Source organism: Microbacterium sp. HA-8, assembly GCF_046111165.1.
Lineage (GTDB): Bacteria > Actinomycetota > Actinomycetes > Actinomycetales > Microbacteriaceae > Microbacterium.
Window position 1 is genome coordinate 3417215 of record NZ_CP162025.1, and the last position, 111037, is coordinate 3528251.

At 71.1% G+C, this 111037-nt stretch carries 110 protein-coding genes (2 of these 110 cut by a window edge); 47 read left to right on the plus strand and 63 right to left on the minus strand.

Features of this window, described 5'->3' with window-relative positions; translation table 11 throughout:
* Both AB2L57_RS16305 and AB2L57_RS16310 read right to left on the minus strand, forming a co-directional pair.
* Window positions 1-366, minus strand: the start of a protein-coding gene (locus AB2L57_RS16305) for an LssY C-terminal domain-containing protein (protein ID WP_409047581.1). 501 nt of this gene lie to the left of the window's left edge; 366 of the gene's 867 nt are visible here — the first part of the coding sequence; its start codon is at window positions 364-366; its stop codon lies off the left edge, out of view.
* Window positions 367-376: 10 nt separating this feature from the next.
* Complete coding sequence (locus AB2L57_RS16310; protein WP_409047582.1) at window positions 377-1456, minus strand: enoyl-CoA hydratase/isomerase family protein; 1080 nt, start codon at window positions 1454-1456, stop codon at window positions 377-379.
* Window positions 1457-1586: 130 nt separating this feature from the next.
* On the opposite strand from AB2L57_RS16310, the gene AB2L57_RS16315 reads away from it, so the two are divergent.
* Window positions 1587-2876, plus strand: coding sequence for an ABC transporter ATP-binding protein (locus tag AB2L57_RS16315; RefSeq protein ID WP_292812371.1), 1290 nt, complete (start codon window positions 1587-1589; stop codon window positions 2874-2876).
* Window positions 2873-3694, plus strand: coding sequence for an ABC transporter permease (locus AB2L57_RS16320; protein ID WP_292812373.1), 822 nt, complete (start codon window positions 2873-2875; stop codon window positions 3692-3694). The genes AB2L57_RS16315 and AB2L57_RS16320 overlap by 4 nt, the downstream gene beginning before the upstream one ends.
* Window positions 3695-3782: 88 nt before the next feature.
* On the opposite strand, the gene AB2L57_RS16325 is transcribed toward AB2L57_RS16320, so the two are convergent.
* Complete coding sequence (locus AB2L57_RS16325; RefSeq protein WP_409047583.1) at window positions 3783-4235, minus strand: hypothetical protein; 453 nt, start codon at window positions 4233-4235, stop codon at window positions 3783-3785.
* An 89-nt stretch (window positions 4236-4324) separates the two neighbouring features.
* Between AB2L57_RS16325 and AB2L57_RS16330 the strand changes: the two genes are divergently transcribed.
* The 5 genes from AB2L57_RS16330 to cofC are packed head-to-tail and all read left to right on the plus strand — an operon-like array spanning window position 4325 to window position 10638.
* A complete protein-coding gene (locus AB2L57_RS16330) occupies window positions 4325-5143 on the plus strand; it encodes a coenzyme F420-0:L-glutamate ligase (RefSeq protein WP_292810187.1) in 819 nt (272 codons plus the stop codon).
* Between the two features lie 50 nt (window positions 5144-5193).
* Window positions 5194-7491 carry a 7,8-didemethyl-8-hydroxy-5-deazariboflavin synthase CofG gene (gene cofG, locus AB2L57_RS16335; protein WP_409047584.1) on the plus strand — a complete coding sequence of 766 codons (2298 nt, stop codon included), beginning with the start codon at window positions 5194-5196 and terminating at the stop codon, window positions 7489-7491.
* The gene (locus AB2L57_RS16340; RefSeq protein ID WP_409047585.1) at window positions 7488-8978 is read left to right on the plus strand and encodes a flavin-containing monooxygenase; all 1491 of its coding nucleotides are present in this window, start codon (window positions 7488-7490) and stop codon (window positions 8976-8978) included. The genes cofG and AB2L57_RS16340 overlap by 4 nt, the downstream gene beginning before the upstream one ends.
* A complete protein-coding gene (fgd, locus tag AB2L57_RS16345; RefSeq protein ID WP_292810179.1) occupies window positions 8975-9988 on the plus strand; it encodes a glucose-6-phosphate dehydrogenase (coenzyme-F420) in 1014 nt (337 codons plus the stop codon). Before AB2L57_RS16340 ends, fgd begins: the two co-directional genes overlap by 4 nt.
* Window positions 9985-10638 carry a 2-phospho-L-lactate guanylyltransferase gene (gene cofC, locus AB2L57_RS16350; protein WP_292810177.1) on the plus strand — a complete coding sequence of 218 codons (654 nt, stop codon included), beginning with the start codon at window positions 9985-9987 and terminating at the stop codon, window positions 10636-10638. The genes fgd and cofC overlap by 4 nt, the downstream gene beginning before the upstream one ends.
* Window positions 10639-10836: 198 nt before the next feature.
* On the opposite strand, the gene cofD is transcribed toward cofC, so the two are convergent.
* From cofD to hemE, 11 genes are all read right to left on the minus strand, one after another.
* Window positions 10837-11823: a 2-phospho-L-lactate transferase gene (gene cofD, locus AB2L57_RS16355; RefSeq protein ID WP_292810175.1), complete on the minus strand. Its 987-nt coding sequence runs from the start codon at window positions 11821-11823 to the stop codon at window positions 10837-10839.
* Window positions 11820-13151 carry a glutamate-1-semialdehyde 2,1-aminomutase gene (gene hemL, locus AB2L57_RS16360; protein ID WP_292810173.1) on the minus strand — a complete coding sequence of 444 codons (1332 nt, stop codon included), beginning with the start codon at window positions 13149-13151 and terminating at the stop codon, window positions 11820-11822. Before hemL ends, cofD begins: the two co-directional genes overlap by 4 nt.
* Before the next feature lie 183 nt (window positions 13152-13334).
* Window positions 13335-14318, minus strand: coding sequence for a porphobilinogen synthase (hemB, locus tag AB2L57_RS16365; RefSeq protein ID WP_409047586.1), 984 nt, complete (start codon window positions 14316-14318; stop codon window positions 13335-13337).
* On the minus strand, window positions 14315-15115 hold the full coding sequence (locus AB2L57_RS16370; protein WP_409047587.1) for a uroporphyrinogen-III synthase: 801 nt from the start codon (window positions 15113-15115) through the stop codon (window positions 14315-14317). Before AB2L57_RS16370 ends, hemB begins: the two co-directional genes overlap by 4 nt.
* A complete protein-coding gene (hemC, locus tag AB2L57_RS16375; RefSeq protein WP_409047588.1) occupies window positions 15112-16143 on the minus strand; it encodes a hydroxymethylbilane synthase in 1032 nt (343 codons plus the stop codon). Before hemC ends, AB2L57_RS16370 begins: the two co-directional genes overlap by 4 nt.
* 19 nt (window positions 16144-16162) lie before the next feature.
* Entirely contained in the window at window positions 16163-16882 is a 720-nt protein-coding gene (gene hemQ / locus AB2L57_RS16380) for a hydrogen peroxide-dependent heme synthase (protein ID WP_292810164.1), read from the minus strand.
* 62 nt (window positions 16883-16944) lie between these two features.
* A complete protein-coding gene (locus AB2L57_RS16385; protein WP_409047589.1) occupies window positions 16945-17247 on the minus strand; it encodes a hypothetical protein in 303 nt (100 codons plus the stop codon).
* Window positions 17237-17656: a phage holin family protein gene (locus AB2L57_RS16390; protein ID WP_363331326.1), complete on the minus strand. Its 420-nt coding sequence runs from the start codon at window positions 17654-17656 to the stop codon at window positions 17237-17239. The genes AB2L57_RS16385 and AB2L57_RS16390 overlap by 11 nt, the downstream gene beginning before the upstream one ends.
* Window positions 17649-18038 carry a hypothetical protein gene (locus AB2L57_RS16395; RefSeq protein ID WP_409047590.1) on the minus strand — a complete coding sequence of 130 codons (390 nt, stop codon included), beginning with the start codon at window positions 18036-18038 and terminating at the stop codon, window positions 17649-17651. The genes AB2L57_RS16390 and AB2L57_RS16395 overlap by 8 nt, the downstream gene beginning before the upstream one ends.
* Window positions 18039-18152: 114 nt before the next feature.
* Window positions 18153-19667, minus strand: coding sequence for a protoporphyrinogen oxidase (gene hemG / locus AB2L57_RS16400; RefSeq protein ID WP_409047591.1), 1515 nt, complete (start codon window positions 19665-19667; stop codon window positions 18153-18155).
* Complete coding sequence (gene hemE, locus AB2L57_RS16405; protein WP_409047592.1) at window positions 19664-20704, minus strand: uroporphyrinogen decarboxylase; 1041 nt, start codon at window positions 20702-20704, stop codon at window positions 19664-19666. Before hemE ends, hemG begins: the two co-directional genes overlap by 4 nt.
* A 159-nt stretch (window positions 20705-20863) precedes the next feature.
* On the opposite strand from hemE, the gene AB2L57_RS16410 reads away from it, so the two are divergent.
* From AB2L57_RS16410 to AB2L57_RS16420, 3 genes are all read left to right on the plus strand, one after another.
* The gene (locus AB2L57_RS16410; protein WP_409047593.1) at window positions 20864-22153 is read left to right on the plus strand and encodes a glutamyl-tRNA reductase; all 1290 of its coding nucleotides are present in this window, start codon (window positions 20864-20866) and stop codon (window positions 22151-22153) included.
* Window positions 22154-22428: 275 nt separating this feature from the next.
* Window positions 22429-23001 (plus strand): HhH-GPD-type base excision DNA repair protein, encoded by a 573-nt coding sequence (locus AB2L57_RS16415; RefSeq protein ID WP_409047594.1) that lies wholly within the window; start codon window positions 22429-22431, stop codon window positions 22999-23001.
* A gap of 4 nt (window positions 23002-23005) precedes the next feature.
* Complete coding sequence (locus tag AB2L57_RS16420; RefSeq protein WP_409047595.1) at window positions 23006-23428, plus strand: DUF1801 domain-containing protein; 423 nt, start codon at window positions 23006-23008, stop codon at window positions 23426-23428.
* Window positions 23429-23732: 304 nt separating this feature from the next.
* On the opposite strand, the gene AB2L57_RS16425 is transcribed toward AB2L57_RS16420, so the two are convergent.
* Window positions 23733-25118 carry a glycine--tRNA ligase gene (locus AB2L57_RS16425; protein WP_409047596.1) on the minus strand — a complete coding sequence of 462 codons (1386 nt, stop codon included), beginning with the start codon at window positions 25116-25118 and terminating at the stop codon, window positions 23733-23735.
* A gap of 122 nt (window positions 25119-25240) precedes the next feature.
* Between AB2L57_RS16425 and AB2L57_RS16430 the strand changes: the two genes are divergently transcribed.
* A complete protein-coding gene (locus AB2L57_RS16430) occupies window positions 25241-26692 on the plus strand; it encodes an NAD(P)/FAD-dependent oxidoreductase (protein WP_292810147.1) in 1452 nt (483 codons plus the stop codon).
* Window positions 26693-26716: 24 nt separating this feature from the next.
* On the opposite strand, the gene menC is transcribed toward AB2L57_RS16430, so the two are convergent.
* Together menC and AB2L57_RS16440 are read right to left on the minus strand one after the other, a co-directional pair.
* Complete coding sequence (menC, locus tag AB2L57_RS16435; RefSeq protein ID WP_292810145.1) at window positions 26717-27853, minus strand: o-succinylbenzoate synthase; 1137 nt, start codon at window positions 27851-27853, stop codon at window positions 26717-26719.
* 4 nt (window positions 27854-27857) lie between these two features.
* Window positions 27858-28553, minus strand: coding sequence for a GNAT family N-acetyltransferase (locus tag AB2L57_RS16440; RefSeq protein WP_292810143.1), 696 nt, complete (start codon window positions 28551-28553; stop codon window positions 27858-27860).
* Between the two features lie 117 nt (window positions 28554-28670).
* Between AB2L57_RS16440 and AB2L57_RS16445 the strand changes: the two genes are divergently transcribed.
* Window positions 28671-29882: an integrase gene (locus tag AB2L57_RS16445; RefSeq protein ID WP_409046856.1), complete on the plus strand. Its 1212-nt coding sequence runs from the start codon at window positions 28671-28673 to the stop codon at window positions 29880-29882.
* Window positions 29883-29971: 89 nt separating this feature from the next.
* Here the strand turns inward: AB2L57_RS16445 and AB2L57_RS16450 are convergent, their stop codons facing one another.
* Window positions 29972-30751: an alpha/beta fold hydrolase gene (locus tag AB2L57_RS16450; protein ID WP_292810141.1), complete on the minus strand. Its 780-nt coding sequence runs from the start codon at window positions 30749-30751 to the stop codon at window positions 29972-29974.
* Window positions 30752-30806: 55 nt separating this feature from the next.
* Between AB2L57_RS16450 and AB2L57_RS16455 the strand changes: the two genes are divergently transcribed.
* Window positions 30807-32132 (plus strand): peptide synthetase, encoded by a 1326-nt coding sequence (locus AB2L57_RS16455; protein WP_292810139.1) that lies wholly within the window; start codon window positions 30807-30809, stop codon window positions 32130-32132.
* Between the two features lie 98 nt (window positions 32133-32230).
* Window positions 32231-33670 carry an MFS transporter gene (locus tag AB2L57_RS16460; protein WP_292810137.1) on the plus strand — a complete coding sequence of 480 codons (1440 nt, stop codon included), beginning with the start codon at window positions 32231-32233 and terminating at the stop codon, window positions 33668-33670.
* Window positions 33671-33685: 15 nt separating this feature from the next.
* On the opposite strand, the gene AB2L57_RS16465 is transcribed toward AB2L57_RS16460, so the two are convergent.
* The 14 genes from AB2L57_RS16465 to AB2L57_RS16530 form a co-directional block, all read right to left on the minus strand.
* On the minus strand, window positions 33686-34693 hold the full coding sequence (locus tag AB2L57_RS16465; RefSeq protein ID WP_292810135.1) for a sugar phosphate isomerase/epimerase: 1008 nt from the start codon (window positions 34691-34693) through the stop codon (window positions 33686-33688).
* Window positions 34694-34885: 192 nt separating this feature from the next.
* Window positions 34886-35677 carry an IclR family transcriptional regulator C-terminal domain-containing protein gene (locus AB2L57_RS16470; protein WP_292810133.1) on the minus strand — a complete coding sequence of 264 codons (792 nt, stop codon included), beginning with the start codon at window positions 35675-35677 and terminating at the stop codon, window positions 34886-34888.
* Window positions 35678-35789: 112 nt separating this feature from the next.
* The gene (locus AB2L57_RS16475; RefSeq protein ID WP_409047597.1) at window positions 35790-36959 is read right to left on the minus strand and encodes a thiolase family protein; all 1170 of its coding nucleotides are present in this window, start codon (window positions 36957-36959) and stop codon (window positions 35790-35792) included.
* A gap of 19 nt (window positions 36960-36978) precedes the next feature.
* Complete coding sequence (locus AB2L57_RS16480) at window positions 36979-37626, minus strand: 3-oxoacid CoA-transferase subunit B (protein WP_292810129.1); 648 nt, start codon at window positions 37624-37626, stop codon at window positions 36979-36981.
* On the minus strand, window positions 37623-38384 hold the full coding sequence (locus tag AB2L57_RS16485; protein WP_292810127.1) for a 3-oxoacid CoA-transferase subunit A: 762 nt from the start codon (window positions 38382-38384) through the stop codon (window positions 37623-37625). Before AB2L57_RS16485 ends, AB2L57_RS16480 begins: the two co-directional genes overlap by 4 nt.
* A 126-nt stretch (window positions 38385-38510) precedes the next feature.
* On the minus strand, window positions 38511-39554 hold the full coding sequence (locus AB2L57_RS16490; protein ID WP_292810125.1) for an acyl-CoA thioesterase: 1044 nt from the start codon (window positions 39552-39554) through the stop codon (window positions 38511-38513).
* 47 nt (window positions 39555-39601) lie between these two features.
* Complete coding sequence (locus tag AB2L57_RS16495) at window positions 39602-39991, minus strand: type II toxin-antitoxin system VapC family toxin (RefSeq protein ID WP_409047598.1); 390 nt, start codon at window positions 39989-39991, stop codon at window positions 39602-39604.
* Window positions 39988-40224, minus strand: a complete 237-nt coding sequence (locus AB2L57_RS16500) for a type II toxin-antitoxin system Phd/YefM family antitoxin (RefSeq protein ID WP_292810121.1) — start codon at window positions 40222-40224, stop codon at window positions 39988-39990. The genes AB2L57_RS16495 and AB2L57_RS16500 overlap by 4 nt, the downstream gene beginning before the upstream one ends.
* A gap of 14 nt (window positions 40225-40238) precedes the next feature.
* Complete coding sequence (gene pcaC, locus AB2L57_RS16505; RefSeq protein ID WP_292810119.1) at window positions 40239-40637, minus strand: 4-carboxymuconolactone decarboxylase; 399 nt, start codon at window positions 40635-40637, stop codon at window positions 40239-40241.
* On the minus strand, window positions 40634-41422 hold the full coding sequence (locus tag AB2L57_RS16510) for an alpha/beta fold hydrolase (RefSeq protein ID WP_292810117.1): 789 nt from the start codon (window positions 41420-41422) through the stop codon (window positions 40634-40636). Before AB2L57_RS16510 ends, pcaC begins: the two co-directional genes overlap by 4 nt.
* Entirely contained in the window at window positions 41419-42756 is a 1338-nt protein-coding gene (locus AB2L57_RS16515) for a lyase family protein (protein WP_292810115.1), read from the minus strand. Before AB2L57_RS16515 ends, AB2L57_RS16510 begins: the two co-directional genes overlap by 4 nt.
* Window positions 42746-43318, minus strand: a complete 573-nt coding sequence (gene pcaG / locus AB2L57_RS16520) for a protocatechuate 3,4-dioxygenase subunit alpha (protein WP_409047599.1) — start codon at window positions 43316-43318, stop codon at window positions 42746-42748. Before pcaG ends, AB2L57_RS16515 begins: the two co-directional genes overlap by 11 nt.
* Window positions 43318-44181 (minus strand): protocatechuate 3,4-dioxygenase subunit beta, encoded by an 864-nt coding sequence (pcaH, locus tag AB2L57_RS16525; protein ID WP_292810111.1) that lies wholly within the window; start codon window positions 44179-44181, stop codon window positions 43318-43320. Before pcaH ends, pcaG begins: the two co-directional genes overlap by 1 nt.
* An 81-nt stretch (window positions 44182-44262) precedes the next feature.
* Window positions 44263-45030: an IclR family transcriptional regulator gene (locus AB2L57_RS16530; RefSeq protein WP_409047600.1), complete on the minus strand. Its 768-nt coding sequence runs from the start codon at window positions 45028-45030 to the stop codon at window positions 44263-44265.
* A 58-nt stretch (window positions 45031-45088) separates the two neighbouring features.
* On the opposite strand from AB2L57_RS16530, the gene AB2L57_RS16535 reads away from it, so the two are divergent.
* From AB2L57_RS16535 to AB2L57_RS16545, 3 genes are all read left to right on the plus strand, one after another.
* Window positions 45089-45847: an IclR family transcriptional regulator gene (locus tag AB2L57_RS16535; RefSeq protein WP_409047601.1), complete on the plus strand. Its 759-nt coding sequence runs from the start codon at window positions 45089-45091 to the stop codon at window positions 45845-45847.
* A 93-nt stretch (window positions 45848-45940) separates the two neighbouring features.
* On the plus strand, window positions 45941-47122 hold the full coding sequence (locus tag AB2L57_RS16540) for a 4-hydroxybenzoate 3-monooxygenase (RefSeq protein WP_409047602.1): 1182 nt from the start codon (window positions 45941-45943) through the stop codon (window positions 47120-47122).
* A gap of 30 nt (window positions 47123-47152) precedes the next feature.
* Entirely contained in the window at window positions 47153-48355 is a 1203-nt protein-coding gene (locus AB2L57_RS16545) for an MFS transporter (RefSeq protein WP_409047603.1), read from the plus strand.
* A gap of 27 nt (window positions 48356-48382) precedes the next feature.
* Here the strand turns inward: AB2L57_RS16545 and AB2L57_RS16550 are convergent, their stop codons facing one another.
* Window positions 48383-48841, minus strand: coding sequence for a MarR family winged helix-turn-helix transcriptional regulator (locus tag AB2L57_RS16550; protein WP_409047604.1), 459 nt, complete (start codon window positions 48839-48841; stop codon window positions 48383-48385).
* A gap of 91 nt (window positions 48842-48932) precedes the next feature.
* On the opposite strand from AB2L57_RS16550, the gene AB2L57_RS16555 reads away from it, so the two are divergent.
* The 4 genes from AB2L57_RS16555 (at window position 48933) to menE (ending at window position 52839) form a co-directional block, all read left to right on the plus strand.
* Entirely contained in the window at window positions 48933-49865 is a 933-nt protein-coding gene (locus tag AB2L57_RS16555) for an SDR family NAD(P)-dependent oxidoreductase (protein ID WP_409047605.1), read from the plus strand.
* Between the two features lie 20 nt (window positions 49866-49885).
* Window positions 49886-50803, plus strand: a complete 918-nt coding sequence (locus AB2L57_RS16560; protein WP_409047606.1) for an amidohydrolase family protein — start codon at window positions 49886-49888, stop codon at window positions 50801-50803.
* Complete coding sequence (locus tag AB2L57_RS16565; protein WP_409047607.1) at window positions 50800-51252, plus strand: MaoC family dehydratase; 453 nt, start codon at window positions 50800-50802, stop codon at window positions 51250-51252. Before AB2L57_RS16560 ends, AB2L57_RS16565 begins: the two co-directional genes overlap by 4 nt.
* A 66-nt stretch (window positions 51253-51318) precedes the next feature.
* On the plus strand, window positions 51319-52839 hold the full coding sequence (gene menE, locus AB2L57_RS16570; protein WP_409047608.1) for an o-succinylbenzoate--CoA ligase: 1521 nt from the start codon (window positions 51319-51321) through the stop codon (window positions 52837-52839).
* 33 nt (window positions 52840-52872) lie between these two features.
* Here the strand turns inward: menE and AB2L57_RS16575 are convergent, their stop codons facing one another.
* The 9 genes from AB2L57_RS16575 to AB2L57_RS16615 all read right to left on the minus strand — a co-directional run bounded on the left by AB2L57_RS16575 (window position 52873) and on the right by AB2L57_RS16615 (window position 61708).
* A complete protein-coding gene (locus tag AB2L57_RS16575; protein ID WP_409047609.1) occupies window positions 52873-53274 on the minus strand; it encodes a glucose-6-phosphate dehydrogenase in 402 nt (133 codons plus the stop codon).
* Between the two features lie 60 nt (window positions 53275-53334).
* Entirely contained in the window at window positions 53335-54258 is a 924-nt protein-coding gene (locus tag AB2L57_RS16580; RefSeq protein ID WP_409047610.1) for a sugar phosphate isomerase/epimerase family protein, read from the minus strand.
* 9 nt (window positions 54259-54267) lie between these two features.
* On the minus strand, window positions 54268-55047 hold the full coding sequence (locus AB2L57_RS16585) for an SDR family NAD(P)-dependent oxidoreductase (RefSeq protein ID WP_292810101.1): 780 nt from the start codon (window positions 55045-55047) through the stop codon (window positions 54268-54270).
* Between the two features lie 81 nt (window positions 55048-55128).
* Window positions 55129-56115 carry a sugar ABC transporter substrate-binding protein gene (locus tag AB2L57_RS16590; RefSeq protein ID WP_292810099.1) on the minus strand — a complete coding sequence of 329 codons (987 nt, stop codon included), beginning with the start codon at window positions 56113-56115 and terminating at the stop codon, window positions 55129-55131.
* Between the two features lie 84 nt (window positions 56116-56199).
* Window positions 56200-57195 (minus strand): ABC transporter permease, encoded by a 996-nt coding sequence (locus tag AB2L57_RS16595; protein ID WP_409047611.1) that lies wholly within the window; start codon window positions 57193-57195, stop codon window positions 56200-56202.
* Entirely contained in the window at window positions 57192-58724 is a 1533-nt protein-coding gene (locus AB2L57_RS16600; protein ID WP_292810095.1) for a sugar ABC transporter ATP-binding protein, read from the minus strand. Before AB2L57_RS16600 ends, AB2L57_RS16595 begins: the two co-directional genes overlap by 4 nt.
* Complete coding sequence (locus tag AB2L57_RS16605) at window positions 58721-59842, minus strand: zinc-binding dehydrogenase (RefSeq protein ID WP_409047612.1); 1122 nt, start codon at window positions 59840-59842, stop codon at window positions 58721-58723. Before AB2L57_RS16605 ends, AB2L57_RS16600 begins: the two co-directional genes overlap by 4 nt.
* 31 nt (window positions 59843-59873) lie before the next feature.
* Window positions 59874-60833 carry a transketolase family protein gene (locus AB2L57_RS16610; protein WP_292810089.1) on the minus strand — a complete coding sequence of 320 codons (960 nt, stop codon included), beginning with the start codon at window positions 60831-60833 and terminating at the stop codon, window positions 59874-59876.
* Entirely contained in the window at window positions 60833-61708 is an 876-nt protein-coding gene (locus AB2L57_RS16615) for a transketolase (RefSeq protein WP_409047613.1), read from the minus strand. The genes AB2L57_RS16610 and AB2L57_RS16615 overlap by 1 nt, the downstream gene beginning before the upstream one ends.
* Window positions 61709-62026: 318 nt before the next feature.
* Here AB2L57_RS16615 and AB2L57_RS16620 point away from each other — a divergent pair, with 318 nt between their 5' ends.
* From AB2L57_RS16620 to AB2L57_RS16645, 6 genes are all read left to right on the plus strand, one after another.
* Window positions 62027-63523: an aldehyde dehydrogenase family protein gene (locus AB2L57_RS16620; protein ID WP_292810086.1), complete on the plus strand. Its 1497-nt coding sequence runs from the start codon at window positions 62027-62029 to the stop codon at window positions 63521-63523.
* A gap of 97 nt (window positions 63524-63620) precedes the next feature.
* A complete protein-coding gene (locus AB2L57_RS16625) occupies window positions 63621-64172 on the plus strand; it encodes a MarR family winged helix-turn-helix transcriptional regulator (RefSeq protein ID WP_292810084.1) in 552 nt (183 codons plus the stop codon).
* Between the two features lie 245 nt (window positions 64173-64417).
* The gene (locus AB2L57_RS16630) at window positions 64418-65224 is read left to right on the plus strand and encodes a methylenetetrahydrofolate reductase (RefSeq protein ID WP_292810191.1); all 807 of its coding nucleotides are present in this window, start codon (window positions 64418-64420) and stop codon (window positions 65222-65224) included.
* A gap of 10 nt (window positions 65225-65234) precedes the next feature.
* Complete coding sequence (gene purU / locus AB2L57_RS16635; protein WP_409047614.1) at window positions 65235-66107, plus strand: formyltetrahydrofolate deformylase; 873 nt, start codon at window positions 65235-65237, stop codon at window positions 66105-66107.
* Between the two features lie 24 nt (window positions 66108-66131).
* A complete protein-coding gene (locus AB2L57_RS16640) occupies window positions 66132-67541 on the plus strand; it encodes an aminomethyl transferase family protein (protein WP_409047615.1) in 1410 nt (469 codons plus the stop codon).
* Between the two features lie 89 nt (window positions 67542-67630).
* Entirely contained in the window at window positions 67631-68215 is a 585-nt protein-coding gene (locus tag AB2L57_RS16645) for a PadR family transcriptional regulator (RefSeq protein WP_292811465.1), read from the plus strand.
* Here AB2L57_RS16645 and AB2L57_RS16650 read toward each other — a convergent pair.
* The 3 genes from AB2L57_RS16650 to AB2L57_RS16660 all read right to left on the minus strand — a co-directional run bounded on the left by AB2L57_RS16650 (window position 68209) and on the right by AB2L57_RS16660 (window position 71751).
* The gene (locus AB2L57_RS16650; RefSeq protein WP_292811467.1) at window positions 68209-69129 is read right to left on the minus strand and encodes a serine hydrolase; all 921 of its coding nucleotides are present in this window, start codon (window positions 69127-69129) and stop codon (window positions 68209-68211) included. The two genes, AB2L57_RS16645 and AB2L57_RS16650, sit on opposite strands and share 7 nt — an antisense overlap.
* A 115-nt stretch (window positions 69130-69244) precedes the next feature.
* Window positions 69245-71206, minus strand: a complete 1962-nt coding sequence (locus AB2L57_RS16655; RefSeq protein WP_292811470.1) for a M13 family metallopeptidase — start codon at window positions 71204-71206, stop codon at window positions 69245-69247.
* Between the two features lie 83 nt (window positions 71207-71289).
* Window positions 71290-71751 (minus strand): hypothetical protein, encoded by a 462-nt coding sequence (locus AB2L57_RS16660; protein ID WP_292811472.1) that lies wholly within the window; start codon window positions 71749-71751, stop codon window positions 71290-71292.
* 283 nt (window positions 71752-72034) lie between these two features.
* Here AB2L57_RS16660 and AB2L57_RS16665 point away from each other — a divergent pair, with 283 nt between their 5' ends.
* Window positions 72035-73369, plus strand: a complete 1335-nt coding sequence (locus tag AB2L57_RS16665; RefSeq protein WP_409047616.1) for an MATE family efflux transporter — start codon at window positions 72035-72037, stop codon at window positions 73367-73369.
* Window positions 73370-73510: 141 nt separating this feature from the next.
* On the opposite strand, the gene AB2L57_RS16670 is transcribed toward AB2L57_RS16665, so the two are convergent.
* Complete coding sequence (locus AB2L57_RS16670; protein WP_292811518.1) at window positions 73511-74140, minus strand: TrmH family RNA methyltransferase; 630 nt, start codon at window positions 74138-74140, stop codon at window positions 73511-73513.
* Between the two features lie 221 nt (window positions 74141-74361).
* On the opposite strand from AB2L57_RS16670, the gene AB2L57_RS16675 reads away from it, so the two are divergent.
* A complete protein-coding gene (locus AB2L57_RS16675) occupies window positions 74362-75702 on the plus strand; it encodes an Nramp family divalent metal transporter (RefSeq protein ID WP_292811476.1) in 1341 nt (446 codons plus the stop codon).
* 22 nt (window positions 75703-75724) lie between these two features.
* The gene (locus tag AB2L57_RS16680) at window positions 75725-76366 is read left to right on the plus strand and encodes a metal-dependent transcriptional regulator (protein WP_292811478.1); all 642 of its coding nucleotides are present in this window, start codon (window positions 75725-75727) and stop codon (window positions 76364-76366) included.
* A 120-nt stretch (window positions 76367-76486) separates the two neighbouring features.
* On the opposite strand, the gene AB2L57_RS16685 is transcribed toward AB2L57_RS16680, so the two are convergent.
* On the minus strand, window positions 76487-77419 hold the full coding sequence (locus tag AB2L57_RS16685; RefSeq protein ID WP_292811480.1) for an SDR family NAD(P)-dependent oxidoreductase: 933 nt from the start codon (window positions 77417-77419) through the stop codon (window positions 76487-76489).
* A 42-nt stretch (window positions 77420-77461) separates the two neighbouring features.
* On the opposite strand from AB2L57_RS16685, the gene AB2L57_RS16690 reads away from it, so the two are divergent.
* A complete protein-coding gene (locus tag AB2L57_RS16690; protein WP_292811483.1) occupies window positions 77462-78301 on the plus strand; it encodes an HAD-IIA family hydrolase in 840 nt (279 codons plus the stop codon).
* A gap of 335 nt (window positions 78302-78636) precedes the next feature.
* Here AB2L57_RS16690 and pyrE read toward each other — a convergent pair whose 3' ends face one another.
* Window positions 78637-79215 carry an orotate phosphoribosyltransferase gene (gene pyrE, locus AB2L57_RS16695; protein WP_409047617.1) on the minus strand — a complete coding sequence of 193 codons (579 nt, stop codon included), beginning with the start codon at window positions 79213-79215 and terminating at the stop codon, window positions 78637-78639.
* 78 nt (window positions 79216-79293) lie between these two features.
* On the opposite strand from pyrE, the gene AB2L57_RS16700 reads away from it, so the two are divergent.
* Window positions 79294-80133 (plus strand): exodeoxyribonuclease III, encoded by an 840-nt coding sequence (locus tag AB2L57_RS16700; protein ID WP_409047618.1) that lies wholly within the window; start codon window positions 79294-79296, stop codon window positions 80131-80133.
* A 111-nt stretch (window positions 80134-80244) separates the two neighbouring features.
* Here the strand turns inward: AB2L57_RS16700 and AB2L57_RS16705 are convergent, their stop codons facing one another.
* The gene (locus tag AB2L57_RS16705; RefSeq protein ID WP_292811489.1) at window positions 80245-80838 is read right to left on the minus strand and encodes a hypothetical protein; all 594 of its coding nucleotides are present in this window, start codon (window positions 80836-80838) and stop codon (window positions 80245-80247) included.
* 41 nt (window positions 80839-80879) lie between these two features.
* The gene (locus AB2L57_RS16710) at window positions 80880-81320 is read right to left on the minus strand and encodes a VOC family protein (protein ID WP_292811492.1); all 441 of its coding nucleotides are present in this window, start codon (window positions 81318-81320) and stop codon (window positions 80880-80882) included.
* Between the two features lie 147 nt (window positions 81321-81467).
* Here AB2L57_RS16710 and AB2L57_RS16715 point away from each other — a divergent pair, with 147 nt between their 5' ends.
* The gene (locus tag AB2L57_RS16715; RefSeq protein WP_409047619.1) at window positions 81468-82772 is read left to right on the plus strand and encodes a sensor histidine kinase; all 1305 of its coding nucleotides are present in this window, start codon (window positions 81468-81470) and stop codon (window positions 82770-82772) included.
* Between the two features lie 38 nt (window positions 82773-82810).
* Window positions 82811-83479: a response regulator gene (locus AB2L57_RS16720; protein ID WP_409048641.1), complete on the plus strand. Its 669-nt coding sequence runs from the start codon at window positions 82811-82813 to the stop codon at window positions 83477-83479.
* Between the two features lie 424 nt (window positions 83480-83903).
* On the opposite strand, the gene AB2L57_RS16725 is transcribed toward AB2L57_RS16720, so the two are convergent.
* Window positions 83904-84485, minus strand: coding sequence for an NADPH-dependent FMN reductase (locus AB2L57_RS16725; protein ID WP_292811498.1), 582 nt, complete (start codon window positions 84483-84485; stop codon window positions 83904-83906).
* A 220-nt stretch (window positions 84486-84705) separates the two neighbouring features.
* Between AB2L57_RS16725 and AB2L57_RS16730 the strand changes: the two genes are divergently transcribed.
* Both AB2L57_RS16730 and AB2L57_RS16735 read left to right on the plus strand, forming a co-directional pair.
* On the plus strand, window positions 84706-85590 hold the full coding sequence (locus AB2L57_RS16730) for an ABC transporter ATP-binding protein (protein WP_292811520.1): 885 nt from the start codon (window positions 84706-84708) through the stop codon (window positions 85588-85590).
* Window positions 85587-86702 (plus strand): ABC transporter permease, encoded by a 1116-nt coding sequence (locus AB2L57_RS16735; RefSeq protein ID WP_409047620.1) that lies wholly within the window; start codon window positions 85587-85589, stop codon window positions 86700-86702. The genes AB2L57_RS16730 and AB2L57_RS16735 overlap by 4 nt, the downstream gene beginning before the upstream one ends.
* Before the next feature lie 55 nt (window positions 86703-86757).
* Here AB2L57_RS16735 and AB2L57_RS16740 read toward each other — a convergent pair whose 3' ends face one another.
* Both AB2L57_RS16740 and rraA read right to left on the minus strand, forming a co-directional pair.
* Complete coding sequence (locus tag AB2L57_RS16740; protein ID WP_292811503.1) at window positions 86758-87138, minus strand: VOC family protein; 381 nt, start codon at window positions 87136-87138, stop codon at window positions 86758-86760.
* A gap of 65 nt (window positions 87139-87203) precedes the next feature.
* Window positions 87204-87671: a ribonuclease E activity regulator RraA gene (gene rraA, locus AB2L57_RS16745; protein ID WP_292811505.1), complete on the minus strand. Its 468-nt coding sequence runs from the start codon at window positions 87669-87671 to the stop codon at window positions 87204-87206.
* A 118-nt stretch (window positions 87672-87789) separates the two neighbouring features.
* Here rraA and AB2L57_RS16750 point away from each other — a divergent pair, with 118 nt between their 5' ends.
* Genes AB2L57_RS16750 through AB2L57_RS16760 form a run of 3 tightly spaced genes read left to right on the plus strand, consistent with a single transcriptional unit; the run spans window position 87790 to window position 90784 of the window.
* A complete protein-coding gene (locus tag AB2L57_RS16750; RefSeq protein ID WP_409047621.1) occupies window positions 87790-88932 on the plus strand; it encodes a type III polyketide synthase in 1143 nt (380 codons plus the stop codon).
* Window positions 88929-89636, plus strand: coding sequence for a methyltransferase domain-containing protein (locus AB2L57_RS16755; protein ID WP_409047622.1), 708 nt, complete (start codon window positions 88929-88931; stop codon window positions 89634-89636). Before AB2L57_RS16750 ends, AB2L57_RS16755 begins: the two co-directional genes overlap by 4 nt.
* A gap of 2 nt (window positions 89637-89638) precedes the next feature.
* Window positions 89639-90784 (plus strand): FAD-dependent oxidoreductase, encoded by a 1146-nt coding sequence (locus AB2L57_RS16760; protein WP_409047623.1) that lies wholly within the window; start codon window positions 89639-89641, stop codon window positions 90782-90784.
* A gap of 14 nt (window positions 90785-90798) precedes the next feature.
* On the opposite strand, the gene AB2L57_RS16765 is transcribed toward AB2L57_RS16760, so the two are convergent.
* From AB2L57_RS16765 to AB2L57_RS16775, 3 genes are all read right to left on the minus strand, one after another.
* On the minus strand, window positions 90799-91635 hold the full coding sequence (locus AB2L57_RS16765) for a UbiA family prenyltransferase (RefSeq protein WP_292811514.1): 837 nt from the start codon (window positions 91633-91635) through the stop codon (window positions 90799-90801).
* A gap of 327 nt (window positions 91636-91962) precedes the next feature.
* Window positions 91963-94176 carry an ATP-dependent Clp protease ATP-binding subunit gene (locus tag AB2L57_RS16770; protein WP_409047624.1) on the minus strand — a complete coding sequence of 738 codons (2214 nt, stop codon included), beginning with the start codon at window positions 94174-94176 and terminating at the stop codon, window positions 91963-91965.
* Window positions 94177-94441: 265 nt separating this feature from the next.
* Window positions 94442-95401 carry a GlxA family transcriptional regulator gene (locus AB2L57_RS16775; RefSeq protein WP_409047625.1) on the minus strand — a complete coding sequence of 320 codons (960 nt, stop codon included), beginning with the start codon at window positions 95399-95401 and terminating at the stop codon, window positions 94442-94444.
* 90 nt (window positions 95402-95491) lie between these two features.
* On the opposite strand from AB2L57_RS16775, the gene AB2L57_RS16780 reads away from it, so the two are divergent.
* A complete protein-coding gene (locus AB2L57_RS16780) occupies window positions 95492-95728 on the plus strand; it encodes a hypothetical protein (RefSeq protein WP_409047626.1) in 237 nt (78 codons plus the stop codon).
* Here the strand turns inward: AB2L57_RS16780 and AB2L57_RS16785 are convergent.
* Both AB2L57_RS16785 and AB2L57_RS16790 read right to left on the minus strand, forming a co-directional pair.
* Window positions 95636-96943 carry a glycosyltransferase family 4 protein gene (locus AB2L57_RS16785; protein ID WP_409047627.1) on the minus strand — a complete coding sequence of 436 codons (1308 nt, stop codon included), beginning with the start codon at window positions 96941-96943 and terminating at the stop codon, window positions 95636-95638. The two genes, AB2L57_RS16780 and AB2L57_RS16785, sit on opposite strands and share 93 nt — an antisense overlap.
* Before the next feature lie 4 nt (window positions 96944-96947).
* A complete protein-coding gene (locus tag AB2L57_RS16790) occupies window positions 96948-98096 on the minus strand; it encodes a glycosyltransferase (protein ID WP_292812966.1) in 1149 nt (382 codons plus the stop codon).
* 250 nt (window positions 98097-98346) lie between these two features.
* Here AB2L57_RS16790 and AB2L57_RS16795 point away from each other — a divergent pair, with 250 nt between their 5' ends.
* From AB2L57_RS16795 to AB2L57_RS16805, 3 genes are read left to right on the plus strand one after another with little or no spacing between them, the layout of a single operon-like run.
* Window positions 98347-98940 (plus strand): hypothetical protein, encoded by a 594-nt coding sequence (locus tag AB2L57_RS16795; RefSeq protein ID WP_409047628.1) that lies wholly within the window; start codon window positions 98347-98349, stop codon window positions 98938-98940.
* A 49-nt stretch (window positions 98941-98989) separates the two neighbouring features.
* The gene (locus AB2L57_RS16800; RefSeq protein ID WP_409047629.1) at window positions 98990-99619 is read left to right on the plus strand and encodes an LON peptidase substrate-binding domain-containing protein; all 630 of its coding nucleotides are present in this window, start codon (window positions 98990-98992) and stop codon (window positions 99617-99619) included.
* Between the two features lie 37 nt (window positions 99620-99656).
* Complete coding sequence (locus AB2L57_RS16805; RefSeq protein ID WP_409047630.1) at window positions 99657-101036, plus strand: DUF2252 domain-containing protein; 1380 nt, start codon at window positions 99657-99659, stop codon at window positions 101034-101036.
* Between the two features lie 43 nt (window positions 101037-101079).
* Here AB2L57_RS16805 and AB2L57_RS16810 read toward each other — a convergent pair whose 3' ends face one another.
* From AB2L57_RS16810 to dnaK, 4 genes are all read right to left on the minus strand, one after another.
* Window positions 101080-101517 (minus strand): heat shock protein transcriptional repressor HspR, encoded by a 438-nt coding sequence (locus AB2L57_RS16810; RefSeq protein ID WP_409047631.1) that lies wholly within the window; start codon window positions 101515-101517, stop codon window positions 101080-101082.
* A 102-nt stretch (window positions 101518-101619) separates the two neighbouring features.
* Window positions 101620-102624 carry a DnaJ C-terminal domain-containing protein gene (locus AB2L57_RS16815; protein WP_292812949.1) on the minus strand — a complete coding sequence of 335 codons (1005 nt, stop codon included), beginning with the start codon at window positions 102622-102624 and terminating at the stop codon, window positions 101620-101622.
* Window positions 102625-102639: 15 nt separating this feature from the next.
* The gene (locus AB2L57_RS16820) at window positions 102640-103251 is read right to left on the minus strand and encodes a nucleotide exchange factor GrpE (RefSeq protein WP_409047632.1); all 612 of its coding nucleotides are present in this window, start codon (window positions 103249-103251) and stop codon (window positions 102640-102642) included.
* A gap of 2 nt (window positions 103252-103253) precedes the next feature.
* Window positions 103254-105122: a molecular chaperone DnaK gene (dnaK, locus tag AB2L57_RS16825; protein ID WP_409047633.1), complete on the minus strand. Its 1869-nt coding sequence runs from the start codon at window positions 105120-105122 to the stop codon at window positions 103254-103256.
* A gap of 250 nt (window positions 105123-105372) precedes the next feature.
* Between dnaK and AB2L57_RS16830 the strand changes: the two genes are divergently transcribed.
* On the plus strand, window positions 105373-106662 hold the full coding sequence (locus AB2L57_RS16830) for an MFS transporter (RefSeq protein ID WP_409047634.1): 1290 nt from the start codon (window positions 105373-105375) through the stop codon (window positions 106660-106662).
* A 128-nt stretch (window positions 106663-106790) separates the two neighbouring features.
* On the opposite strand, the gene AB2L57_RS16835 is transcribed toward AB2L57_RS16830, so the two are convergent.
* Window positions 106791-107411 carry a MarR family winged helix-turn-helix transcriptional regulator gene (locus AB2L57_RS16835; protein ID WP_409047635.1) on the minus strand — a complete coding sequence of 207 codons (621 nt, stop codon included), beginning with the start codon at window positions 107409-107411 and terminating at the stop codon, window positions 106791-106793.
* 217 nt (window positions 107412-107628) lie between these two features.
* Between AB2L57_RS16835 and AB2L57_RS16840 the strand changes: the two genes are divergently transcribed.
* The 3 genes in view from AB2L57_RS16840 to cysD are tightly spaced (each overlapping or abutting the next) and all read left to right on the plus strand, a layout consistent with a single transcriptional unit that may run on beyond the window.
* A complete protein-coding gene (locus tag AB2L57_RS16840; protein ID WP_409047636.1) occupies window positions 107629-109392 on the plus strand; it encodes a nitrite/sulfite reductase in 1764 nt (587 codons plus the stop codon).
* Window positions 109389-110132: a phosphoadenylyl-sulfate reductase gene (locus AB2L57_RS16845; protein WP_292812961.1), complete on the plus strand. Its 744-nt coding sequence runs from the start codon at window positions 109389-109391 to the stop codon at window positions 110130-110132. Before AB2L57_RS16840 ends, AB2L57_RS16845 begins: the two co-directional genes overlap by 4 nt.
* Window positions 110129-111037: the 5' portion of a sulfate adenylyltransferase subunit CysD gene (gene cysD, locus AB2L57_RS16850; protein ID WP_409047637.1), read on the plus strand. 36 nt of this gene lie beyond the right edge of the window; only the first 909 of its 945 coding nucleotides appear in the window; it begins with the start codon at window positions 110129-110131; its stop codon lies off the right edge, out of view. The genes AB2L57_RS16845 and cysD overlap by 4 nt, the downstream gene beginning before the upstream one ends.

The window sequence follows — 111037 nt, forward strand, 5'->3', positions numbered from 1 at the left end:
GGTGACGGGGTCGGCGCGCGTCCAGCCGGCGCGGCGGAGCGCCGCCTCGATCTGATCGCCCGTACCCCGGAACGCGAGATTGACCGGGTCGCCGAGCAGCCCGTCGCTCGTGCGCGTGCGGCCGATGAAGTAGTCGGGCACGTAGATCGTGGTGAGGATGCGGTGCAGGCGCGGCAGCACGAGGTAGGCGATGACGACCCAGAACAGCACGGCGACGGGAATGCCCCACCAGCCGACCTGGAACGACTCGGTGACGCCCAGGTAGGCCAGCCACAGTGCGGCGAGGCCCGCGAAGACGAAGAAGAACCAGTCGAGCACGGCGCCGATGGAGTAGCGCCGCCGCCTCCCCGACTCCGAGCCCGTCATGGCGCTCACTCTAGGACCAGAGCGGCGCCTCGGGCCGGTAGTTCAGCGCCGCCCACGCCGCACCCGGGGTGACCGCGGCGAGTGTCGCCGGGCGCCAGCGCGGGGCGCGGTCCTTGTCGACGAGCTGCGCGCGGATGCCCTCGACGAGGTCGGGCTGCGTCATCGCGAACCACATCACGAGGCCGTACTCCTGGGCGAGCACCGCGCGCAGGTGCGGCAGCTCGCGGGCGCGCCGGATCGCCGCGAGCGTCACGGTGAGCGCGGTGGGCGCCAGCTCCTCGAGGGTGTCGGCGGTGCGGGATGCCGCTGCCTCGGGCCGCGCGCGCAGACGCTCGATGATCTGCGGCACGGTGTCGGCCGAGAACGCATCGTCGATCCATGCGCGATCGGCCGCGAGGCGAGAGGGCTCCGGCGTCTCATCGAAGAGCAGCACGATCTCCGTCGCCCCGGCGGGGTCGGCGCGGGACTCGAAGGCCTCGATCACGGCCGGGAGGTGGGCGGAGGGCACCAGATGATCGGCGAATCCGGCGTAGATCGCATCGGCGGCATCCATCGTCGCTCCCGTGAGCCCCAGGTACTCGCCGAGGCGGCCCGGAGCACGCGACAGCAGCAGCGAACCGCCGACGTCGGGGGTGAAGCCGATGCGCGTCTCGGGCATCGCGAGCACCGAGCGTTCGGTGACCACGCGGATCGCCGCGTGCCCGGCGAGCCCGATGCCGCCGCCCATCGTGATGCCGTCGGCGAGTACGATGACGGGCTTGGGGTACTCGGCGATGAGGGTGTCGAGCGCGTACTCGGCGCGGAAGAACGTCGCGACATCCGCCGGCCGGCCCGCCGTGATCTGGTCGTACAGGCCCCGCACGTCGCCGCCCGCGCACAGCCCGCGGTCGCCGGCGCCGTCGATGATCACGCGCTGCACGTCGCTGTCGTGCAGCCACGCCTCGAGCGCCGTCGTCAGATCATGGATCATGCCGAGATCCAGCGCGTTCAGGGCACGGGGACGGTCGAGGGTGAGCCGACCGATCCCGTGCGCCGACCGCACGCGCACGTGGGTGGGGCGCGGGGTGTCGGGCGGCGCGGGGGTGGTCACGGGGGAACGATACCGGCCGGCGGGGCACGGACGGCGCCGCGCCATCCCCGCGCGCGGGGCGCGCAATCCGCACGCGAGCGGGGATTTCCGGCAGGATGAGGGGACAACGCCCGCAGACGAGAGGTTCGGCATGCCCGACGGCGACCTGCTGGAATTCACCGGCATCACCAAGAGCTTCGGTGCTGTCACGGCGGTCCAGGACTTCACTGCGCGGGTCGAACCCGGGGTCGTCACGGGCTTCCTCGGCCCCAACGGAGCCGGAAAGACGACGACCCTGCGCATGCTCCTCGGCCTCGTGCGTCCCACGAGCGGGCGCGCAACCATCGGCGGCAAGGCCTATGCCGAGCTGCCGACTCCGCTGCGCACCGTCGGCGCCGCCCTCGAGGCCGCGAGCTTCCACCCCGGCCGCACGGCCGCGGGCCACCTCCGGGTCTACGCCCAGGCCGCGGGGCTCCCCCGCGCCCGCGTCGACGAGGCCCTCGGCGCCGTGGGACTGGGCGATGTCGCCGGGCGCAAGGTCGGCGGATACTCGCTCGGCATGCGCCAGCGCCTCGGCCTCGCATTCGCGCTGCTCGGCGACCCCGGCGTGCTCGTGCTCGACGAGCCCTCCAACGGCCTCGACCCGGAGGGCATCATCTGGATGCGCGGCCTGCTGCGCGCGCTCGCCCGGCAGGGGCGCACGGTGCTCATCTCGTCGCATCTGCTCGCCGAGGTGCAGCAGACCGCCGACCGGCTGCTGATCATCTCGCAGGGGCGCCTGGTCTTCCAGGGCGCGCTCGACGAGCTCGCCGATCCCGCCGAGCAGGCCGCCGTCGTCGACTCCCCCGACCGCGCGGCGCTCTCGCGCGCACTCACCGACGCCGGTCTCGTCGTCGAGGTGCTCCGCTCGGGACTCACGGTGCGCGGCGGCGACCCCGTCGAAATCGGCCGGATCGCGCTCGACGCAGGCGTCGCTCTGTCGGCCCTGCAGAGGCGAGGCCCCGGGCTCGAACAGGTCTTCCTCGAACTCGTCAGCGGCGAGCGCGTGCATCCGAGCGCTGGAGGGCCGCCGATCTTCTCCGCTCCCCTTCAGCTCGAGGGCGGGACCGCGGATGCCACACCCCCCGGGGACGGCGACGCCGCTCCGGTGGAAGATGCAGGACCGGTGGATGCTGCCGATCCGGCCGCCGCCGACATCCCCGCGTCCGCGCTCGCCGAGGGCACCGACCCCGCGCACGACGCCGAGGTCGAAGAGGCCCTCGCGGCCGAAGCCGACCCACCCCTGGTCGCGGAGGACCCCGACATCGAGGTCCCCAGCGAGGAGGCACCCGGCGAGGGGGACCCGGGTGGCGACGCCGACGAACCCTCCGCGCCCGGCTTCACGGTCGCCTCGACGGGCGTGATCGAAGTCGCCATCGACGAGGAAGGGGACCGCCGATGAGCCTCATGGCCGCGACACGATCCGAGTCCGTCAAGGTGTTCTCGACGGCCACCTGGTGGATCCTCGCCCTCGTTCTCGTCGTCTATGTCGGAAGCACCGCCGCAGGCATGGGCTTCATCCTCGCCGCCTCGGCCACCGGGGGCCTTCCTGGCGGCGACACCGCGCCCCAGGTTCCGCCCGAGGGACTGCCCACCCTCCTCTACAGCCTCGGCGCGTCGTTCGGGTACGTCTTCCCGCTGCTGGTGGGCACGCTCATGATCACCGGAGAGTTCCGTCACCAGACCCTGACGCCCACCTTCCTCGCCGTCCCCCGTCGCGGGCTCGTCCTCTGGGCGAAGCTGGCGGTCGGCGGGCTGATCGGGCTGATGTTCGGGGCGCTTGCGGTCGTGTCCACCGTCGGCCCCGCCGCGGCCTTCCTCGCCGGGTTCGGTCTCGACACCGGCCTCGACTCCCCCGACACCTGGGCGCTGATCGGCCGCACCCTGATCGCCTTCGCGCTGTGGGCGATGGTCGGCATCGGGGTCGGCACGCTCGTGCGCAACCAGGTCGTCGCGATCGTCATCGTGCTGGCGTTCACGCAGTTCGTCGAACCGCTGCTGCGCCTCGCGGCGGGGTTCGTCGACGGCCTCGAGGCAGCCGGCCAGTATCTGCCCGGCGCCGCGAGCGATGCGCTCGTGGGCGCGAGCATCTACTCCGTCATGGGCGGCGCCGGGGGCGCTCAGCTCGAGTGGTGGGGCGGCGGTCTCGTGCTGCTGGGCTACGCCCTCGTGCTGCTGCTGATCGGCCACATCGTGAGCTGGTCGCGCGACGTCACCTAAGCGCTCGCGCCGCTGTTCAGCACGTCGCAGCCGTTCAGCACGTCGGCGCTGTTCAGCACGTCGGCTCCGCTCCGGACTTCGGCGCCGTTCAGCCCGCCTGCGCCGCGGGTCGCGACGTGGGTCGGGTCTTGGCCTTGGCCGGCTTCGGCTTCGGCTTCGCGATGTCGGCGACGTCCTCGGCCACCTCGGCGCCGTCCAGCCGCAGCGCCTGGATCAGCTGCATTCCGTGTCGCGTCGTGAGCACGATGCGCTCGAAGCTCTCGTGACCCTCGAGGTCGATCACGACGCTCGGCCGCCGACCGCGGATGACGGCAAAATCCTGACCCGTGCCGGAGGTCCAGGTGCCCATCGCCAGCACGCTCGGTACGGCGGTTCCGGGGCTCGGCACCCCCCGCAGCCAGATCCACGCGTCGTCGGTCAGCATGACCTTCGCGATGTGGGCGCGGTCGACGTAGACGTTGCCGCGATGCCTCGAAAGCGCCCGCTCGGCCGGTGAGAGGGCGACCTCGAGCCGTTCCGAATCGAGCAGCAGGGTCACCATGACTCCAGTCTGCCAGCGCCCGCCCTGGCGCACTGTTCGATTTCCTCACAGTGCGGCAACGATCCCCCACCGCCCCGTAGAGTCGACACGTGCTGCAGGTCTGGGCCCTCGAGGGCATCCCCGAGATCGCGGCGGGTGCCGATCTCGTCGCCCTCATCGCGGACGCCGCCGGGCCCGATCTGCGCGATGGCGACATCCTCGTGGTCACGTCCAAGATCGTGTCGAAGGCGGAGGGACGCTTCGTCGAGGCGACCGACCGCGAGCACGCGATCACCGCCGAGACGGTGCGCCTTGTCGCCGCACGCACGCACGGCGAGCACACCACCCGCATCGTCGAGAATCACCTGGGGATCGTGTCCGCCGCGGCGGGCGTCGATGCCAGCAACACACCCGAGGGCACCGTCCTCCTGCTTCCCGAAGACCCGGATGCGTCCGCCCGCCGCCTGGCGGAGGGGCTGCGCTCCGCTCGCGGCGTCACCGTGGGCGTGCTGATCTCGGACACCCTCGGCCGCGCGTGGCGCGAGGGGCAGACCGACAGCGCGATCGGGGCGGCGGGGGTGCACGTGTTCGAAGACCTGCGCGGCGGCGTCGACGCACAGGGGCGGGCCCTCGTGGTCACCCAGCCGTGCGTCGCCGACGAACTCGCCGCCGCGACCGATCTGGTCAAGGGCAAGACCTCGGGGCGGCCCGTCGCGGTGGTGCGGGGACGCGCGGACCTTGTGGGCGATCTGGATCTGCCGGGCGCGCGCTCGATCGTCCGCCCTCCGGAGAAGGACATGTTCCGCCAGGGCGCCGCCGAGGCGTATGCCGAGGGCTACGCCGCGGCGATGCGCTCGATGCCGACGGAGCGAGCGGACGAGGTGTCGGGGGCGTTTCCCCGCCATGACATTTCTGTGACGCATATCTGACGGTCGTCACATACGCGTCAGACATGACCGTGCGGTGAGAGGATGGAGCGATGGAATCCCTCGCAACGCGCCGCCTCGACGCGGCCGACGCGGAGGCACTGCTGACCGCCGCGGGCGACGAGTTCGATGCACTGCTCGACGCGGCGGCAGCCGTCCGCGACGAGGGACTGCGCCGGGCCGGGCGCCCCGGGGTGCTGACCTATTCGCGGAAGGTGTTCCTCCCGGTCACGACGCTCTGCCGGGACCGCTGCCACTACTGCGTCTTCGTCGACACCCCCGGGCAGCTGCTGCGGGCCCACAAGCCGCTCTACATGAGCGCGGAGCAGGTGCTGACCGTGGCGCGGCGGGGCGCCGCCCTCGGCTGCAAGGAGGCGCTGTTCACGCTCGGCGACCGCCCCGAGCAGCGGTGGCCCGAGGCCCGCACCTGGCTCGATGCCCACGGCTACGCCTCGACGCTGGACTACGTCGCCGCGATGGCCCGGCTCGTGCGTCGCGAGACCGGCCTGCTCCCGCACCTCAATCCCGGGGTGATGACCCTCGACGAGCTGCGCGCTCTGCGCCCCACGGCACCCTCGATGGGCATGATGCTCGAGACGACCTCGCGCCGCCTCTTCGAGGAGCCGGGGCAGGTGCACTTCGGCTCCCCAGACAAGGATCCCGACGTGAGACTGCGGGTGATCGACGACGCCGGCACCGCCCGCGTGCCCTTCACCACCGGCATCCTCGTCGGCATCGGCGAGACCCTGCGGGATCGTGCCGAGTCGCTCATCGCCATCCGCGACGCACACGAGCGGCACGGGCACGTGCAAGAGGTCATCGTGCAGAACTTCCGCGCCAAGCCCCGCACCGCCATGCAGGGCGCACCCGACGCCGATCTGCGCGAATACGCCGCGGCGATCGCCGTCGCACGACTGGTGCTCGGGCCCGACATGCGCATCCAGGTGCCGCCCAATCTCTCCGACCCGGCGGAGTTCGAGCTCCTCGTCCGCGCGGGAGCCGACGACTGGGGTGGCGTCTCCCCCCTCACCGCCGACCACGTCAATCCCGAGCGCCCCTGGCCGCACCTCGACGACCTCACCGCACGCACGGCCGACCTGGGGTTCGTCCTGCGCGAACGCCTGACCGCCCACCCCGAGTACATCCGGGATGCCGCCCTCTGGCTCGATCCCGAGATCATCCCCGCGACCCTCGCTCTCGCCGATCCCGATTCGGGGCTCGCGGCCGAGGACGCGCCCGCCTCGACAGCCACACGCCGCGCCCCTCGCGCGGGCCGCGGTGACCCCGCGAGCCGAACGGCCGACCTGGTCTCGCGCGCCGCCGACGATCCCGCGGCCCTCGACGACGCCGAATGGGTGGCGCTGCTCGAGGCGACGGGCACGGCGCTCGACGCGCTGGCCGAGACGGCCGACCAACTCCGGCGGTTCACGGCGGGAGAGGCGGTGAGCATCGTCGACAACCGCAACGTGTCCTCGAGCGCCTATCGCGCGAGGCCCGCCGGCGAGCCCGACACCTTCGACCTGCGCGATCTCACCGGGATCGTCCGCGACGCACGCGACCTCGGCGTGAGCGAGCTCTGCGTGCAGGGCCTGGTCGACCCGCGCGAGGCCCCGGATGCCGCGCTCGAGATCGCCCGGACGATCCGCGACGCCGGGCCCGGCATCCATCTGCACGCGTTCCGCCCCGCCGACATCGACGATCTCGCCCGGCGCACCGGGATGGGTCTCGACGACGCCCTGGCGGCGATGCGGGAGGCGGGAGTGCACACCGTGCCGGGCACGGGCGTGAAGATCCTCAGCGAGCGGGTGCGCCCCCTGGTCGCGCCCGACGACCTGGCCACCCCGCGCTGGGTCGAGGTGATCACGGCCGCGCACCGCGCGGGGTTCCGCTCGACATCCGTGCTGTTCTACGGCCACGTCGAGACGGCTGCCGAACGAGTCGCGCACCTGCGTCGGCTGATGGCGATCCAGACCGAGACCGGCGGTTTCACCGAGATCGTGCCGATCCCCCTGCCGGGGCACGGTGTCGCCCTCGTTCCCGGACGCCCGGCGATCGACGAGCATCGCGCGATGTTCGCGGTCGCGCGGCTGATGCTGTCGGGGACGATCCCGCACGTGCAGGTGCCGTGGCCGCGCCTCGATGACAACACCGTGCAGACTCTGCTGCGCTCGGGCGCAGACGATCTCGGCGGCACGCTGCGCGATGGCCGAGTGCTGCCGCGGGTCGGTGTCGAGTACGGGCGCGAGATGACCCTGGAGCGGGCGGCGCGGATCAGCGGCGGTCTCTTCCGTCCGCTGCGGGTGCGGACGACCGACTACCGCGAGCCCGTGCGGGCGGGCGGGTCGTCATGACCGACGTCGACGTCGCGATCGTCGGGGCGGGCTTCGCCGGCCTCGGTATGGCCCTCGCCCTGCAGCGGGCGGGCCACGGATCCTACACCGTGCTCGAGCGCGCCGAGGAGGTCGGCGGCACGTGGCGCGACAACACCTACCCCGGCATCGCGTGCGACGTGCCCGCGCATCTCTATCGCTTCGCCGAGCATCCGCGCGCGCACTGGTCGCACACTTTCGCCCCGGGCGGCGAGATCCAGGAGTACCTGCGCGCGGTCGCGCAGGCGACCGGGCTGCACGAGCGCATCGAGTTCCGCTCCCCGCTGCGCTGCGCCCGCTGGACCGGCGACGCCTGGCGCATCGAGATCGGCGGCGACGGAACGCGCGCGCGCCGACCCCGCACGCTCGAGGCGCAATCGCTCGTGCTCGCCTGCGGTCGCCTCACCCAGCCGCGCCTGCCCGATCTGCCGGGCCTCGCCTCGTTCCCCGGCCCCGTCGTGCACACGGCACGCTGGGATCACGACATGCCGCTGGCCGGGCGGCGCATCGCCGTCGTCGGCACCGGCGCCAGCGCCGTGCAGCTCGTGCCCGAACTCGTGCGCCGGGGCGCGCGCGTGACACTGTTCCAGCGCACGCCGGCCTGGATCCTCCCCCGCGGCGGAGCCGCCTACGGCCCCGCAGAGCACGGGTCGCTCGCCGGCGATCCCGACGCCCTCGCTCGGCTCCGCGAAGACCTGCTGATCGAGGGAGAGGCCCGCTTCGCCTCTCGTTCGGGCGATGCCGAGGCCGCCTCCCGCGCCCGCGCCGCGGCCCTCGCACACCTGGCCGCGCAGGTTCCCGACCGCGCGCTGCGCGATGCGCTCACCCCGCGCTACCCGTTCGGCTGCAAGCGCGTGCTGCTCTCCGACGACTTCTACCCCGCGCTCACGTCGGGCGCGGTCACGCTCGAGGCCTCGGCCCTCGTCAGCGTCGAGGGGCGCACGCTCGTCGCCGCCCGCGGTGCGGCCTACGAGGCCGACGCGCTCGTGCTCGCGACGGGATTCGAGACCACCCGGCAGCCCTACGCCGACCTCGTCGAGGGCGAGCGCGGCCTGACCCTCGCCGAGCACTGGTCGGGCGGGATGACATCTCTCGGCTCGACGCTTGTCACCGGCTTTCCCGATCTCTACGTGCTGAACGGCCCCAACGCCTCGCTCGGACACAACTCCGCAGTCCTGATGGCCGAGGAGCAGGCGGGATTCGTCGTGCGCCGCCTCGCGGCCCGCGGCGACGCCCCCGTGCGGGTGCGCCCCGAGGCAGAGCGCGCCTACACGCGCGAGATCGAGAGCCGCAGCGCCGGCACCCCCTGGGTCGCCGACGGCTGCAGCAACTGGTACGTCGACGAACGCAGCGGCCGGCTCACACTGCTGTGGCCCGGCACCGTGCAGGCGTTCCGCGACCGTCTGGCGCGCATCGGCGCCGACGACTTCGAACCCGCCCCGTCGGGGCTTCTGGAAGGAGCATCATGAGCGTGCCCATCCGCTTCGGATACAAGGCCTCGGCCGAGCAGTTCACCCCGCGGGACCTGCTCGAGTTCTCGGTGCTCGCCGAGGAGATGGGCTTCGACTCCGTCTTCGTCTCCGACCACATGCAGCCGTGGATGCACGACGGCGGCCATGCCCCGGCGGCGATCCCGTGGCTCGGCGCCCTCGGCTCGCGCACCTCGCGCATCCTGATGGGCACGTCGGTGCTCACTCCGACCTTCCGCTATCACCCGGGAGTGGTCGCGCAGGCGTTCGCGACCCTCGGCTCGCTCTACCCCGACCGCGTCATCCTGGGCGTCGGCACCGGCGAGGCCCTCAACGAGGTGACGCTCGGGCTCGACTGGCCCGACCCGCCGGAGCGGTTCCAGCGCATGAAGGAGGCGATCACCCTCATGCAGAAGCTGTGGACGGAGGATCGCGTGACGTTCGACGGCACCTACTACTCCACCGCGAACGCGACGATCTACGACCGGCCCCAGAACCCCGTGCCGATCTACATCGGCGCCTCCGGGCCCGCCGCCACGCGCCTCGCCGGCCGCATCGCGGACGGCTACATCACGACCAGCGGCAAGAAGCCCGAGCTGTACACCGAGACCCTGCTGCCCGCGCTCGATGAGGGTCTGGGCAAAGCCGGACGCACGCGCGACGACATCGACACGCTCATCGAGGTCAAGGTCTCGTTGCACCCCGATCGCGCGCAGGCCCTCGAGAACACCCGCTTCTGGGCCCCGCTCGCGCTGTCGCCGGAGGAGAAGATGGGGGTCGATGATCCGATCGAGATGCAGCGGCTCGCGGGCGAGCTGCCGATCGAGCGAGCAGCATCCCGCTTCATCGTCTCGGACGACGTCGAGGAGCACGTCGCCGCGATCGAGCGCTACCTCGACCTGGGCTTCCGGCACTTGGTGTTCCACGACCCCGGCCACGACCAGGAGGGCTTCCTGCGCCGCTACGGCGCGGAGGTGCTGCCCCGGCTGCGGGCCCGGATCGGCGCATGACGACCGCGCGCCGCGCGGCCTGGTCGATCGTCGTTCCGGTCAAGCCCGCGCTGCTGGGCAAATCGCGGCTCGATGTGTCGCTGCTGGGTGCCGGCTCGATCGACCGCGTCGAGCTGGTGCGCGCGATCGCGATCGACACGGTGCGCGCGGCGGCTGCAGCGACGCGGGTCGCCGACGTCGTCGTCGTGACCGACGACGCGCCGCTCACCCGCGGTGTCGAGGCGCTGCCGCGAGTGCGGGTCGTCGCCGAAGAAGGTGCGCGGGGCCTTGCCGGCGCGATCGAACGCGGTGCGGCATCCATCGATCCGGCGCGGCCGCGTGCCGTGCTGCTGGGCGATCTCCCGGCGCTGCGACCCTCCGATCTCGACGAGGCGCTGACCCTCGCCGCCGCGCGCTCGCGGGGTGTGGTGGCGGATGCCGAGGGCACAGGATCGACCCTCGTCACCGCATCGGTCGGCGTCGATCTGGCGACGGCATTCGGTGCGGACTCGTACGCCCGGCACCTCGCGCTCGGATGCGCCGCGCTGCCGATCGATCATCAGTCGACGCTGCGCCGCGACGTGGACACCGCCGCACACCTCGCCCGAGCGGCGGAGTTCGGGCTGGGCGAGCACACCGCGGGGCTGCTCGCCCGGGCTGCCGCGGCCTGACGGCCGCCCGCGGCCCGCGCCAGCGGTCCGCATGCGAACCCACATTTTTGCAGCGAGCCACCATTCGTCCCGTGGTGGCTCGCTGCAAAAATGTGGGTTCGGCCCCGCAGCGGCCGCGACAGACCCGGGACGTGTGCCGCGGGGGATGGGCGGGCAGCGCGGCGCGGCGTCAGCGAGTGCAGCGCGGCGCGGCGGGCGTCAGCGCGCGAGATCCGCGGCGAGCGCGAGGGCGTCGGCCGCGAGCCGCGCGGAGGTGTCGGCATCCGACATCCACAGCGGCACGACACGCGAACGGATGCCGAGGGCCTCGACCGCGGGTGCGAGCTCCGCGTCCTCCTCGGCGATGAGCCACCCATCCAGCACCCCGCCGACCGAGCGGGCCCCGTGCATGCCGGCGACGCCCGACGCCGAACACTCCACGCCGACCGCCCGCAGGCAGACCTCGGCCATACCGCGCACAGCCGAGCCCCCGATGATCGGCGACACCCCGACGACCGCGGCCGAGGTGGCGCGCAGGGCCTCGTGGATGCCGGGCACGGCCAGGATCGGACCGATCGAGACCACGGGGTTCGAGGGGGCGACGAGCACGACATCGGCCTGCGCGATCGCCTCGGCGACACCCGGTGCGGGCGGCGCGGCCGCGATCCCGGGGTTGTCGAAGCGGACGGGCTCGAGCGCCGCGCGATGGCGCGTCCACCACTCCTGGAAGTGCATCTCGCGCACCTGTGCACCCTCGCGCACCGTGACGATCGTGTCGACCTCCGCCTCGGTCATCGGCAGGATCTCCGCGCCGAGCGGCCAGCGCGCGCTCAGCCTGCGGGCGACCTCGGCGGCGCCGATGCCCTCGCGCAGCCAGCCGGTGCGCGCGAGATGGGTTCCCAGGTCGAGGTCGCCGAGCGTGAACCACGGCCACCCGGCCCCCCACGCGTGCAGTTCCTCGGCGACCCGCTCGCTCTCGCCCGCCCGACCCCACCCGCGCTGGGCGTCGTTGACACCGGCGAGGGCGTAGAGCAGCGAGTCGATGTCGGGCTGCAGCCGCACCCCGGTCATCCAGATGTCATCGCCCGTGTTGGCGATGATCGTGATGCGCGCATCGGGTTCGGCGGCGCGCAGCAGGCCCCGCAGCCCGACAGAGAACTTCGCCCCACCGACGCCGCCGGCGAGCACCACGATCCGACGGCTCATGCTGCGGGCGGGGTTGCGGCGGCGGACGCGTGCGCGGCGGCGGGCAGGGCGCCGAGCACGCGCTCCAGGGCCTCGTCATCGTGCGCCGCGGTGAGGAACCACGCCTCGAAGACGCTCGGCGGCAGCGAGACGCCGGCATCGAGCATCGCGTGGAAGAACGCCGGATAGCGCCATGCCTGCTGCGCCTGCACGCCGTCGTTGTCGAGCGGCGCGACCGCGGCGAAGGCGACACCGAAGAGGCTGCCGGCCCGCGGCACGACGTGCTCGACGCCGGCGGCCGAGAGGGCCTCGCCGAGAGCAGTGGCCACGGTGGATGCTGCCGCGTCGACCCGCGCGTACACCCCGGTGTCGGCGTGACGAAGTGTCGCAAGACCCGCCGCGACGGAGAGTGGATTGCCCGAGAGGGTGCCCGCCTGGTAGACGGGTCCGAGCGGGGCGAGGCGGTCCATCACATCGGCCCGCCCACCGAGCGCCGCGAGCGGCATGCCCCCTCCGACGACCTTGCCGAAGGTGAACAGATCGGGGGTGTACCGCTCACCGGCTTCGGCCTGGAGGCCCCAGTAGCCGGCGGGGTGCACCCGGAAGCCGGTCAGCACCTCATCGATGATGAGCAGGGCCCCGTGCTCGTGGGCGATGTCGGCGAGGGCGGCGTTGTAGCCCGGCAACGGGGCGACGACGCCCATATTGGCGGCGGCGGCCTCGACGATGATCGCGGCGATCCGGTCGCCGTGCACCGCGAACACCTCGCGCACGGCGCCGAGGTCGTTGTAGGGCACCACGAGGGTCTGCGCCGCGACCGGGGCGGGCACTCCCGCGGAGCCGGGAAGGCCGAGGGTGGCAAGGCCCGATCCCGCGGCGGCGAGCAGCCCGTCCGAGTGGCCGTGATAGTGGCCGGAGAACTTGATGAGGAGGTCGCGGCCCGTGTAGCCGCGGGCCAGGCGAATGGCCGTCATCGTGGCCTCCGTGCCTGTGGAGACCAGGCGCACCTTCTCGACGGGGCGATCCTCGCCCACCGAGACGCGGTGGGCGATCAGGTCGGCCAGTTCCACCTCTCCCTCGGTCGGGGCGCCGAACGACAGCCCACGGGTCGCGGCCTCACGAACCGCCTCGACGACGGCGGGATGCGCGTGACCGAGCAGCGCCGGGCCCCACGATGCGACGAGATCGACGAACTCGCGGCCCCCGGCATCCGTCACATACGCACCGCGCGCCGACGCGAGGAACCGCGGCGCCCCACCCACCGATCCGTACGCCCGGACGGGGGAGTTGACCCCGCCGGGGATCACGGTGCGGGCGCGCGCGAACAACTCGTCATTGCGATCGGTCATGGGTTCCATTCTCCCCCGCCGCACGCGCTCGAATGCCCGTCGGGGCGACGTTGGGGCGTCGGGGCGACGTTGGGGCGCGGAGCAGCACGCCCCAACGCAGTTCTGACGCCCCAACGACACGAGCGCAGACAATCGGACGGGGCCCGGACGGCCGGCGGCCGGCGGCGCCGGTGAACACACCCGCTAGAGCGACTCGCGCAGCCAGCCCGCGGCCTCGACGGCGGCGTAAGTGAGGATGGCGTCGGCACCCGCGCGCCGGATCGCCAGCAGCGACTCGAGCATCACACCGCGCCCGTCGATCCACCCGTTGGCGGCCGCGGCGGCGATCATCGCGTACTCGCCCGACACCTGGTACGCCCACACCGGCACGTCGACGGCGGCGCGCACGTCGGCGAGCACATCGAGGTAGGGCAGGGCGGGTTTGACCATCACGATGTCGGCGCCCTGCTCGACGTCGTCGAGCGCCTCGCGCACACCCTCGCGCCCGTTGGCGGGGTCGAGCTGGTAGGTGTGCCGGTCACCGGTGAGCTGGGAGTCGACCGCTTCACGGAAGGGCCCGTAGATGGCCCCCGAGTACTTGGCCGAGTACGCCAGGATCATCGTGTCGGTGAAGCCCGCCTCATCGAGCGCACCACGCACGGCGGCCGTCTGACCGTCCATCATGCCCGACAGGCCGAGCATGGCCGAGCCGGCGCGGGCCTGCGACAGCGCCATCGACGCGTAGCGCTCGAGGGTCGCGTCGTTGTCGACACGGCCTGCCGCATCCAGCACCCCGCAGTGCCCGTGATCGGTGAACTCGTCGAGGCAGAGATCGGTCTGCACGACCAGGGCGTCGCCGACCTCCGCGACGACGGCACGGGTGGCGACGTTCAGGATGCCGCGCTCGTCGTCCGCGCAGGAGCCCACGGCGTCGCGCTCGGCCGGCACCCCGAACAGCATGACTCCACCGATGCCGGCGGCTGCGGCATCCGCGACCGCCCCGCGCAGGGAGTCGAGGGTGTGCTGCACGACTCCGGGCATGGACGAGACGGGCTGCGGCTCGTCGATGCCCTCGCGCACGAACATCGGCAGGATCAGCTGGGAGGGCAGCACGTGCGTCTCGCGCACGAGCCGACGCACCGCGGGCGACTGGCGCAGACGCCGAGGACGATGCGTCGGGAACGTCACAGCTGCACCTCGTCGGCGGCGTGGGGCAGGGCGAGGCGGGACACGGCCTCGATCAGCGCGCCGACCGTCTGCCTCTCGGCGATCACGTCGACGTCGAGCCCGGCCCGTCGGGCGTCCTTTGCGGTGCGGGGACCGATCGCGGCGATCACCGTCTGCGCGGGGATGTCGGGAAACTGCAGGTGCACCTGTTCGGCGACCGACCCGCTCGTGACCAGGATCGCGTTGATGCGACCGCTCGCGACGTCCCTCGCGATGCGATCGGTGACCGGGACCCCGACCGTGCGGTAGGCGACGACCGACCGCACATCGTGCCCGGCCTCGACGAGCATGCGGGTGAGCACGGGCTTGGCGATCTCGCTGCGCAGCGTGAGGATGCGGCGGGGCTCCGGCTCGAGCCCGATCATCTGTTCGGCCATGCCGGCCGCCGAGTTGTCGCGCTCGGGCACGAGGTCGACGCGATAGCCGACCGCCTGCAGGGCTGCGGCGGTGGTCTCGCCGACCGCCGCGATGCGCGTCTCGACCGGGATCTGCACCCGGTGGGCGTAGAGGACGTCGACGGTCGTCGCGCTCGTCACGGTGAGCCAGTCGAAGTATCCGGCCTGCAGGTCTTCGAAGGCCGTGTCGAGGGTCGCCTGGTCGCTCGTGGGCGCGAAGTTGATCAGGGGCGCCACCACAGGGGTCGCCCCCTGCGTGCGCAGCGATGCGGCGACGCCATCACCCCACGGACCGCCACGGGGAACGAGCACCCGCCAGCCGCTGAGGGGCTTTCCCGCCTTGTGGTCGACCTGTGCGTTCATAGCGATGACTCTCGTGACACGAAGTCGCCGGCCCCGCGTTCGAGGAGTCGGCGTGCGATCGCCGACCCGATCAGCGCAGCATGCGCGGTCGGGTCCGCGCTGTCGGCGACGTTCGCGCCGTTGCCGTCGCCCGATTCTCGAATATACCCCTTCGTCAGGGACTCCGTTCGGTCGAGGCCGATGCGTGCGGTTCCCCCCGGGGCGTAGACGACGGCGCGCACCCGCACCTCGTCGCCGTCGACGGCGGCGTGGATGCCGACGGGGGCGTGACACCCCGCCTCGATGCCCGCGAGGGCGGCGCGCTCGATCGTGACGGCGGTGCGGGTGTCGGCGTGTTCGAGAGCAGCGACCGCATCGCGGACGACGGCGGGTGCGTCGTCGCGGATCTCCACGGCCAACGCGCCCTGTCCCGCGGCCGTCGGCCACTCCGCCAGTCCCAGAGGCTCGAAGTGCAGATCGGCGGCGGATCCGGCGCCCGGCACCGGCCCGTCCGCCGCCGCGTCGACGAAGAGCCCGAGCCGCGCGAGTCCGGCCGCGGCGAGCACGACGGCGTCGAGGTCACCGTCGCGCACCCGACCGAGCCGCGAATCGACGTTTCCGCGCAGATCGCGGATGTCGACCCGCGGGGCGCGACGATGCAGCTGCGCGACCCGTCGCGGCGATCCCGTGCCCACCGTCCCGCCGACGGGCAGCTCCCCGAGCGAAGGCCCGCGGGTGACGACCACATCGCGCGGATCTTCGCGCACCGGGGTCGCGCCGATGCGCAGGCCGGGGGCGGATGCTGTCGGCAGATCCTTGAGCGAATGCACGAGCAGATCGCACTCCCCCGCGCTCAGCGCCTCGCGCAGGCGGGTCGCGAAGACCCCGGTGCCGCCCAGCTGCGCGAGGGAGGCGCGGTTGATGTCACCCTCGGACACGATGGGCACGAGCTCGACCGCGATGCCGGTGGCCGCGGTGATCGCCTGGGCGACATGCCCGGATTGGGCGAGCGCGAGCGCGCTGCGCCGAGTACCGAGCCGCAGGGTCACCGGCTCGACCGTCCGCGGATCACTGGAGCACCTCGGGCACCTCGTCGAGGCGAAGCCGGCGTCCGGTGAAGAACGGCACCTCCTCGCGAACATGGCGGCGTGCCTCGGTGGCCCGCAGGTCGCGCATGAGATCGACCAGCTCGATCGGATCGTCGGCCTCGAGCGGCAGCATCCACTCGTAGTCGCCGAGCGCGAAGGACGCGACGGTGTTGGCGAGGACCCCGCGGAAGGCGGCGCCCTTGCGCCCGTGCTCGGCGAGCATGCGACGCCGCTCCTCTTCGGGAAGCAGGTACCACTCGTAGCTGCGCACGAACGGGTAGAGGCAGAGCCACCCCTTGGGGTCGATTCCGCGCAGGAACCCGGGAACGTGCTGGCGGTTGAACTCCGCGTCGCGGTGCACGCCCATCGCGTTCCACGTGGGCAGCAGGTTCTTCAGCAGCTCGGTGCGACGGAGGCGGCGCAGATCTCGCTGCAGCGCCTCTGCGGTGTCGCCGTGCAGCCACACCAGCAGGTCGGCGTCGGCGCGCAGGCCGCTGACGTCGTAGAACCCTCGGACCGTGACACCGCCCTCTTCGATGAGACGGACGATGTCTTCGAGCTCGGTGGCGTCGACCTCGGCGACCGGTCGGTCGGGGTTGCGTCGCCAGACCGCCCACAGGGCGTAACCCGACGGTCCTTCGACGGGATCATCGGCGGGAGTCGGGAGGGAGGTCGGTTCGGGCGCAGAGCTCTCCGTCATCAGCCCAGTCTCACGCACACGACCGTCTGCGCCAAACGGCTGCGCCGCGCGGCGCACAGGATTCAGTGCCGCGGCGCGGTGTAGGCGCGCACGGCGCCCCAGACGGCGACACCCACAACGACGGCGACACCCACGACGACGACGGTCGCCGCCGACGGGTTGCGCTGAGTGAACGCTCGCGCCTTGGTCACTGCGCGGTCCGAGGCCCGCTGCAGCCGACGGGGGACGTTCGCCTTCTCCTCGATCGCCGCGAGCGCGGCCTTCAGCTCGGCGCGCGCCTGCTCGACCGGGTCGTCGAACTGCGGCACGAGCGTGCGCGGCAGCGACACCAGCAGTGAGTCGGGTCGGGGCTTGTCAGAACTCATCGCGAACCTCCCGGACGATGCTCACGTCTTCTTTGGCCGCGTGCAGCGGACTCTCGCGGCGCGAGGCCTTGCGGAAGCGCGCGAGGCCGAGCAGCACGAGAACGGCGATGATCAGCAGCATCCCTGCGCCGATGACCAGTGCCGACAGCCAGACCGGCCACACCGTGGCAAGACCCGCGATGGCCGCCGTGCCGAAGACGGGGACCGACCAGAACAGCACGAACAGGGCTCCGACGAACCAGCCGGATCCGATGCCGTAGTCCTTCGCCGTCTTCGCGACCCAGGACTTCGCCTGGTCGACCTCGGCGACGACCAGATTGCGCACCAGCTCGGGCACGTCGCCGAGCAGGGTGAACAGACTGTCGTCCGCGCGATCGCGCAGGCCGCCGCGGCCCGCCACCTCAGGCACCGCCGCGGGCGACGCCCTCGGCCTCGTCGAGCGCCTCGGCGGCCTTGTCGGCCAGGTCGTCGGCCGTCTTCTGCGCGGCCTTCTTCACATCGGCGGCGCTCTTCTTGCCGGCCTGTTTCGCCGCGTCGACGCGCTCGGACGGGGAACCCTTCTGCGCCGCGGCCTTGGTCACCTTGACGGCGCCGTCCCAGACGGCCACCGGAACGGCGGCGACGGCGGACTTCGCGAAGTCCTTCGCGCGGTCGACCTGATTCTGCACCGGCGTGAGGTTCCACACCTTCTGGGCCTGGCCCTTGATCTGCTCGTACCGCTCGCGGCCCGCACGGGCCCCCAGCACGTAGCCCGCAGCCAGGCCGATCACGAGTCCTGCTTTGCCCTTCATCGAGGGCCTCCTCACGCTCTTCTTCGCCGGAAATGTCGTTCGGTCGCTCCAGCGTAGCCCCGTATGCCGATTTCGGCATCCACCCTTGACAGCGGGCGCTTCGTGGGGGCGGGTTCAGCCCCAGAGCAGCTGTGCGCGCGTGCGTTCGGCCTCGTCGCGGGCGTCGGGGACGACCTGGGCGAGGCCCGTGCCCGCGATCCAGGCGCCCACGACCGCGAGCCCCGGCACGGCGTGCACCTGCGTGCGCACCGCGGCCACGCGGGCGGCGCGACCGATGACCGATGCCGGCTGGCTCTGGGCATACCGCTCGATGTGGCCTGCGACGACGTCGCGCGCGGAGAGATCGACGCCGAGCAGCTGCGCGGCCTGCTCGCGGGCCAGGTCGATCGCTGCGGCCTCGTCGAGGTCCTCCGTCGCCGGAGGTTCACCCTGGCTGCCGAACGAGACGCGCACGACGTGCCGATGTGCACTCGCCGCGCGCGCGGCCTCGCCGACCCAGGCCCACTTGGCGCTCGCGTGCGTCAATGCCTTGGCGCGGTGCGAACCCGGGACGGTGAGCACCCCGGATCCGCGCGGCGCGGCGTCGAGGGCGGGGGTGTCGAGCACGAGGGTGACGACATCGACGACGGGCGGCTCATGGTCGGGTTGCGGGGCAAGACTCGGCACCGCGGGTGCGAGGAGGGCTCGCGCGACGGTCTCCTCGGTCGCGACGATGACGGCGTCGGCGGCGATCGCCGGGGCAGCGGCGTCGCGGTTCTCCGGCGCATCCTCGAGCACGGTCACGCTCCACCCGGGACGGTCATTTGCGCCGTATGCTGCGCTCAGGCCGTCGACGCGCGCGCCGGTGCGGATGTCGACACCGAGTCCGACGAGTCGCGCGTGCAGCGCGTCGACGAGCGACCGCATCCCGCCGACGAGACCCTCGACGGCCGACCCGGGCGCGAGGGCCGGATCGCGCTCGCCCCGGAGCACGGCGACCGCGCCGCTCAACGAGCCCACCCGGGTCAGCGCGGCGTTCAGTCCCGGGGCGGCCGCGTCGACGTCGATCGTGTCGGGCTCGGCGGAGTACACGCCCTGAACGACCGGGGCGACGAGTCGCTCGAGCACCGCCCGCCCCATCCGCGAGCGCACGAGCGCACCCAGGCTGTGCTCGTGTCCGATGGTGAGCACCGGACGCAGCCGATCGAGATACGCGCGCCAGCTGCCCGACCAGCCGATGACGCGACGGACCTCGGGCGCGAAGGGGTTCTCCGGGATGCCGAGCACGCCGCCCGCGGGCATCGGAGCCGCCCCCACCCCGGGGATTCCGGCCAACCACGCCCGCCCGCCCGCGGGCACGACGACCCGGTCGGCGAGCCCGAGCTCGGCGATGAGGGCGCGCACGGAGCCGCCGCGGGTCGCGTAGCTCTCGGCGCCGACGTCCAGGGTCAGACCCCCGACATCCGCAGTCCGGATCGCGCCGCCCAGCCGCTCAGCGGCCTCGAGCAGCGTGACCCGCATGCCGACCTTCGCGCACTCGAGGGCGGCGACCATGCCCGAGACGCCCCCGCCGACGACGACGACGTGGGTCTCGGCGGCACGGGCGCGCAGCGCCGCGGCGTCGGGGACGGAGTCTTGCGCTTCGGTCACGACGCCTCGGCGTGCACGAGCTCGACGATGCGCGTCAGCACGTCCGGGTCGGTATCGGGGGGCACGCCGTGGCCGAGGTTCACGATGTGCGCGCGCGCCGCGCGTCCGCGGTGCAGCACATCCCGCACGTGCGCCTCGAGGACCGGCCACGGGGCCTGCAGCAGGGCCGGGTCGATGTTGCCCTGCACCGTCGTGTCGGGTCCCAGCATCCCGGCCGCCTGATCCAGCGGCACCCGCCAGTCGGCGCCGACGGCGTCGGCGAGCCCGTGCAGGCGCATGTCGGGCAGGATCGGTCCCGTGCCGACGCCGAAGTGGATCAGCGGCACCCGACCGTGCACTCCGCCCAGGGCCGTGCGCGAGTGCGGCGCCGCGAACGCGCGGTAGTCCTCGGGGGAGAGCGAACCCGCCCAGGAGTCGAACAACTGCGCCGCACGGGCGCCCGCGCGCACCTGCACATCGAGGAAGGCCGCCGCGACACGGGCCAGCCAGTCGGCCAGCCGATGCCAGCTGACGGGGTCGGCGTGCATCATCGCGCGGGCCCGTAGGTGCTCCTTCGAGGGCCCACCCTCCACGAGGTAGGCCGCGAGCGTGAACGGCGCGCCCGCGAAGCCGATGAGGGGAGTGTCGCCGAGTTCGGCGGTGATGCGCGCGATCGCCTCGGCGACGGGCGACGCCGCAGCCGACACTTCGGCGGGGTCTCTCGCCGTGAGCGCATCCACGTCGGCGGCACTGCGGACCGGCTCATCGAACACGGGGCCGCGGCCGGGCACGATCTCGACCTGCACCCCTGCGAGGCGCAGCGGGACGACGATGTCGCTGAAGAAGATCGCCGCGTCGACGCCGTGCCGGCGCACCGGCTGGAGCGTGATCTCGGATGCGAGGTCGGGATCGAGACAGGCATCCAGCATCCGCGTGCCGACGCGCAGGTCGCGGTACTCGGGCAGCGAACGTCCGGCCTGACGCATGAACCAGACGGGGGTGCGCTCGGGTCGTTCGCCGCGCAGGGCGCGCAACAGGGGCGCATCGGTGTGGGGCATGCCCTCCATCCTCCCATCCGCACCGGCGCGCGCACCCGTCGCGGTAGCTCGATCACGAACGATCCCCGGCGGACATTCGGGACCAGGGGGTAAACTGGGGGTGTGTTGCTGTGCGTCACGGCGAGTCACAAGACCGCCGGCTTCGATCTCCTCGAACGGTTGAGCGTACACACGACCGACATCGCTCCCCTGATCGCGGAGCATGACTCGTGCGTACGCGGTGCCGTCGTGCTCGCGACCTGCAACCGCTTCGAGGCCTACATCGACATGGACGAGCCGGTCACGGCGGCAGGCGCCGTCGGCGTCGAAGCCGCACTGACCGCCGTCGAAGCCGCGACCGGAGTGGCGGCCGATGAGTTCGACGGCTCCTATCGCGTGGTCGTCGGCGAGAGTGTCGCCGAGCATCTGTTCGCGGTCGCGTCCGGCCTGGAGTCCGTCGTCGTCGGCGAGGGCGAGATCGCCGGGCAGGTGCGGCGCGCCCTCGGCGAGGCACGCAAGCACGGTACGTCCTCGGGCGAGCTCGAGCGCCTCTTCCAGCGCGCGAGCGAGGCCCAGCGCGGAGTCAAGAACGCCACCGCCCTCGGTCGCGCCGGCCGCTCGCTCGTGCGGCTCGCGCTCGACCTCGCAGACAGCCGCGTCACCGACTGGGCCGCCCTCGACGTGCTGCTGGTCGGCACCGGCGCCTACGCGGCCGCGACCCTCGCCGCGCTGCGCGACCGCGGCGCCGAGCGCATCACCGTCTTCTCCCCCTCGGGTCGGGGCCACAAGTTCGCGACCAAGCACGGTCTCGCCTGGGTCGACGGCGACGCCTATCCGCGCGCCGCGGCGGACGCCGACCTCATCATCACGTGCACCACGGCCGAGCACCACGTGCTCGATGCGGGCGTGCTGCGCCGGGGTCGCGCCGACTCCGCCGCCGAGGCCCCGATCTCCCTCGCCGCCGCCGGAGGCTGCCCGATCGCGCGTCAGGGGCCTCGCCGCCTCGTCGTCGACCTCGGGCTGCCCCGCAACGTCGACCCCGATGTGGCCACGGTGTCGGGCATCGACCTGCTCGATCTCGAGACCATCCGTCTGCACGCGCCCCTCGAAGAGCTGCAGGCGACCGATGCCGCCCGCGAGATCGTGCGCGACGCGGCCCGGCGCTTCGTGGCGCACGGAGAGCGCCAGAGCCTCGCGCCCGCGGTCGTCGCCCTGCGCGAGCACGTCTTCGGCGTACTCGAGGACGAGATCTCGCGCGTGCGGGCCCGTGGTGATGACGGCCGCACCGAGCAGGCAATGCGTCACCTCGTCGGCCGTCTGCTGCACACCCCCACCTCGCGTGCGCACGATCTCGCGGCGCAGGGCCGCGCCGCCGACTACGTCGCGGCGCTCGGCACGCTCTTCGGCATCGACGTCGCGCCGGCTGCGCCCGCAGAGCCCGCCGTGGCCGTGGACGCCGCAACGGCCTGAGCCGGCAGGGCGGGTGCTGATCCCGGTCGGTGCCTGATCCGGTCGGCGGCTGCTCCGGTCGGCGGCTGCTCCGGTCGGCGGCTGCTCCGGTCGATGCCTGATCCGGTCGGCGCCTGCCCCGCTCGGCGGCCCGGCACCGATCGGCTCCCACCGGCCGATTCTGCACAACACTCCGGAAGGTCGGGCGGTTCGACGCCGTTCCCGCAGCCACAGCGCGCGGATCATCGCGATCCTCCGGAGTTCTGTGCCGCCGCGGGCGATGCCAGACTTGACCCATGCCGCTGCACATCACCGGAGACCCGGCAGCCGACGAGCTGCTGAGCACCGACCCCCTCGCCCTGATCATCGGGATGCTGCTCGATCAGCAGATCACGATGGAGGCGGCGTTCGCCGGACCCGCCAAGATCCGCGACAGGGTCGGCGCCCTCGAGGCACCCGCTATCGCGTCCTACGACCCGGAGGCGTTCGTCGAGGTCTTCCGCCAGACGCCGTCGGTGCATCGTTTTCCGGGTTCGATGGCGGCGCGCGTGCAGTCGCTGTGCACGGCGATCACCGATGAGTGGGACGGCGACGCCGCCGCGATCTGGACCCGCGGCGAACCCGACGGCCCCGAGGTGCTGCGCCGCCTCAAGGCCCTGCCGGGCTTCGGCGACCAGAAGGCCAAGATCTTTCTGGCGCTGCTCGGCAAGCAGTACGGGTATGCGGGCGGAGGCTGGCGCGCAGCATCCGCCCCCTACGGCGACGAGGACTCGCATCGCAGCGTCGCGGACATCACGAGCGCCGAATCGCTGGCCAAGGTGCGCGAATTCAAGAAGGCGATGAAAGCCGCCGCGAAGCAGAAGGACTGACCGCATGAAGATCACCGGAGGCGACGTCGACGCGTTCGTCGCAAAGGTCACCCCCGCGGCGCGCCGCCGCGACGCCGAGGCGCTGCTCGCCCTGATGCGCGAGGTCAGCGGGCGTGAGCCCGAGCTGTGGGGCACGATCATCGGCTTCGGCAGCTGTCACTACCGCTACCCGACAGGCACCGAAGGGGACTCGCCCATCATCGCGTTCGCCCCGCGCAAGCAGGCCTCGACGCTGTACCTGCTCGACGGCATCCAGGCGCACGGCGAGCGGCTGGCCGAGCTGGGTCCGCACTCGACCGGGGTCGGATGCCTGTACCTGTCCGACGTCGCCGCCGTCGACCCGACGGTGCTGCGCGAGATCGTCGCGGCGTCGCACGCCTTCGTCACCGGCGGCGGGGACTACGCGCAGCTCACCGTCACAGCCTGACGGGCCGGCGCGCCCCGACGTGCCCACCCACTTTTGGGACGTCGGCGCGCGCGACGTGCCCGCCGTGGGGCGTCAGCGCAACCGTGGGGCGCGCAGCAGCACGCCCCAACGTGATTTCAACGCCCCAACCCGCGAAGACCGGGGCGGCGAGGGACGTCAGCACGCGCCCAACCCCGCGGTGGGGCGTCAGCGCAACCGCGGGGCGCGCAGCAGCACGCCCCACGGTGATTTCAACGCCCCAACGCAAGAGACAGGGGCGGCCGACGCACCGCGAGCCCGGCGAGCGGGCGATGGATGCTGCAGCTCAGGCGCCGCGCAGGCGCTCGGCGAGATAGCCGTGCAGTGCCTCGAGGGGCACGCGCTCCTGGTTCATCGTGTCGCGATCACGCACGGTGACCGCGCGGTCCTCGAGAGAGTCGAAGTCGATCGTGACGCAGAACGGCGTGCCGATCTCGTCCTGCCGACGGTAGCGGCGGCCGATCGCTCCGGCGTCGTCGAAGTCGATGTTCCAGTCGCCCCTCAGGTCGTCGGCGACCTCGCGCGCGAGGGGCGAGAGCCGCTCGTTGCGCGAGAGCGGAAGCACCGCGACCTTGACGGGCGCGAGGCGCGGGTCAAGGCCCAGCACCGTGCGCGTGTCGGTGCCGCCCTTTGCGTTGGGCACCTCCTCCTCACGGTACGAATCGACGAGGAACGCCATCATGGCGCGGGTGAGGCCGAACGAGGGCTCGATGACGTACGGGACGTATCTCTCGCCGGTCGTCTGGTCGAAGTACGACAGGTTCTGTCCGGACGCCTCGGCGTGGCTCGAGAGGTCGTAGTCGGTGCGGTTGGCGATGCCCATCAGCTCGCCCCACTGCTTGCCGGGGAACCCGAAGGCGTACTCGACGTCGATCGTGCCCGCGGAGTAGTGGGCGCGGTCCCCCTCCGGCACGTCGTACCGGCGCATGTGGGCCGGGTCGACACCGAGGTCGATGAACCAGTTCCAGCAGGCCTCGACCCAGTGCTCGAACCACTCCTGCGCCTCGGCCGGGGGCACGAAGTACTCGATCTCCATCTGCTCGAACTCGCGGGTGCGGAAGATGAAGTTTCCGGGAGTGATCTCGTTACGGAAGGCCTTGCCGACCTGGCCGACGCCGAAGGGCGGCTTCTTGCGCGACGCGGTGACGACATTGCCGAAGTTGACGAAGATGCCCTGCGCGGTCTCGGGGCGCAGGTAGTTCAGTCCGGACTCGTCGTCGACGACGCCCAGGTAGGTCTTCATGAGGCCTGAGAACGCCTTGGGCTCGGTGTACTGCCCCTTCGTGCCGCAGTTCGGGCAGGGCACCCCGGCGAGTCCCCCCTCGGGCGCGCGACCCTTGCGCGCCTCGAAGTCCTCGACGAGGTTGTCGGCGCGGAACCGCTTGTGGCACTGCAGGCACTCCACGAGCGGGTCGGTGAACGTCGCGACGTGACCCGACGCCTCCCACACGCGCTTGGGCAGGATGATCGAGGAATCCAGCCCCACCATGTCCCCACGGCCGCGCACGAACGTCTGCCACCACTGGCGGCGGATGTTCTCCTTGAGCTCGGTGCCCAAAGGCCCGTAGTCCCACGCCGACCGCGATCCGCCGTAGATCTCGCCCGCCTGGAAGACGAACCCGCGGTGGCGGGCGAGGGCGATCACTTTGTCGAGGCGGGACTGCTCGGCCACGGTGGCTCCAATGGTCGGGATGCTGGGGTTCGCGGATTCGCGGGCGCGGCGAGCGCCGCGACATACCGTTCGATCCTACCCGTCGGCCCCTCAGCGCCCGCGTCGCCCCTAGCATCGAGAGCATGACGGAGCGCGAGTTCGATCTGATCGTCGTCGGTGCCGGAGCGGTGGGGGAGAATCTCGCCGATCGGGCCGTGCAGGGGGGCCTGTCGGTCGCCATCGTGGAAGCCGAGCTGGTCGGCGGCGAGTGCTCGTACTGGGCGTGCATGCCGACGAAGGCGCTGCTGCGCCCGGGCTCGGCCCTGCGTGCGGCGCGGCGTGTGCCCGGGGCGCGCGAGGCTTTCGACGGTCTGCCGGATGCGACGCAGGCGCTGCGCTTCCGCGACGGTGCGACGTCCTCGTGGAGCGACGCCGGACAGGTGTCGTGGCTCGAGGGTGCGGGCATCGAGCTCGTCCGCGGGCACGCGACGCTCGACGGCGAGCGCCGGGTTCAGGTCACGACCGCGGCGGGCGAGACCTCGACCCTCGTCGCCCGCTCGGCCGTCGCCCTGTGCACCGGCAGCGCGGCGATGATCCCCGGCATCCCGGGCCTGTCGGAGGCGGCACCGTGGACGAACCGCGAGGCCGCTGCCGCGCAGCGGGTGCCGAATCGCCTGGTCGTGATCGGGGCGGGGGTCGTGGCCACCGAGTTCGCGACGGCGTTCTCCTCCCTGGGCTCCGCCGTGACGATGCTCGTGCGCGGTGGGACGCTCCTGACCGGCAACGAGCCCTTCGCCGGCGAGCTGGTCGCCCAGGCCCTGCGCGAGGCCGGCGTGGGCATCCGCACCCACACCGAGGCGACGTCCGTCCGCCGCGCGGACGACGGCGTGCACCTCACCCTGACCGACGGCGAGGAGATCGTCGCCGACGAGGTGCTCGTCGCCACGGGGCGCCGCCCGCGCACCGAGTCGCTGGGGCTCGAGACGATCGGGCTGGAGCCCGGCGCCGCGCTCTCCACCGACGACACCCTGCGCGTGCTCGGCCCCGACGGTGAGCCCATCGACTGGCTCTATGCGGCGGGCGATGCCGCCGGGCGGGCGCTGCTGACCCACCAGGGCAAGTACCAGGCGCGGGCGGCGGGTGACGTCATCGCCGCGCGGGCCACGGGAGGCGACGTCGACGACGCCCCCTGGGGCCGCCACGTCGCGACGGCCGATCACGCGGCCGTCCCCCAGGTCGTGTTCACCGATCCCGAGGTGGCCGCAGTCGGCCTGACCGAGCAGCAGGCACGGGATGCCGGCATCCCGACGCGTGCCGTCGAGTACGACATGTCGTGGCTCGCAGGCGCGACGGTGCACGCCGAGGGCTACGTCGGGTGCGCGAAGCTCGTGATCGACACCGAGCGCGGGGTCGTGGTCGGTGCGACCTTCGCCGGGGCGGATGTCGCCGAGCTGCTGTCGTCGGCGACGATCGCCGTGGTCGGCGAAGTGCCGATCCATCGGCTCTGGCACGCCGTGCCCGCGTACCCCACCCTCAGCGAGGTCTGGCTGCGCCTGCTCGAGGAGCTCGGACGAGAGACGGCGCTCTCGTCCTGACCGACCCCGTGCCGGCGGGCCCGCTCAGCCGCGGCGCACGATCTCGCGCGCGACCGTGACCTCGTCGAGGGCGACAGCGTCGATCTCGACGCCGATCCCCGGCCCGGACGGCACCCGCACGTGGCCGTCTTCCAGCACCGCGGGCTCGGTGACGATGTCGCGCAGGTAGAAGCGCGACGAGGCCGACACATCGCCCGGCAGGGTGAAGCCGGGCAGGGCCGCCAGCGCCGCGTTGGCCGCCCGTCCGATACCCGTCTCGAGCATGCCGCCGCACCACACCGGCACCCCTGCGGCCTGGCACAGGTCGTGGATGCGCACCGCCTCCAGATATCCCCCCACCCGCCCCGCCTTGATGTTGACGATGGATGCCGCGCCCAACGCGAGCGCGTCCACGGCGGCCTTGCGCGAGGTGATCGATTCGTCGAGGCACACGGGGGTGCGCAGCGTCCGGGAGAGCGTGGCGTGGTCGACGAGGTCGTCCTCCTGCAGCGGCTGCTCGATGAGAAGCAGCCCGAACGCGTCGAGCTCGGCCAGCGTGGCGGTGTCGCCGAGCGTATAGGCCGAGTTGGCATCCACCTGCAGAGGGATGTCGCCGAAGGCCGCCCGGACGGCGGCCGTGTCGCCGATGTCGCGACCGGGCTTGATCTTGATCTTGATGCGCCGGTAGCCCTCGTCGAGGTAGCCCGCAACGGCGTCGACGAGGGCGGCGGGATCGCGCTGCAGCCCCACCGAGACCCCGGAGGGCACCCGATCGACGACGGCACCGAGATACGCGCCGAGCGCTGCGCCCTCGGCGTGCAGCGACGCGTCGAGCACGGCGAGCTCGAGACCCGCCTTGGCCATGCGGTGTCCCACGAAGGGCTCGAGCACGCGGCCGACATCGTGTGGCGGGACCGCGGTCTCGCTCAACAGTGCCGGGATGAGGTGACGTATGCAGACATCCCATGCCCCTTGCGTGTACTCGCTCGAGTACAGCGGAGCGGCCTGCGTGACGATCTCGCCCCAGCCCTCGCCGTCGGGGCTCACAGCGCGCACGACGATGACCTCGCGCACGGCCTCGGTGCCGAACGACGTCGTGAACGGCGAGACCAGGGGCAGGTGCAGCACCCGCAACTCGATCGCATCGAGGGCGACGGGTGGCAGGGCCGCGGGATCGGTCATGGCGTCAGCGCGCGGGGCGGGTGAAGAGGTAACCTCGGGCGCTGTCGAACCCGCCGATGACGAGCCCGTCGCCGAGATGTCCGAGGATGGCCTCGCGCACCCGGACCCGCCAATCGGCGGCCGCCGCCTCGCTGCCGCGCCGCACCGCCTCGATGTCGGGCGGGATCGGCACGGTCGCCACGATCTCATCGTCCGCGGGAGTCGGTGCGGGGGGCGCCGCGAGCGCCCAGGTGACCATCAGCCGATCAGTCTCGTCGCCGCGGTTGAGGCCGTCGTCCATCGCGCCGTAGTGGTTGACCAGGTACTCCACCGCGCGGGTTCCGAGCACACGCAGATTGAAGTGGGCGTTGCGGGCCACGAGCGGGTCGAAGGTCCACGTGATGTGGCCGACATCGCGTGCGAACGCCCATTCGCGCTGATGACCCTTGAGCAGACGCCCCCAGCCCTGACCCTGATGGTCGGGTACGACGCCGGTGATGTGGGAGTGCATCGCGCGCAGCGCCGGAGCACCGAAGAAGCCGACCGAGGCGCCCACCATGTCGTCGTCGTCGAAGACGCCCACGACGTAGTTGCCGGAGTGCTGCAGGGCGCGCAGCACCGATGCCGGCATCACATCGCGGCCTCCGCCCCACACCCGCTCGAGCATGATCGAGGCCTCGATCATCTCGTCCATCGTCGTCAGTTCCCGGACCGATCGCATGATGCCAGTCTGTCGCGCCGCGCCCGCGGGCGCACCTCCGCGACGAGACTCAGCTAAAAGGTCCGGGAAGGGCTGCGCGTGCCTCACGTAGGAATGTCCGCGTAGTTCCCTGGGGTGATGAGCAGGGAGTTGTCGATGGCGGCGCGCCGTGAGATCACGAAGAAGTTCGCCCGCGAGTATGCGAAAGCAGGCAAGGAAGAGAAGGGCCGGCTGCTGGACGAGCTTGTGCACGCGACAGGCTGGACGCGTGATCACGCGCGCCGCGCGATCCGTGCCGCGAACGCACGCAAAGGTGCCGCGCGCGATCAGCAGCGTAAGCCGCGTGAGCGGAAGTACTCCTACGATGCGCTCGTGGTGCTGCAAGAAGTCTGGCGGCTGTCCGGGCAGCCGTCGGGAAAGTACTTCGCGGCGATCATGGACGACACCCTCGAACGCCTCGTCCGCTTCCGTGAGCTCGGCAAGGTCGAGCAGCGGGTCACACCGGAGGTGCTGGACGAGTTGCGATCGATGAGCGCCGCGACGATCGACCGGTACCTGAAACCGCACAAGGACGCCGCCTACCCGGTCGCGGTCTCGGGCACGAAGCCGTCCCACATCCTGCGCTCTTCGATCCCGACGCGCACCAGCATGGACGCCCCGCTGACCGTCCCGGGGTTCCTGGAGCTGGACACCGTCGCGCACTGCGGCCACTCCCTCAAAGGCGAGTTCCTGCGCACCCTGACCGGCACCGACCCGGTCGCGGGGTGGACGATGCTGCGCACGATCCGCAACAACGCCTACGTGCACGTGCACGGCGCCCTGGAATGGATGGTGAAGAACGCGCCCGTCCCGGTCGCCGGGCTCGACTTCGACAACGGATCCGAGTTCATGAACTGGGGCGTGATCGCCTGGGCGGACAAGAAGGAGATCCCCGTCACCCGGGGGCGTCCCTACAAGCACAACGACAACGCGCACGTCGAGCAACGCAACGGCGACTGGGTCCGCAAACACGCGTTCCGCTACCGCTACGAGACCGAGGCGGAGATGACCCTGCTCAACGAGCTCTGGGATTTCGTGATGGCCCGCAAGAACCATCTGCTGCCCTGCGTGAAAGCGATCGACTGGACCCACACCGCAGCCGGCCGGAAGAAGCGCGTCTACGACAAGCCACGTACCCCCTACCAGCGGTTGCTCGACGCCGGTGTGCTCGACGAGAAGACCCGCGCCCGACTGGAGCGCGAGCATGCGAAGCTGAACCCGGCACGGATCACCCGACGGATCAACCAGATCCAGCAACAACTCATCGAACTCGCCGCCGCCCGCACCCAGGGCACCCGCCCCGCCGCCTGAGCTACGCGGACATTTCACGTGAGGCAAGCATCACTCACTCCCGGACATCTTGACGTGAGGCAAGACGCTCCGACCCGAGCGGGATGTGCTCAGCCGGCCGTCGCGACGTGTTCGGCGAAAAGCCCCGGCCAGGCCATCACGCCGTAGGGCGTGCGGGCGATCGCGATGCGGCTGCGCGGGATGAGCTCGTGCAGCTTGTTGGCCGTCTTCACCGGGTGGGTGCGATCGCCGATCCACGCGAGGATGAGCGTCGGCACGACGATGCCCGCCACGGCGGCCTTCGTCGGGAAGTCGGTCGCGGCGGCGCCGCGCAGCACCGTCGGCAGCAGGTGCTCGGGCACGGCCGGGCGCGTGAGCGGCGCATCGGCAAGAGCCGGCGGCACGGGGGCGGTGCTGCCCTGCTCGACGAACGCGCCGAGCCCCTCCTGCTCGACCAGCCGGGCGTTCTCGAGGTAGGTCGCCGCCTGTGCGCGACGCGAGGCCCAGGCGGTGGGGGGCACGACGAGGGTGAGGCTCGCGAAGCGCTCGGGATCGCGCAGCGCCGCGTGCAGCAGCGTGCCGGTGCCCATCGACGGACCGACGCCGTGCACGCGCTCGCCCGGTGCGACATGGTCGACGAGGGCGAGCAGATCGTCGGCGAGACGATGCCAGCGGTAGTCGTCGGCCTCGCCGCTGCCGGTCGATCCGCCGTGACCCCGCGCGTCGTAGCGCAGCACACGATGCCCGCGCAGCGCGCGACCGAGATCGAGGCCGAGCTGCGCGTCACGGGCGCGCGAGGAGGTGAGTCCGTGCAGCTGCACCACAAGGGGGCCGGAATCGCCCGTCACATCGAAATCGAGCATGGCATCCCCGACGGCGAGCTGGGGCACGGGACCTCCGTTTGCGTCATGAGCGCGAGATGTAAGACCCCTAGACTACGGCGCCATGCGCCTGACGAATGTCGCCCAGATGGCCCTGCCGCAGGGCACGCTGCACAGCTACGCCGTGCGCACGTCCGGTGTGCGCGGCCGCGCCCTGCCGCTCTCGTTCGATCAGCGCCGACACGTGGGCGAGGGTGATCGGCCCGGATCGTGGATGGCGATCGCGTTCCGGGCGCCGATCGGAACCGATCCCGACGCCCTCGCGGTCGCGTGGCACGCGGTGATCTCACGGCACGGCACGCTCGGCACCGTCTTCGCACGCGACGACGCGGGGGGCCTGACCCTGCACGAGACCGAGATCGTCGGCGGGGAGTGGCGGCAGCATCCCGTGCCGTCGGGAGCGTCGACGAGAGATGCGCTGCGCGCGGTGCTGGATGGCGCGTGCGCGCCGTTCGCGGAGCCCTCGCATCGGCTGTGCGTCGTGCTGCCCGAGCCGGGTCACCGACCGGGGGACGAGGACGGGGACATCGACGCGGCGGACGAGCGCCCGGTCGTCGTGCTGGGCGCTGACCACGCGCACGTGGACATGTGGTCGCTGCTCGTGCTCGCCCGCGACGTCGTCGCGATGCTCGAGGACGACGGCGGCGCCGCCGAGCGGGCCGCGTCGTTCGCCGAGCACTCGCAGCTGCTCGAGGCGATGCCCGCCGCGCCGGAGGACGTGCGCTCGCGCTGGGCCGAGATCCTGCAGGCGGGTGACGGGCTGATGCCCCGCTTCCCCCTGCCCCTCGGCGACCTCTCGGTGCCGCGGCGCGAGATCGTCGAGGTGCGCGACGTGCTCGACGCCGACGAGACGGCGCTGTTGGAGGAGCACGCCAGGGCGCACGGGGTGCGCATGACGGCGTGCGCCCTGGCGGTGATCGCGGATGTCACCCGGCGTCTGGCCGATGCCCCGCTGCGCGCGGTTTTTCCGGTGCACAGCCGGCACGAGCCGCGCTGGCACGACTCGGTCGGCTGGTTCATCACCAACTCCGTCATCGAGATCGAAGACCCCACCCCGCACGCCGGGGCCGCAGCCGTGAAAGAGGCGCTCGCCCTCGGCTCGCACCCCCTGGCACCCCTGCTCGCCCCCTACGGCGGCATGCCGCAGGCGCCGGGCATGTTCGCCATCTCGTGGCTCGACACGCGGCGACTCCCCGCCGTTCGCCCCGGGATGTCGATCCAGTACGTCTCGGCGGTGATCGACACCGACGGCGTGATGATCTGGTTCATCGTCAACGACGAGGGGCTGCACCTGCGCTGCCGCTACCCCGACACCCCCGAGGCGCGCGCGAGCGTCGGGACGTGGCTGGACGGGGTCGAGCACGGGCTGCGCGGCCTGCTGTCGAGCTGAGGTGCCGGGCGCCGGCATCCCGGAGCGCCGCGGGCGTCTCGTCCCGGCCTCCGGCAGACGCGGCCCGCGTACCCGACGGCCCCCGATAGCCTGAGCGGATGGGTTCGGATGAGGATGACAGACGTCGCCTCACCCGCCGGACCCCGCAGTGGGCGATCGTCGCGGTGCTCGCCCTCGGCGGACTCTGCGCATCGTTCATGTACACGCTCGTCGTGCCCATCCAGGCGAAGCTGCCCGAACTGCTCGACGCGCCCCGCGAAGACACCGCCTGGGTCGTCACCGTCACCCTGCTGACCGCGGCGGTCGCGACACCGATCTCCGGGCGCCTCGGCGACATGTACGGCAAGCGGCGCATCGTGCTCGTGCTGCTGGCGCTGCTCGTGCTCGGATCGCTGATCGCGGCACTGTCGACCTCCATCGGCGGCGTCATCGTGGGCCGGGCGCTGCAGGGGGCGGTGACGGGTGTCGTGCCCCTCGGCATCTCGATCCTGCGCGACGTGCTGCACCACGACCACCTCGGCACCGCCGTGGCGCTCATCAGCGCGACCATGGGCGTGGGTGGCGCGATCGGCCTGCCCGTGAGCGCGATCGTGACCGAGCGCGCCGACTGGCACGTGCTGTTCTGGCTCGCCGCAGGCCTCGGCGTGGTCGTCTTCGTGCTCGTGCTGTGGATCGTCCCGGTCAGCGTGCTGCGGGTCGCCGGGCGCTTCGACCACCTCGGCGCGGCGGGCCTCGCGGCGGGCCTGATCGGGGTGCTCCTGGCCATCTCCCGCGGCAATGAGTGGGGCTGGGCCTCGCCCGCCACGCTCGCCAGCGGCCTCGGCGGGGTCGTCGTGCTGCTCGTGTGGGGTCGCTACCAGCTGCGCACGGCCGAACCCCTCCTCGATCTGCGGGTCGCCGGACGTCGCCCCGTCCTGCTGACCAATCTCGCCTCGATCGGCATGGGATTCGCCCTCTTCGGCTCGAACATCGTGTTCCCGCAGATGCTCGAGCTGCCGGTCGAGTCGGGCTCCGGCTTCGGGCTCTCCCTCATCGCGGCCGCGTTCGTCGTGATGCCGGCGGGCCTGATCATGATGCTGCTCTCCCCCGCCGCCGGATGGCTCTCCCGCGTCTTCGGCCCGCGGCTGCTGTTCACCCTCGGAACCGTCGCGGTCGTGTGCGCCTATGCCTTCGTGCTCCTGCTCTCGAGCGAGGTCTGGCACATCGTCGTCTCCAACGCGCTCGTCGGCGTCGGGATCGGTCTCAGCTTCGCGGCCATGCCGATGCTCATCATGCGCGCCGTCCCCGCCGAGGAGACCGGCGCCTCCAACGGCCTCAACGCGCTCTTCCGCTCCGTCGGAACGAGCAGCGCCGCGGCCGTGCTCGGCGCGGTCCTGGCCTCGATGTCCGCTCCCTTCGAGGGCGTGCCCGTGCCCACCCCGCAGGCGTTCCAGCTCAGCTTCTGGCTGGCCGGGGGCGCCGCGGTGGTCGCGCTCGTGCTCACGCTGTTCATCCCCAAGCACGCGTCGCCGATGCGGCATCCCTCGATCCCGGAGTAGGCCCGGGCCGCCGGGCTACTGCGTGCTGAAGGCGGCGTCGAAGGATGCTGCGGGTGGGTCCCAGAGCAGGGTGCGCACGTACTGCAGGGCCTGGGCTGCGCCGTGCAGGCGGTCCATGCCCGCGTCTTCCCATTCGATGGAGATGGGGCCGGTGTAGCCGATCGCGTCGAGGGCGCGGAAGGAGTCCTCCCACGGCACGTCGCCGTGTCCGGTGGAGACGAAGTCCCATCCGCGGCGCGGGTCGCCCCAGGGCAGGTGGGAGCCCAGGACGCCGGCGCGGCCGTTGTGCGGGCGCAGGCGGGTGTCCTTGCAGTCGACGTGGTAGATGCGGTCCTTGAAGTCCCAGATGAATCCGACGGGGTCGATGTTCTGCCACATCATGTGGCTGGGGTCCCAGTTGAATCCGAATGCCTCGCGATGCTCGATCGCCTCGAGCGCGCGCACGCTGGTCCAGTAGTCGTACGCGATCTCGCCCGGGTGCACCTCGTGCGCGAATCGCACGCCCTCACCGTCGAAGACATCCAGGATGGGGTTCCAGCGTGCCGCGAAGTCCTCGTAGCCGGCGTCGATCACCGCCTCGGGCACGGGCGGGAACATCGCCACGTACGGCCAGATCGAGGAGCCCGTGAAACCGACGACCGTGTCGACGCCGAGCTTGCGGGCCACGCGCGCGGCGCGGGCCATGTCGTCGGCGGCCCGCCGCCGGACACCCTCGGCATCCCCGTCGCCCCACACGTACGGACGCAGGATCGCCTCGTGACGAGAATCGATCGGCGCATCGCACACCGCCTGCCCGGCGAGATGGTTCGAGATCGCGAAGATCCCCAGCCCGTGCCGATCCAGGATCTCGAGCCGCGACCGCAGGTACGCGTCGTCCTCATCAGCACGCCGCAGATCGAGGTGATCACCGGATGCCGCCACCTCGAGCCCGTCGTACCCCCACGACGCCGCCAGCCGCGCGACCTCCTCGAACGGAAGATCGGCCCACTGGCCGGTGAACAGAGTGACGGGATGCTGTGTCATGACAACGAGCTTTCCATGCCCGGGGTCCGCAGGGTGATCAGGGCCCGTGTTCGCTGCCGCGCTACCGGCCGCGGTCGCGACCCGAACCCACACTTTTGCAGCGAACCACCACGCGACGATCGTCGGCTCGCTGCAAAAGTGTGGGTTCGAGGACGGGCGGCGGACGGGCGGGCCCGCGAGCCGCTCGCCCGATCAGACCAGGCGCAGCTCCGAATCGATCGCGGCGGCGGTCGAGAGCACGGCGGGGACGTACCGCTCGATCAGGTGCTCCACCGTGTCGCGGGTCGCACTCGATGACACGTTGATGGCCGCGATCACCCGTCCCGCCCGGTCGTGCACCGGCGCCGCGACGGAGCGCAGGCCCTGCTCGAGCTCGCCGTCGACGAGCGACCACCCCTGGGCGCGCACCCGGTCGAGCTCGCTCTCGAGGGCGGTCGGATCGGCAACCGTGCGTGAGGTCAGCGCGTCCAGCGGCGCCGCGCGCAACACGGCATCCGCCTCGGCGTCCGGGAGGCCCGCCAGGAGCACCCGGCCCAGGCTCGTGGCGTATGCCGGAAAACGGGTGCCGATCGTGATGCGCACGCTCATGATGCGACGAGTGGGCACGCGGGCGACGTAAACGATGTCGGCGCCGTCGAGCACCGCCGCCGACACGCTCTCGTCGACCTCGCGCGAGAGACGCTCGAGGTGCGGCTGCACGACCTCGGGAAGCGACAGCGAGGAGAGATAGCTGAAACCCAGCTCGAGCACGCGCGGAGTCAGCGCGAAGTCGCGGCCGTCACTGCGCACGTAGCCGAGGGATGCGAGCGTCAGCAGAAAACGGCGGGATGCTGCCCTGGTCAGCCCCGTGCGACGGGCGACATCGCTCAGGCTCAGCTCGGGATGCTGGGCGTCGAACGCCCGGATCACCGCGAGCCCGCGGGCGAGGGACTGGACGAAGTCGCCCGACGCGGCAGCATCCTCCACGGGTCCGGGATCGGTCACCGCGTCATCCTCTCATTCGCGGGACGCGCCCTTCGACGGGGTCAGGGCGCGTCCGGGATCAGGGCGCGCCCGGGATCAGAGCGCGTGGCGCTTCCCGACGGCGTGCGTGCTCTCAGCGCTCGAGGACGACCGCGAGCCCCTGGCCCACGCCGATGCAGATCGCCGCGACGGCGACTCCGCCGCCCCGGCGCTTGAGCTCGTGTGCGGCGTGCCCGATGATGCGGCCGCCCGAGGCGCCGAGCGGGTGCCCGATCGCCAGAGCCCCGCCGTGGATGTTGAGCTTGTCGGGATCCAGGTCGGGCCATCCCGCGAGGCACGCGAGGCTCTGCGAGGCGAAGGCCTCGTTCAGCTCGACGAGATCGACATCGGCCCAGGCCTTGCCCGCACGGGCCAGCGCCTTGTTGGCCGCCTCGATCGGCGCGATCGGGAACTGGTCGGGGTCGACCCCGTGCGAGGCCCGCCCGACGATCCGCGCGAGCGGCTCCGCCTCGAGCGCCCCCTCGCGGCCGATGAGCACGGCGGAGGCGCCGTCGTTGATGGAGGACGAGTTGCCCGCCGTGACCGTGCCGTCGGCGGCGAACAGCGCACGCAGACCGGCGAGCTTCTCGACCGACGTCTCGTCGCGGATACCCTCGTCACGCGCCAGCTCGGCCCCGGGCACCTGGACGATCTCGCCGTCGTAGACGCCGGCGGCCCAGGCCTCCGCGGCCAGGCGGTGCGAGCGCACCGCGAACTCGTCCTGAGCCTCGCGCGAGATGCCCCATTCGCCCGCGATCTTCTCGGCGGACTCTCCGTTGCTGATCGTCCAGTGCTTCGGGAGCGCCTTGTTGACCATGCGCCATCCGATCGAGGTGTTCCACAGGGTCTGATTGCCGACACTCGGCCACGGCTTCGGCGACTTCTCGACCACGAACGGGGCACGGCTCATCGACTCCACGCCACCCGCGAGGATGATGTCGGCGTCGCCCGCCTCGACGGCGCGCGAGCCCTGGATGACCGCCTCGACCGACGATGCGCAGAGTCGATTGACCGTGACCCCGGTGACGCTGGTGGGGAACCCCGCGAGCAGCGCACCGAAGCGGCCGACGTTGCGGTTGTCCTCGCCGGCCTGATTGGCGTCGCCGAAGATGACGTCCTCGATCCGAGCCGGATCGACACCGGTGCGCTCGACTGCGGCGCGCATGACGACGGCGGCGAGGTCGTCGGGCCGGACGCCCGAGAGGGCGCCGCCGGCACGACCGAACGGCGTGCGGACGGCATCGAAGATGAAGCTGGCGGTCATGGAAGTGCCTTTCTGCCGATCAGTCTGTCGAGCGGACGAGGGTCAGCCCCGTCAGCTCGGCGAGCGAGTCGAGTGTGTTGTCTCCGAAGGCTTCGCGGAGCGCAAACCCGTCGGGCGTGACGTCGAAGACGCCGTGGTCGGTGTAGACGCGGCTGACACAGCCCACGCCGGTCAAGGGGTAGGTGCATGCGGTCACGAGCTTGGACTCGCCCTGCTTGGTCAGCAGGTCCGTCATGACGTAGACGTCCTTCGCCCCGATGGCGAGGTCCATCGCGCCTCCCACTGCGGGAATCGCGCCCGACGCGCCGGTCGACCAGTTGGCGAGGTCGCCGTTCTGCGACACCTGGAAGGCGCCGAGCACGCACACGTCGAGGTGACCGCCGCGCATCATGCCGAAGGAGTCCGCGTGGTGGAAGTAGGCGGCGCCGGCCAGCTCGGTGACGGGCTGCTTGCCAGCATTGATGAGGTCGGGGTCGATCCGGCCGGGCTCGGGCGCCGGCCCCATTCCGAGCAGCCCGTTCTCGGTGTGCAGGATGATCTCGAGGCCCTCGGGCAGGAAGTTGGCCACGAGCGTGGGCGCTCCGATACCGAGGTTGACGTACGCCCCCTCGGGGATGTCGGCCGCGATGCGGCGCGCGAGCTCGTCGCGGGTGATGCGAGTTGTCACTGATCTGCCTCCGTTGCGGTGACGGGCGCGGCCTCGGCCGGGCGCCCCTCGATGTCGACGCCTCCGACGAACGCGCGCTCGCTCAGCCAGGCCCGCTCACCCACCGCGACGACGCGGTCGACGAAGATGCCGGGAGTCACGACGACCTCGGGGTCGAGCTCGCCGAGGGGGACGATCTCATCGACCTGCACGATCGTGGTCGCCGCCGCGGCGGCCATGATGGGACCGAAGTTGCGCGCCGTCTTGCGGTAGACCAGGTTGCCCCAGCGATCCGCCCGCAGCGCGCCGATCAGCGCGAAGTCCGCCTTGATCGGGTATTCGAGCACATATCGGCGCCCGTCGATCTCGCGTTCCTCCTTGCCCTCGGCAAGCTGCGTGCCGACGCCCGTGGGCGAGAAGAACGCGCCCACACCGGCACCCGCCGCCCGGATGCGCTCGGCGAGGTTGCCCTGCGGGACGAGTTCGAGCTCGATCTCGCCGGCGCGATACAGGCCGTCGAACACCCACGAGTCGTGCTGCCGCGGAAAGGAGCACAGGATCTTGCGCACCTGCCGGTTCGCAAGAAGCGCCGCAAGCCCGGTGTCGCCGTTGCCGGCGTTGTTGTTGACGATCGTGAGGTCTCGCGCACCGTGGGCGATGAGCGCGTCGATCAGCTCGACGGGCTGCCCCGCCCGGCCGAACCCGCCGATCATCACGGTCGCTCCGTCGGGAATGTCGCGGACCGCCGCCTCGACGTCGGGCACGGATTTGTCGATCACGCCGCCTCCTCGCGTTGTTCGCTCTGCGCACACACGTACGCCATGCGGCCATCGTAGCGCGCCCGGACGCCGGCCACCACCCCGGCGTCCGGAGGCGCGCCAACACGACGCAGCGCCGACCGCGGGTCAGGGCTCGAGCGAGAGCGATGCGGGGATCGGCACGATGTGCTCGCGCAGCGCGATGAGCTCGCGCGCGTGCGCATCCAGGCGCACGTCCTCCGGTGTCTGCGGCGTCCACGCGGGCACCGGCAGAGCGACCCCGGCGGGCCCCGGCACGACGAACACGCTCATGCACTGCGTCGTCAGCACCCACTCTCCCGGCGAACGCGGATCGGCGCAGGAGACCCGGATGCTGAGGTGCATGCTGTGCGCGCCGGTGTGCACGAGGCGCGCATCGACCTCGACGAGGTCTCCGATGCGCACCGGCGCGAAGAAGTGGATGCCGCCCGAATAGACCGCGACCGCTTCGCTGGCCGTGTCGCCGTCACGGCTCCACGATGCCGCACACGCGTAGGCGGCCTCGTCGATCCAGCGCATGACCGTGCCGCCGTGCGCCTTGCCCCCGAAGTTGACGACGCCGGTGGGCACGAGGAATCGCAGGGTGGCGCGCGGGGCGGTCGTGTCGTCGGTATAGGCCTGTTCGAGCATGAGCCGCCGGATCTCGGCGCGGGCGGGGATCCGCTCGATCGCTGCGATGGCGAGCTTGTGGTCGGCGCGGGAGCGCGGCTGCCACGCGGGCACCTCGGCGGGGCGACCGTCGGCCCCCTTGGCGACGAAGACCAGGATGCACGTCGTTGCGGGCCGGTACCGGTGCTCGTTCACCTCGCTCGAGGACACCGTGACCAGCACGTGCATGCTCGTGCGGCCCGTGTGGATGATGCGGGCCTCGGCCTCGACGAGACTGCCCGGCGGGATCGGCCGACGATGGCGCACGTTGCCCACGTACGCGGTGACGCAGTAGGCCCCGGCCCAGCCCACGGCACAGGCGTAGCCGGCTTTGTCGATCCACTCCATCACGCTGCCCGCGGCGACGGATCGGCCTCCGGCGGCGGTGTCGGCGGGCGTGGCGAGGAACCGCAGCGTGATGCGGTCGTCGCGTCCGGCGGAACGCGGAGGGCCGGAATCCGGCGCGGCATCCACGGGCGGCGGCGTGATCGGCGTCGAGGTCACGGCGTCAGCCTAGCGACAGCATCCCCTCGAATCGGTGCGAGACGTGGTCACCTGCGGGCGTCGATGATCCACGGTTCGTCGAGCGACAGCATCGTCGCGTCGGAGGTGATCAGATCCAATCCCTCTGCGCGCGCCTGCGCGAGCAGCATACGGTCGAAAGGGTCGTGTCGTGCCAGCGCCGGAAATGCTGCGAGCATCACCGCATGCCGCGCCGTCGGGGGCAACTCGACGAGACCTGAGCTTTCGAAGACGGATGGGAAGTCCTGGCCGCCGGGCAGCGGGAGGCGGCCGAGCATGTGCTTGATGGTGATCTCGAGTACCGTCGCCGCGGAATAGAACACGCGGGTCGCCCTGCCGATGCGCCTCCTGCTGAGCGCGCCGAGATCACGGCTGTCGTGGTACAGCCACAGCGCCGCATTCGTGTCGAGCAGGATCATGAGCGCGTCGCGTAGAAGAGCGCGGCCGCCTCGTCATCGACGCCGTCGAAGAGGTCGGGATCGTGCGGCGGCTCACCGGCCCCGAGTCCATACACGACGTGGGCATCACGGTGGATCACGATATCGACGACGGGAACGCCGGCCCTCGCGATGGTGATCTCCTCGCCGGCGAGGACGCGAGCGATCAGCGCGGAGAGCTGCGACTTGGCTTCGTGCACGTTGACCTGCGGCATCGACTTAGTCTAGCTTAGCCAACCCCGTAGATCTCGTTCGCGATCCGGAAGGCCGTGTTGGCCGCCGGCACCCCGCAGTAGATCGCGGACTGCAGGATGACCTCCTTCACCTCGTCGACGGTGAGGCCGTTGCGCAGCGCCGCCCGCAGGTGCATCGCCAGTTCATCGTGGTGGCCGAGCGCGATCAGCGCGGTGAGGACGGCGACCGATCGCGACCGGCGATCCAGGCCGGGTCGCGACCACACATCGCCCCACGCGACGCGGGTGATGAAGTCCTGGAAATCCCCCGTCAGCGGCGTCGTGCCGGCGTTCGCCCGGTCGACGTGCGCATCCGAGAGCACCTCGCGGCGCACCACCATCCCCTGGTCGTAGCGTGCGCCGTCGCTGAGACCCTCGCCGGCGGGGCGGGTCATCGCTTCGCCCCGTCGGCGGCGTCGAAGAACTCGACGAGCTCGCGCGCGACAGCCTCGGGCTGCTCGGCAGGAGCGAGGTGGGCGGCGTCCGCAATCCGCACGGCGCGACCCTCCTGCACCGAGGACGCGATCTCGACCGCCGACGCCTCGGGGGTGACGGCGTCGCACTCCCCCCACACCGCGAGCACGGGCGCCGCGATCGTCGACAGCCGGTCGCGCACGTCGAAGTCGGCCAGCGCCTCGCAGCACCGGGCGTAGCCCTCGTCGTCCGCATCGCGAAGCGCGTGCAGCAGTCGTCCGGAGAGCTCGGGGCGCCGGGCGATCGACTCCGGGGCGAACCACCGTCCCGCCGATGCGGATACGAGGCTGGCCGTGCCCTGCTCGCGCACCTGGCGCGCGCGGTCATGCCATCCCGCGGCCTCGCCGAGCTTGGCTCCCGAGCACACGATCGCGGCGGCGGTGACGATATCTGGATGGCGGAGCAGGAGTTCCAGGCCCACCGCCCCGCCGAGCGAGACCCCCGCGTAGAGCACGCGCTGCTCACCGAGTCCGCGAACGGCGTCGGCGACCGCGTCCGCGACCTCCCCGACCGAGAATCCCTCCCCCGGTGAGGGCGCGCGGCCGTGGCCGGGAAGATCCCACGCGGCCACACGGTACCGCTCCTTCAGGGCGGGCACCGCGTCCTCCCAGAGGATGGTGGAGGTGCCGAGCGAGGGCCCCAGCACGAGCAGGGGGCCGAGGGCCGCGCCCTCCGGCGCGGTCATCGCGATCTCGGGTCGGGTCATGGGGGGCTCCCTTCGCCGTCGGCGCTCGCCGCGGCCGTTCCGATGTACGCCGCCGGGTCGAGCAGCGTGACGATGTCGATGGAGGGCGCCTCCGGGAGCGCCCGCAGCAGGTCGGCGAGGTCCGCTCCCCGTGTGGCCTCGGCGACCAGCGCCGCGACGCGCTCCGCGCCGATCACGGGAGCCAGCACCAGCGAGAGGCGCTCGGCCATGATCAGACCCCGGGTCGACGCCAGATTGCGGGCGACAGCATCCCGGTCGACGTGCAGGCCCTCGGCGAGCGAGGCGGCGTGGGCGCTCGCGCCGAGGGCGAGGCGCAGCAGTTCGCGCAGCGTCGGCCACTCCGCGTGCCACGCGCCGTCGGGTCGCTCGTCGACGGCGAGCGCGGATGCCAGGTGCAGCGTCGCACCGAGCTGGGGCGCGCGCAGGGCGGCGGAGCGGATCAGCACGGCCTCGACGGGATTCTGCTTCTGCGGCATCGCCGACGATCCCCCGCCCGAGGCCTGGGACACCTCGCCGATCTCGGTGCGCGAGAGCGTCGCCACGTCGGTGGCGAACTTGCCCGCCGCGTCCACGGCCTGCACGAGGGCATCGCCGAGCTCGGTCACCGGCCAGCGCCGGGTGTGCCACGACCCGTCGGGGGCGGCGAGCCCCAGGTCGGCGGCGAAGAGGGCGGGCAGGGATGCTGCACCCTCGGCGCCGGCGATCTCGACGAACGCCGCGAGCGTGCCGCCCGCACCCGCGAGCTGCGCGGGCAGGGCCTGCCGGGCGGCCTCGAGCCGGGACGCCGCTCTGTCGATGCCGCGCGCCCACGTCGCCGCGCGGGCACCGACGGTCGTGGGCACCGCATGCTGGGTGAGGGTGCGGGCGGCGGCCACGGTGGTGCGCTCAGTGCGTGCGAGCAGGCGCAGGGCGGCCGAGGCGCGCGCGAGCGCGATCAGCGCCGTCTGCACGGCGTCGCGCGCGACGCACATGAGTGCGGTGTCGACGATGTCCTGGCTGGTCGCGCCGCGGTGCACCCACGGGCGCACCGGCGCGGGCGACTGCGCCCGCAGCAGTCCGACCAGCGGGATGACCGGATTGCCCCCCGCCACGGCGTCGGCGGCGAGCCGGGCTGCGTCGATCTCGATGTCCGCGAGCGCATCGGCGGCATCGGCGGCCTCCCCGGGGGCGACGCCCAGCCGCGCGTATGCCCTGACCAGCGCGATCTCGGCCCGAACGAGCGCGCTCACCACGGCAGCATCCGTCACCGGGCCGTCGAGACCCGCGGTGACCGGCGACAGCAATCCCGCATCCACCGGTGCCGCTGACCGATCGGGGACTGCGTCAGAAGTCAAGGAAGACGGTCTCCTTCTCGCCCTGCAACCAGATGTCGTGCACCAGGTGACCCTCGGGCGTGCGCGTTGCGACGAGCGTAGCGCGCTCGTCGGGCGCGAGCTGCGAGAGCAGGGGGTCGGCGGCGAGCGCCTGCTCGTCGTCGGGCAGATAGATGCGGGTGTGCAGCTTGTTCGGCAGACCGCGGGCGAAGACGACCACGGCGAAGAACGGCGCCTCACCCGAGACCGAGCCGGGGTTGCGGGTCCAGAACTCGTAGTGCCCGTCGTCGGTCGTCGCGGCACGGCCGAATCCCGTGAAGGTGTGGTCATCGCGCCGGTGCGAGCCTCGCGCCGACGGCACGGTGCCGTCGCTGTCGGCCCCCCAGATCTCGATGAGCGCGTCGGGGATCGCGGATCCCTGGCCGTCGAACACCGTGCCGCCGAGGACGATCGACCCGGGCGTGTGCGGAAAGGCGACCTCGTGCATCTTGGGATACACCAGACCGAAGGCGAAGAACGGGCCGATCGTCTGGCCGGATGTCGGGGCCAGTGTGCGCGGTCCGCGGGCCGGTGTCGTCGCCATCAGTGCTCTCCCTCGGATTCGAACCAGGTCGCATCGGGACCGTCGACCACGATGTCCCAGCGGTAGCCCATCGAGAACTCGGGAACCGTCAGATCGTGGTCGTAGACCGAGACGAGCCGGTCGCGGTCCTTCTGGTCGCGGATGGTGTTGTAGATCGGGTCGAGCGCGAAGAGCGGGTCGCCCGGAAAGTACATCTGCGTGATGATGCGCTGCGTGAAGGCCGAGCCGAACACCGAGAAGTGGATGTGGGCGGGTCGCCACGCATTGACGTGGTTCTTCCAGGGGTAGGGCCCCGGCTTGATCGTGGTGAAGAAGTACTCCCCCGCGTCGTTCGTGACGGTGCGCCCCGCGCCCGTGAAGTACGGATCGAGCGGGGCGGGATGCTGGTCGCGCTGGTGGATGTAGCGGCCGGCGGCGTTGGCCTGCCAGACCTCGACCAGCTGATTGGCCAGCGGACGTCCCCACGAGTCGAGCAGGCGACCGCTGACGGTGATGCGTTCGCCCTGCGGCTCGCCGCGGTGCTGCAGGGTGAGGTCGGATTCGATCGCCGCGACGTCGCGCTGCCCGAAGGCCGGGGAGTGCAGCTCGATCGTCTCGGGGTCGACAAGGCGCGGGTTCTTCGTCGGATGACGCAGGACGCTCGAGCGATACGGCGCGAAGTCGTACAGGGTCGTCGGCACGCTCTCGCCGGCCGCGATCCGACGCTCGGCGTCGGCGTGGATGCCGCGGATCTCGTCGGTGATCTGCGCCTGCGTGGCCTGGTCGGGTGCGGCCAGCAGCGTCTCGGGGGCCGCGAACTGCTTCGCGGGTGGCGTGTTCTCGAGGGCCGGGTCGACCGCCTCCGAGCTCGCGGGTGTGGACATCGTGTCTCCTTCGACGAGGACGTCTGTCCAGGATGACGGCGGGACCCGCGACGCCACCCCTTCAGTCCCGCTGAATGGGAATCAGACGGGACGCAGCGCGCGCGTGAGGTCGCCGGCGGTCTGCGTGACGAGAGCGCCGAGACGTCGCTCGTCCACACCCTCCAGCCGCGCGACGACACCCAGCGCCCCGCGGGGCAGACCGTCGACACGACCGAGGGGAGCCGCCACCGAGACGGTGCCGAGCGACATCTCCTCCCGTGTCGTGGCGTACCCGCGGGCCCGCGCGCGCGCCAGATCGGCACGCAGATCCGACTCGGCGGTGATGGAGTGCGTGGTCTCGCGCTCGAGGGGCGTCGCGAAGAAGCGGGCGAGCCACTCCTCGTCGCGCGTCGCCAGCAGCGCTTTGCCGACGCCGGTCGTGTGCAGTGGATGCCGGCCGCCCATCCGGCTGAGGGTGGGGAACGAGGACTGCCCCGAGATCCGACCCACGAAGAGCGCGGCCGCGGTCTCGGGGCTGGGCGCATCGAGCACCGCGAGATGCACGTTCTCGCCCGTCGCCTCGTACAGGCGCGACATGTGCGGCAGCGCCGTCTCGCGCAGGCGCAGGGCCAGCGGGGAGAGTTCGCCGAGCTCCCAGAGCCGCGCGCCCACCGTGTACCGGTGTCCGGGAGCGCGCGCAAGAAGGCCGTGCTGCAGCAGCTGCGCGAGCAGGCGGTGCAGGCTCGAGGACGCCAGCCCCGTGCGCGCGGCGAGCTCCGCGGCCGTCAGCGCGGGCTCGTCGTCGCCGAAGCACTGCAGCACGCGCATCGCGCGGCTCAGCATCCCCGCGCCGGCCTCGGTGTCGCTCATGGCGGGCCTCCCTCCCGCCCGACCGTACCGCGGGTCCGGGCGATGGGATGCTGGGGGCATGGCCAATTCGCCCTCCGGCGACTCGGTGACCGAGCGCGTCGTGCGCGTGCTCGAGACGTTCGACACCGACCGCACCGTGCAGACCGTCGCGCAGATCGGCCGACGCGCGCATCTGCCCCCCTCGACGGCGCAGCGGATCGTGGCCGAGCTGACGGCATCCGGCCTGCTCGAGCGCGACGACGACGGCCGCGTGCGCCTGGGCCTGCGCCTCTGGGAGCTCGCGCTGCGCGGCTCCCGGGCCCTGCGTCTGCGGCAGGCGGCGCTGCCGCACATGGAACGGGTGCAGGCTCGGGTGCGCGAGCACACGCAGCTCGCCGTGCTCGAGCAGGACGAGGCGCTCTTCCTCGAGCGCCTCTCGCATCCGCAAGCGGGGGCGAACATCACCCGCATCGCCGGGCGCCTCCCGCTGCACGCCTCCTCTGCCGGCCTCGTGCTGCTCGCGCACGCGCCCGAAGCGGTGCGCGAGCGCGTCCTCGCGGCACCGCTTCGCGCCCTCACGCCCGAGACGACCACGGATGCCGCGACCCTGCGCGGGATGCTCGCCGGCATCCGACGCGAGGGCCACGTCGTCGCGGCGGGGTCGATCGAGTCCGTCTCGACCGGGGTCGCCGTTCCCGTCCGAGACGGTGCGCGCGGCGAGGTGATCGCGGCGCTCGCTGTCGTCCTGCCCCGCGACGCGCCCACCGCCGGTGCCGTCGAGGAGCTGCGCCGCGCCGCCGCCGGTGTCTCGCCGGCCGTCTCCGCACCGCACCCCTGATGCGTCGTCGCCCGTTCAATGGGCCGGTTCGCGCGTTCGACGAACCGACGCAGGATGCTGGATCCCGGCATCCGCCGTCGAAGGAGACGACCCATGACGACCACCCTCCGCACCCGCGTCGCGATCATCGGCGCAGGGCCCGCGGGCCTGCTGCTCTCGCACCTGCTCGGCGCGGCCGGCATCGACTCGGTCGTGATCGACCAGCGCTCGCGAGCCGACATCGAGAGCACGATCCGCGCGGGCATCCTCGAGCACGGCACCGTGCAGGTGCTGCACGACTCGGGCGCCTCCGACCGGGTCCTCAGCGTGGGCAACCGCCACGACGGGATCGAACTGCGCTTCGACGACGAAGGCCACCGCATCGACTTCCCCTCACTCACCGGTCGCAGCGTCTGGCTCTACCCGCAGCACGAGGTACTGAAGGACCTGATCGCGGCGAGGCTGGCGGCGGGTCAGGACCTGCGCTTCGGCGTGACCGCACTCCGCGTCGAGGGCGCCGAGACGCCGCAACCGCGCGTGATCACGACCGATTCCGAGGGCGGCGTGCTAGAGATCGACGCCGAGTTCGTCGTGGGGGCGGACGGCTCCCGGTCGGCCGCCCGCGCCGCGGTGACGGGCTCCTCGACGGGCGGGTACTTCCGCGAGTACCCGTTCGCGTGGTTCGGAATCCTGTGCGAGGCGCCGCCGAGTTCGGACGAGCTGATCTACAGCAACTCCCCGAACGGCTTCGCCCTGATCAGCCAGCGCAGCGCCACGGTGCAGCGGATGTACTTCCAGTGCGATCCCGAGACCGACCCGGAGGCGTTCACCGAGCAGCAGCTCTGGCACGAGCTGCAGGCGCGCGTCCCCGGCACCACGCTGCACGAGGGACCGATCTTCCAACGCGACGTGCTGCGCTTCCGCAGCTTCGTCGCGCACGAGCTGCGCCGGGGCCGGGTGGCGCTGGTGGGCGATGCCGCGCACACCGTGCCGCCCACGGGCGCCAAGGGCATGAACCTCGCCGTCGCCGACGTGGTTCTGCTCGATCGCGCCCTGCGCGCACTGCTGCTCGAGGGTGATGAGCGCCCCCTCGACTCCTACGCCGAGACGGCGCTGCGCCGAATCTGGAAGGCTCAGCATTTCTCCTGGTGGATGACGAGCATGCTGCACGTCACCCCGGAGGCGACCGACTTCGACCGCCGCCGCCAGGTCGGCGAGCTGCGCAGCGTCGTCGAGTCCGAGGCCGGACGCACCTACCTCGCCGAGGCGTACACGGGCTGGCCGCTCGAGGGCTGATCCGGCGCGGGCGGGTATAGTCCCGTTCTCGTGACCACTCGACGGGATGCTGCGGGCTCCGGCATCCTGCTCTTCGTCGCCGTGTGCCTCATCGCGGCCAACATGCGCGCGACGATCACGGGGCTCGGGCCCCTGCTCGATCAGATCGAGAGCGATACCGGACTGTCGACGGCGGCGCTCGGCGCGCTGGCGTCGGTTCCCCTCGCGGCGTGGGCGCTGGTGTCGCCCCTCGCGCACACCGCCAGCGAGCGCTTCGGGCTGACGCGCACCGTGACCTGGGCGCTCGCGGGGCTCACGGCGGGCACGCTGCTGCGCTCGATACCCGGCACGACGGCCAACCTGTGGCTCGGGACCGCCCTCATCGGGGCGTCGCTGGCGGTCGCGAACGTTCTCATGCCCGCCGTGATCAAACGCGATTTCACCGATCGGGTACCCGCCGTGATGGCCGTCTACACCGCTCTGCTGGGCGGCGTGGGCGCGATCGCGTCGGGGATCGTCGTGCCGATCTCGCACCTGCCGGTCCTCCAGGGCGAGGCGGGCTGGCGGTTGGCCCTGCTCGCCACGGGTGCGCTGCTGCCGGCGGCGATCGTCCTGTGGGCGCTCGCCCTGCGCCGCGTGGGCGCTCCGCCGCACCGCCGGCCGGCACGGGCCGCACCCCGCACGGGCATCTGGGCGGATGCCGTCGCCTGGCAGGTCGCGGCGTACATGGGCCTGCAGGCCGCCGCCTTCTACATGCTGCTGACCTGGCTCGCACCCCTCTCGATCTCGGAGGGGCGCAGCGAGGTCGCGAGCGGCTTCGTCGTCATGCTCTTCCAGATCCTGACCATCGCGGGCTCCCTGCTCGTGCCGGTCCTCCTGCGCGGCAGGCTGGAGCGCTGGGTGCCGGCAATGATCCCCGCGCTCGCGATCGTCGGCGCGGTCGGACTCATGCTCTCGCCCGACACGATCGCGCTGTGGGCGGTGCTCGTCGGCCTGTCATCGGGGGCTTCGCTGGGCATGTCGCTCACGCTGATCGCCTCGCGGGCCCGCGACCCGCGCGCCGCGAGCGCCCTCTCCGGCATGGCTCAGTCAGTGGGCTATCTCATCGCCGCGGCGGGCCCGATCGCGTTCGGCGCGCTGCACAGCGCGACGGGGTCGTGGTCGGCGCCGCTGCTGCTCCTGGCCGCAGTCTGCCTCGCCCAGTCGGCGGTGGGGGTCGCGGTCGGGCGGCCGCGCTTCGTGCTCGAGCGGTGATCTGCGGGCGGCACCGTCCGCTGAGCGTCAGCCCGGGAAGGCGAGCCGGGCGAGCAGGCGTCCGAGCTCGGCGCGCTCGGCATCGCTGAGATCGGCGTGCAGCGTCCGCTCGGCATCGCGCGCGGCCCTCTCCGCGTCGCGGAACAGCCGCGCGCCCTCGGGCGTCGCGACGACCACGTTGGCTCGGCGGTCGGTGGGATCGGGCTCTCGGGTCACGAGCCCCTTCGCCTGCAGATCGTCGACGAGGGCGACGACCTGGCTGGGGTCGAGCCTCAGATACTCCGCCAGATCACGCTGCGCGGGTCGTGCGTCACCGCTGGCGAGGGCGAGCACGGAGTACGAGCGCGCCTTCAGCCCGAACGGTGCAAGCGCGGCGTTGCCCGCGGCGAGGGAGAGCGCGTTGGCCCGGGCCAGCAAGAAACTCAGGTCGGCGGCGAGCTCGGGGGCGCCCGCGACGGCGGTCGAGCGCGGCCGGGCGGAGGTCATGCCCCGATGGTAGCAAACATGCCGTAGGTCAATCATTGACATTCTCAATGTTCTTCGATTTCATGGAGTCAGGACCACGAAGGAGAACTCCATGAGCCTCGACGGCAAAGTCGCCATCGTCACGGGATCGGGCCGCGGCCTGGGCCTCGCCTACGCGCAGGAGCTCGCCCGACGGGGCGCCTCCGTGATCGTCAATGACGTCGACCAGACCATCGCGGACGCCGCCGTGGCCTCGATCGCCGACGCAGGCGGCACCGCGATCGCCGTCGTCGCCCCGGTCGGGCCGACCGAGACCGCCACACAGATCGTCGACGCCGCGTTCCAGCACTTCGGCCGCCTCGACATCCTCGTCACCAACGCCGGCGTGCTGCGGGACACCGTGCTCTGGAAGATGAGCGACGACGACTTCGACACCGTCATCGGTGTGCACCTGCGAGGCACCTTCACATGCGTGCGCGAGGCGGCGATCCGCATGCGCGAACAGGGCGAGGGTGGCCGCATCATCTGCATCGGCTCGCCCACCGGACAGCGCGGCAATTTCGGCCAGACCAACTACGCCGCCGCCAAGGCCGGGATCGTGGGCATGGTGCGCACCTGGGCGCTCGAGCTCAAGCGGGCGGGCATCACCGCGAACGCCGTCATCCCCGTGGCGGCGACCGCCATGACCGCCACGGTGCCGTACTTCGCCGCGGCCGTCGAGGCCGATGAGAAGGGCGAGGCCATGCCCGCGTTCTTCCGCCACGATCTCGGGTTCGGCACGTCCGACGACGTCGCGGGGATCATCGCGTACCTCGCCTCCGACGCCGCCGGCGACGTCACGGGCCAGGCGATCGGCGTGGGCGGAGACCGCCTTCAGCTGTGGTCGCACCCCGAGCCCGTCGTGACGGCCTACCACGACGGCGGCTGGGACGCGGGCGCGATCGAGGCGGAGTTCGCCGCCACGATCGGCCCGTCGCTGCAATCCGTGGGCGAGAAGCTCCCACCTCTGCCCGACGACCTGCAGCGCCCCGCGCCCGGTCACTGAGCGCGGCGACCGGAATCCGCATGACCCGCTACGAGCCGGCCATCGATCTCGAGGCGATCGAGGCCATCGATGTGCACGTGCACATCGAGATCGACGCGCACGGCCACTCCTCCCTGCCCCCCGACCTTGTGGATGCGGCGGCGAAGTACTTCACGGCCGACGTCGACAAACCCGATCTCGACAGCATCGCCCACTACTACCGCGAGCGCCGGATGGCCGCGGTCGTGTTCACGGTCGACGCCGAGAGTCAGCTCCGGCATCCCGCGCTCTCGAGCGAGCAGATCGCCGAGGGGGCGGCCCGCAACAACGACGTGCTGATCCCCTTCGGGTCCGTCGACCCGCGCAAGGGCTCGGCGGCCGTCGAGCGCGCCCGGCGCCTGGCGACCGAGCACGGGGTGCGCGGATTCAAGTTCCACCCCACGGTGCAGGGATTCGATCCGAGCGACGAAGCGCACTACCCCCTCTACGAAGCGCTTCAGGATGCCGGCGTCGTCGCCCTGTTCCACACGGGCCAGACGGGGATCGGCGCCGGGATGCGCGGCGGCCGCGGCTTTCGGCTGGCGCTGTCCAACCCGATGCTGCTCGACGGCGTCGCCGCGGACTTCCCCGACCTGCAGATCATCATGGCGCACCCCTCGGTGCCGTGGCAGGACGAAGCGCTCTCGGTGGCGACCCACAAGCACAACACGTGGATCGATCTCTCCGGCTGGAGCCCGAGGTACTTTCCGGAGTCGCTCGTGCGCGCCGCGAACTCCTATCTGAAGCGGCGCGTGCTCTTCGGGTCGGATTTTCCGCTGCTCACGCCCGACCGCTGGATGCACGACGTCGAGCAGACGGCGCTGAAGCCCGATGTCATGCCCGGGATCATGAAGCACAATGCGGCACGCCTGCTGGGGCTGACCCCCGAACCCGCCGACCCCTCGAAAGGAACAGCATGACCACCGCCATCGACTATGCCGACATCGCCGGCCTCGCCGGACGCGACCTGGGATGGACGGACTGGCTCGTCGTCACGCAGGACCGCGTGGACCTCTTCGCCGACGCCACCGACGATCACCAGTGGATCCACGTCGACCCCGACCGGGCGAAGGACGGCCCGTTCGGCGCTCCGATCGCCCACGGGTTCCTCACCCTGTCGCTCGCCGTGAAGTTCTGGACCGAGCTGGTCGACGTCGAAGGCGTCACCACCAAGGTCAACTACGGCCTCGACAAGGTCAGATTCGTCTCGCCCGTGAAGGTAGGCGCCCACGTGCGGATGAACGCCGTCGTGGCCGAGGTCACCGAGATCCCCGGCGGCTACCAGCTCGCCGTCGACCAGACCATCGAGATCGAGGGCGGCGCCAAGCCCGCCGTCGTCGCTCGCGGGCTGTACCGCTTCTACGCTTGACCCTCGTCCGCGCGGGCCCGGCCCGCGCGGACTCCCCCACCCCCTCGACGTTGAGGACATGCGACGATGCACGATCACGGACTGGGCTCCTGGATGGCCAAGCGCCGGCTCAAGAGTCCCGACAAGACCGCACTGATCTGCGACGAGCAGCAGCTGACGTATCGCCAGCTCGCGGATGCCGCGGACCGCGTCTCGGAGCTGCTCTGGCGGCGGGGCATCCGCAAGGGGGATGCGGTCGCCTATCTCGGCGAGAACAGTCCGCAGCTTCTGCAGGTGCTCTTCGGCGCCGTCCAGCTCGGCGCCGTGTTCGTCCCGGTGAACACGCGACTCGCACCGCCCGAGATCCGCCACGTGCTGACCGACTCCGGCGCCCGGGTGCTCATCCACGATCCCGAGTTCGTCGATCGCGCCGACATCGGCGACGTGGCCGAATGCATCGTGCACACGATCCCGACAGGCGAAGGCGACACGGCGGTGCCCGGCCTCGCACGCCTCATCCGCATGACGGATGCGGGGCACATCGATGCCGAGGTCTCTCTCGAAGACCCGGCGGCGATCGTGTACACCTCGGGCACGACCGGACGCGCGAAGGGCGCGGTCCTGACACACCAGAACCTCACCTGGGTGGCGTTGAACTGCCTGGTCGACTACGACGTGACCTCCGGCGATGTCGCCCTGATGATCTCGCCCCTCTTCCACGTCGCCTCGCTCGGCATGGGCGCGCTGCCCGTCATCCTCAAGGGAGCGACGCTCGTGCTGGAGCGCGGGTTCGAGCCGGGGCGGGCGCTCGCTCAGATCCAGCGCCACGGCGTCACGATGCTCTCCGGCGTCCCCACGACCTACCAGCTGATGGCCGATCATCCGGACTGGGCGGCGACAGACCTGTCGACCCTGAAGAAGCTCACCTGCGGCGGGTCCGCCGTGCCCACCCGCATCCTGAACGCCTTCGAGGAGCGCGGGCTGTCGTTCTCGCAGGGATACGGGATGACCGAGACCTCACCGGGAGCCACGAGCCTCTCCCCCGACATGACCCGCGTCAAACAGGGCAGCGTCGGCCTGCCGCACTTCTTCACGGACGTGCGCATCGCCGACGAGCACGGCGCCGTCGTGCCCCGCGGCACGGTCGGCGAGATCGAGATCGCGGGGCCCAATGTGTTCCCCGGCTACCACGGACTGCCCGAGGCCACCGCGAGCGCGTTCACCGCCGACGGGTGGTTCCGCTCCGGCGATCTGGGCTACCTCGACGCGGACGGCTACCTCTACATCTCCGACCGCCTGAAGGACATGATCATCTCGGGCGGCGAGAACATCTACCCGGCCGAGGTGGAGAACGCGATCTGCGACATCGACGGCGTCAGCGCGGTGGCGGTCATCGGCATCCCCGACGATCGCTGGGGCGAGGTGCCGGTCGCCGTGATCACCACTCGGGGCGACACCCGCGTCGACACCGAGACCATCCGCACGCTGCTGGACGGTCGCCTGGCTCGGTACAAGCTGCCCAAGCGTGTCGAGATCGTCGATGAGCTGCCCCGCACGGCATCCGGCAAGGTGCGCAAGGCCGACCTGCGCGCACGGTTCGCGCGTTGACGGTACCCTGCACCGGTCAGAGCACCCGCGGACTCAGCCGGCGATCGCCTCGCCGCAGATGCCGCAGACGGCGCCCGGTGGCACCTCGATGAAGCAGTTCGGGCACACCGCGCGGGGGCGTTCGGCCTGCGCGGCGGGGCGAGCGGTGGGTGCGCGGCGTGGCGCGCGCGTCGGGGTTTTCGCGCGGGTGGCGACGACGGGTTCGGTCACGCGCGGCGGCTGCGGGCGGTGCTCCAGGCAGTAGAAGCGCACGACGCCCGCGTGGTTGTTGGGATGCCGATGCTTGACCGCCCAGAGCTCGGTGCGCTCGCGCGGCTCCGAGACGGGACCGCAGACGAAGCACCGGGTCGGGTCACCGGGCATGACGTCGGCGACGAGAACGGGGATGTCGTAGGCCAGGCCGTCGCGCCAGTCCGAACTCGCGGTGATCTTCACCCTCCCACGCTACCCGCGCGGGAGCTGCTTCGCGGCCCCGCCCCCGCGCACTACCGCGCGCTACCCGCCGACGCGGGACAGGCGAGCGGCGCGGCGGCCCTCGACGCTGGAGGCGAACCCGCGTCGGATGACCCGCATGGCATCGCGGGCGACGCCCACGCCGTCGACGTACGGCTGCCGCCAGATCGCCAGCATGTCGCTCGCGCCGGGCGAGAGCACCGCGCGCGAGAACGCCTCGACGCCCAGACGCCCCGTCCAGCCGGTGTCGAAGGCATGGCGCACGAGCGCCTCGATGTCGACCGCCCCACCCGACAGCATCCCGCGCCCCGACTGCCCCAGCTCGAGATAGCCCAGCCGAGGGGCCGCCGCCGTGATCGCGGCCGCCAGGTCGGCCTCCTCGACCGCCATGTGGAAGGTGTCGAGGTGGATGCGCAGGTGCTCCGAGCCCGAGAGCGCCACGAACTCCATCGCCTGCGCCGCCGTGTTCACCACGGCCGTCTCATAGCGGTTGAGCACCTCGAAGGTCATCATCACGCCGCGTTCGTGGGCCTCGTCGGCGATCCGGCCCACCTCGATCGCCGCGCGCTCGAAGGCCGCCGGGTCGGTGGGCCGGGCGGGGTGCCCGAACACGCCGTACGGCACGCCGTTCATCTGGTCGCCGCGCAGAGCGACCGTCAGATCGAGCGCCGCACGCAGCATCGCCGCGCCGGCCGCGCGCTCGTCGGGGTCGGCCGAGGACACGTCCGCCCCCGGGGCCTGTCCGGCGATCGTGATCGGGTGCACATCGTGGGCGGCGAACAGGTTCGCAAGGCCCGCGGCATCCGTCGCCTGCGGATCGAGCGGGGGCAGCACCACGCGGCGGTAGCCCGCCTCGACCAGAGCCCCCAGCGCTGCGGGAAGGAGATCCGAGGATGCTGCGGCCAGCAGCACGTTGAGGTGACAGGCGACATCGAGGTCGGCGCCGTCGGAATCGAGCGTCGTCATCGGGTCACCTCAGAACACCGGCAGATCGAGTCGCTTCTTGAAGACGGAGTAGCCGTCGTCGACGTGCACGACCGTGCCGTTGATGACGTTCGCCTCGTCGGAGGCGAGGAAGGCGACGACATCCGCGATCTCGGACGGCTCGGTCATGGTGCCGCGCAGCTGCTCCGAGGCGAAGGTCGCCTTCAGATCGTCCGAGAACTGATTGATGATCGCGGTGCCCACACGACCCGGGGTGATCGCGACCGCGCGCGTGCCGTACTGCGCGAGCTCGTACGCCGCCGAGCGTGTGAACGAGATGACGGCCGCCTTGGCGGCGCTGTAGGTGAAGGAGAGCTCGGCCGCCTGCTCTCCGTAGATGGAGGACGTGCTGATGATGACGCCGCCCCCGCCCTGCGCGCGGAACTGACGGCCGGCGGCGAGGATGCCGTAGTAGACGCCGTCCTGGTCGACGCGGATCATCGGTGCGTAGTCGACCGCGGGATCATGCTCGAGCAGCGGTTTGCCGCCCGCGATCCCCGCATTGTTGAAGATGACGTCGAGGCGGCCGAATGCCTCCACCGCGTGGGCCACGGCCGCCTCGACCTCGGCGAAGACGGCGACATCGACTCCCGCCGACGACGCGCTGCCGGGCGTGGTCTCGTTCAGCTGGGCGGCGACGGCCGCGGCTCGGTCGGCGTTGATGTCGGCGACGACGACCCTGGCCCCCTCGGCCACGAACTTCTCGACGGTCGCGAGGCCGATGCCGCTGGCACCGCCCGTGATGAGGGCGACCTTGTCCTTGAGGCGCATGATTCTCCTTCGACGCGTCGGTGCCGACGCGGGGTGGTGGTGACCGGGGAGGCGGAGCGCCCCGCCTCCCCGGTGCGGGGCTCAGCCCAGCTGGTCGGACGGCGTGATGGTCGCCGCGTTGTCGATGGTCACGAGCGTCGTGTCGACCGCCTCGTAGTTGGGGTCGGGCATGGTGCCGCTCTCCTGGAAGGCGACGATCTGCTCGAGGACCGAGTCGAGGATCATGGGCCAGGGCTGCTCGATCGTCGCGAGGAAGGCGCCGCCCGCCTCGATGCCGGCGATCGCCTCGCTGGTGGCGTCGACGCCCGTCACCTTGGCGTCCGCGCCGGCCTCGGTGATCGCCTGCGCGGCACCCAGCGCCGCGTCGTCCCAGCCGACCCACACGCCGTCGAGGCCGCCCGGGTTCGCGGTGAGGAAGTCCTGCACCAGGGCGAGCGCCTCGGTGCGGCCGGTCGCCGGTGAGGCCACCTTCTGGATCGAGCCGCCCGCGATCGTCGCGCCGGCCTCGATCAGGCTCTCCTCCGCGAGGCCCGCGCGCAGGCGGATGCCGGGGTGCGGGTCGTGCCCGATGACCATGATCGTCTTGCCGTCGAGTCCGCCCAGCGCCTCATCGAGCGCCCCGACCGTCTGATCGACGATGCCCTGCTGGTCGGTCGTGATGTTCACCGCGAACGCGTCGGTCGGCTCGGTCGCGGCATCCATCGCGAACATCGGGATGCCGGCATCCTTGGCCGCGGTGACGATCGAGCCGATCGAGGCCACGTCCGTGTACCCGTTGAAGATCGCGTCGGCGCCCTGGCCGATGGCGCTCTCCACGGCGGGGTTCATCTTCTGGAAGTCGAAGTCGCCCTGGATCATCGTCAGATCCCAGCCGAGCTCCTCGGCCTGCTCCTCGACGGCCTTGACCCACCAGGCCCCGATCGGAGTCTGGTTGCCCGAGGTGAACGCGATGACCTTGAAGGGGTCGTCGCCTCCGCCGGCGTCGTCGCCGGATCCCGTCGAGCATCCGGTCAATGCCAGTGTCGCCACGGCGGCCGCAGCCACCATCGCCTTGAATGACGTACGCACTTGTCCACTCCTTTGTTGCAGTTGCGTGTTTTCCTGGTGCCCGGGCACACGTGGGGGGCGCCCGGTGGGAGGGGTGCCGGGCGGCTACCGCTCCCGGTTCTTGAACGACGACAGGGTCACGGCGGCGATGATGATCAGGCCCGTCACGACCTGCTGCACGTACGCGTTGACGCCGAGGATGTTCAGCCCGTTGCTCATGACGCCGATGATCGCGACGCCCACCATCGTGCCGACGATGTTCGCGGCGCCCGAGCGGATGACCGTCATGCCGAGGAAGACCGCGGCGACGGAGAAGAGCAGGTTGTCCTCGCCCTGCACCGCGCTCGCGCTGCCGAGCCGGGCGGCGAGCAGGATGCCACCGATCGCCGACACCATCCCCGCGACGGTGAAGGCGGTGAGCCGCGCGACCCGCACGTTGACACCCGACAGACGCGACACCTCCGCGTTGCCGCCCGTGGCGTACCAGCGCCGGCCGAGGGTCGTGTAGCGGAGCACGAACCACAGCACGAGCGAGATCGCGATGGCGAAGAAGACCGGCAGCGGGATCTCGAGGAAGCGGCCCTGGCCGAGCACGTTGAACTCGGCGGGGAGGTTGAAGAGGGTCGTGCCGTTGGTGACGAGGAATGCCAGGCCCGTGACCGAGGTCAGCGTCGCGAGCGTCGCCACGAACGCCGACAGGTTCAGGTACGCCACCAACAGGCCGTTGGCCAGACCGATGAGCGTGCCGACGATGATGGCGATCAGGATGGCGAGCGCCACGGGCATCCCCCCGAGCATGAGGGATGCCGCGACCGCCCCCGCGAGCGCTGATGTCGCCGCGACCGACAGGTCGAAATCTCCCACGACCATCACGATCGTCTGGGCGCCGGCGATGATCGCGAGGATCGCCACCTGGTACAGGATGTTGCGCACGTTCGTGAAGGTCAGGAACACGTCGGGGCGCATCACGAAGAAGAACACGACGAGCAGGACGAGCGCGAGCACCGTGCCGCCCGAGAGCAGCGTCTGACCGACGGAGCTGCGCGGCCCGCTGCGGACCTCGGCGGCATCCTCCAGTCCGGGGTTGCGTGTGGTGGTCATCGGTCGGCCTTTCCGTAGCAGTACGACAGCAGCAGCTCTTCGTCCGCGTCCTCCGCGCGGACCTCGCCGGAGATCCGGCCCTCGTGCATGATCAGCACGCGATCGCTCATGCCCATGAGCTCGGGCAGCTCGGAGCTGACGGCGATCACCGTCGTGCCCTGGGCGACGAGCTGCCTGATCAGTCGATAGATCTCGGCTTTCGTGCCGACGTCGATTCCGCGGGTGGGTTCGTCGAGCAGGAGCACGGCGGGGTTGCGGGCGAGCATCTTGGCCAGCACGACCTTCTGCTGGTTGCCGCCCGACAGCTCGCCCACATACTGCCCGGCGCCGCGCGCCTTGATCTGGAGGTCGGCCATGCCCTTGCGGACGATGTCCGAGATGCGCGCACCCGAGACCACGCCCGCAGAGCTCACGGCGGGGATGTTGGCGAGGGCGATGTTGTCGCGGATCGACATGCCGAGGATCACTCCTTGAGCGCGCCGCTCCTCGGGCACGAGCGCGATCCCCGCCTCGAGCGCTCTGCCCACGCCGGGCGAGAGCGGCAGCGTCGCGCCGTCGACGGTGACCGTGCCGCCCTTGTGCTTCTGCGCACCGGCGAGGATGCGCAGAAGCTCGCTGCGGCCGGAGCCGGCGAGTCCCCCGATCCCGAGCACCTCGCCGCGGTGGGCCACGAACGACACGTGCCTCACGCGGCGCCCATCCAGCCCCTCGACGACGAGTGCGACATCCTCCGTGGCGGTCGTGCGCTCGGGATACAGCTCACCGCCGGCGCGGCCGACCATCAGCGAGATCACCTCGTCGATGTGGGAGTCGGCGACGTCCTTGGTCACGATCGTCTCGCCGTTGCGCATGATCGTGAGCCGGTCGCACAGCTCGAAGACCTCCTCGAGCCGGTGCGAGACGTAGAGGATCGCAACCCCCTCGTCCCGCAGGCGGCGCAGCACGGCGAAGAGCTCCGTGATCTCGACATCGGTGAGAGAGGCGGTGGGTTCGTCGAGGATGAGCACGCGGGCATCGGTGGCGAGCGCGCGGGCGAAGGCCACCATCGTCTGCTGCACGGGGGAGAGTTCGCCGGCGAGCTTGCCGAGCGGGATCCGCTGCCGGATGCGCTCCAGCTGCGCCTTCGCGCGGCGACGCAGCGCGCGCCACTGCACGATGCCGCCTCGGCGCGGGGTCTGCTCGCCGAGGAGGATGTTCTCGGCGACGCTCAAGGACGGGATGATCGACAGCTCCTGGTAGAGCGCGACGATGCCCGCGCGGTTGGCGACCCGGACGTTGGCGAACTCCACGCTCTCGCCGTCGCGCCAGAGTGTCCCGGCATCCGGCGCGTACAGTCCCGTCACGACCTTGATCAGCGTCGACTTGCCGGCCCCGTTCTCGCCGAGCAGTGCGTGGATCTCACCCGGCAGCACCGACAGGCCGGCGCCGCTGAGTGCGTGCACACCGTCGAACCGCTTGACGATGTCGCGGGCCTCGAGCGCCGGCACAGCCGGGGCGATCGCGGGCGACGGTTCGGTCGCGGCGCTCATGCCAGACCTCCCCCCGCGAACACCTCGTCGACAGCATCCGCCGTCGACGCCGAATCGTGGATGCCGTCCTCCAGCCGGTTGCAGCGGATCAAGACCTTGGGGTGTGCGCCGCTGACGTGCACCGCAAAGGCCTCGGTGGCGTCGTCGAGGTCGAACACGGCGGCGGTCAGCTCGTCGACGGCGAGGTGCGGGAGGATCTGCAGCGCTCGGGGAAAGGCGTAGGGCGAGACGAACACGCCGGTGAGAGTCAGCTCTTTCAGGTACAGGTGGTCCGAGAGGTTGAGCGGCATCTCGAAATCGTGGGGATACATCGCTCCGTAGATCACCGTCGCCCCCTTGGCCGCGATGTCGAGCAGCCCGCGCACGGCGCGCGTGGACCCCGAGGCGTCGATGACGATGTCGTACCCGCGCCCGCCGGTGATCTCTTCGGAGCGCGCGCGTTGGTCCTCGCCGACGGGGTCGATGACATGCTCGGCGCCGTGCCGGCGCGCCATGTCGCGACGGGCGGCGATCGGCTCGATCATCGTGAGGCTCGTCGCGCCGTTCATCCTCATCACCTGCAGCGCGAGCTGACCGATCGGGCCGCCGCCGCAGATCGCGACACGATCGCCCACCCGGATGCGGGTCTTGTCGGCGATGCGCACGGCGACCGAGACGGGCTCCAGGAGGCACCCGGTGCGCAGCGAGACCTCGTCGGGCAGCCGGTAGACCTGGGACTCGTGCCAGGTGACGGTCTCGGCCATGCCGGGCCGGTTGTAGTCCTGGATGTGCTCGCAGAACTGCTGCCTGCCCTCCTGGCAGGGACGGCACGTGCCGCAGAAGCGCAGGAAGTTGCCGGCCACGCGGTCGCCGATCCGCAGCCCGTTGCGGTGCGCGCGCTCACCGAGCGCCTCCACGACGCCCGACAGCTCGTGTCCGAGCCCGATCGGCACGTCGGTGCCGAAGAAACCCTCCGCGAGGTGCGGGTCGGACCCGCAGATCGCGGAGTACGCGACGCGGATGCGCACGTCCTCGGGCCCGAGCGGCTGGTCGGGGAAGTCCACGACGCCGATCCGGCCGCGCCGGGTCTCGTCGGGATCGCGCAGGCTGCCGATCTTGGTGACGGCTACTGTTCTCATTCGTCTCTCCGTTGAGCGCGGGGCAAGAAGCTCAGGCCGCGATGACCCGGCGCAGGGCGGCGACCGTCGCGGCGAGCCCGTACCCGTGCTTGTCGCGCAGCTGCTCGTCCTCGCCGAAGCCCGCGTACACCTGAGGGATGCCGAGGCGTTCGAACGCCTCCAGCCGGACCCCGCGGTCGGCGACGACGTCGGCGACGCGCGAGGCGAGGCCGCCGTAGGCGAGGTGGTCCTCCAGCACGACGAACCGCCCGCCGGTCTCCGCTGCCGAGCGCACGATGAGCTCCTCGTCGATCGGCTTGAGGGTGAACATGTCGACGACGCGGATGCTGCGACCGTCCTTCGCGAGCTCGTCGGCCGCATCGAGGGCCTGCGCCACGACCGTGCCGTGCGTGAAGATCGTCGCGTCGGTGCCCTCGCGTGCGACGATGCCCTTGCCGATGCGCACCTCGTGCTGACCGGGCTCGTAGAGCACCTTGTCCTTCTTGCCGACGGCGAGGCGGATGTAGATCGGCCCGCTCATCGCCATCGACTGTCGGATGATCTCCCCCACCATGAGCGGGTCGCCGATCGAGGTGACCGTCATGTTCGTCAGTGCGCACATCAGCGCGAGATCCTCGACCGCGTAGTGCGTGGACCCGCCGTTGCCCACCAGACCGCCGTGCGTGCCGATGATCTTCACGGGCAGGTTGGGGTAGCAGACATCGGTGCGCACCTGCTCGAGGGCCCGCATGGAGAGGAAGGGCAGCATCCCCGACACGACGGGGATGTTGCCGTCGTAGGCGAGGCCGGCGGCGATACCGACGCAGGCCTGCTCGGACAGGCCGACGTCGAGGAAGCGCTCGGGGTACGTGTCGCGGAACTCGACGAGGGTCGCCCCGATGTCGGGGGTGAGGACCCAGAGGTTCTCGTGCTCTTCGCCGAGCTCGGCGAGCGTGGTGCCGATGACGGACCGCGCGCCGAGGAAGTCTCCGAAGGTGAAGGTGACGGGCATCAGAGGGACTCCTTCTCTCGCGCGGCGTTCAACGCCGCCATCGCTCGTTCGAGATCGGCGGCGCCGAGCGAGCCGGCGTGCCAGGCGAGGTTGTGCTCCATGAAGTCGACACCCTTGCCCTTGATCGTCTCGGCGACGATCACGGTCGGCTTGTCGCTGTCGGTCGCCGGCAGCCCGTCGATCGCGGAGACGAGCGCGCCCATGTCGTGGCCGTCGATGTGGACGACGTTCCAGCCGAAGGCCGCCCACTTGTCGGTGTAGGGCTCGAGCGTGACGCGCTCCTCATCGAAGCTCGTCATCAGCTGCCGATTGCGGTCGATGACGGCCACGAGGTTGCCCAGCCTGTTCGAGCTCGCGGCGAGCGCGGCCTCCCAGACCGATCCCTCCCCGGTCTCGCCGTCGCCCATGAGGGTGACCACGCGGTGGGTCTCGCCGCGCCCGCGCGCGCTCAGCGCCATCCCGACGGCGAGGGGCAGACCGTGCCCGAGCGAGCCCGTCGAGGCCTCGACACCCGGCAGCTGCACCTTGCACGGGTGCATGCCGTAGGCGGAGTCGAGCTGCCCGTAGGTGTCGACGATGCCGTCGTAGGAGAAGAATCCGCGCATCGCCATCGCGATGTACATGCAGACCGCGGCGTGGCCCTTGCTCAGCACGAACCGGTCGCGCGCCGGGTTGGCGATGTCGCTCGGGTCGACCTCGAGCCCGTAGTGGAACAGCGCCGTCAGGATGTCGGCCGACGACAGGTCGCCGCCGATGTGCACGGCCCCCTCGTAGGTGCCGCACAGGTGCAGCAGCTTCGCGCGCAGCTCGAATGCCAGCTCCTCGAGCTCGGCCACGCTGTGTCGCTCGCCCGCGTGCAGGGTCTGCGTACTCATCACATGCCTCCTCATTGAATGACACGGATGTCGAATCCGGCGCTGTGCGCACCGGTCGACGTCGTCGTCGTCCGCCCCGCGGGGCGTCTCGGTGGTGCGACCGTAGCACGGTCCTATTTACAAGTAAACAGGAATGCTTCTAAACTTGTTTACCGACGCAGATAGGTATCTTCTGGGGTCAGCGACGACCGGAGACACAGGGATTCTTCCTGTTGCGACGGCGTCGCGAGCCGGTGTGTCCGAGATCCGGGACACACGGGTGCAGGTGCTTCGGCATCGGCGAGAATCAAGACACACACAGAGAGGTGGAATGTCGAAATGAGCGAGACCGTCACGGCCGCGGGAGTGCGGACCGGTTTGTTCATCGGGGGTGAGGAGCGGTTCACGGACGACGTGCTGTCGATCGCCGATCCCGCAAAACCCGGTGTCGTGGTGGGCGAGGCCGCGGCCGCGTCGACCGAGGATGTCGCCGACGCCGTCGCCGCCGCGAACGCGGCGTTCCCGGCGTGGAGCGCCCTCACCCCGCAGGAGCGCGCGGCCGCCATGGCCGAGGCGATCGCGGGCATCGCCGACGAACGCGGCGACGACGCCGCGATCCTGTCGCAGGAGAACGGAAAGATCGCGTTCGAGGGTTTCATCGACGCCCTCGTGTTCGAGATCCGCTGGAATCTCGCCCTCATGCACGCCGACGAGGTCGATGCCACCAAGACCCTGCCGGTCGTTCCCCGGCACATCCCGGTCTCGACCGAGGTGGCCTACCAGCCCCTCGGCGTGGTCACCGTCATCGTCCCGTTCAACTGGCCGATCGCCATCCTCGGGGCATCCCTTCCGCACGCGCTGCTCGCGGGCAATACCGCGATCGTCAAGCCGCCGCCCTCGGCGCCCCTGGCCACGACGCGCGTCGTCCAGCGCGTCGCCGCGAAGCTTCCGCCGGGCGTGCTGAACGTCGTCACGGGGCGCGACGAGAACATGGCGGGTCTCATCCAGAACCCCGACATCGCGAAGGTGTGCTTCACGGGATCGGTGAACGGCGGCAAGCGCATCATGGAGATGGCCTCGAAGACGCTCACGCGCGTGACCCTTGAGCTCGGCGGCAACGACGCGGCGGTGTTCCTCGATGACGCGATCCTCGACGACGCGCACCTCGACCGCCTGTTTGCGGCGATCTACGACACGACGGGCCAGATCTGCATGAACGCCAAGCGCGTCTTCGTGCATCGCTCGCGGCTCGACGAGCTGGTTGCAGGCCTTGCGGCCCGCCTCGAGAAGGTGAAGATCGGCTACGGCCTCGACGAGGGCACGACGATGGGCCCCCTGCACCAGGCGGCGCAGAAGGCCTTCGTCGAGGAGATCATCCAGGAGGCGAAGGATGCCGGAGCCGACGTGCGCGAGTACGGCGAGCTTCCGGGCGGCGACCTCGCGGGCGGCAACTTCCTGCGTCCCGCACTCGTCGTCGATCCCGACCCGCAGCTGCGCGTGGTCACGCAGGAGCAGTTCGGCCCCGTCATCCCCCTCATCCCGTTCGACACCGAGGAGGAAGCCGTCCGGCTCGCGAACGACACCTGGGGAGGACTGTGCGGTTCGGTGTGGACCGCATCGCCCGAGGCGGCGCAGCGCGTGGGCTCGCAGCTGGTCTGCGGCTACGTCTGGGTCAACGACCACGGCGCCACCCGTCTCGACCTTCGCGCGCCGTTCGGCGGTATGAAGCAGTCGGGCATCGGCCGCGAGCAGGGCATCGAGGGCATCCGCGCGTTCCAGGACACCCGGTCGATCGCCACGATCGACCCCGAGGCGCTGGCCGCCATGGCGCACTGACCGCGCCGTCCACTCGGACCCATACGCGGGATCCGGCCGCCGCTGCGGTCGGATCCCGCGTTCGTCTGGCACACTCGATCGAACGGAGGGGAGCAGCATGGCCGGAAGCACACCGACACGCGCCACCTCGCAGGACGACGACATCGTCACCGAGCCCCTCGGAGAGATCATCGACCCGGAGAATTTCACCCCGCGCCTGCTCGCCCTGCTCTCGAACGCCCTGGTGTGGCGCGAGTCGCACGAGCTGAGGCGGCGATTCCGACTCGGCACCAACGACTGGCGGGTGATCTCCGTGCTCGCCCTGCGGCCGGGCTCCTCGGCCACCGAGGTGTCGGAGTTCATCGGGGTGAACAAGGCGGTCGTCTCCAAGAGCGTCACCACCCTGCAGGCCCGCGGGCTGATCCGTCTCGTCGAGGGCCCTCGCGGCTCGCGCCCCATGTTCCTCACCCCCTCGGGCGCTCAGATGCATCACGACATGCTCCCGATCTCGATGAGCGGCCAGCACCTCATCCACGAGGGACTCGACCCCGAGCACATCCAACAGCTGAACGCGCTGCTGCGACGCATGATCGAGCAGGTGCGCGATGCGCCGGCCGATGTCGTCATCGAGGCCCCGGCGACGACGGGCACGCCCACCGCCGGGCGCTGAACTCCCGCTGAGTCGAAGCGGCCCGGTGCCCGCACGAACTGCGCGCGAGACTGGAGATCACCCTGTTCGGCGCGTTTCCGCTTTACCTATGGACATTCCCTATGGCGATAGGTAAAGTGCCTCTCGGAGGCGCAGAGAAGCGCACCGACTGAGAGCGGAAAGGACCACGATCAGTGTCGAAACCCACCCGCGTGCCCGTCGACAAGGCGGCCGCCCTCCAGCTCGTGAGCGACTTCTCGCTCGAGATGACCGGCAAGGATGTGCCGGGGCTCCTCGAGGCGACGCACGCGATCCCCGCGGGGACCAAGATCAACGTCACGTTCCTCGGCAACGAAGACCTCGACATGCGCGTCACCGCCTCCAAAGCGGTGCTCGAGGCCGGCTTCATCCCGGTGCCGCACATCTCGGCCCGCCGCCTGGCCTCGCAGGACCAGCTCGAGGAGTTCCTCGGGCGGCTGCAGGAGGTCGGCGCGACCGAGCACGTCTTCGCCGTCGGCGGCGATCCCGCGGAGCCCGAGGGGCCCTACCCCGACTCGCTCTCGGTGATCCGCTCGGGTCTGCTGCAGAAGTACGGCGTGCGCGAGGTCTCCATCGCGGGGTACCCCGAGGGCCACCCCGACATCTCGAGCGAGGTGCTGTGGCGCCACCTCGAAGACAAATCGGCAGCCCTCGAAGAGCAGGGTTTGGATGCTGTCATCCTCACCCAGTTCGCCTTCGACACCGACCCCGTCATGGCCTGGATCGATCAGGTCCGTGCGCGCGGGATCAACACCCAGATCCGCATCGGAACCCCGGGCCCCGCGGGCATCAAGCGGCTGCTGGGCTTCGCCCGCCGCTTCGGCATCGGCGCGAACGCGATGATCGTGAAGAAGTACGGCTTCTCGCTGACCAACCTCATGGGCACCGCGGGACCCGATCAGTTCGTCACCGACCTGGCCGGCCTGCTGGCGCAGGATGCGTCGTCAGGAAGTGTCAAACTGCATTTCTATACATTCGGCGGGCTGCTCGCCACTTCGGAGTGGGCCAGGCAGTACGCCGCCGCTCAGTCCTGAGGAGCCTCCGATGACCCTGCACAACGATGCCCTGCGCGACCACGCCTGCCTGATCGTGCACGGTCCCGACAAGCCCGGGATCGTCGCGGCCGTGTCGGCGCTGATCACCCGCAACAAGGGCAACATCGTCCAGCTCGATCAGTACTCCGACAACGCCGACGGCGGCGCCTTCTTCCAGCGTGTCGTCTTCCACCGTGCCGACCTGGCCGCCGCGATGCCCGACATCGAGGTCGACCTGGTCCAGACCGTGGGCGCGATGGGCCTGGAGTGGCAGCTCACCGACCAGTCGGTGCCCAAGCGCATGGCGATCCTCGCCTCGACGTCCGACCACTGCCTGCTCGAGCTGCTGTGGCGTCACCGCCGCGGCGAGCTGCCGGTGACGATCCCGATGGTGATCTCCAACCACAACAACGTCGCCGAGGACGTCCGCTCCTTCGGTGTGCCGTTCTTCCACGTGCCCTCGCAGGGGCCCGACAAGAGCGCGGCGGAGGCGCGGATCCTCGAGCTGGTGCAGGGCAACGTCGACTTCGTCGTGCTCGCCCGCTACATGCAGATCATCTCCGAGGGCTTCCTCGACGAGGTCGGCGTCCCGGTCATCAACATCCACCACTCCTTCCTCCCCGCCTTCATCGGGGCAGCCCCGTACCGCAAGGCGAAGGAGCGCGGGGTCAAGCTCATCGGCGCGACCTCGCACTACGTGACGAAGGACCTGGACGAGGGACCGATCATCGAGCAGGACGTCGCCCGCGTCGACCACTCGATGTCTGCCGCCGACCTGCAGGCCCGCGGGGCGTACGTCGAGCGCGCGGTGCTCTCGCGCGCCGTGCAGTGGCACGCCGAGGACCGGGTCATCCGGCACGGCAACCACACCATCGTCTTCTGACCACACCAAACAGAGAGGTTCATCGTGGCACCCAAGAATCTGCAGGAAGTCATCGACCAGGCGGGCTCACCCGTCGAGCTTCTGCGCAACTCGCAGATCGGCTCGTACATCTACCCCGTCGTTCCCGCCGACTTCCAGAACTGGATCAAGGAGCAGAAGGCGTGGCGCGACACCGCGGTGCTCTACGACCAGTCGCACCACATGGACAACGTCTTCCTCCGGGGCTCCGACGCCATCAGGCTGATCTCGGACACCGCGATCAACTCGGTGGCGAACTTCGCGGTCAACAAGGCCAAGCAGTACGTTCCCACGACGGCATCCGGGCACGTCATCGGTGACGGCATCCTGTTCCGCGAGGCCGAGGACGAGTACGTCTACGTCGGCCGCGCGCCCGCGTCGAACTGGCTGATGTTCCACGGCGAGACGGGTGGATACCAGAACCTCGAGATCGAGGTCGACCGCCGCTCCCCCTCGCGCCCGTACGGCGACGCCGTCTCGCGCAGGTATTACCGCTTCCAGATCCAGGGCCCCAACGCCTGGGCCGTCATCGAGAAGCTCAACGGCGGGCCGCTCGAGAAGCTCGGCTTCTTCAACATGTCGACGATGCAGATCGCCGGGATGAACGTGCGGACGCTGCGCCACGGCATGGCGGGCGCTCCCGGCCTCGAGATCTGGGGCGCTTACGCCGACCACCACCGGATCCGCGACCTCATCGTCGAGGCGGGCGTCGAGTTCGGCCTGGTGCCGGTGGGGTCCCGGGCCTACCCGTCGAACACCCTCGAGTCGGGCTGGATCCCCTCGCCGCTGCCCGCCATCTACACCGGCGCCGAAGAGCAGGCCTACCGCGAGTGGCTGCCCGCCGACAGCTACGAGGCGACCGGCACTCTCGCCGGCTCGTTCGTGTCAGACAACATCGAGGACTACTACCTCACCCCGTGGGAGCTCGGCTACGGCTCGTTCGTGAAGTTCGACCACGACTTCATCGGCCGCGACGCACTCGAGAAGGTGGACCCGTCCTCGCAGCGCAAGAAGGTCACGCTCGCGTGGGATGCCGAGGACCTCGGCAAGGTGTGGACGTCGCTGCTGAACGTCGATGGCCCGAACTACAAGTTCTTCGACCTGCCGCTGGCCAACTACGGCTCGGCCAACTACGACGCCGTCGTGGATGCCGATGGCACCGTCGTGGGCTACTCGATGTTCACGGGCTACTCGGCCAACGAGCGTCGTGGCCTGTCGCTGGCGACCCTCGACCCGAACGTGCCCGAGGGCACCGAGCTCAAGGTCGTCTGGGGCGAGCCCGACGGCGGCTCCAAGAAGGCTTCGGTCGAACCGCACGAGCAGACCGAGGTCCGCGCCGTGGTGAGCCCCGTACCGTACTCCACCGTCGCCCGCGCGACGTACCAGGGTGGATGGCGCACCGGCTACAAGGACTGAGCCGACTGCAGGACCCGAGGGGCCCGAGCTTCCGCTCGGGCCCCTCGCACCATTGATAGCCTCACTCTGAGCATGACGACGGGAACCAGATGAGCCTGCGATACGCGCTACTCGCGCTCCTTCGGGTGGGACCCTTGTCGGGCTACGACCTGCAGAAGCAGTTCACGCAGTCCGTCGGCCACGTCTGGCACGCCCCCGACTCGCAGATCTACCCCGAGCTTCGCAAGATGGAGAATGAAGGCCTGATCGAGGGTGAGGAGCAGCCCCGCGGTGAGCGCGGGACCCGCAAGGTCTACCACGTCACACCCGCCGGCGAAGAGGCCTTCCTCGCTTGGATGCAGTCACCGCTGGACTACTCGCGCGTACGGGATCCTGCGCACCTGCGGGCGGCCTACCTCGAGACCACGACGCCCGAGGCGGCGCGCGCGTTCCTGCGTTCCCACATCGCGCAGTGGGAGCGGGAGCTCGAGCAGTGGGAGGGCGAGCTGCGACACATCGCGGCTCTGTCCAACCCGATGCTCGTACGACGACTGGCCGCGACCCCTGCCGCCGAACATGAGCGCACCATCGCGTGGAAGCGGTTCACCTACGAGGGCCTCGTCGATCGCGCCCGCGCCGAGATCGCCTGGGCGCTGCGGGGGCTCGCCCTGGTCGACGAGCTCGAGCGTCAGTAGACGTACTCCATCAGGTCGATGCCGAGCGTGCGGAACGCCTCGTGCGCGCGCAGTCGATGCACGATCGACAGGTCGTCGAAGCACACGATGAGCGCGTAGGCCAGGCCCGCACGTGGACCGGCGAGCACGCCCGCCTCGGCGCGCACACCCGCGTCGCGCCCCGTCTTGTTGATGAAGAGCAGGCCGTGGTCGTCGTCGTCGTGGGCGAAGGGGTCGAGACCGGTGGCCGAGGCGGCGAGCGAGAGGTCGTGGTTGAGGCTGAGCCACTCCGCGACCTGCGCGCTGACCGACGCGTTCACGAGTGTGGTGTTCACGAGCGCGGCGAACACCTGGGCGAGCTCGCGGGCCGAACCGAGCGCGAAGTGCGGAGCATCGTCGGGACCCCGCGCATCACGCAGGCGGTCGAGCAGCGCGACACGCTCGAGTCCGAGGGAGTCGATCCGCGCATGCACGGCGTCGATGCCGACACGATCGAGCAGCAGGTTGGAGGCGAGAGCGTCGCCCGACGCGGCGACCAGCACCGCGAGATCCGCCAGCGGCAGTGCCGGCGCCTTGAGGTGGCGCCAGATGCCGGGGCCGCCGACCTCCTCGACGCGCGAACGCTCGACGATCTCGAGCGGGTCGAGGGTGCCCGCATCGAAGCCGGCCGCGACCTCGATCAGCAGCGGGACGGCGCCGAGCCCTCCGACGGGGTGGGTGATGTGATCGTCGCCCGCCATGGCGACCGTGCCTCGGTCGAGGTCGACCACGTGCACCGAGACCCGCACCCCCGAAGCGGCGAGCGCCTCGAGCGCCCGCATGGTCGAGGAGAACGAGCGCCTCCCCGCGGCGGCACGTCGCGACGTGCGACGACTGCCGCGGCGCGTGGCGCGCTGAGGTGAGGTATCGCGGATCGGCTCAGGGGGCGTGCCCACGAACGGTGTCCTTCCCTAGAGGAGCGGTTCGAGCTGTGCGAGGTGCGGTGGTGCAGATATTCGGTTGTCGGGGTGCCCGGCACCGCGCCCCCAGGCGCGCGACGCGGGCGGAAGGTCACCAGATGGTGACGCGCTCACTCTCCGCGAGCCAGAGCTCGTCGCCCTCGTTGACGTCGAAGGCCTCGTAGAACACGTCGATGTTGCGCACGATCTGATTGCACCGGAACTCGTTCGGCGAGTGCGGATCGATCGTCAGCAGGCGGATGGTCTCGGCATCCCGACCCTTCTGCTGCCAGATCTGCCCCCACGACAGGATGAGGCGCTGGATGCCGGTGAACCCGTCGATAACCGGCGCGTCGGCATCGCCCAGCGAGAGCTCGTACGCCTTGAGCGCGATGCCGAGTCCGCCGAGATCGCCGATGTTCTCGCCGATCGTCAGCGCGCCGTTGACGTGATGCTCGGGCAGGCCCCGGGGGGAGAGCGCGTCGTACTGCGCGATGAGGTTCTTCGTGCGCTGCTCGAAAGCCTCCCGGTCACGCTCGGTCCACCAGTCCTGCAGGCGCCCGTCGCCGTCGAAACGGCTCCCCTGATCGTCGAAGCCGTGCCCGATCTCATGACCGATCACCGCGCCGATGCCGCCGTAGTTGGCCGCGGCATCCCGTTCGGCGTCGAAGAAGGGGTACTGCAGGATCGCGGCGGGGAAGACGATCTCGTTCATGAGCGGGTTGTAGTAGGCGTTGACCGTCTGCGGAGTCATGTACCACTCGTCGCGGTCGATCGGCCCGCCGACCTTGCCCAGCTGCCGATCGTGCTCGGCCACGTGGGCGCGGCGCACGTTGCCGACGAGGTCGGCGGGGTCGATCTCGAGCGCGGCGTAGTCTCGCCACTTCGCCGGGTAGCCGATCTTCGGGGTGAACCTGGCGAGCTTGTCGAGCGCTCGTTCGCGGGTCTCGGGGCTCATCCAGGGCAGCGTCTGGATGCTCCGGCGATACGCCTCGATGAGGTTCGCGACGAGGTCGTCCATCGCCTCCTTCGCCGCGGGCGGGAAGTGGCGTTCGACGTAGACCTTGCCGATCGCCTCGCCGAGCGCCGCCTCGGCCAGGCCCACGCCGCGCTTCCACCGCTCCCGGTTGACGGGGACCCCGGTCAGCTGCGTGCCGTAGAACGCGAAGTTCTCCTCGACGAAGTCATCCGAGAGGAAGGCCGCGGCCCCGTGCACGATCTTGAAGCGCAGCCACGCCTTCCACTCATCGAGTCGCTCCGCGACGAGCAGCGCGCCGAGACCTTCGACGAAGCTCGGCTGCGACACGACGATCTCGGCGAAGGCGCTCTCGTGCTCGGGCGCCACGGCGGCGAGCCACGGTGCGAGGTCGGCGCCGGCGAGGGCCTGCAGCTCGTCCCACGTCACGAGGTTGTAGGTGGCCACGGCGTCACGGCTGCGCACGTTGTCCCAGTGGTGGGTGGCGAGCTCGGTCTCGATGGCGAAGACGCGATCGGCCTCGGCCGCGGTGTCGTCGACACCCGCGAGCGCGAACATCTTCTCGATGTGCGCACGGTAGGCACCGCGCAGCTCCTCGAAGTTCGGCAGACGGTAGTAGCTCTCATCGGGCAGCGAGAGACCGCCCTGGATGATCGCCGGGACGTACCGCTCGGGGTTTCCGGGGTCGGGCTCGACGTACAGCCCGAACAGGCCGCCGACACCGCTGCGCTCGAGGTCGCCGACCGCCCGGAGCAGGCTCGGGATGCTGTCGATCCCCTCGACCCGCGCCAGCTGCGCGGCGATCGGCTCGGCGCCCCGCTCGGCGATGCGGTCGGTGTCCATGAAGCTCGTGAACAGGTCGCCGATCTTGCGCGCCTCGGATCCGGGCTCCGCCTGCTGCGACTCCACGACGATCTCGCGGACGTGCTTCTCGGCCTGCTCGGCGAGGAGATGGAACGATCCCCAGCGCGCCTTGTCGTCGGGGATCTCGGTTCTCTCGATCCAGGCGCCGTTGACGTGGCGGTAGAGGTCGTCCTGGGGTCGGATCTCGGGGCTCAGGTCATCGAGCGCGAGACCGGAGCGAAGAGCGTCGGTCATGCTGTCCAGGATAGGCCGACCCCCGCGGCTCGCCCGCGCCGCGCGGGTGAACGCATAGTGACGTCCCAGGCGCGGGCTCACCCTCACCCGCGGCCGACGGCGTCGGCATAGTCATCGGGCGACAGCATCCGCACGCCCTCGTCGTGCAGCACGAACTGCCCGCGCAGGTGCACCTCGCTCTCGCGGCAGACCTGCGCCATCGCCCGCGCCCACGTGCGTTCGTCGACCCCGAAGCGCGAGGGGCCGACGCGCTCCCACACCAGCACGACGCTCGCCGCGCCCGTCGCCTCGACGATGTAGCGCAGGCGGTGTCCGAGGTCGCGGGCGAAGGCGAGGTCTGCGGTGCTCGGACTCTCGCTGGGATGCGGCGGGTAGTCATCACACGGCATCAGCGGATCGATGAGGCGTCCATCGGCGTCGAGGAAGATCAGCCACAGCTGCCGGGGGTTGATGGCGTGCTGCAGCAGGAGGCCGAGCACCTCGTCGAGGTCGTCGTCACGGGTCAGGATGCGGTCGCGGGCGAGTCGGTGATCGATGTCTGTCATGCGCCCAGCATCCCGAGCCGTGCGGTCGCGGCCGGACCCTGCCCGGGGTTTCGTGCAGAGCAGGCGGAGGCGCGCGGCTGGGGAGGAGCGACCGCCCGGCGGCGACGTTCACCATCCCCGCCCTTGCTCCGCTCTCGCTCCGCTGTCGCGACATGCGGGTGCGCCGCCGCGACACCCGCAACATGCGACAGGTGAACGACCCGGCCGGACGCCGCACCACGCACGGCGACGGGATGCCGGGGCTCGATCCCACCCCCGGCCCTACGGCTTCTAGGCTCGAGGGGTGACGAGCACGAGCGAGGGACGGCGGCTGAACCGCAGCATCCTGCGCCTGGCCGTGCCGGCGCTCGGCGCCCTCGTCGCCGAGCCGCTGTTCCTCATCACCGACTCGGCGCTCGTCGGACATCTGGGCGTCGACCCGCTCGCGGGCCTGGGCATCGCCTCGGCGGTGCTGCAGACGATCGTCGGCCTGATGGTGTTCCTCGCGTACTCCACGACGCCCGCCGTCGCGCGCCGTCTGGGCTCCGGCGACCCGAGCCGCGCGGTCTCGGTCGGCATCGACGGCATGTGGCTCGCACTCGGCGTCGGCGCGGTGCTCGCGCTGCTCGGGTGGCTCGCGACGCCCTGGCTCGTGGGGGCGTTCGGTCCCACGCCCGAGGTCGCCGCGCAGGCCGAGACGTACCTCGGCCTGTCGATGGGAGGCCTCCCCGCGATGCTCATCGTCTTCGCGGGGACCGGCCTACTGCGCGGCATGCAGAACACCCTCACGCCGCTGTGGATCGCCGGGCTCGGCTTCGCGGCCAACGCCGGCCTGAACTGGCTGCTCATCTACGGCTTCGGCTGGGGTATCGCGGGCTCGGCGATCGGAACTGTGCTCGCACAGTGGGGCATGGTGCTGGCCTACGTCATCGTGATCGGCCGACTTGCGCGCCGGCATGACGCCTCGGTACGCCCGCAGCGCGACGGCGTGCGCGGATCGGCGCGGTCGGGGGGCTGGCTGTTCCTGCGCACCGTAAGCCTGCGCGCGGCCCTGCTGCTCACCGTCGCCGCCGCGACCCGGATGGGGCCCGAGGAGCTCGCCGGATACCAGGTCGTCTTCACCATCTTCTCGGCCGCCGCCTTCGCGCTCGATGCGCTCGCGATCGCGGCGCAGGCGCTCGTCGGCAAAGGCCTCGGCGCCGGCGACGTGCCGCAGGTGCGCCGCGTGCTCGCGCGCACCCTGGGGTGGGGCGCGTGGTTCGGCGTGATCGTCGGGGCGGTGATCGCCGTCTTCTCCCCGGTCATCGGCCTGCTGTTCGCGGGCTCGGAGTTCCTCGCCGCGCTCATCCTTCCCGCGCTCATCGTGCTCGCGATCGCGCAGCCCGTGAGCGGCCTGGTCTTCGTGCTCGACGGTGTGCTCATCGGCGCGGGCGATGCCAAATACCTCGCCTATGCGGGAATCGCCAACCTTGTGCTGTTCCTCCCGGCGCTGGGCATCGTCGCCCTCACCGGGATCGACGGCGCCGCGGGCCTCGCGTGGCTCGCCGGCACGTTCTTCGTCGTCTACATGTGCGCCCGGCTGCTCACCCTCGGGTACCGCGTGCGCGGCACACACTGGCTGCGGGTCGGCGCCGCCTGACGGCACGCGCGGTGCGGATGGGGCGACATCCGCACGACCCGGTCTCGCCCCGACACCTCACGGGCCCCACCCGCACACTCCCGCACCAGGACTCGTGCAGATGTCACCTCATGCGGCGCGCATCGCCCCGTACGCGCCGTCTCACGCGTGCCGGCGGCACCATTCGTACATGACGACGGCCGCCGCCGCGCTCGCGTTGATCGAGCGGGTCGACCCGTACTGGGTGATCTCCACGACCCCGGATGCTGCCGACACGGCCTCCACCGAAAGCCCCGGGCCCTCCTGTCCGAACAGCAGCACGCACCGCCGCGGCAGGTCCGCACGGTCGACGGGCACGGCGCCGGGGACGTTGTCGATCGCGAGGATCGGCAGGTCGTGGGACCGCGCCCACGCGGTGAAGGTCGCGACGTCCTCGTGATGCATGACGTGCTGGTATCGGTCCGTGACCATCGCGCCCCGGCGATTCCAGCGACGACGACCGATGATGTGCACCGTGTCGGCGAGGAAGGCATTGGCGCTGCGCACGATCGACCCGATGTTCATGTCGTGCTGCCAGTTCTCGATCGCGACGTGGAAGCCGTGCCGGCGGGTGTCGAGGTCCGCGACGATCGCGTCCATCGACCAGTAGCGATAGCGGTCGATCACGTTGCGCCGGTCGCCCTCGGCGAGCAGCGCACGCTCGAAGCGCGGGTCGTCCGGCCACTCGTCGGGGGTGCCCGGCCAGGGGCCCACGCCGACGGGCAGCTCCGGTTCGGGCGAGGCGCCGCGCACGGGGTCGGGCGTCGGCGCGGGATCGGTCTCGGGGGCGGTCTCGGTCACCGGGTCAGCGTATCCGGGGGCTCCGGGTGTTGAGCGGGCGCAGCGAGACGAAAGGCCCCGAACACCACGTTTCGTCTCGTTGCGGCGCTCCTCGCTCAGCGCCCGGACGCAACGCGGGTATTTCGGTCAGCCGAAAGATTTGGTACGGTTTCGGCGTGCCGAAAGATTCAGGGATGCTGCAGACCGCGACCCCGACGCCCACTCCGCGTCGCGCGCCCAGCACGCCGCGCCTGGCGTGGCTGATCGGCCCGGCCCTCGTCGCGGGCGTCGCCTACCTCGACCCCGGCAACGTCGCGAGCAACATGACCGCCGGCGCGCAGTACGGATACCTGCTCGTCTGGGTCGTCGTCATCGGCAATGTCATGGCCTGGCTCATCCAGTACCTCTCGGCCAAGCTCGGCATCGTGACGGGCGAGAGCCTTCCCGAGGTGCTGGGCCGCCGCATCCACCGCCCCTGGGCGCGCCGCGCCTACTGGCTGCAGGCCGAGCTCGTCGCCATGGCCACCGACATCGCCGAGGTCATCGGCGGAGCCGTCGCGCTGTATCTGCTCTTCGGCATCCCCCTCGTGTGGGGCGGCGCGATCACCGGCGTCGTCTCGATCGCCCTGCTGATGCTGCAGTCCCGGCGCGGACCGCGTCCTTTCGAGAACGTCGTGATCGGGCTCATGGTGATCATCGCGATCGGGTTCGCGGCGGGTGTGTTCGTCGGCCCGCCCGAGGCCGCAGGTGTCGTCTCGGGGTTGGTGCCGCGGTTCGAGGATGCCGGATCGGTGCTGCTGGCAGCATCCATCCTGGGCGCGACGATCATGCCGCACGCGATCTACGCCCACTCCGCGCTCGCTCGCGACCGGTTCGCGCCGGCGCCGGCATCCGCCGCCACGACCCCGGCCGGCCCCCGCCGCGACCCCGTCTCGCGCACACGCCTCGACGCCGCCGAGCTCGAGCAGCTGCGGGGCGTCGGCACGCGCCGACTGCTGCGCGCGACGAAGTGGGACGTGACGATCGCGATGGCGGTCGCGGGCACCGTGAACCTGTGCATCCTGCTGCTCGCCGCCGCGAACCTCGCCGGCATCCCCGGGACCGACAGCCTCGAGGGTGCGTACGCGGCCCTGCAGGCCGGCCTCGGCCCGCTCATCGCGACGCTCTTCGCCGTCGGGCTGCTCGCGAGCGGCCTGGCCAGCACGTCGGTCGGGGCCTACGCGGGAGCCGAGATCATGCACGGCTTGCTGCGCGTGCGCATCCCGCTCCTCGCGCGCCGGCTCGTGACGCTGCTGCCGGCCCTCGCGATCCTCGCGATCGGCTTCGACCCCACCCTCGCGCTCGTGCTCAGCCAGGTGGTGCTCTCGTTCGGCATCCCGTTCGCGCTCGTGCCGCTCGTCACGCTCACCGCGCAGCGGCGCACCCTCGGGGAGCACCGCAACCGCGTCTTCACGACGATCGCGGGGATCGCCTCGTCGGTCTTCCTCATCACGCTCAACGGCGTGCTGCTCTGGCTCGTCTTCACGGGCGCGTGAGGGGGGCGGGTACCCTGAACCGGTGGCACCCGCGAGCTCCGTGGTCGATGACTACCTCAAGACGATCTACCACCACACCGAGTGGCAGGATCGTCGCATCACGCCCTCGCAGCTCGCCGGAGAGCTCGGCCTCGCCCCCTCGAGCGTCACCGAGATGGTGCAGAAGCTCGCCGCGCAGGGCCTCGTCACCCACCGTCCGTACGGTCCGGTCTCCCTCACCCCGGCGGGCGAGGCGCGGGCCAAGGCCGTCGTGCGCCGGCACCGCCTGATCGAGACCTGGCTCGTGCGCGAGTTCGGCTACTCCTGGGACGAGGTGCACGACGAAGCCGAGGTGCTCGAGCACACCATCAGCGACCGGCTGCTGCGCGGCATCGACGAGCGCCTCGGACACCCCCGGTTCGACCCCCACGGCGATGCGATTCCGGATGCCGAGGGCAACGTCGCGCGCGAGGGCTTCGTGCTGCTGCGCCATGCCGTTCCGGGGGCGGTCGGGCGGGTGCTGAGGGTCAGCGACCGCGACCCCGCGCTGCTGCGCGCCGTCGAGGAGTCGGGTGTGACGATCGGTGCGATCGCGACCGTGATCGATGCAGCGCACCTCTCGATCGCGGGCGAGACGGTGGCGCTGCCCACGGGCGCCGACCACGCCATCTGGCTCAGCCTCTGACGCGCGCCCGCCGCCGCGCTGGGATGCGCCCTGCGCTCCCCGGCACCCCGCGCATGGATGTCCCGATTTCTGTCGGCCGGCGTCGCCGCGGCCGACAGAAATCGGGACACGCATAGGCTCTCAGGGCCAGCGCACCCCGGCGGTCTGCTCGCAGAACGACCAGAGCTCCGCCGCCCGGGCCGCGTCCCGCGACACCGGCGCGACACGGGCGGGGCGCGGCATCCCCTTCATGATCCACGCCGGGCCCCATGCGCTGCCGCCGGCCGCCGCCGGATCGGTCAGCGCGCGCACGGGCGCCCACGCGCCGTGCGCCTTGGACTGCGTGATCGGCGCCTGCAGGTTCGCGCCGAACCGCTTCAGACGCGAGGGGGTGTTCACCCCCGGGATGCCGGCGGTGCGGCCGCCGACCGAATAGCCGGGGTGGGCGATCACGCTGGTCACGGGCACGTCCGCCGCCCGCAGCCGTCGATCGGCCTCGAGGCCCAGCGCCTGCGTCGCGACCTTCGACTGCACATAGGCCCGCCACGGCGTGTACCCCTGCTCGAGCTGGGGATCCTCGGGAACATACCGCCACATCGAGGTCGACATGCTGCCGAGCCACACCATTCGTCCGCCGCTCGCGCGGCGCAGCGCCGGCAGCAGGGAACCCGCGAGTGCGAAGTGTCCGAGGACGTTCGTCGCGAACACGATCTCGACGCCGTCGCGCGTGAGGGTACGCTCGGCGGGCGGATGCACGATCCCGGCGTTGAGCAGGACACCGTCGAGCCGCTGCCGCGCGCCGACGGTCGCCGAGGCGGCCCGGACAGATCCGAGGTTGCTGGTGTCGAGCAGGAGCGATTCGACGGATGCACCCGGCAACCGCCGCATCAGCGCGGCGCGGGCGGCGGCTAGACGGTTCGGGTTGCGGCCCGACATGATCACGTGGGCGCCGGCGCGGGCCAGCTGTTCGCTCGAGAAGAAGCCGAGCCCGGCGTTCGCGCCCGTCACGAGGTAGACGCGGCCGTGCTGCGACGGGATGTTCCGCGGGTCCCAGCCCGCGCGCGCGGCACTCACACTCCCGACACTACGGCCAGCCCGCCGCAATAGGCTGAGGCCATGCCCGAAGGCCGCCCGCACACCGTGCACAACCGCACCCGCTCCGACATCGAATGCTGGCTGACAGACATGGACGGCGTGCTCGTGCACGACAACCGCCCGGTCCCCGGCGCCGCCGAGCTGCTCGCCCAGTGGCGCGACGCCGGCACCCCGTTCCTCGTGCTGACGAACAACCCCATCTTCACGCCGCGCGATCTGAGCGCACGGCTGCGCGCATCAGGCCTCGACGTGCCGGAGGAGCGCATCTGGACCTCCGCCCTCGCGACGGCCGACTTCCTGCGCTCTCAGCTGCCCGGGGGCAGCGCCTTCGTCATCGGCGAGGCGGGGCTGACCACCGCGCTGCACGAGGCGGGGTACATCATGACCGAGTCGCAACCGGACTACGTCGTCGTGGGCGAGACCCGCCAGTACTCCTTCGAGGCGATCACCAAGGCGATCCGATTCATCAACGCCGGTGCGCGGTTCATCGTCACCAATCCGGATGCGACGGGTCCGACACCCGCGGGCGTCGTGCCCGCCACGGGGGCGTTCGCCGCACTGATCACGAAGGCGACCGGCAAGGAGCCCTACGTCGTCGGCAAGCCCAACCCGATGATGTTCCGCTCCGCGCTCAACCAGATCGGCGCGCACTCCGAGACGACCGGCATGATCGGCGACCGCATGGACACCGACATCGTCGCGGGCATCGAGGCAGGCCTGCACACCGTGCTCGTGCTGACCGGCATCAGCGATGCGGCCGAGATCGAGCGCTACCCGTTCCGGCCCGACGAGGTGCTGGACTCCGTGGCCGATCTGGTCGCCGACGAGCCCGCCGAATCGGAGCTTCCCGAGCTGCTGTAGCGCAGCATCCATCGAAGCAGGAGGAGAGCGTGAATCAGCAGGACCTGCTGTTCGGGGCGACCACCCTGATCCTCGTGGGCACGCTCGCGGTGTGGATCATCGCGTGGGTGCGCGGGCGCGGTCGCGACCGGGACTGACGGCGATCTGGCGCGGCCTGACGCGGCCTGGCGCGGCCTGACGCGGCCTGACGCGGCCTGACGCCCGAGCCGACACGATCTGACGCCGAACCTACATTTTTGCAGCGAAACACCACGCGTCGGATGGTGTCTCGCTGCAAATATGTGGGTTCGGGGCATCGCGGGGCCGGCGCGATGCGGCGGCATCGCCGTCCGCGGCTACTGCGGCGCGAGGCCCAGATCGTCGAGGTCGATCGAGCCGAGCCAGATGAGCCCCTCGGCCTCGACCGCCGCCTGTGCACCCGTCTTGCGATCGACGATCACGGCGACGGCGACCACCTCGGCGCCCTCGCGACGCAGCACCTCGACCGCCTTGAGCGCGGACTGCCCGGTGGTCGAGGTGTCCTCGACGACGACGACGCGTTTGCCGGCGACATCCGCGCCCTCGATCTGGCGTCCGCGACCGTGATCCTTCGGCTCCTTGCGCACGACGAAGGCATCGAGCGGACGACCCGCACGCACCGACTCGTGTATGACGGCGTTGGCGATCGGGTCGGCGCCGAGGGTCAGACCGCCGACGGCGGCGACGTCCGGGATGCTGTCGATCAGATCGAGCACGAGACGCCCGATGGTCGGCGCTGCACGGTGGTCGAGGGTCAAACGCCGCATGTCGACGTAGTACGACGCCTTCTTGCCACTCGAGAGCGTGAAGTCGCCGTGGAAGACGGCCTCGGCGCCGATGAGGGCGATGAGGGCCTGGCGGTCGGATTCGAGCTCGGGCGTGGAAGCGGCGGTCATGGCCCCGAGTCTAGGGCGGCGGCACCCGGAGGTCGGCGCCGCTCGGTCGAGGTCGGCGGTCGGTCGTAGGCTGGAGCAATGCGTCTGGCGACCTGGAATGTGAACTCGATCCGTGCGCGCGTGACCCGAACGGTCGAGTTCGCCGTCCGCGAGGGCATCGACGTGCTCGCCATGCAGGAGATCAAGTGCAAGCCCGAGCAGTTTCCCTACGCCGAGTTCGAGTCCGCCGGCTACGAGGTCGTCGCCCACGGACTCAACCAGTGGAACGGCGTCGCGATCGCGAGCCGCGAGCCCCTCACGGACGTCTCACATGCCTTCAGCGGCATGCCCGGTTTCGCAAAGGGTCTCGAGGGCCCGGATCAGCCGCTCGAGGCCCGAGCGATCGGCGCGACGGTCGGCGGCGTGCGGGTCTGGAGCCTGTATGTGCCCAACGGCCGCTCGCTCGATGACCCGCACTACCTCTACAAGCTCGACTTCCTCGGCGCGCTCGCCCAGCACACGCGCGACGAGCTCGCCCGAACACCCGATCAGGCGCTCGCGCTCGTGGGCGACTTCAACATCGCGCCCACCGACGACGACAACGGCGACCCGACGGTGATCGAGGGCGTGACGACGCACGTGTCCGAGCCCGAGCGCGCCGCGTTCCGCGAACTCGAAGCCGCCGGCCTGATCGACGTCGTGCGCCCGCTCGTGCCCACCGGATACACCTATTGGGACTACAAGCAGCTGCGCTTTCCCCGCAACGAGGGTCTACGCATCGACTTCATCCTGGGGTCGCACACGCTCGCGCAGGCCGTGACAGGGGCGTCGATCCACCGCAACGAGCGCAAGGGCGAGATCCCCAGCGACCATGTGCCCGTCGTCGTCGACCTCGATCTGGGTGCGTCCGACGACGACGTGCCGATGATCTTCGGCTGATTCGGCGCGCACCGACCGGCCCATCGGCTCGCCGCAGACCGGCCCACCGGCGCGTCGCACACCCGCGCGGCGGGACCCGCCCTGAGCCCGTCGAGGGGCGGCGCTCGAGCCTCAGTCGTCCGAACTCGGGGAGCACCCCGGCGGCTCGGAGTTGCCGCTGATCGTGAAGTCCTCGCACGTGAGGAATCCCGCGTGGTTGAGCCCCAGCACGAACGATCCGACCGCGATGGCGGTCACCACCCCCGCGACGAGCATCCGCTGGCTCAGCGGGCTGCCCTTGCCGAGGTCGGGCCACGCGATGTGCAGCAGCACCCAGAGCGAGAACGGCATGCCGATCAGCACGGCGATGATCGCGATCAGGTCGATGAGGAAGACCGTGAGATCGGTCGTCGAATCGTCGAACGCGAACGACAGCGCGATCCAGACGGAGGGCAGCAACAGCAGCGTCGCCCGCAGCAGGCGCGCCCCCACGGGCCGTCGCTCGACGAGCACGACGACGAATGCCGCCGTCGATGCCGCCCACAGCGTCATCAGCTGCTCGAAGAAGACCTCACCCCAGACGCCGAGCGTGAACGCCGGCCACCAGACGACGACCGAGATGCCGATCGTCACCACCCCGAGCGGGATCTCCCGGCGCCGTGCGCGGGGATCGTCCCGACGCCGAGAGGGCGCTGGTGGCGGGGATTGCGGCGCGGAATCCGACACGTCGGCACGCTAGCAGACGCCTCGTGCCGGCGCCGTGCGGCTCAGCCCTGGTCCTGCCCCGCCATATACGCCTCGGGCCCGGCCTCGGCAGCGGCCGGATCCATGTGCAGGAACTCGAGGATGTTGCCGTCCGGATCCTCGAGATCACGGGAGTACATGAATCCGTAGTCCTGGCCCGGGCGAGGCTCCGTGCCGCCCGCGGCCAGGCCCGCGTCGACGATCGCATCGACCTCCGCTCGCGTGTCGCGGCTCAGCGCGATCAGCGCCTGCGCGTGGGTCTTCGCATCGGTCACCTGCTTGTCGGTGAACGTGGCGAAGTACTCACGCGTCAGCACCATCAGGTAGATCTCGTCCGACACGACGACACAGGCGGCGTTCTCGTCGGTGAACAGCGGATTGATCGTGAATCCGAGCGCCGTGTAGAACTGTTTGGCACGGTCGAGGTCGGTGGTCGGCAGATTGACGAAGATGTTCGTGGACAAGAGGGGCCCCTTCCGCGCCCGCCGGACCCTCTCCCGCAGGCTCAGCGAGATACTCGCGAACGCCGGGCGCCCGTGTCAACCACCCGGCGGCGCGGTATCCCCCGCGCGAGGGATGCTGTGGCCACAGCATCCGCATAGCGTTGACGCATGACCACCCCGGCGCCGCCCCTCGTCCGCCGCGCGCCCACGGCGAGGGACCTGCGCAATGACGTGATCCTCGCCGTCACGCTGCTGCTCGGCGCCGTGATCAGCGCGGGACTCTCGTCGGTCGCGCAGATCTACGGCGACGATCAGGCCGACCTGGGCTGGGCGCTGGTCTACGCCGCGGCGCTGACCCTGCCCCTCGCGCTGCGGCGCCGTTTTCCGGCTACCGTGGCGGTCATCGTCTCGGTGCTGTACTTCATCGCGGTGACGTTCCGGGTGCCCGAGATCTACGTCGGCAACATTGCGGTGTTCATCGCGATCTTCACCGTCGGCGCGTGGATCGACGATCGACGCCGCGCAATGCTCGTCCGCGTGCTGATCATCGTCGGCATGTTCGTGTGGCTCATGGTCACGACGTTCCAGGCGGCGACCGCGCCGACCGAGGAGGGTCTGTCGAGGGCGGGCGTGTTCTCGCCGTTCGTCGCGTTCATGCTGATCCAGTTCTTGATCAACGCGCTGTTCTTCGGTGGCGCCTACTACATGGGTGATCGGGCATACACCGCCGCCCTCGAGCGGGCGGCGCTCGAGGAGCGCACGGCCGAACTCGAGCGGGAGCGCGAGGTGACGGCGGCGCAGGCCGTGGCGCTCGACCGGGTGCGCATCGCCCGCGAGCTGCACGATGTCGTGGCGCACCACGTGTCGGCGATGGGTGTGCAGGCCGGGGCCGCCCGCGCGGTGCTCGAGCGCGACCCCGATGCCGCGCGGCGAGCGCTCTCGGGTGTCGAGACGTCGGCGCGCGAGGCCATCCACGATCTGCGGCACCTTCTCGACACACTGCGCACACCCGCCGACATCGACGAGACGGACACGTCGACGGCCGGCGACGCCGACGGACCCTCGACCGTCCGGCTCGACGCTCTGCCCGAACTCGTCGAGCGCACGGCGCAGACCGGACTGCCCGCCTCCTTCGCGGTGTTCGGCGAGCCGGCGCCCGTCCCCGCGCTGGTGGAGCTCAACCTGTACCGCATCGCGCAGGAGGCGCTCACGAACGCCCGCCGGCACGGCGGTCCCGGGGCGAGCGCCGATGTGCGCCTGCGGTACGGCCCCGACGCGATCGAGCTCGAGGTGACCAACACGGGCGCAACCCGCAGCACCCCGTCGGTCACCGGCCTCGGGCTCGTCGGCATGCGCGAGCGCGCGGCCGCATCGGGCGGTTCTCTCGAGACCGGCCCGCGAGAGCGCGGTGGCTACCTCGTGCGAGCCCGCATACCGCTGGCCGCTCTCGATGACGCGCAGGTGAGCTCGTGAACGGCGTGCGCGTGCTGCTCGTCGACGATCACGCCGTGATGCGGGCGGGGTTCCGGATGATCCTCGAGGCGGCCGGCGGCATCGCGGTGGTCGGGGAGGCGTCCACGGGCGGCGAAGGCGTGGCCGCTGCGCGGCGACTGCGCCCCGACGTGATCTGCATGGACGTGCAGATGCCCGACATGGACGGGCTCGAGGCCACCCGCCGTATCGTCGGCGACCCGGACATTCCGTCCGCGGTGCTGGTGGTCACGACCTTCGACCGCGACGACTACCTCTTCCGCGCCCTCGAGGCCGGGGCGAGCGGATTCCTACTCAAGAACGCCGGCCCCGAGGAGCTCGCGAGCGCCGTGCGCGTCGTCGCATCGGGCGATGCGCTGCTGGCGCCCGAGGTGACGAGGCGCGTCATCGAGCGCTTCGCGTCGGCATCCGTGTCCGGCGGTTCGCCGGCCCCCGCGCCGGCGAACGCCGTCGGGGCGGTCGGGGCGGTCGGGGCGGCGATCGACCGGGTCGCCGCTGCGGGCCTGACCGACCGAGAGGCCGAGGTGCTGCGCCTGCTCGCGCAGGCTCTCAGCAACGCCGAGATCGCCGAGCGCCTCTTCATCGGCGAGGCGACCGTCAAGACGCACGTGTCGAATGTGCTGCAGAAGCTCGGCGCACGCGACCGCGTCGCCGCGGTCGTGTGGGCGCACCGGAACGGGGCCGCGTAGGCGCGGCACGCGCCCGCGACGTTCATCGGGTCCGCGCGGCGCGCGGTGTTGGGCGCGGTGTTCGGTACTCGGCGGACAACACTCCGGATGGATCGGCGCGGTGTTCGGTACTCGGCGGACAACACTCCGGAAGGATCGGCGCCCTGCATCGGTCCGGTTCGTCCAGGACTGGCTGACGCCACATCGCTCCGGAATGTTGTCGCGTCGGACTCGACGATGTCGGCAGCGCGGCGCGCGGGGTGCCCTTCGACAAGCTCAGGGCACGCCCGACCGGCAGGGGCACGCCCGACCGGCAGGGGCACGCCCGACCGGCAGGGCACGCCCGACCGGCAGGGGCACGCCGACCGGCAGGGCACGCCGACCGACAGGGCACGCCGACCGGCAGGGGCGCGTCCGAGCACAGCTCAGGGCGCGCCCCGCGGGATCAGGCTGCGACGGCGGCGCGCTCCTCGGCCGGCACGTACCGGTCGATCAGGGCGACGAAGGCGTCGAGGTAGGAGACGAGGAACGCCGCGGTGCCCTCGTTGGTGACCTCGCCGTCGGCGGTGAACACACCGGGCACGTACTGGATGAAGCCCTCGGGCTGGCCCAGCACGGGGGCGTTGAAGTGGGTCAGAATCGCCTTGAGGTGCTGCTGGGCGGCGGCGGTCGAGATGGGACCCTGCGAGGTGCCGATGACGGCGGTGGGCTTGCCCGAGAACGACATGTCGCCGTAGGGGCGCGTCGACCAGTCGAGCGCGTTCTTGAGCACGCCCGGGATCGAACGGCTGTACTCCGGAGTCAGGATGATGACGCCGTCGACGTCGGCGATCGACTGCTTGAAGTCCTTCGCGACCTGGGGGAAGTCAGCCTCGAGGTCCTGCGAGTAGAACGGCAGCTGGGCGATCGGGATCTCGACGAGGGTCGTGCCCTCGGGGGCGAGGCGCTCGAGGGCCTTGGCCAGGTGGCGGTTGATAGACGTCGACGACAGGCTTCCGACGATGTAGCCGATGGTGCGCGTGCTCATGGCAGCTCCTTACGTGCGAGGCGGCCCATCCACCGGGTCCGCCATGGATGTTCCATCGGGCTCCAAGCGAGAGCGGCCGAGATCTATTCCGACGAATGCGAGTGTTTCTCGTGTTCACGACTCTCCTCCCTGCGGGGGAGTCCACGTCCCGCCCACCGGGGGATGTCATGGCCGCCGACTCTCCGTAGCGTGAGACGCACACGATAGGAGAGGGATGCCGATGCTCGAGCTGCGGGGGATCACCAAGAGTTACGCGGGCCGGAGGGTGCTCGACGACGTCTCGTTCGACGTCGCGGAGGGGCGCCTGACCGGCTTCGTCGGCGGCAACGGCGCCGGCAAGACCACGACGATGCGCATCGTGCTGGGCGTGCTCGCCCGCGACGGCGGCACCGTGGCCCTGGATGGGGCGGCGTTGACGGCGGCCGATCGCCGCCGGTTCGGGTACATGCCCGAGGAGCGCGGCCTCTACCCGAAGATGAAGGTGCACGAGCAGATCACCTACCTCGCGCGGCTGCACGGCTTCTCGAAGACGGATGCCGCCACCCGCGCCCGCGCACTTCTCGAGCAGCTCGGACTCGGCGAACGTCTGGGCGACCTCGTCGAAACCCTCTCGCTCGGAAATCAGCAGCGCGCGCAGATCGCGGCGGCGCTCGTGCACGACCCCGAGGTGCTGATCCTCGACGAGCCGTTCTCGGGACTCGACCCCCTGGCCGTCGACGTCGTCGCCGGCGTGCTGCAGGCGCGCGCCGCGGCCGGTACCGCGGTGCTCTTCTCCTCGCACCAGCTCGATGTGGTGGAGCGGCTGTGCGACGACCTCGTCATCATCGCCGGCGGCACGATCCGCGCCGCCGGCCCCCGCGACACCCTGCGCGCCGAGCACTCCTCCCCGCGGTTCGAGCTCGTCTCCCGCGGAGACGCGGGCTGGCTCCGCGACGAGCCAGGTGTGCAGGTCGTGTCGTTCGACGGCGGATACGCGGTCTTCGACGTCGATGACGACGCCACCGCGCAGCGGGTGCTGCGCCGGGCCGTCGAGCACGGAGACGTCGCCAGCTTCGCACCGCAGCATCCCACCCTCGCCCAGATCTTCAAGGAGGTCATCCAGTGAGCACCGCCACCAGCCCGCGCAGCGCCGCGCCTCCCGCCCCGTCCACCGCGCAGAGCGTGTGGCTCGTCGCCGAGCGCGAGATCGGCTCGAAGCTGCGTTCCAAGGCGTTCGTCATCTCGACGCTCATCCTGTTCCTCGTCGCGCTCGCGGCCGTGGTGTGGGGCGGTTTCCAGGCGCAGGACACCAGCGGCACCCCCGTCGCCGTGACCGCCGATGCGCCGGCCGAGGTCTCCTCCGTCGCGGGACTCGAGGTGACCGAGGTACCCGACCGTGCCGCCGCCGAGGCGCTCGTCACGGAAGGCACGGCCGATGCGGCGATCGTGGGCGATCCGAGCTCGCCCACGGGATTCGCGATCATCGCGGAGTCCTCGGTGCCTTCGAACCTCGTGCTGCTGCTCTCGCAGTCGCCACCCGTCGAGCTGCTCGATCCCGACCAGACCGACAGCCTGCTGCGGTACTTCGTCGCGCTCGCGTTCGGCATCGTGTTCCTCATCGCCGCGTCGACGTTCGGCGGGACGATCGCCCAGAGCGTGGTGGAGGAGAAGCAGACCCGCGTCGTCGAGATCCTCATCTCGGCCATCCCGACCCGGGCGCTCCTGGCCGGCAAGGTGATCGGCAACACGATCCTCGCGATGGGCCAGATCATCGTGCTCGCCGCGATCGCGATCGTCGGCCTCACCGTCACGGGCCAGGGCGCCGTGCTGCAGGGGCTCGGCGGGCCCATCGCGTGGTTCGCGGTGTTCTTCTTCTTCGGCTTCGTGCTGCTCGCGGCGCTCTTCGCAGCGGCCGCTGCGATGGTCTCGCGTCAGGAGGACGTCGGCTCGACCACGACCCCGCTGATCCTGCTCGTGATGGCGCCCTACTTCCTCGTCATCTTCTTCAACGACAACCCACTCGTGCTGACGATCATGTCGTACGTGCCGTTCTCGGCCCCGGTCGGAATGCCGATGCGGCTCTACCTCGGCGAGGCCCAGTGGTGGGAGGCGCTGATCTCGCTGGGGATCCTCATCGCCACGTGCGTCGGCGCGATCTGGGTCGGTTCGAAGATCTACGAGAACTCGCTCCTGCGCATGGGCGCCCGCGTCAAGCTGAGCGAGGCGCTGCGCGGCTGAGCGCGCGACATGTGAAAGGACGAGGGATGTCGGCCCCCCGGCATCCCTCGTCTGCTCAGGTCATCTCGATGACCGAGATGACGTTTCGCGCCGGATCGAGGAACCACGCGATCGCGGGCCCCAGGTCGCGGTTGATGCCCTTCGGATCCGTCGGGAAGTCGGCGTCGTCGTAGATCTTCGTGACGACCCCCTTGCCGTTGAGCTCATCGACCGCGGCGTCGATGTCGGAGACCGGAAGGTTCAGCACCGTGAAGCTCGCGGGCTCGTGATCGTCCTTCGGGTAGATGAAGACGTGCGCGTCGCCGCCGAGCCGCACATCCAGTCCCATCTCGGGCATATCTTCGACGTCGAAGCCGAGCGTGTCGCGGTAGAAGGCCAGGGCGGCGGGGATGTCGTCGACCGAGAAGCTGCTGAACGGCTGGGCCGTGGTGAACATGAGATCCTCCTCGAGTTGTCTCCCCCGATTCAGGGTCCTCCCCCGTGCGGGCCCTGTCCAGAGGCTCAGCGCTCGACGAGCACGCCGTCGGCGTCGGCCCACACGTGCGCACCCGGGCGGAAGGTGACGCCCGCGATCACGACCGGCACATCCACATCGCCCGCGCCGTCCTTGGCGCTCTTGCGGGGGTTGGATCCGAGCGTCTTGACCCCGATCGGCAGCTCGCCGATCGCCGCGCGATCGCGGATCGCTCCGTGCACGATGATGCCGGCCCAGCCGTGGCGCACCGCCGAGGCGGCGATCAGATCTCCGACGAGGGCGGACTCGAGCGAACCGCCGCCGTCGATCACGAGCACCGCACCATCGCCGGGCGTCGCGAGCGTCGTCTTCACCAGCGCATTGTCGCGGTGGCAGCGCACGGTGCGCACCGGGCCGTCGAAGACCACGCGGCCCCCGACATCCTGCAGCTGGAGCGAGAGCGAGTCCAGAGCGTCGCCGCGCTCGTCGTAGAGGTCTGCCGTCGAGATGCCCATGTCCCGACGGTACGCGGGGGATGCTGTCATCGGACCACCGCGTCGGCGTGAAGATTCGTGTGTCTTCCGTCTGTGTCAACCCGACCCGCGCACGCCCTGGGCATGGTTACTCTGAGGCATGCCCGCCCACATCCTCGGCATCGGCACCGCGACGCCGCCCACCGTCATCACGCAGACCGACGTGCGCGACCTGTTCCTCGCGCAGCCCGGCACCGACCGGCTCACGTCGCGGCTCATCGGAGCCGCCTTCGATCAGTCCGCGATCGACACACGTCACACGGTGCTCCCCGAGCTGGTGAGCGGCGGGTCTGCGTTCATCGACGCGGACTCACGTGCCGTCGCCGCTCCCCTGACGGGCGCACGCAACGACGTCTACATCCGCGAGGCTCCGGCGCTGTTCGCCGCGGCGTCCCGCGATGCTCTCGACCGGGCGCGCGTGCCGGCATCCGCCATCACCCACGTGGTGACGGCGTCGTGCACGGGATTCTTCGCGCCCGGGCCCGACTTCCGGCTCGTGAAGGATCTGGGCCTGTCGAGCACGGTCGAGCGCGATCATCTCGGCTTCATGGGCTGCGCGGCGGCGTTCCCCGCCCTGCGCAGCGCATCGCGCATCTGCGCGGCCGATCCCTCGGCCGTCGTCCTCGTCGTGTGCGGCGAGATCTGCACGATCCACATCCGCGTCTCGAACGACCCCGAGCAGATCGTCGCATCGGCGGTCTTCGCCGACGGCGCCGCGGCCGCGGTCGTCTCGGCCGCGCCCGCGCCGGACGCCCGCACCCTCGAGCTCGACGGCTTCGGCACGGCCCTCACCCGCGAGGGGGAGGACGAGATGCGCTGGATCATCGGAGACCACGGCTTCGAGATGACCCTGACGGCCGAGGTGCCCCGCGTCATCGGGCGCGAGGTCCACTCCGCGCTCGCCCCGCTCCTCGCGCGCGCGGGCGCGGCCATCGACGCGTGGGCCGTCCACCCCGGCGGACGCAGCATCCTCGATCGCGTCGAGTCGGCGCTCGCGCTGTCCCCGGGCGCCCTGCGGCACTCCCGTGAGGTGCTGCGCGAGTGCGGGAACATGTCGTCGGCGACCGTGCTGTTCATCCTGAAGCGGATGCTGGAGCACGAGGATCTACGCGATGCCGATCGGGTGCTGGGCGTGGCCTTCGGGCCGGGACTCACGGTCGAGTCGGCGCTGCTGCGGGCGCGCGTACCCGCGGCAGCGCGCACCGCGACGCTCGCCGCCGCGGGCACGGGCGTCGCGGGATGATCACCGCGCCGCTCGTGCGCCGCGACACGGAGCTGCGCGAGATCATGGACGATCCGCAGTGCGATCCGGTGCGCCTGCGCCGCACCCTCGAGCGGTTCGGGCTGATCAATCGGCTGGTCGCGGGCTGGGGTGGTGTCTATCGGCGGCACGTCCGCCCACAGCTGCTCGCGCGGGGCGGGGGCGATGCACGGATCCTCGATATCGGTTGCGGGGCGGGCGACGTGCTGCGCGGACTCGTCGCGCGCGCGCGCGCCGACGGCTTCGCGGTAAGCGGTCTCGGGCTCGATCCGGACGATCGGAGTCTGCGTGTCGCGCGCGACGCGCGTCCCATGCCCGGAGTGGAATACACGCTCGGACGCAGCGGCGACCTCGCCTCCCGTGGCGACCGCTTCGACGTCGTGGTCTCGAATCATCTGCTGCACCATCTGAGCGATCCCGAACTGACCGCGGTGCTCGCCGACTCGCGAACGCTGTCACGGGGAGTGAGCCTGCACTCCGACATCCACCGGTCGGCTCTCGCGTACGCGGGCTACGCGATCGCTGTTGTACCCCTGGCATTCGGGTCGTTCTTGCACACCGACGGGCTGCGTTCCATTCGGCGCAGTCACACGGCGTTCGAGCTCGAAGGCGTGCTCCCGGCGGGGTGGCGGGTCGAGCGGCCCGCTCCGTTCCGACTGCTCGCCGTCAGCAGGGCCCGGGACTGACCGTGCACGACGTCGCGATCGTGGGGTCGGGGCCCGTGGGCACTCTGCTGCAGGCGGAGCTTGCCCGCCTCGGCGTCGATGCGACGGTTCTCGAGCGCCGCGCCCGGCCGACGGCGGGCAGCCGCGCCGTCGGCGTGCACGCGGCCGCCCTGACGGCGCTCGAGGCGTCGGGCGCGACCGCACGCATCCTGGACTGCGCCCTGCGGGTGACCCGCGGCGAGGCCCGCGCCGCGGGCTCGCTCGGCGTCGTGCGCTTCGACCGGGCGGGAGCGCGGCATCCCTATGTCGCGACCCTCCCGCAGTCCTCCACTGAACGAGCCCTCGCCGAGACCGCTGTCGCGTGGGGCGCCTCGGCCGTTGTGCGGGGATGCGCCGTGGAGCGCGTGGAGGACGGCCACGGATCGGTGCGCCTGCGCGTGCGCCGGGGTGAGGCCGACGGGGTGGAGCACGCCCGGATCGTGGTCATCGCGACCGGCTCGGCGGGCCGTGCCGTCTCCTCTCTGACCGCCGCCGCGCGCACCCGCACCTATCCCGACCGGTACGTCATGACGGACGCGCCGGACGCGACCGGGGAGGGCCCCACCGCGGTTGTGCACCTGCACCCGGACGGGGTGCTCGAGTCCTTCCCGCTGCCGGAGGGGATGCGGCGCTTCGTCGCCTGGCAGGGGGCCCGGGATGCCGATGCCGATCCCGCCGGGTGGTTGCGCGCCGCGATCGCACGACGCGCGGGCTCGACGCAGGCGGCGACCGTCGTGACCGCGGCGACGACCTTCGGTGTGCGCCGCGCGCTCGTGCCGCATATGCGCGACGGGCGCGTCTTCGCGATCGGCGACGCCGCGCACGAGGTGAGCCCCATCGGCGGACAGGGCATGAATCTCGGCCTCGTCGACGCCGCGACCCTCGCCCCGCTGCTCGCGTCGTGGGTACACTCCAGCGATGCTCCCGACGCAGAGCTGCGCGAGTGGGATCGCCGCCGGCGCCGCGCCGCAACCACCTCGGCGCGAATCGCGGCGGCCAACACCGTCATCGGGCGCGCCGTCGGGCCTCTCGCTCATCGTGCGCAGACGACGGCGCTGCGCGGCATTCTGCGCTCTCCCGCGGCGGATATGCTCGCGCGGGCATACTCGATGGGCCTCGACCCGGGATGAGGGTGTGGCGGGTGTTACAGGCCCGCACTCGTGGCTGCGAGCTGCAGTGCGAGCAGCAGCGCCGACACCATGACAAGACGGAACACGGTCCGGTCGGGGGCGCGCAGGGCACGCAGGAGCCCCGCCGCGGCGACAGCGAGCACGAGGACGCAGCCCGCGATCGAGATGACCGCTGCAAGAAGCGAGGGCTGCAGCACCCAACCGCCGACGAGCACGGCGAGCGCACCGATCGCGACCGCGGCGAACGCCGTGACCGCCGAGGCGCGGGCGCCGATGCGGTGCGGCAGGCCGCGCACGCCTGTGCGGGCATCGTCGTCGAGGTCGGGCAGCACGTTGGTCAGATGCACGGCCGCGCCGAGGGCGGCGCCGGCGATCCATGCCCACGCGGGGGCGAGGCGCGCGGGGTCCGCCGCGAGGGTCGCCAGCGATGGGAAGATCCCGAAGCTGAGCACGAACGGCGCGAGTGAGAACACCGAGCGCTTGAGCACGATGTTGTACGCCCACGCCGACACGAGGAACGCCGCGTGCGCGACGAGGAAACCGGGGCCGAGCAGCGCCGAGAGCACGAGGGCGGCCGCGACCGCGGCGGCGGTCGCGACCCAGACCGTCCGCACGCCGATCTCGCCCCGCGCGATCGGCTTATCGGTACGGCCGACGGTGCGATCCCGGCCGGCGTCGATCGCGTCGTTCGACCAGCCGATCGAGAGCTGACCCGTGAACACCGCGCCCACCAGCAGCGCGAGCGCCCCCGGCGAGACTCCGGCGGCCAGACCGAGCAGCAGCGACAGCGTCGAGACGACGACCGTCGGGCCCGGGTGGCACGAGCGCCAGAGCGCCGCGGCGCTTCTCATGCGCGGGATGCTGTGGCCACAGCATCCCCCCGCTCTGTGCTCTCGATCACCCGGCCACCCTACCGGCGGCGGCGCGCGCGGTCGAAGCTCCACGCCCCCGCGCGCCCGGCGCTTCCCGGCGCCCTCCATCCGCCGCCCCGCGCTCACCCACGCCCCTGCTCCCCGGCGACGTCCACCCTCCCGCTACCCACCGAACCCACATTTTTGCAGCGAGCCACCACACGTCGATTGGTGGCTGGCTGCAAAAATGTGGGTTCGCGGGCTGGCGGCCGGGTGCGGGCGGCCGGGCGGTCGGGGTCGGGCGGGCCCGGGCCGGGGCCGCCGGGGTCAGTCCTCGATCAGCTCCGCCTCGATGACATCGTCATCGGATGACGGGGATGCTGTCGCCGCCGGCCCGTCGCTGGTCAGCACGAGCGCGGACCCGTCGGCGGCGACGTCCACCCGCACGACGTCGCCGTCGCGCACCCCGCCGCCCAGGATCGCCATCGCGAGGCGGTCCTGGATCTCGGACTGGATCAGTCGGCGCAGCGGACGGGCACCGAACACGGGGTCGTACCCGCGCTCGGCGAGCCACGCCCTGGCGTCGGGGGTGACCGCGAGCGTCAGCCGGCGATCGCGGAGCCTGCGCTGCAGCGCGAACACGGCCAGCTCGACGATCTGAGCCAGGTCGTCCTGCGTGAGGGCCTGGAAGATCACGATGTCATCGAGCCGGTTGATGAACTCGGGCTTGAACGCCTGGCGCACCAGCCCCTGCACGGCCTCGCGCTTCTGCTCGAGCGAGAGCGTCGGGTCGATGAGGATCGGCGAGCCGAGGTTCGACGTCAGGATGAGCAGCACGTTCTTGAAGTCGACCGTGCGGCCCTGACCGTCGGTCAGGCGCCCGTCGTCCATAACCTGAAGCAGCACGTCGAAGACCTCGGGGTGAGCCTTCTCGACCTCGTCCAGCAGCACGACCGAGTACGGACGCCGCCGCACGGCTTCGGTCAGCTGACCGCCCTGCTCGTATCCGATGTACCCGGGAGGGGCACCGACCAGGCGCGAGACGGAGTGCTTCTCGCCGTACTCCGACATGTCGATGCGCACCATGGCGTGCTCGTCGTCGAAGAGGAACTCCGCGAGCGCCTTCGCCAGCTCGGTCTTGCCGACACCCGTCGGGCCGAGGAAGAGGAACGAGCCCGTCGGACGGTTCGGGTCGCTGATGCCCGCCCGCGAGCGACGGACGGCGTCCGAGACGGCCTTCACCGCCTCCTTCTGCCCGATCAGGCGCTTGCCGAGCTCGGCCTCGAGGTGCAGCAGCTTCTCGGTCTCGCCCTGCAGCAGCCGGCCGACGGGGATCCCCGTCCAGGCCGCGATGACCGCCGCGATGTCTTCGTCGGTGACCTGGTCATTGACCATCCGGCCCTCGCCGTCAGTCGACGCATCGGCGCGCTCGGCCTCGATCAGCTGCCGCTCCAGCGCCGGGATCTCGGCGTAGAGCAGCCGCGACGCCTTCTCCAGGTTGCCCTCGCGCTGGGCGCGTTCGGCATCGACGCGCGCGGCATCGAGCCTGGTCTTGAGGTCGCCGACGAGGTTCAGCGACGCGCGCTCACGCTCCCACCGCGCCTGCAGCTCGCCCAGGCGAGCCTGCTGCACCTTCAGGTCTTCCCGGAGCTTGGCCAGCCGCTCCTTCGACGCGTCGTCCTTCTCCTTTTTCAGCGCGAGCTCTTCGAGCTTGAGCCGGTCGACGTGCCGGCGCAGCTCGTCGATCTCGAGCGGCGCGGAGTCGATCTCCATGCGCAGCCGCGACGCGGCCTCATCGATGAGGTCGATGGCCTTGTCGGGCAGCTGCCGGCTCGGGATGTACCGGTGCGACAGGGATGCCGCGGCCACGAGCGCGGCATCGGCGATCGCGACCTTGTGGTGGGCCTCGTAGCGCTCCTTCAGCCCGCGCAGGATCGCGACCGTGTCCTCGACGCTGGGCTCGCCGACGTACACCTGCTGGAAGCGGCGCTCCAGCGCGGCATCCTTCTCGATGAACTCGCGGTACTCGTTGAGCGTCGTCGCGCCGATCAGGCGCAGCTCGCCGCGGGCGAGCATCGGCTTGAGCATGTTGGATGCCGCGACAGATCCCTCGCCGCCACCCGCCCCCATCAGCACGTGCAGCTCGTCGATGAAGGTGATGACACGACCCTCGGATTCGGTGATCTCCTTCAGCACGCTCTTGAGTCGCTCTTCGAACTGCCCCCGGTACATCGCACCGGCGACGAGCGCCGAGATGTCGAGAGTGATGAGCTCCTTGTCTTTGAGGGACTCGGCGACGTCGCCCGCGACGATGCGCTGGGCCAGCCCCTCGACCACCGCGGTCTTTCCGACGCCGGGCTCACCGATCAGGACGGGGTTGTTCTTGGTCCGGCGCGTGAGCACCTGGCTGACGCGCCGTATCTCGCTGTCGCGCCCGATGACCGGATCGAGCTTGCCCGCCTTGGCGCGCTCGGTGAGGTTGATGCCGAACTGCTCGAGGGCGCTCTGCTGCTCTTCCTGAGGCTGCTGGCCGGGTTGCATGATGGTCCGTTCTCGCTGAATCCATGGGCTCGCAGAAACTTGAGCCTTACAGACTCAAGTTTACATCGCGCGCACGGATCCGGCAATGCCCCGCCGGCGCAGATGATGCCCGGCACAGGGAGTACCCATCCGTAGGCGGTCAACATTCCGGAGACATGCGCGCACAACGGCCGGCAGGGCACCCTCGGGCCGTTGCCGCGTAGGCAACTCCGGAATGTTGACCGAAAATGGCACGCACCCCGGCCACCCGCTACCGCACGACCGCTCAAGCCGGGACGGCGCAGGAGAAGGTCGCGCGGTACGCCGTCGGCGTGGTGCCCAGCACCCGGGCGAAGTTCTGCCGCAGCACGGCGGCCGACCCGAATCCGCACTCGTCCGCGATGCGGTCGAGCCCGAGGTCTGTCCTCTCCAGCAGCCGCTGGGCGTGCAGCACCCGCTGCCTCGCGAGCCACGCCGCCGGCGTCGCGCCGAAGTCCGCCTTGAACCGGCGGGCGAAGGTGCGCGGCGACATGTGCGCCCGCGCGGCGAGCTGATCGACGGTGAGCTCGACGCGCAGATTCTGCAGCATCCAGTCCGTGACGGGGGCCAGGGAGAGCGAGGCGACCGGGGGCAGCGGCGCGGCGATGAACTGCGCCTGCCCGCCGTCGCGCTGCGGCGGCACCACCATGCGCCGCGCGATCGTGTTCGTGACCTCGGCGCCGAGCTCCTGTCGCAACAGGTGCAGGCAGGCGTCGAGCCCCGCGGCGGTGCCGGCGCTCGTGATGACCTTGCCGTCCTGCACGTACAGAACATCGGGATCCACCTCGATCCGCGGGTACATCCGGCCCATCGTGTCGGCGTACTTCCAGTGCGTCGTCGCCCGGCGCCCGTCGAGCACACCCGCCGCAGCCAGCACGAACGAGCCGCTGCACACGCTCAGCAGCCATGCGTCGCGGGCGGCCGCGCGACGCACGACCTCAGCGATCCGCTCGTCGATGCTCCCCCACGTCGCCCGCGGAACGGGCGTCACCACGACCAGATCCGCCGTCTCGGCGAACGAGAGGTCGTGCTCGACGTTGATCGAGAACCCGAGATTCGAGCCGATCACCCCGGGCTCGGCGGCACAGATGCGGAAGTCGAAGGGGCGGATGCCGTCATCCGAGCGGTCGAGACCGAAGGCCTCGCACGCGAGCCCGAATTCGAAGGGCGCGAACCCGTCCTGCACGATGACGGCGACGGTCTGCATGCGGAGCCTCCCGGAGTGTGGCAGAAATCTTACGACCCATGGCCATTCTGCCGCTCGTGGCAGAATGGCGTCAATCGTAGCGTGTCTGCCATGACCGTTCTCCTCGCACTCCTCGCCCTCGCCGCGATCGGCGGCATCATCGCCACCCTCCGCGCGGTCCTCACCGACGGCTACGGCCGCGTTCCGACGGACCCCGCACGCGTGCCCGACGTCCGCGACGCGGGCCCCGCCGCCTCAGGCGGTCCGGCCGCCCGCGTACACGTCGAGCAGGCGCGTGACATGGGTCTCGGGATCGAAGTCCCGCGCACCGTCGGCCGCCTGCTCTGAGGCGCGCACGACGGGTGCCGGGTCGCGCGCGAGCGAGACCAGCAGAGCGGCCATCGCCTCGACGTCCGGGCCCGCGGCGCGCAGCCCCGCGATCGCGACCCCCTCGGTCAGCGCCGGATCGACGTAGAAAACCCCGCGCCGGGCGTGCAGCGCCTCGACGATCGTGACGGGCTGGTTGTCGAAACCGTGCGAGGTCAGCGCCACCAGGTGCGCGCCGCGCATGCGCCGCTGCACCTCACCGCGCTCGAGACGCCCCGCGAACACGATCGGCAGTCCCCCCGCTCGCCGCTCGGCTTCGCCGCGGAGCAGCCCCTCCCCGATGATCTCGACCACCAGCGCATCCGGCCCGAGGGCCGCGCACGCCCGCGCGACCGCGTCGATCCACTCGAGCAGGCGCTTCTCGGCCACGAGGCGTCCCACCCACACGATCCGCAGGGGAGCGTCGATCGCGGTGAGCGGCTCGCCCGCGGGGCCGATCGAGGCCACGGCGTTCGGCACGACGCTCACGCGGCGCAGTCCCGCCGCGCGCAGGCGCTCGGCCTGATGCGCGGACGGCGACACGACCAGATCGACCCGCCGCGCCATCGAGAGCGTGAGATTGCGCAGTGCGGAGTCCAGAGCGGCGGGAGCGAGCGCGTCGTGGGAGGTGGGGAATCCGCGCAGCCACCGGCCGAATCCGCGCACGGCGCCGGCGGCGATGCGCGTCGCCGGCGCGGGGACGACGGCCTGCCAGAAGAAGGTGTGCACGGTCTGCACCGTGCGCAGGCCGAGGGCGCGCGCGGACGACACCGCCGCGGCGGTCAAGCCGAACTCGGAGTGGGCGTGCACGACCTCGATGCGGCGTGCCGCGAACTCGGCGCGCAGGCGGGAGCGCAGCATCCGCGAGTTGCGGATGACGGGCAGATCGACACCGGGCACCGTGAGGGGCGCGTAGACCGCGACGATGTCGCCGCCCGCGCGCAGCCAGGCCTGGCGCCAATGTGCCCCCGCCGCGTCGCCACCCCCCACGGCGTCGCCACTCCCTATCGCGTCGTCAGCGCCCACGGCGGGCCGCAGCACCGAGGCGAAGGCACCGACGGGCGCGACGATCGTGACCTCGTGCCCCCGCGCGCGCAGAAGGTGCGCCTCGTCGAGGAACGCGCTCTGGGCACCGCCCAGGTAGTCCAGCGAATAGTCGCAGACCAGCGCGATGCGCCGCGGGGCGTCGGAGTGCACGGAGTCAGCCCTCGACGGGCTCGCCGCGGTAGAGCGCCTCGAACGTGCGCAGCGTGCGATCGATGTCGTGGATCTTCACCCCGTCGAGCGATGCCTGCTGCAGGCGCCGCCGCTCATCGGGATCGGCCGTGAGCACCCGCGTCAGCGCGGCGGTGAGCTCGTCGATGCTCGCCGGGTCGAAGAGGTAGCCGTTGTCACCTTCGCGCACCAGGTGCGGCAGCGCCATCGCGTCGGCGGCGACGACGGGCAGCCCCGACGCCATGGCCTCCATCGTCGCGATCGACTGCAGCTCGGCGACGGAAGGCATCGCGAAGACGCTCGCGCGCGTGTAGATGCGCCGCAGCTCGTCGTCGTCGACACGACCGTGGAACACGACACGGTCGGCGATGCCGAGCTGCTCCGCGAGCTGCTCGAGGTGCTTTCGCTGGTCTCCGCCGCCGACGATCTCGACGTCGACGTCCAGCGCCGGGTCGAGGGCGGCGACCGCGCGCAGCAGCTGATCGATCTGCTTCTCGCGCGTGAGCCGGCCGACGAACAGCACGCGGTGGCGATCGCGGGGCGAGAGGTCGGCGGTGTACTTCGCCGCGTCGATGCCGCAGCTGATCGGGACGACCCCGTCGATGTCGATGGCGGCTTCGAGGAAGTCGGCCGCCTTGCGCGTCGGTGTGGTCACGGCGCGGGTGAGGGCGAAGGTGCGCGCCGCATCGTCCCACGCGAGCTTGACGAAGAGGCGGTCGAGCACCGGGGGGAGCGTCGTGAAGTCGAGGATGTTCTCGGGCATCACGTGGTTGGTCGCCACGATCGGAATGCCGCGCTTGTGCGCCTCGCGGGCGAGGCCGCGACCGATCACGATGTGCGACTGGATGTGGACGACGTCGGGCCGCACCTCGTCGAGCACGCGCCGGGCATAGTGCTTGGAGCGCCAGGGCCAGACGAAGCGCAGCCAGTCGTGCGGGGGCCAGCGCACCGACGGCAGCCGGTGCATGATGACGGGCTCGCCCTCGATCTGCTCGACCGCGGGCGACGCACGACGGTAGACCCGGTTGGGCGCCACGACGTGCACGTCGTGTCCGCGGGCCACGAGCCCCGCCGCGAGGCGTTCGCTGAACCGGGCGGCGCCGTTGACGTCGGGCGCGAAGGTGTCGCACCCCATCACGATCGTGAGGCCGCGGGCGGATGCCGGGGCCCCGGCAGCGGCGGCCGCTTCGGGCAGTTCCGTGCCCTGCGACGCGCCGTGGGTCTCGGGGGAACTCACGGGATGCGGGTGCCTAACTGTGCGGCGGACGGGGGTCGCACGGGTGGTGCATGCGCGTCGCCACTCTACCCGAGCGGCCCCCGCTGACCCTCGAGGCGCGAGGCGATCCGCGGATGTGCGGCGACCGCATCCCGCCTACCCTGGTTTCATGCCGAGACTGCAGGCCGACGCCGACACCACCCGCTGGGTGCCCGTGACAGGATCGCTCGGCTTCAAGGGCCGCCGCCACCGCAAAGCGGCGATCGGGATGCTGCTGGGCCAGGCCGGTCGCGCGATGGGGGCGCCGGAGCGGCCCGGGTCGGGCTTCGCGGCGTGGGCGATGAGCCAGGCGGCGCCCCTGCTGATGCGCCGCGCCGCGGGGCGCGTGCTCGTGTGGGTGTGGAAGGACGACCCGGAGCTCGTCGTGGTCATGGCGCAGGTGCAGGAGGCGACGTCGCAGCTGCGCGCCGCGCGCGCGATGATGCCGATGGAGTACGACGACACCGAGACGTTCGTCGGCCGCCACCTCGGCGCGGGCGAGCGTCTCGTCATCGATCTGCCGAAGGACCCGCGCACGCCGCCCTTCGCGACCTACACGTGGGACACGGGCGCGCACTTCGTGACCATCAACGCCGTGTGCAGTGACCGTGAGCGATTCGGCACGGTGACCGCGCCCCTGGACGAGCTCGCGCGCAGCATCCGCCTCATCGACGACCTCGAGGTCGGCGAGGCGCCCGGCGTGCTGCGCATCGACCCGGCCTGATCCGGCCCGAACCGCCCCTGCCCCCTCGAACCGGTGGCACGCTGGGGGGATGGCGACCCTGCCGATGTTCCCGCTCGGATCGGTGCTGATCCCGGGCATGCCGTTGCCGCTGCGGATTTTCGAGCCGCGGTACCGCGCGCTCTTCGCCGATGTCATGGCGGGCGACGCGGAGTTCGGCGTCGTGCTGATCGAGCGGGGCACCGAGGTGGGCGGCGGCGACCAGCGCTTCTCGCGCGGTACGGTCGCGCATGTCCGCGGGTACCGCGAGCTCGAGTCCTCGATCATGGTGGTCGCCACGGGCGGGCGCCGCATCGAGGTCGAGCGCTGGCTCGACGATGACCCCTACCCCCGCGCCGAGGTGCGGGAGATCCCCCCGCTGACCTGGTCGGATGACCTCGCCGGCATGCACCGCCAGGCCGAGAGATGCGTGCGGCGCCTGCTCGCGACGGCGTCGGAATACGTCGACGTGCCGTGGTCGGTCGACGAACAACTCTCGGACGACCCGGTCGTCGCGGCCTGGCAGCTCGCGGGCATCGCGCCGATCCAGACCCTCGATCGTTACGCGCTGCTGGGCTCCACGTCGCTGCCCGAGCTGCTCGAGCGCCTGCAGGGATTCTGCGCCGAGGCCGACGAGCTGATCCGTCTCACCGCAGGACCGCTCGAGATCGACGACGACTGACGCGCGTGCGGGCGCGCAGGCGCGGGATGATGTGCACATGACCGAAGCCGCCGAGCGCGACACGCTGCCCCGACGCCCGGGGTGGGCGCCCCTGCCCAGCCGGGAGATGCACGCATCTGCGGGCCGGTCGACGCGATCGATCGTGCCCCGCGACGCGCTCGCGGGACTGACCACCAGAGGGCGCGATCCGCTCGGCATCCTCGCCCGGCAGAACGCCGACCGCCTGCAGGAGCTGCTGCCCATCCGCACCGAGCGGATGGCGCAGAGCCCGTTCGCGTTCTACCGCGGCACGGCCGCGATCATGGCGGCCGACCTCTCGCAGGATCCGCATTCCGGCATCCTCGTCGGTTCGTGCGGCGACGCCCACGTCGCCAACTTCGGCTTCTATGCCGGCCCGCAGCGCACGCTGGTCTTCGATCTCAACGACTTCGACGAAGCCGCCTGGGCACCCTGGGAGTGGGACCTCAAGCGCCTCGTCACGAGCATCGTCATCGCGGGGCAGGCCGCCGGGCACGCCGACGGCGTGATCCGGGATGCTGCGACCTCCGCCGTGCGCACGTACGCGACCGCCCTGCGCGCGGGTTCGCGGCGCAGTCCGCTCCAGCGTTATTTCGAGCACCTCTCCCCCGACGCGGGCGAGTCGCAGCTCGACGACGAGTCTCGGTCCGTCCTCGCTGCGGCCCGGCGCGACGCCGAGAAGCGCACGGCGGAGCGCGCCGCCCGCAAGCTGACCGAGCGCACGGGCGACGGGCGACTGCGCTTCCTCGAGCGACCGCCCACGATGACGCACGTCGAACCCGAGCTCGAGGATCAGGTGCACGAGCTGATCGGCGCCTACCTGCGCACCGTCAATGTCGACATCTGGATGCTGCTGCAGCAGTACGGGGTCAGCGACATCGCCCGGCGGGTCGTCGGCGTCGGGAGCGTCGGCACCCGGTGTCACCTGACCGCGTTCGATGACGGCGAGGGCAACGCGCTGCTGCTGCAGTCGAAGCAGGCGACGCAGAGCGTCCTCTCCGAGTACGGCGGCATCCACCAGCCCGCCGCGATCACACGCTACGTCGAGGCGCACGGCGAGGGCGCGCGTGTCGTCGCGCTGCAGCGCATCCTGCAGGCCGTGTCGGATCCGTTCCTCGGGCACTTCCGCTACAACGGCGAGCGCGACTACTACGTGCGGCAGTTCCACGACATGAAGGGCGGCATCGACATGGAGACGCTGGAGGCGGCGCCCTTCCGCCGGTACGCGGATGCCTGCGCCACCGTGCTCGCGCGCGCTCACGGGCAGTCGCCGAACGCACCCGTCGTCGCGGGATACGTCGGCGGCGGCAGGGCGGTGGCCGAGGCGGTCGTCACCTGGTCGTACGCCTATGCCGAGCTCTCGCTCGCCGACTACCGGGCCTTCGTCGCGGCCGCCTGAGGGCAGCATCCCGCGCCGGGCTCAGCGAACGGCGGCGAGGCTCTCAGTCCGCCGGCGGCTGCGGATGCCGCGGCCGATACAGCACGACGTCGGTCGCGCGCGGCACCCGGGCGCCGGCGCGCAGGGTGATCACCGACCCCGACACTCCGGCCGCGAAGACACGGGATCCGGGGCGCGCCTGCCGCTCGGCCTGCAGCTGCTGCTCGAGATCGCGCACGCGGCGGGTGAGGTCGTGCACCTGCTCTTCGAGCAGCAGCAGCCGCGCGATCGCGGGAAGGCTCACGCCCTCGCTCGAGAGCTTCGCGACCTCGCGGAGCTGCTCCACGTGTCGCGTGGAGTACCGACGCGATCCGCCACGCGTGCGGGCGGGCACGACGAGTCCGAGTCGGTCGTACTGCCGCAGGGTCTGCGGGTGCATGCCGGAGAGCTCGGCGGCGACCGCGATCGCGAAGATCGGGGCGTCCTCGTCGATCTCGTCCATCACATCCACCCCCGGCGTCCCGAAGACAGGAGAAGCGCCGAGAACAGGACCGAATCAGCGGTGTTCGTCCTGTTCTGGGCGCGAGTCCTGTTCTCGGTCATCTCAGCCGCGCGCCTTCTGCATCAGGTCGGCGCGCGGGTTCTCCTTCGGCTCCAGCTCGTGGAAGCGCTCGAGCGCCTCGCGGGCCGCATCGTCGAGGTGCGAAGGCACGGCCACCTGCACCTCGGCGAGCAGGTCGCCGGTGCCCTTCGCGGTCTGCACGCCGCGACCCTTGACCCGCAGCACGCGTCCCGACGGGGTGCCCGGCGCGACCCGAAGCTTGACGGGGTCGCCGCCGAGCGTGGGCACCTCGATCGTCGCGCCCAGCGCCGCCTCGGTGAAGGTGACGGGAACCGTCACCCGGAGATTGAGACCGTCACGCACGAACACGGGATGCGGGCGCACGGCCACCTGCACGACGATGTCGCCGGTCTCACCACCATCGGGCGACGGGCGTCCCCGGCCGCGCAGTCGGATCTTCTGCCCGTCCGAGACACCCGCCGGGATCTTGACCTTGAACGGCTGGCCGTCCTCGCCCTGCAGGGTGATCGTCTCACCCTTGGTCGCGGTGAGGAAGTCGATCGTCGTGCGGGCCGTCACATCGGCGCCGCGCGTGGGGCCGCCGAAGCCGCGGAAGCCGCCGCTGGGCTGACCGAACCGGCCCGAACCGAACCCGGCTCCCTGCTGCTGGTTGAACATCGAGAAGATGTCGTCGAAGTCCTCCGCGCTCTGGCCCCGGCCCGGGCGACCGCCGCGACCCTGGCCGAACATGCTGAAGACATCCTCGAAACCCCCGGCACCGCCGGTGCCGCCCGCCGTGAAGCGGGCACCCGAGCCCATCGCCCGGATCTGGTCGTACTCCTTGCGCTGCTCGGCATCGGAGAGCACGGAGTAGGCCTCGCTGATCTCCTTGAACGTCGCCTCGGCCTTGGCATCACCCTGATTGGAGTCCGGGTGGTAGGTGCGCGCGAGCTTGCGGTAAGCCTTCTTGAGGTCGCCCTCGCTGACGTCCTTCGAGACGCCGAGCGTCTTGTAGAAGTCCTTGTCGAACCAGTCCTGACTGGCCATCGTCGCCTCCTCGGCCTAGTCCGCCGGAGCGGCGACCACGACCTTCGCGGGGCGCAGCTCGACAGAACCCAGGCGGTAGCCGACCTCGACCACCTCGAGCACGGTCGGCTCGGTGGTGCCCGGCATGGGCTGCTGGAAGATCGCCTCGTGGTGCTGCGGGTCGAAGGCCTCGCCGGCCTCGCCGAAGGCGGTCACGCCCAGGCGCTCGGCGACCCCGCGCACCTTGACCGCAATCGCCGCGAACGGGGTGCCCTCGTCGAGATCACCGTGCTTCTCGGCGCGGTCCAGGTCGTCGAGCACGGGCAGCAGGCCCTTGACGGCCTCGCCCTTGGCGCGCTCGATCTCGCGCTCGCGCTGCTCCTCGGTGCGCCTCCGGTAGTTGGCGTACTCGGCCTGCAGGCGCTTGAGGTCGCTCAGCAGCGCCGATTCCAGGTCGGCGATGACGGCGTCCTCTGCCGCGGCGTCGTCGGTCTGCGCCGCACCGAGGATGTCGTCGACGGTGAGCGACTCGTCCGCCTGCGGCGCGGGGCCGGAGGAGTTCTCCTCCGGCCCCGCGGCAGCGGACGTCGCCTCACCAGTGTCGGGAACCTCGGGCTCCTGCGGCTGGTCTGCGTCCTTGTCTGCCATGGTTACTTCTTCTCGTCCTCGTCGTCGATGACCTCGGCGTCGACGACGTCCTCGTCGGCCGAGGGCTGCGAGCCCTGGTCGCCCGCCGGAGCGTCGGCCCCGGCATCCGGAGCCTGCTGCGCGGCCTGCGACGCGTAGATCGCCTCGCCGAGCTTGCCCTGGCTGGCGTTCAGCTTGTCGAACGCGGCCTTGACGGCCTCATCGTCCTCGCCGGCGAGCGCCGTCTTGAGCGCGTCGACATCGCCCTGCACCTCGGTCTTGACGTCCTCGGGCAGCTTGTCGGCGTTCTCGGCGATCAGCTTGTCGATCGAGTAGGCGAGGGTCTCGGCCTGGTTGCGCACCTCGGCGAACTCGCGGCGCTTCTTGTCTTCGGCGGCGTGCTCCTCGGCCTCGCGCACCATGCGCTCGATGTCCTCCTTGGGCAGCGACGAGCCGCCCGTGATGGTCATCGACTGCTCCTTGCCGGTGCCCTTGTCCTTGGCGGACACGTGCACGATGCCGTTCGCGTCGATGTCGAAGGTGACCTCGACCTGCGGGATGCCCCGCGGCGCCGGCGCGATGCCGGTCAGCTCGAACGTGCCGAGCGGCTTGTTGTCGCGGGTGAACTCGCGCTCGCCCTGGAAGACCTGGATCGCCACCGACGGCTGGTTGTCGTCGGCCGTCGTGAAGGTCTCGCTGCGCTTGGTGGGAATGGCCGTGTTGCGCTCGATGAGCTTCGTCATGATGCCGCCCTTGGTCTCGATGCCGAGGCTCAGGGGGGTGACGTCGATGAGCAGGACGTCCTTGCGTTCGCCCTTCAGCACACCGGCCTGGAGCGCGGCGCCCACGGCGACGACCTCATCGGGGTTGACACCCTTGTTCGCCTCTTTGCCGGCCTCGCGCTTGACGAGCTCGGCCACGGCGGGCATGCGGGTCGAACCGCCCACGAGCACGACGTGGTCGATGTCGCCGACCTTGATGCCGGCCTCGCGGATGACGTCCTCGAACGGCTTCTTGGTGCGATCGAGCAGGTCCTTCGTGAGGTCCTCGAACTTGGCGCGGCTCACGGTCTCGGACAGCGACACCGGGCCGTTCTCGGTCAGCGAGAGGTACGGCAGGTTGACGCTCGTCGACATCGAGGAGCTGAGCTCCTTCTTCGCCTGCTCCGCGGCCTCCTTCAGGCGCTGCAGGGCGATCTTGTCCTTCGAGACGTCGACACCGGTCGTGTTCTTGAACTGCGTGATGAAGTAGTCGACCAGACGCTGGTCCCAGTCGTCGCCGCCGAGGCGGTTGTCGCCGGCCGTCGCGCGCACCTGGATCGTCGAGAAGTCGTCGTCCTTGCCCACCTCGAGCAGCGAGACGTCGAAGGTTCCGCCACCGAGGTCGAAGACGAGGATGAGCTCGTCCTCCTTGCCCTTGTCGAGGCCGTACGCGAGCGCGGCCGCGGTGGGCTCGTTGATGATGCGCAGCACGTTCAGACCCGCGATCTCGCCGGCCTCCTTCGTGGCCTGGCGCTCGGCGTCGTTGAAGTACGCGGGGACCGTGATGACAGCATCCGTCACGGTGTCGCCGAGGTACTCCTCGGCGTCGCGCTTGAGCTTGCCGAGGATGCGCGCCGAGACCTCCTGCGGCGTCCACTTCTTGTCGTCGACGGCGAAGGTCCAGTCGGTGCCCATGTGGCGCTTGACGCTCGCGATGGTGCGATCGACGTTGGTGACGGCCTGGCGCTTGGCGGTCTCGCCGACGAGCACCTCGCCGTCCTTGGTGAATGCGACGACCGACGGGGTCGTGCGCAGGCCCTCGGCGTTCGCGATGACCTTGGGCTCGCCGCCCTCGAGCACGCTCACGACAGAGTTCGTGGTGCCGAGGTCGATTCCTACTGCACGGGGCATTGTCTCTCCTTCGTATGAACCGCAGCGGGATGCTGCCGATTCGGTGTTTCTGCGGAAGTCTGCGATCGACTCGACACGAGGTTGAGCCGTCTGCACTCAACAGTACTCAGGGGCGGGGAAGCTGTCAAATGAACTTGATATGAACGGGCTCAACTTTTCTGGAGCGACGGCAGCGATAGCCTGATCGCGCGCCGCGCCGCGGCGGCGCCGGGCCACCCGCCGTTCACCGAAGGGCCATACCGTGCCGCACATGAGCGACGCCCCCGACCGCACCAGCCGCCGCCGCGTCATCGCGTGGGGACTCTGGGACTGGGGCTCGGCGTCGTTCAACGCTGTCGTGACGACCTTCGTCTTCACCGTCTACCTCACCAGCTCGAGCTTCGGCCCCGAAGGCACGGTCGAGGCGCAGCTGGGCTGGGCCCTCGCCGGGGCGGGTCTGCTCATCGCGCTGCTGGCGCCGGTGACGGGGCAGCGCTCCGACACCTCGGGGCGACGCAAGCTGTGGCTGGCCGTGAACACCTACGTCGTCGTCGCGATCACGCTGGCGATGTTCTTCATCGAGCCGGACCCCTCCTTCTTGTGGCTCGGCCTGCTGCTGGTCGCGGCAGGCAACGTGTTCTTCGAGTTCGCGGGCGTCAACTACAACGCGATGCTGACGCAGGTCTCGACCTCACGCACGATCGGCCGCGTGAGCGGGTTCGGCTGGGGCATGGGGTACGTCGGCGGCATCGTGCTGCTGCTGATCGTGTACTTCGGATTCATCCAGGGCCTGTTCGGCCTGCCCGGCGACAACGGCCTCGACGTGCGGCTGTCGATGATCGTCGCCGCCCTGTGGTTCGGGCTGTTCGCCCTGCCGGTCCTTTTCGCGGTTCCCGAGTACCGCGGCGCGGGCACCGCCCGCGAGCGCATCGGCTTTCTCGCCTCCTACGCGCGCCTCGGACGGGACGTGGCGCGACTGTGGCGCGAGAGCCGCCACACCGTGTGGTTCCTGCTGGCGAGCGCGGTCTTCCGCGATGGCCTCGCGGGAGTGTTCACCTTCGGCGGCGTGCTGGCAGCATCCGTCTTCGGCTTCTCGGCGGGCGAGGTCATCATCTTCGCGATCGCCGCGAACGTCGTGGCCGGGATCTCGACGATCGCGGTCGGCGCGCTCGATGACCGCGTCGGCGCGAAGCCCGTGATCGTCGTCGCGCTGGCGGGGCTCGTGGTGTCGGGCTTGCTGGTGTTCTTCCTGCACGACGGCGGGCAGATCGTCTTCTGGACCGCGGGTCTCGCCCTGACGCTCTTCGTCGGTCCCGCGCAGTCGGCTTCGCGCACCTTTCTCGCGCGCATGATCCCGCCGGGCCGCGAGGGCGAGGTCTTCGGCCTCTACGCCACGACCGGGCGCGCCGTGTCGTTCCTTGCGCCGACGATGTTCGCGCTGTTCGTGGGAATCTCGGGCGAGGCGTACTTCGGCATCCTCGGCATCGTGCTCGTGCTGCTGGTCGGCCTGCTGCTCCTGCTTCCGGTGCGCGCGACCGCACCGGTGCACGCCGTCCGCTGAGCGGCGCTCGGGTGGTTCCCCTGTCGCGAACTGCGGGTCCGTATGCGCAACACCCGCAAAAGGCGACAGGCGAGCCCCACGCTGGCCCCAGCATCCCCCGAAGGATCCCGCGAGCCCGCGAGCAGCGGTCAGGGTGCGGGGCGGGGCCAGGCCGCGGCGAGCCGGGTCAGCAGGGCGGCGAGCTGCTCGCGTTCGGCCGCGTCGAAGCCCTCGAGCGCCGTCTCGACCGCGCTGCGACGCTCATCGCGGATCCCGCGCACGAGCGCCCGACCCGCCTCCGTCAGGGCGATGAGGGTGCGCCGCGCGTCCTCGGGGTCGTCGTCGCGGCGCGCGTTGCCCGACTCGACCGCCTGCTGCACGAGTCGGCTGGCGCGGGGCTGATCCACACCGATCGCGTCGGCGATCGCGCTCACACTGAGAGCGGTGGATGCTGCCTCCAGCGTCTCGAGCAGCCGCAGTCTCGCGACCCCCGCCATGCGGCTCGCCATCGCGTCACCCCAGCCGCCGTGGCCACCATGACCCCCGTGAGCACCATGACCGCTGTGGGCGACATGGCCGCCGTGCGAGAGCGGACCACCGGGCGCGGGTGGCCCGGAATGCACCGCACCCGCCGACCCGCCCCCCTTGCGACCGCGCCCGTCGACGCCGAAGAAACGCGGATCCGCCGAGATTCTGCGACCCTGCCGTCCCCGCAGACGCGACAACGCGGCGGCGATGGCATCGATCGGGTCGGTGGCGTCATCCGGCATACGACCGAGAGTACATGCCAGATGACATGCATCCAAGGGATGCCCTTCGACGGCCTCCGGACGCGCGCGGACCGCGTGCGCCGCCGGCCGAATGTGACGGATTGCTACGCCGCGTAACGGCAGGGGTCACCCGAAATCGCCTCCTCGGCGCGCCTCACGTACCGTCGGAAGATCGCCATACCCCGGCGACCCTCAACGACTGCGCGAAGAGGATGCTGTGACTTCTGACACGACGGACACCCCGGCCGCCCCGGCCCCCGCGGCAACGGCGACACGACCGCCCGCCGCCGAGGGCGCACGCGCCCGGCCTGCCAGGCCCTCGACGAAGCCGAACGGGCAGTGGAAGATCGACGGCACCGCTCCGCTCAACGGCAACGAGGAGTGGAAGCAGGTCGACAACGGCCTCTCCGTCCGCGATCGCATCGAGAACATCTACGCCGCGGGCGGGTTCGCAAGCATCGACCCCACCGACCTGCACGGCCGATTCCGGGTCTGGGGCCTGTACACCCAGCGCAAACCCGGCATCGACGGCGGCCGCACCGCGACACTCGAGCCGCACGAGCTCGAGGACGAGTACTTCATGCTCCGCGTGCGCATCGACGGCGGGCAGCTGACCACCGCGCAGCTGCGCGTCATCGGCGGCATCTCGACCGAGTTCGGACGCGACACCGCCGATCTCACCGACCGGCAGAACATCCAGCTGCACTGGATCCAGGTCGAGGCGATGCCGGAGATCTGGCGCCGGCTCGAGTCAGTCGGGCTCGGCACGACCGAGGCCTGCGGCGACGTGCCGCGCGTCGTGCTCGGCTCCCCGGTCGCGGGCATCGCCGCCGACGAGCTGATCGACCCCACCGCGCAGATCAACGAGATCACGGGGAGATTCATCGGCGACGAGTCGCTGGCCAACCTGCCGCGCAAGTTCAAGTCCGCGATCACCGGACATCCGAGCCAGGACGTCGTGCACGAGATCAACGACGTCGCCTTCGTCGCGATCGATCACCCCGAGTACGGCATCGGCTACGACCTGTGGGTGGGCGGCGGCCTCTCGACCGCCCCGCGCCTCGGCGAGCGCCTGGGCACCTTCGTCGCACCCGACCGGGTCGCCGAGGTGTGGCACGGGGTCGCGCAGATCTTCCGCGACTACGGATACCGGCGCCTGCGCAACAAGGCCCGTCTGAAGTTCCTGCTCGCGGAGTGGGGGCCCGAGAAGTTCCGTCACGTGCTCGAGACCGAGTACCTGACCGAGCCGCTTCCCGATGGCCCCGCGGCCCCGAAGCCTGCGACCCCCGGCGATCACGTCGGCGTCCACCGTCAGAAGGACGGTCGCTTCTACATCGGCGTCACCCCGATCGTGGGACGCGTGTCCGGTCCGGTGCTCACCGAGCTCGCCGACGTGCTCGAGGCGCACGGCTCGCACCGTCTGCGCACGACGCCGCACCAGAAGCTCGTGGTCCTCGATGTGCCCGAGGAGAACGTCGAGCCGCTCGTCGCGGAGCTCGATCGCCTGGGCCTGAGCGCGCGGCCGAGCCTGATCCGCCGCGGGACCATCGCGTGCACGGGTATCGAGTTCTGCAAGCTCGCGATCGTCGAGACCAAGGGCTATGCGACGCAGGCCGTGCTCGACCTCGAGAAGCGCCTCGACGGCCTCGACCTGCCGCATCCGCTCTCTCTGCACGTCAACGGCTGCCCCAACTCGTGCGCGCGCATCCAGACGGCCGACATCGGCCTCAAGGGTCAGCTCGTCACGATCGACGGCGAGCAGGTGCCGGGCTACCAGGTGCACCTGGGCGGCGGGCTCGCATCGCGCGACCGCGAGAACCCCGGCCTCGGGCGGACCGTCCGCGGCCTCAAGGTGGCCGCCGACGGCATCGCCGACTACACCGAGCGTGTCGTGCGCCGGTTCCTCGACGACCGCGACGAGAGCTCGGACGAGACCTTCGCCCAGTGGGCGCACCGCGCCGAAGAGGAGGCCCTGCAGTGACCGTCACCCTCGCCCCCCGCGCGACGAGCAAGCGCACCGCCGACGAGCTGCGCGCGCTCGCCGAACGCGGCAACGCCGAGCTCGGCAGCCTGACCGACCACGAGGCCTCACCGGCCGAGGTGGTGCGCTGGGTCGCCGAGAACTTCGGGGTGGATGCTGCCGCCGTCGCGTGCTCGATGGCCGATGCCGCGCTGCCCCATCTCGTCGCGGAGCAGCTCCCCGGGGTCGACGTGCTGTTCCTGGACACCGGCTACCACTTCGCCGAGACGCGGGTGACGCGCGACGAGGTCCAGCGCGCCCTCGACGTGCGCATCGTCGACGTGCTGCCGCAGCAGAGCGTCGCCGAGCAGGACGCCGAGTTCGGCGAGAAGCTCTACGCCCGCGACCCCGCGCTGTGCTGCGCGCGCCGCAAGGTCGAGCCGCTGCACGACGCCCTCGGCGGATACGAGGTCTGGTTCACGGGTGTGCGCCGCGACGAGGCACCCACGCGCACCCTCACCCCCCTCGTGACGTGGGACGAGCGCAACGGCCTCGTCAAGGTCAACCCCGTCGCGGCGTGGACCTTCGACGACCTCCTCGCCTACGCGGGCACCTATCGCGTGCCGGTCAATCTGCTCGTCACGAACGGCTACCCCTCCATCGGGTGCGAGCCGTGCACCCAGCCGGTCGCCCCCGGCGAAGACCCCCGATCCGGCCGCTGGGCAGGACTGGGCAAGACCGAATGCGGGCTGCACGTATGACTTCGCTCTCCACCACCACGGCTCCTGAGCCGGCCCCGGCGCCCGCACCGCACCGCGACGCCCTCGACCTGCTCGAGGCGGAGGCGATCCACATCATCCGCGAGGTCGTCGCCGAGTTCGAGCGCCCCGTGCTGCTGTTCTCGGGCGGCAAGGACTCCGTCGTCGTACTGCACCTCGCCGCCAAGGCGTTCTGGCCGGGCCGGGTGCCCTTCCCCGTGCTGCACGTCGACACCGGCCACAACTTCCCTGAGGTGCTGGCGTTCCGCGACGAGACCGTGGCCCGCCTCGGCATCCGCCTCGAGGTCGCCCGCGTACAGGACTACATCGACGACGGCCGACTGCACGAGCGCGCCGACGGCACCCGCAACCCGCTGCAGACGCTGCCCCTGCTCGACGCGATCGCCGCGGGCCGGCACGACGCCGTCTTCGGCGGGGCCCGCCGCGACGAAGACAAGGCGCGGGCCAAGGAGCGCATCATCTCGCTCCGCGACGAGTTCGGCCAGTGGGATCCGCGCAACCAGCGCCCCGAGCTGTGGAGCCTGTACAACGGGCGCCACACGCCCGGGCAGCACGTGCGCGCGTTCCCCATCTCGAACTGGACCGAGCTCGACGTCTGGCGCTACATCGAGCGCGAAGACATCCCGCTGCCGCCGCTGTACTTCGCGCACGAGCGCGAGGTGTTCCGCCGCGACGGCATGTGGCGCGCCGTCGGCGAGGTCTCGGAGCCCCGCCCCGACGAGACCGTCGAGCGCCGTGTCGTGCGCTACCGCACGGTCGGCGACATGAGCTGCACGGGAGCGGTCGAATCGGATGCCGTCACGACAGCATCCGTCGTCGCCGAGGTCGCGCGCTCGACCCTCACCGAACGCGGCGCCACCCGCGCCGACGACCGCATCTCGGAGGCC

Excerpts from the sequence above, each read along its gene's own strand:
- AB2L57_RS16315 (WP_292812371.1), top strand. The coding sequence starts at position 1,587 with ATGCCCGACGGCGACCTGCTGGAATTCACCGGCATCACCAAGAGCTTC.
- AB2L57_RS16320 (WP_292812373.1), top strand. The coding sequence starts at position 2,873 with ATGAGCCTCATGGCCGCGACACGATCCGAGTCCGTCAAGGTGTTCTCG.
- AB2L57_RS16325 (WP_409047583.1), bottom strand. The coding sequence starts at position 4,235 with ATGGTGACCCTGCTGCTCGATTCGGAACGGCTCGAGGTCGCCCTCTCA.
- cofG (WP_409047584.1), top strand. The coding sequence starts at position 5,194 with ATGGAATCCCTCGCAACGCGCCGCCTCGACGCGGCCGACGCGGAGGCA.
- AB2L57_RS16340 (WP_409047585.1), top strand. The coding sequence starts at position 7,488 with ATGACCGACGTCGACGTCGCGATCGTCGGGGCGGGCTTCGCCGGCCTC.
- fgd (WP_292810179.1), top strand. The coding sequence starts at position 8,975 with ATGAGCGTGCCCATCCGCTTCGGATACAAGGCCTCGGCCGAGCAGTTC.
- cofC (WP_292810177.1), top strand. The coding sequence starts at position 9,985 with ATGACGACCGCGCGCCGCGCGGCCTGGTCGATCGTCGTTCCGGTCAAG.
- cofD (WP_292810175.1), bottom strand. The coding sequence starts at position 11,823 with ATGAGCCGTCGGATCGTGGTGCTCGCCGGCGGCGTCGGTGGGGCGAAG.
- hemL (WP_292810173.1), bottom strand. The coding sequence starts at position 13,151 with ATGACCGATCGCAATGACGAGTTGTTCGCGCGCGCCCGCACCGTGATC.
- AB2L57_RS16370 (WP_409047587.1), bottom strand. The coding sequence starts at position 15,115 with ATGAACGCACAGGTCGACCACAAGGCGGGAAAGCCCCTCAGCGGCTGG.
- hemQ (WP_292810164.1), bottom strand. The coding sequence starts at position 16,882 with ATGACGGAGAGCTCTGCGCCCGAACCGACCTCCCTCCCGACTCCCGCC.
- AB2L57_RS16385 (WP_409047589.1), bottom strand. The coding sequence starts at position 17,247 with ATGAGTTCTGACAAGCCCCGACCCGACTCACTGCTGGTGTCGCTGCCG.
- AB2L57_RS16395 (WP_409047590.1), bottom strand. The coding sequence starts at position 18,038 with ATGAAGGGCAAAGCAGGACTCGTGATCGGCCTGGCTGCGGGCTACGTG.
- hemE (WP_409047592.1), bottom strand. The coding sequence starts at position 20,704 with ATGCCCCACACCGATGCGCCCCTGTTGCGCGCCCTGCGCGGCGAACGA.
- AB2L57_RS16415 (WP_409047594.1), top strand. The coding sequence starts at position 22,429 with ATGCCGCTGCACATCACCGGAGACCCGGCAGCCGACGAGCTGCTGAGC.
- AB2L57_RS16420 (WP_409047595.1), top strand. The coding sequence starts at position 23,006 with ATGAAGATCACCGGAGGCGACGTCGACGCGTTCGTCGCAAAGGTCACC.
- AB2L57_RS16430 (WP_292810147.1), top strand. The coding sequence starts at position 25,241 with ATGACGGAGCGCGAGTTCGATCTGATCGTCGTCGGTGCCGGAGCGGTG.
- menC (WP_292810145.1), bottom strand. The coding sequence starts at position 27,853 with ATGACCGATCCCGCGGCCCTGCCACCCGTCGCCCTCGATGCGATCGAG.
- AB2L57_RS16440 (WP_292810143.1), bottom strand. The coding sequence starts at position 28,553 with ATGCGATCGGTCCGGGAACTGACGACGATGGACGAGATGATCGAGGCC.
- AB2L57_RS16445 (WP_409046856.1), top strand. The coding sequence starts at position 28,671 with ATGAGCAGGGAGTTGTCGATGGCGGCGCGCCGTGAGATCACGAAGAAG.
- AB2L57_RS16455 (WP_292810139.1), top strand. The coding sequence starts at position 30,807 with ATGCGCCTGACGAATGTCGCCCAGATGGCCCTGCCGCAGGGCACGCTG.
- AB2L57_RS16460 (WP_292810137.1), top strand. The coding sequence starts at position 32,231 with ATGGGTTCGGATGAGGATGACAGACGTCGCCTCACCCGCCGGACCCCG.
- AB2L57_RS16465 (WP_292810135.1), bottom strand. The coding sequence starts at position 34,693 with ATGACACAGCATCCCGTCACTCTGTTCACCGGCCAGTGGGCCGATCTT.
- AB2L57_RS16475 (WP_409047597.1), bottom strand. The coding sequence starts at position 36,959 with ATGACCGCCAGCTTCATCTTCGATGCCGTCCGCACGCCGTTCGGTCGT.
- AB2L57_RS16495 (WP_409047598.1), bottom strand. The coding sequence starts at position 39,991 with ATGATCCTGCTCGACACGAATGCGGCGCTGTGGCTGTACCACGACAGC.
- AB2L57_RS16500 (WP_292810121.1), bottom strand. The coding sequence starts at position 40,224 with ATGCCGCAGGTCAACGTGCACGAAGCCAAGTCGCAGCTCTCCGCGCTG.
- pcaC (WP_292810119.1), bottom strand. The coding sequence starts at position 40,637 with ATGACCCGCCCCGCCGGCGAGGGTCTCAGCGACGGCGCACGCTACGAC.
- AB2L57_RS16510 (WP_292810117.1), bottom strand. The coding sequence starts at position 41,422 with ATGACCCGACCCGAGATCGCGATGACCGCGCCGGAGGGCGCGGCCCTC.
- pcaG (WP_409047599.1), bottom strand. The coding sequence starts at position 43,318 with ATGGCGACGACACCGGCCCGCGGACCGCGCACACTGGCCCCGACATCC.
- pcaH (WP_292810111.1), bottom strand. The coding sequence starts at position 44,181 with ATGTCCACACCCGCGAGCTCGGAGGCGGTCGACCCGGCCCTCGAGAAC.
- AB2L57_RS16530 (WP_409047600.1), bottom strand. The coding sequence starts at position 45,030 with ATGAGCGACACCGAGGCCGGCGCGGGGATGCTGAGCCGCGCGATGCGC.
- AB2L57_RS16535 (WP_409047601.1), top strand. The coding sequence starts at position 45,089 with ATGGCCAATTCGCCCTCCGGCGACTCGGTGACCGAGCGCGTCGTGCGC.
- AB2L57_RS16540 (WP_409047602.1), top strand. The coding sequence starts at position 45,941 with ATGACGACCACCCTCCGCACCCGCGTCGCGATCATCGGCGCAGGGCCC.
- AB2L57_RS16550 (WP_409047604.1), bottom strand. The coding sequence starts at position 48,841 with ATGACCTCCGCCCGGCCGCGCTCGACCGCCGTCGCGGGCGCCCCCGAG.
- AB2L57_RS16555 (WP_409047605.1), top strand. The coding sequence starts at position 48,933 with ATGAGCCTCGACGGCAAAGTCGCCATCGTCACGGGATCGGGCCGCGGC.
- AB2L57_RS16560 (WP_409047606.1), top strand. The coding sequence starts at position 49,886 with ATGACCCGCTACGAGCCGGCCATCGATCTCGAGGCGATCGAGGCCATC.
- AB2L57_RS16565 (WP_409047607.1), top strand. The coding sequence starts at position 50,800 with ATGACCACCGCCATCGACTATGCCGACATCGCCGGCCTCGCCGGACGC.
- menE (WP_409047608.1), top strand. The coding sequence starts at position 51,319 with ATGCACGATCACGGACTGGGCTCCTGGATGGCCAAGCGCCGGCTCAAG.
- AB2L57_RS16580 (WP_409047610.1), bottom strand. The coding sequence starts at position 54,258 with ATGACGACGCTCGATTCCGACGGCGCCGACCTCGATGTCGCCTGTCAC.
- AB2L57_RS16585 (WP_292810101.1), bottom strand. The coding sequence starts at position 55,047 with ATGCGCCTCAAGGACAAGGTCGCCCTCATCACGGGCGGTGCCAGCGGC.
- AB2L57_RS16595 (WP_409047611.1), bottom strand. The coding sequence starts at position 57,195 with ATGACCACCACACGCAACCCCGGACTGGAGGATGCCGCCGAGGTCCGC.
- AB2L57_RS16600 (WP_292810095.1), bottom strand. The coding sequence starts at position 58,724 with ATGAGCGCCGCGACCGAACCGTCGCCCGCGATCGCCCCGGCTGTGCCG.
- AB2L57_RS16605 (WP_409047612.1), bottom strand. The coding sequence starts at position 59,842 with ATGAGAACAGTAGCCGTCACCAAGATCGGCAGCCTGCGCGATCCCGAC.
- AB2L57_RS16610 (WP_292810089.1), bottom strand. The coding sequence starts at position 60,833 with ATGCCCGTCACCTTCACCTTCGGAGACTTCCTCGGCGCGCGGTCCGTC.
- AB2L57_RS16615 (WP_409047613.1), bottom strand. The coding sequence starts at position 61,708 with ATGAGTACGCAGACCCTGCACGCGGGCGAGCGACACAGCGTGGCCGAG.
- AB2L57_RS16620 (WP_292810086.1), top strand. The coding sequence starts at position 62,027 with ATGAGCGAGACCGTCACGGCCGCGGGAGTGCGGACCGGTTTGTTCATC.
- AB2L57_RS16625 (WP_292810084.1), top strand. The coding sequence starts at position 63,621 with ATGGCCGGAAGCACACCGACACGCGCCACCTCGCAGGACGACGACATC.
- AB2L57_RS16630 (WP_292810191.1), top strand. The coding sequence starts at position 64,418 with ATGACCGGCAAGGATGTGCCGGGGCTCCTCGAGGCGACGCACGCGATC.
- purU (WP_409047614.1), top strand. The coding sequence starts at position 65,235 with ATGACCCTGCACAACGATGCCCTGCGCGACCACGCCTGCCTGATCGTG.
- AB2L57_RS16645 (WP_292811465.1), top strand. The coding sequence starts at position 67,631 with ATGAGCCTGCGATACGCGCTACTCGCGCTCCTTCGGGTGGGACCCTTG.
- AB2L57_RS16655 (WP_292811470.1), bottom strand. The coding sequence starts at position 71,206 with ATGACCGACGCTCTTCGCTCCGGTCTCGCGCTCGATGACCTGAGCCCC.
- AB2L57_RS16660 (WP_292811472.1), bottom strand. The coding sequence starts at position 71,751 with ATGACAGACATCGATCACCGACTCGCCCGCGACCGCATCCTGACCCGT.
- AB2L57_RS16675 (WP_292811476.1), top strand. The coding sequence starts at position 74,362 with ATGCTGCAGACCGCGACCCCGACGCCCACTCCGCGTCGCGCGCCCAGC.
- AB2L57_RS16690 (WP_292811483.1), top strand. The coding sequence starts at position 77,462 with ATGCCCGAAGGCCGCCCGCACACCGTGCACAACCGCACCCGCTCCGAC.
- pyrE (WP_409047617.1), bottom strand. The coding sequence starts at position 79,215 with ATGACCGCCGCTTCCACGCCCGAGCTCGAATCCGACCGCCAGGCCCTC.
- AB2L57_RS16700 (WP_409047618.1), top strand. The coding sequence starts at position 79,294 with ATGCGTCTGGCGACCTGGAATGTGAACTCGATCCGTGCGCGCGTGACC.
- AB2L57_RS16715 (WP_409047619.1), top strand. The coding sequence starts at position 81,468 with ATGACCACCCCGGCGCCGCCCCTCGTCCGCCGCGCGCCCACGGCGAGG.
- AB2L57_RS16720 (WP_409048641.1), top strand. The coding sequence starts at position 82,811 with ATGCGGGCGGGGTTCCGGATGATCCTCGAGGCGGCCGGCGGCATCGCG.
- AB2L57_RS16725 (WP_292811498.1), bottom strand. The coding sequence starts at position 84,485 with ATGAGCACGCGCACCATCGGCTACATCGTCGGAAGCCTGTCGTCGACG.
- AB2L57_RS16730 (WP_292811520.1), top strand. The coding sequence starts at position 84,706 with ATGCTCGAGCTGCGGGGGATCACCAAGAGTTACGCGGGCCGGAGGGTG.
- AB2L57_RS16740 (WP_292811503.1), bottom strand. The coding sequence starts at position 87,138 with ATGTTCACCACGGCCCAGCCGTTCAGCAGCTTCTCGGTCGACGACATC.
- rraA (WP_292811505.1), bottom strand. The coding sequence starts at position 87,671 with ATGGGCATCTCGACGGCAGACCTCTACGACGAGCGCGGCGACGCTCTG.
- AB2L57_RS16750 (WP_409047621.1), top strand. The coding sequence starts at position 87,790 with ATGCCCGCCCACATCCTCGGCATCGGCACCGCGACGCCGCCCACCGTC.
- AB2L57_RS16755 (WP_409047622.1), top strand. The coding sequence starts at position 88,929 with ATGATCACCGCGCCGCTCGTGCGCCGCGACACGGAGCTGCGCGAGATC.
- AB2L57_RS16765 (WP_292811514.1), bottom strand. The coding sequence starts at position 91,635 with ATGAGAAGCGCCGCGGCGCTCTGGCGCTCGTGCCACCCGGGCCCGACG.
- AB2L57_RS16770 (WP_409047624.1), bottom strand. The coding sequence starts at position 94,176 with ATGCAACCCGGCCAGCAGCCTCAGGAAGAGCAGCAGAGCGCCCTCGAG.
- AB2L57_RS16775 (WP_409047625.1), bottom strand. The coding sequence starts at position 95,401 with ATGCAGACCGTCGCCGTCATCGTGCAGGACGGGTTCGCGCCCTTCGAA.
- AB2L57_RS16780 (WP_409047626.1), top strand. The coding sequence starts at position 95,492 with ATGACCGTTCTCCTCGCACTCCTCGCCCTCGCCGCGATCGGCGGCATC.
- AB2L57_RS16790 (WP_292812966.1), bottom strand. The coding sequence starts at position 98,096 with ATGGGGTGCGACACCTTCGCGCCCGACGTCAACGGCGCCGCCCGGTTC.
- AB2L57_RS16795 (WP_409047628.1), top strand. The coding sequence starts at position 98,347 with ATGCCGAGACTGCAGGCCGACGCCGACACCACCCGCTGGGTGCCCGTG.
- AB2L57_RS16800 (WP_409047629.1), top strand. The coding sequence starts at position 98,990 with ATGGCGACCCTGCCGATGTTCCCGCTCGGATCGGTGCTGATCCCGGGC.
- AB2L57_RS16805 (WP_409047630.1), top strand. The coding sequence starts at position 99,657 with ATGACCGAAGCCGCCGAGCGCGACACGCTGCCCCGACGCCCGGGGTGG.
- AB2L57_RS16810 (WP_409047631.1), bottom strand. The coding sequence starts at position 101,517 with ATGGACGAGATCGACGAGGACGCCCCGATCTTCGCGATCGCGGTCGCC.
- AB2L57_RS16815 (WP_292812949.1), bottom strand. The coding sequence starts at position 102,624 with ATGGCCAGTCAGGACTGGTTCGACAAGGACTTCTACAAGACGCTCGGC.
- AB2L57_RS16820 (WP_409047632.1), bottom strand. The coding sequence starts at position 103,251 with ATGGCAGACAAGGACGCAGACCAGCCGCAGGAGCCCGAGGTTCCCGAC.
- dnaK (WP_409047633.1), bottom strand. The coding sequence starts at position 105,122 with ATGCCCCGTGCAGTAGGAATCGACCTCGGCACCACGAACTCTGTCGTG.
- AB2L57_RS16830 (WP_409047634.1), top strand. The coding sequence starts at position 105,373 with ATGAGCGACGCCCCCGACCGCACCAGCCGCCGCCGCGTCATCGCGTGG.
- AB2L57_RS16835 (WP_409047635.1), bottom strand. The coding sequence starts at position 107,411 with ATGCCGGATGACGCCACCGACCCGATCGATGCCATCGCCGCCGCGTTG.